We start from the raw sequence: 115343 nt of genomic DNA, 5'->3' as shown, positions 1-115343 counted from the left end.
CGCCGACGATCCGATGGGCTGATCGCCGGCCGCGCCCGTATCAGGCCAGCGAGGGATTGCGCGGGAAATCCGCGCGCTCCGGCAGCGAATTGATCAGATCTTGGAGGGCGATTCGTAGCCGAGCCGTGGTCCCGCTGCTGAACGACGACCATTTGGTGCCGTCGTCGGCGACACTGGCGGTCGCGATGAATCGGCCCGCGCGCGTATCGAATACGGCGATATGGTTTTCCGCGACATCCCGGCTGGCGTCGCCGTAGACGACACCGACTATTTCGGCATGCGATTCGCAATGCGCCATCGCCGAGGCGATCGTCTGCGCGTCGCGCGCGGGATTGCCGACCTTCGCGAGCCGGGCGGCGGTGGCCGCCGTATCGCCCGCATCGTCGAAGATCGGCACCACCTGCTCGGTCGGAGCGTTCATCCCGGTGAGTTCCAGCGGTTCCGCCGGGCCGAGCGCCGAGATCACCGGGCCGGGAAGATCTTCGCCGGCCTCGTCGATCACATAGGAGTCCGGACCCCGGAGGGCGACGGTCACCAGATCGTCGCCCTTCGCCAGACACATCCGGCTGACCTGACCGTCGACGATCAGGCGCAGTGCCACCACCCAGTGCGGCCGGTACAGGCCGCGCAGCCGGTCCTCTAGCTCCGGGTGGACCCGCTCGCCATCGAGCAGGTCACGATCCCGGAGGAGCTGCGCCGCCGCGTCCATCGCCTTGTCGTGGTCGACCTGGTTGTCGTAGCGGCCCATCGCGTTCAGCACGACGGGTACTTCGTCGATCTCCAGTTTCTCCAGGAGGTACTGCATTTCGTCGAGTGACAACACCACCGCCGCGAGCATCGACGGCCCCCGCCCCGCACCGAGCACGGTCACTTGCCCGGTCGGGGAGGTTCGCCGCCACCGATCACACCGTCGGCGATGAAGCGGCCGTCGGCGAAGTGGTCACCGCGCAGGTAATCGGCCGCATCGTGATCCTGATCCTCGTCGCCGTTCGCGCCGCGGGAATTGCCCATCAGCGGACCGCTGTTGGCGCCGGTGCTCGCCGGACGGACCGGCGCCGCCTCGCCACGGGTGACAGCGACACTCTCGGTGGCGGGCGCGGTGGCGTTGGCAGCCGGGGCGCCCCAGCCCTCGGGCACCTTGAGCCCGCCGTTGTTCAGGCCCAGCGCCGAGCCGGAGGGCAGGCCGCCGGTCCGGGTGGCCGCGGCGGTGGTGGCCGCCACCGCACCGGTCACCAGGCCGGGCACCGCCAGGGACGGCGCCGTGGAGGGGGCGGACGTGGTCGCCGCGACGAGGGCGTTGGCACCCAGGTTGCCCACGGTGGTGACACCGGTGCTCGCCACGGAACCGGCCACATGCGCGGCCTGGGTCGCGGCACTTGCCAATCCCGGGTTCTGCGCCAGCGCGGTACCGGCCGCGGCCAGCATCTTCACCGGATCGCCGTTGGCCTCCTGCATCGCCTGATCGGCCGGGCCCGGATCGGCACGGCCCGCACCGTTGGCGATCGGCGGCGGGGTCAGGAATTCGCCGGGGGTGACCACGGTGGCGGTGACGGCCGCCTCGTAGGTCTCCATGGTGAGCGCGGCCCGCAGGTCCAGCGCGGCCTTGGCGGCCTCGGCGATCTCGGAGGAGCCGTTCAGCACGCCGCCGGTGGAATGCGCGGCCGCGCGGGCCGTATTCACCGCGATGATCTCCGGCAGGCTCGGCATCGCGATCGAGGCGACGGTGTAGGCGGTGGCCTGCGAGGCCGCCTTGGTGCCGAGCGCCGCGGCCATCGTGCCCTGCTGTTCGGCCCATCCCGTGAATCCGACCAGCCGGGCCAGAGCGCCGATACCGTTGATGCTCTGCATACCGACCCCGAGCTCCGCCATCACGCGGACGACCGTGGCGGTGGCGTCCACCCAGGCCCCGGTGAGAGTCGCCCACGAGCCGGCGGCCGCCGACATCGGAATGGCGTGTGAGCCGGCGTTGAGTGCGATCGAATTGCCCTCGGCGAGTCTGGGCAGCCAGAACACCCCGGTGATACCTGCGGTCATGCTTGTTTCTCCCCTTGTGAACTGAAGATGGTGGATCGGCCGGCCGATGCGGCCCGGCGGCTCGGGTCGAGCCGTGATCGCCGTGGTGCCACGGGACTAGGCGGCGATCGAACCGAACGCCCCGCCGGTGAGCGTGAGCACGCCGGCCGAAGCGGCGTCCTGGGTCAGGTACTGGGCGAGCTGGGTGCGCAGGATCGCGGCGGTGTGGTGCAGTTCGAGAACGGCCTGGGCGAGCGAGGTCTGATGGGTGGCGGCGCCCTTGTTCATATGCATGGCGCCGTGCAGCGAGGCCTCGTCCGCGCCGGAGGGCGCTACATAGGTCGCGGGTACGGTGGCCGCGGCCACCCCCGAAAGCCGGTCGGCGAGCAGATCCAGTTCGACCGCGGCGGCGAGGATGAGCTCGGGTGTGACGTCGACGTTGCCAATCATGTCCTCGACTCCTTCTTGTGGCGGCTCTTGGGCGGAACCACGAGAATTCCCCCTACGAGTACATTGGACGCGATACCCCCGCGAGCGGTTCCCTCGAATCCACAACTTTCTTCCGGCTCGGTCCGGCGCGGTGTCCGTGAGTTCCCCTGCAGGACCACCGCGTGTACCGGTTAGAGCTTAACCCCATCCCAGCTGATGCAGCCGGTCTTCGTCAATCCCGAAATAGTGTGCGATTTCGTGGATCACGGTGATCCGCACTTCCTCGACCACCTGTTCCTCGTCGTCGCACACCTCGAGCAGGGCGTCGCGGTACACGGTGACGGTGTCGGGAAGCGAACCGCCGTAGTGGCTGTCGCGTTCGGTCAGGGCTATCCCGTGATAGAGACCGAGGAGATGCGGTTCGTCCGGGTTGCGCGGTTCGATCAGCACGACCACGTTGTCGATGGCGCGGGTCAGCTCCGGCGGTATCAGATCCAGGGCGTCCCCGACCAACTCCTCGAAGCGGTCCTCGGACATGACCACCGGCATACGCGCGGGCTCCGGTTACCGCGGTACGGGGCGCGGTTCCGGCTGCGGGGGCAGCGGCGCCGCGCCGGGCAGCGGCTCGGGGGTGGACCGCCCGGAATTCGGGGGCGGCACGGGTTCCTGGCCGTTGATCGTGAGACGGCCGCGGGCCGGCCCCACCAGCGGTGCGAAACCTTCCTGATCGGCGCCTTTTCCGACCATGCAGTTGAGCTGACGGCTACCCGCGAGCCAGCTGCGCGCGTCGATGTAGTCGAAGAACACCGTGAGGGTTTTGTCCCGCAGCACATGCGGCCCGCCGAGATAGTCGTTGGTGGTGCGGCCGCATTCCTCCTCCAGGAACTGGTCCTGGTCGGCCTTGGTCGGCGGTCCGCCCTGAAACCGGCCGGAAAGATCCACCGTCGAGGCGATCTCGACCGCGTGCTCCTGGGTGCAGTCGACCGGATCGGTCGGCAGGTTCTGGCTGATCCCGAGGCAGACACCGGACTCGTACACCTTGGACTGATCACCCTCGGCGACCCGGCCGGTCTTGGGCAGCGGGCTACCGCTGAGCCCGGGGACCTGCAGACCGCAGCGCAGCATGCGGTCGCCGGAGTTGGTCCAGCCCTCGTTGCTCGGATACATCAGGCCCACGGCGTATTTGCCACGCGGATCGAAACGGCCGTTGAGATAGCGCTGGGCGGCGGGTACACAGTGTTCCTCACGGAGTTCGGTGAGCCGCAGCGAATCCGGCCAGACGGCATCCGGGCCGAACTCCGCGGACGGGTACTGGCTCAGATCGATCGTATCGGTGACCTCGAACAGATGCTCGTCGGCGCAGTCGAGTTCGACCAGATCGGAGTGGTCGGGTTTGGTCCAGGTCAGGCAGTCGCCGGTGGCCACGGAGGCGAAGACCTTGTCCGCTTTGGCCACCGCGCCGCCCGGACTGCGCGCCTGCAGGTTGGAGTCGTTGTCGAATCCGCTGAGCATCATGGTGAGCAAGGCCGCCACGACGGCGCCCACGGCGACCGCGAGCAGGCTCCAGCGCAGTTGCGGCGCGGCGATCCGTTTGGCGCGGCCGGACCCGGAACCGGAACCGCGCCCGGCGGCGGGGCGGCCGCGCCGGCGGCCGGCGGGGTCGCGGCCGGACGGATCCGACGATGCCGGACCGCCGGGCCCGCGTCGCACGGAATCGGTCTTGCGACCGCGACCCGGGCGGGCGGCACGCGAGCGCAACGATCGGTCGCCGCGGGGGCCGCGCCGGTTGGTGGGCTCATCTTCGGAGGACATCGCGGTCCATCATGGCAGCGCGGGACCCGAACGTGCCACGAACCCGGCCGATCGGCCCGGCGGGTCGCGGCGGAAATCGCGCGAACCGAGGTCGGGGCGATACTCGGTTGAGGCTCCGGATCGGCGACCATTACGCTGGTCAGCCATGATCGACCTCCGACTCCTGCGCGATGACCCCGAGCTGGTCCGCGCCTCGCAGCGAGCCCGGGGCGAGGACCCGGCGCTCGTCGACGCGCTGCTCACCGCCGATACCGCGCGCCGGTCCGCGATCGCGACCGCCGACCGGTTGCGGGCCGAGCACAAGACCATGGGCAAGCAGGTCGGCAAGGCGAGCAAGGAGGAGCGGCCCGCGCTGCTGGCGCAGGCGCAGGAGATGTCGGTCAAGGTCAAGGAGGCCGAAACCGCCCAGCACGCCGCCGAGGCCGGACTGCAGGACGCGCACCGCGCGATCTCCAATGTCGTCCAGGACGGCGCGCCCGCCGGCGGCGAGGACGATTTCGTCCTGCTGGAAACGGTGGGGGCGGTGCCCGAGTTCGATTTCACCCCGCGCGATCACCTGGACCTCGGCGAAGCGCTGGGGCTGATGGATATGGAGCGCGGCGCCAAGGTCTCGGGGTCGCGGTTCTACTTCCTCACCGGGTACGGCGCGATGCTGCAGCTCGGCCTGCTGCAACTGGCCGCGCAGCGCGCCGTCGCCAACGGGTTCACCATGATGATCCCGCCGGTGCTGGTGCGCCCGGAGATCATGGCCGGGACGGGGTTCCTCGGTCAGCACTCGGCCGAGGTGTACCACCTGGAAGAAGACGATCTGTACCTGGTGGGGACCTCGGAGGTGCCGCTGGCGGGCTATCACTCCGACGAGATCCTCGACCTGTCGGCGGGTCCCAAGCGGTACGCGGGCTGGTCGTCGTGTTTCCGTCGTGAGGCCGGCAGCTACGGCAAGGACACCCGGGGCATCATCCGGGTGCACCAGTTCGACAAGGTCGAGATGTTCGTCTACTGCCGTCCCGAGGACGCCGACGCCGAACATCAGCGGCTGCTGTCCTGGGAACGGGAGATGCTCGCGGCCATCGAGGTGCCGTATCGGATCATCGACGTGGCCGCCGGCGACCTCGGCAGCTCGGCGGCGCGGAAATTCGACTGCGAGGCATGGGTCCCGAGCCAGGGCACGTACCGGGAACTCACCTCGACCTCGAACTGCACCACGTTCCAGGCCCGGCGGCTATCGGTCCGCTATCGGGACGAGAACGGGAAACCGCAGATCGCCGCCACCCTGAACGGCACCCTCGCCACGACACGCTGGATCGTCGCGCTGCTGGAGAACCACCAGCAGGCCGACGGTTCGGTGCGGGTACCGGCCGCGCTGGTGCCGTTCGTGGGCACCGATCTGCTGACGCCGCCGAGCTGACGCGGTTGGCCGCGGACGGTCCGGGGTACTCGATATCGCCGGTTGACCACGCGATCGGCGATCCCGTTGTTTAGGCTGTTCATCGTGCGAGGAAGCGGGTCTCGCGGCGATACCCGGACGCGGGTACGAGCCGCGTCTGGTGTGGCGACGGCCATGGTCATGTCCCGGACCACCGGGGCCTTCTATGTCATGGGTGGGGCCCTGGGTCTGCTGGTGACCGCCATCGCGCCCACCCAGGTGCTCTACCCGGGTGACGAGGGCAACCGGTGGCTGGTCGGTTCGGCCGCGGCGGTCGCGCTGTTGCTGGGGATAAGCCTGCTCGGCTGGGGTCCGCGGATGCCGCATTGGCTGCATCACGGCTATGTGGTGATGGCGACCCTGCTGGTGACGATCGCCGTCCATTCCTTCCCCAATACCGTCGCGGCGATCACCCTGGCCTCGTTCTACGTCTTCGTCGCCTGTGACGCGGCGCTGTTCTTCGCGTGGACGCAGGCCGCGGCCCATATCGCGCTCTGTATGGCGTTGTGCCTGTGGGTCCTGCCCACCCGGGCCGGCCTGCCGTGGTGGTCCGGGGTGATCCCGGCCGGGATCACCTTCGGTGTGGGGGTGGTGGTCGGAATTCTCACCCGGATGGCGTCGGAGGCCGATATCGACACCCTCACCGGTCTGCTGAACCGGCGCGGTTTCGACCGGGCGCTCAACACCGCCATCGAACAGGCCGACCGCTCCGGGCAGGCACTGGCGCTGGTACTGGTCGATCTGGATCGCTTCCAGAAGGTCAACGATCATCTCGGGCACCGGGCGGGAGACGCGGTGCTGCAGCGGGTGGCCGATACCTGGGCCGGTCTGCTGGGCCCCGGGCAGCGGCTGGCCCGGTACGGCGGCGACGTCTTCGCGGCGCTGCTGCCCGGAACCACCGAACAGGCCGCCATCCTGCTGACCGAACAGCTGCGGGCCGCGGTGAGCACCGGCTGTTCGGCCGGTGTCACCTCCTGGCAGCCGGGCGAATCGGCGTCGCTTCTGGTCAGCCGTGCCGATGTGGGGCTGTACCGGGCCAAGCAGTCCGGCCGCAACCGGACCGTGCTGGAATCCGGGCACCGGACCCCGCTGGCCACGGAACTGCGCGAGGCGATCGACAACGGCAACCTGGATGTGCACTATCAGCCGATCGTGAGTCTCGGCGACGGCGGCGACAAGGCGGTCGGGGTGGAGGCGCTGCTGCGCTGGTCCTCGAGCGCGCAACCGGATGTGACCACCGAGGGACTGATCCGGGTCGCCGAGGAATACGACCTCATCGCCGATCTGGACGAACTGGTACTGCGCCGGGCCTGCGCCGATGCCGCGCAGTTGCAGGACACCTTCGCCGCGCTGGACCTGACCCTGAATGTGAACGTCAGCGGTCTGGAACTGGCGGAGAGCGGTTACGCGGACAAGGTCGCGGGGATCCTCGAGAGCAGCGGGTGGCCGGCCGATCAGCTCGTCCTGGAGGTGACCGAGACCGAGCTGGCCGCCGAATCGGATACGGCCATCGCCAATCTGCACACCCTGCGCGAGCGCGGCGTCCGGATCGCCATCGACGATTTCGGTACCGGCTATTCCTCGCTGAGCCGGCTGGCGACCCTGCCCAGCGACATCATCAAGGTGGATCAGTCGTTCGTGGCGGCGATCCGTTCCGATTCACCGGCGCCGCCGTTGCTGGGCGTGATCGCGGCGCTCAGCAAATCGCTGGACCTGCAGGTGATCGCCGAGGGCGTGGAAACCGAGCATCAGGCCGCGGTGCTGACCGAGCTGGGTTTCGCGCTGGCGCAGGGCTATCACTACAGCGATTCGCATCCGGTGGCGGACCTGATCAGCGATATGAACCGGGGACAGCTGCGCCCGGCGGAGCGGCGCGAACTGGACGCCTCGGCCGACGACAACGGGTGGATCCCGCTGTAGCGGTTCGCCGGTCTCCCGAAAAGCGCTTGACCCGCGCGCTCGCCGCGCGAATGCTGATCGCTGTGCGAATGATCTTCTACCACCGTTGAGCCGGGCCCACCGGCTCCGATCGGGAGGCCGGACTGCGCTCGCTGACACTGCGCGCGACGTTGTTCGCCGCGACGGGCGACCTGATCCCGTACTACGGGCTCTACGCCCTGCTGTTCGCCGACCACGGCTTCGGCCCGGGGCAGATCTCGTTACTGCTCGCGCTCTGGTCGGCGACGGCCTTCGTCTGCGAGGTCCCGTCGGGCGCCTGGGCCGATACGGTGTCGCGTCGCGGCCTGCTGGTCGCGAACGGCCTGCTGATGACAGCCGGATTCGTGCTGTGGACCGCGGTTCCGTCGTACGCCGGGTTCGCCCTGGGGTTCATCCTGTGGGGGCTGGCCGGAGCGCTGCGGTCGGGCACCTTCGAGGCCCTGCTCTACGACGAACTCACCGCCCGGGGTGAATCCCGCGCGTATGCGCGCGTGCTCGGCTACACCCGTTCGGGTAGCGAACTGAGCGCGGTGGTCGCGATCCTGGCCGCGACCCCGCTGTATCTGTGGGGCGGGTACGCGCTGGTCGGCTGGGCCAGTGTGGGCTGCGCGGTCCTGCACACGGTGCTGGCGCGCAGCCTGCCGGCCGCGCCGCGATCCGTATCCGCCGCCGAAGTGGCCGAACTCGACGAGGACGATCCCGGCGAACCGGCCGTCCTGACTCCCGGCCCCCGGCCCGCCCCCGCCGAGCCCACGGCGGCCGATGGTTCCGGCACCTTCCGGCGGTATCTGCGAATGCTGCGCACGGGCGTCGCCGAGGCCGTCCGGGTGCGGAAGGTGCGGTACGGGGTCGCGCTGGGCGCCCTGCTGTACGGGATCACCGCGTTCGACGAATACTTCGCCCTGGTCGCCGGGGAGGCGGGCGTGGCCACCGGGGTGGTACCGCTACTGGTCGGGGTGACGGTACTGGGGTCGCTGGCGGGTTCGCTGCTGGCGGGCCGCACCGAGGCGATGAGCGCGCGGACGATGGCGTGGGCGCTCGGCGGCGCGGGTGTCCTGTTCGGTGCGGGCGCGCTGGTCGCCGGGGCGGCCGCGCATAGTCCGGGGGCGATGTACGTGCTCACCGTGCTCGGGTTCACGGCACTGGCCGCGGCGTACGGCACCGTCTACAACGCGGGCATCGTCGCCGAGGCGCGGTTGCAGGACGCCATCACCGGACCCGCCCGCGCCACCGTCATGTCGGTGGTCGGACTGCTCGAGGAGCTGGTCGCGCTGGCCGTTTTCGGATTCGTGGCCCTGCTGACGCTGTGGCTGCCGATGTCGTCGACGATCGCCGCGCTGGGGCTCGCGCTGATCGCGATCGCCCTGCTGACCCCCTCCTGGCTGCCGTCCCGGCCGGGCCGGTAGCGCCCACGCCGTCGGTAGGGTTCCGATCATGGTGTGGCGGCAGTGGGGTCTCGGTCTCGGACTACTCATCGGGGCCGGGGTCGCGACACAGGGTCGCATCAACGGGGAGCTGGGAGCCCGGTTGCAGGACGGTGTCGCCGCGGCGGTGGTGAGTTTCGGTAGTGGTTTCGCCGTGCTGGCGGTGGCGGTGCTGCTGAGTTCGCGGCTGCGGGCCGGGCTGCGGGAGGTCCGGCGCGCGGTGGCGGCGCGCGAACTGCGGCCGTTCCAGTTGCTGGGCGGGTTGTGCGGGGCGATGTTCGTGGCGAGTCAGTCGCTGACGGTCGCGGCGATCGGGGTCGCCGCGTTCACCGTCGCCGCGGTGTCCGGTCAGCTGCTGAGCAGCCTGCTGGTCGACCGGTTGGGGGTGGGCCCGGGTGGCCGCACCCCGGTCACTCCGGCGCGGATCGCGGGTGCGGTGCTCGCGGTGTTCGCGGTACTGGCGGCCGGGTCCGGGGGCACGGGTCCGGATTCGAACACCTCGGACTGGCTGGGCACGGTGCCCACACCGTTGCTGCTGGTACTGCCGGCCGTGGCCGGGTTCGGTTTGGCCTGGCAGCAGGCGTGGAACGGCAGGATCGGTACGAGCGGTAGTCCGTTCGCCGCCACGGTGATCAACTTCGCGGTCGGCCTGGCCGGACTGCTGATCGTCGAGGCGCTGGTGCTGGTCGCGGTGGGACCGCCCGCCGACTTCCCGCGTGAACCGTGGCTGTATCCGGGCGGCGTCATCGGGGTGGTGTTCATCGCGGCCGGGGTGCTGGTGGTGCGCTGGGTCGGAGTGCTGCTGATGGGGTTGAGCACGGTCGCCGGGCAACTCTCGGCGTCGCTCGCACTGGACTGGATGCTGCCCACGGGTGCGGAATTGTCGGCGGTGAAGATCGTCGGGTGCGTGCTCACCCTGGTGGCGGTGGTGATAGCGGCCCGCTCCGCGACACCGGAGGGTTCACCGGGAACCCGGTGAACCCTCCGTGCGGCACGCTCAGCGGGTGGGGCGGAAATTGCGCAGGCGCAGGCTGTTGCTCACCACGAATACCGAGGAGAACGCCATCGCGGCGCCCGCCAGCATCGGGTTGAGCAGCCCGGCCATCGCCAGCGGGATCATGGCGACGTTGTAGCCGAAGGCCCAGAACAGATTGCCCTTGATGGTGCCCAGGGTGCGCCGGGCCAGCCGGATGGCGTCCGGCGCCGCGGTGAGGTCGCCGCGGACCAGGGTCAGATCGGCGGCCTCGATGGCGATATCGGTGCCGGTGCCGATGGCCAGTCCCAGATCGGCGCGGGCCAGTGCGGCGGCATCGTTCACGCCGTCGCCGACCATCGCGACGACCCGGCCCTCGCTCTGCAGGCGTTCGATCACCGCGACCTTGTCCTGCGGCAGCACCTCCGCGATCACCTCGTCGATCCCGACCTCGGCGGCGATGGATTTCGCGGCCGTGGCGTTGTCGCCGGTCAGCATGATCGGGGTGAGCCCGAGGGCGCGCAGCCGGGACACCGCTTCGGCCGAGGTCGGTTTCACGGTGTCGGCGACGACGAGCACTCCGCGGACCTGCCCGTCCCAGCCGACGGCCACCGCCGTCCGGCCCTTGCTCTCGGCCGCGTGCATGGCCTGTTCCAGTTCGGTATCCGGGTGCAACGCGTAGTCCGCGAGCAGTCCGGGCCGCCCGACGACCACCGCGTGCCCGTCGACGATGCCCTCCACGCCGAGCCCGGCGGTGCTGTGGAAACTCTCCACCGGCCGGAGTTCGCCGACCCGCTCCCGGGCGCCCGCGGCGATCGCGGCGGCGATCGGGTGCTCCGAGGAATCCTCGAGCGATCCGGCCAGCCGCAACACCTCATCGGTGTCACCGCCGTCGGCAGCGATCACATCCACCAGCGTCATCCGGCCGGTGGTGACGGTGCCCGTCTTGTCCAGGACGACGGTGTCCACGCGCCGGGTGGATTCCAGCACCTCGGGCCCCTTGATGAGGATGCCCAGCTGGGCGCCGCGCCCGGTGCCGACCATCAGGGCGGTCGGGGTCGCCAGGCCCAGCGCGCACGGGCAGGCGATGATCAGGACCGCGACCGCGGCCGTGAATGCCGCCGCCACCGATCCGCCGGTGCCGAGCCAGAAACCCAGTGTCGCCACCGCGAGCGCGATCACGATCGGCACGAACACCCCGGAGATCCGGTCGGCCAGCCGCTGGGCCTGTGCCTTCCCGGACTGCGCGTCCTCGACCATGCGCGCCATCTGCGCGAGCTGGGTATCGCCGCCGACCCGGGTCGCGCGAACGGTCAGCCGTCCGCCCACGTTCACGGTGGCGCCGGTGACGGTATCGCCCGGTCCGACCTCCACCGGTACCGGTTCGCCCGTCAGCATGGACACATCCACCGCCGACGAACCGTCGGCGACCACACCGTCGGTGGCGATCTTCTCGCCGGGCCGGACCACGAAACGGTCGCCGACGGTGAGCTGCCCGACCGGTATCCGCTGTTCGGCCCAGCTGTCGTCGCCGGCGCCGGGGCGCAGTACCGAGACCTCCTTGGCGCCCATTTCCAGCAGCGCGCGCAGCGCCGCCCCGGCCCGCCGCTTGGACCTGGCCTCGAAATAGCGCCCGGCCAGGATGAAGGTGGTGACTCCGGCGGCGGCCTCCAGATAGATACTGCCGGTACCGTCCATCCGGGCGATGGTGAACTCGAACGGGTGGGTCATACCCGGGGTACCCGCGGTGCCCCAGAACAGGGCGTACAGCGACCAGCCGAACGCGGCCAGGGTGCCCAGGGACACCAGGGTGTCCATGGTCGCGGTGGCGTGCCGCAGATTGGTCCAGGCGGCCCGGTGGAACGGCCACGCGCCCCAGACCACCACCGGCGCGGCGAGGGTGAGCGAGAGCCACTGCCAGTTGGTGAACTGCAGCGCCGGGATCATCGCCATCGCGATCACCGGCACGGTCAGCACCAGCGAGATCAGCAGCCGGGTGCGCAGCGCGCCGGTGGGATCGGCCGGTTCGGCCGCCTCCGGTTCGGCCGCGGGCGGTTCCGGGAGGGCCGCGGTGTAACCGGTGGCCTCGACCACGGCCACCAGATCCTCGGGAGCCAGATCGGCCGGGTAGTGCACCCGGGCCTTCTCGGTGGCGTAGTTGACGGTCGCGGTGACACCGTCGAGGCGGTTGAGCTTCTTCTCGATGCGGTTGGCGCAGGAGGCGCAGGTCATACCGCCGATCACCAGTTCGACCTGTTCGGTCGGCGTCGCGGCGGTCGCCGGGGTGGTTTCGTGTGCCTGGGTGGTCATCGTCTGTGCTCCGTGGCCGGTATCAGTGGCCGTGGCCGTTGTCGGTGGGGGCCGGCGAGGTTTCCGCGTCGTGCGGGTCGCCGGGTGTTGCGGTGGCGGTTACGGGAACCGTGAACTCGGCCCGGCGTACCGCTCCGTCGTGGCGGAATTCGAAGAACAGCCGGTAGTCGCCCGTACCGGGTGCCGTCACCGCGAAGGTTACGCCCGGTCCGGCGGGCGTGGTTCCGTCACCCGGGTGGCCTGCGGGATGGACGTGCAGGTAGCCGAGGTCGGCGGTCCGCAGGGCCACGAGATGACCGTAGGCGCCCAGGTAGGGCTGCAGATCGGTGACCGGCTTCCCGCCGCGGGTGACGGTGAAGGTGGACTCGGTGTGCGCGCCGGGCGCCGGGCCTCCGGTCAGTTCCACGGTGTAGTCGCCGGTGGTCGCGGTGGTGGCGGGCGCGGGGAGCGGCCGGGGCGCGTAGTTCCCGGCGACCCGCAGGTCGGTGCCGAGGGTGAAGGGCGCGCCGTCGGCGGTGACGAAGTCGGCGAAGACGCGGTAGTCGCCCGCGCCGGTGAGATCGACCGGTGTGCTCCAGGTTCCGTCGGCGCCCAGGGTGGGGTGCAGGTGCCGGTAGGCCGCGGTGTCGCGGCGCACCACGATCAGGTGCAGGTCCTTCTCGTGTTCGGGGGTGTATCGCGTGACCGGGCGGCCCGCGCTGTCCTCGATCCGGAAGCGCAGGGTGCGGTCGCGGCCCGCGGTGGTGAGCGGTTCGTCCAGTACCAGGGTGTATCCGCCCGCGCTGTCGGTCAGGCCGCCGGGAGCGGATGTATCCGGCTCGTCGGTGGCCGTGCTGTGCTCATCCGGCTCGGCGCCGGGCGTATCGACCAGGGTGCCCACTCCCAGCGCGACGCCGAACAGCGCGACAAGTCCGAGCGCGAATCCCGCGAACTTCGTCGACGTTCTCATCGGGTGCTCCATCCATCGATCGGCGGCGGTCTCCGCCGCCGTATGCCGGTTACGATACCCCCCTAGGGTATTTTGTCAACCGTGCTCGTGGAGGGGTGGAAATCTTCGAGAAGGTGGGCGATGACCGCGTGAAAACGCCGGTCCGGATTCGCCTCCGGCGACGCCGGGGGATCGCCGGGCGCACCGTGACGGAGAACCGGCGGGGGGTATACGAAAGTGGGCTCCCGCCGGATGGCGGAACTCGCGCGCTAAGGCCGGTTCGCCCGGCGCCGGGCGTACTCCTCGGCCTCCAGCACCGCCGCCCTGTCGAGTGTGGGCGCGCCGCCGCCCAGCCGGGCCGGAACCCACGGCGCACCGGCCGGCATCGGATAGCCCTGCTGGGCCGCGTCCAGCAGCTCACTCATCCGGGTGCGCAGGGTCCCGGTCAGTTCGGTCGTCGAGCCGGCCGCTTCCAGCGGTTCGCCGATCCGGATATGGATCGGGAAACCGTGGCGGCCCAGCTGTTTCGGGAACCCCTTGGTCCAGATCCGCTGCGCGCCCCAGATGACGATCGGCACGATCGGCGTATCCGATTCCAGCGCCATCCGCGCCGCGCCCGATTTGAATTCCTTCAGTTCGAAGCTGCGGCTGATCGTGGCTTCCGGATAGACCACGACCAGTTCGCCGTCGCGCAGCGACGTCACCGCCCGGCCGTAGGATTCCGCCCCGGCCGACCGGTCCACGCCGATCGCCTTGCAGTGCTTCATCAGGAAACCGACGATGCCGTGTTCGAGTTCGGCCTTCATCATGTACCGCACATTGCGCCCGGAACGGCGTCCGACGACCCCCACCTGCATGAAATCCAAATAGGCCGTATGGTTCACCGCCAGGACGGCGCCGCCGGTACGCGGGATGTGTTCCTGTCCCCGGATATCGATCCGCAGCCCCTGCGCGAAGTTGACCGTATGCACGAGCCCGGCGAGAACATCGAAAACCGGCTCCCGTGCCATCGTCTGCTCCTGATCACTACCCGCGGTTACGCGCGCCCGCGGCCGCCACCCACGTTCGGCGCAACCGATGTTACGCGCCGGAGTCGTCCCCGTCGGCGCGTTTGCGGGCCGCGCGTTCCTCGGCCTCGGCGGCGTCCAGGGCGTTGGCCTCTTCGAGCGTGGGCGCGCCGCCGCCCAGCCGGGCCGGGACCCAGTAGGCGCCGGGCTCGTGGACGTAGTTCTCCTGCAGCCCGCTCAGCAGTTTCTGCATGGTGACCTTGAGTTCGGCGGTGAGCTCGGCCGCCGGCTCGGAGGGCGGGATCGGTTCGCCGACGGCGATGGAGATCGGTGTGTTGGTACGGCCCAGCCGCTTCGGATGACCCTTGGTCCAGACGCGCTGCGCACCCCAGATGACGATCGGGATGATCGGCACCCCGGCCTCGATCGCCATCCGCGCCGCCCCGGACTTCAGATCCTTGATCTCGAAGCTGCGGCTGATGGTGGCCTCGGGATAGACCCCCACGAGTTCGCCGTCGCGCAGGTACTCCACCGCGGATTTATAGGAGTCCGCGCCGGCGGTGCGGTCGACCGGAATATGTTTCAGTGCCCGCATGATCGGCCCGGAGACCTTGTTGTCGAAGACCTCGTGCTTGGCCATGAACCGGATATAGCGCTTGGGAGTGCGCACCGGCAGCCCCGCGTAGGTGAAGTCCATGTACCCGGTGTGATTGACCGCGAGAACCGCACCGCCCCGGGCGGGAATGTTCTCGTCGCCGGTGACGGTGAATTTCAGGCCCTCGAGGAAGAAGACGGTCCGGGCCAGCCCGATGATCGTCCGGTAGACGGGTTCCACAAGTCCGCTAGCGTAGTCGCTGCCATGATGACCGGCAGCGTCCGGCCCGCCGCGCCGATCCCTGTCCGGGTTGCCCGGATCCGCGCGGAGCCGGACGAGCCGAGGTGTATCGCAGGAAAGGTGATCGTCGAAGTGGAACGCGCCCGCCCCGTACCGTCGCGTCGAACCGGCAGTGCCGCCGTGTCGCAACGGGTACGCGAGGTCCCCGAGATCGCCACCGAGGGGATCGCCACCGAGGGCGCGGTCGCCGCGCCGGTCGCCGGCCGGCGGTATCACCGAGCGCGCTCGCTGGCCGCCGGTCTGGCCGCGGCCGGAGTCCTGCTGAGCACCGGATGTGATTCGGTCCAGGGGATCCCGGGTGACGATCAGGGCTCCGGGCAGGCATCCGCCGCCGAAACGACGGAGGCGACGCAGCCGGAGCCGCCCGCGGGCCCCCGGCCGCCGGCGGTCCCGGAATTGCCGCCGGTCCCCGCGGACGCCCCTCTCGTCGGCGCGGTCCCGGGCGTGGATCAGGCCACGCCCGCGCTGCGGCGATTCGCCGCCGACCTGCGCACCGGCGATATCGCGACCCTGCAGCAGCGTTGCTGGTCGCTGCCGCCCCTCACCGTGCAGACCATGTACGCCGACACCGGCGCGGTACTCACCGCGCTGGCCCAGCCGGGTACCGCGATCGACGGAACCCTCACCTGGACCGACGGAGTGACCACCGTCACCGTCGACGAGAGCCGGGTCGCGTCCGGATATGCCTGCGGGCGGGTGTCACCCGCCTATACAGAACCGGTCTTCGACGCCGCCGACGCCCGGCACACCGTGCGCCGATACCTCGCGCGGTCCGTCGGGCAACCCCTCGACCCCGCCGACCGCGAAGAGGAATACCCGCTGGTCTGCGCGACCGACCCGGTCGAGTGGGACCCCCAGGCCACCGGCGCGCCGGTGGTCCCGCCGCTCGCAACCGATCCCGACGCGCTCGGCGGAATCACCGGATTCGCCGATCAGCAGATCAGTTCACAGCAGTTGACGCCCGGATATATGTCGGTATCGGTGCCGGTCACGAATGTGTCGGGGGTCACGCAGAATCGGACATTCCTCCTCGACCAGGGTGACGACGGCTACTGCATCGGGGAAATTTCGTCCTGACCCACTACCCTGGAGGCCTTGAACGGTCAGGAGGAGTGAGCTCGTGCAGATCACCAGCGTCGGACACGCGGGATTCCATATCCGGACCGCGGCCGGTTCCATCCTTTGCGATCCCTGGATGAACCCCGCGTACTTCGGTTCCTGGTTCCCGTTCCCGGACAACACCCAGCTCGACTGGGAGGAACTCGGCAACTGCGATTTCCTCTACGTCTCCCATCTGCACCGAGATCATTTCGACGCCGCGCATCTACGCGAATACGTCAACAAGGACGCCACCGTTCTGCTGCCCGACTACCCGGTTCCGGATCTGCGCCGTGAGCTGGAGAAACTCGGCTTCCACAAATTCTTCGAAACCGAGGATTCGGTGAAGCACGAGATCACCGGGGCGATGGGCGCCGGGAGCGGCGATCCCACCGCGAAACTCGACATCATGATCGTCGCGCTGCGCGCCCCCGCGGACGGTCCGATCGGCGATTCCGGGCTCCTCGTCTCCGACGGCGAGACCACCTGTTTCAATATGAACGATGCGCGTCCGGTCGATATGGACGTATTGCACGACGCGTTCGGCAAGATCGATATTCATCTGCTCCAGTACTCGGGCGCCATCTGGTACCCGATGGTCTACGACATTCCGGCCCGCACGAAATCCAATTTCGGTAAGCAGAAGCGGCAGCGCGGAATGGACCGGGCCCGCAGTTATATCGAACAGGTCGACGCCACCTGGGTGGTGCCGTCCGCGGGTCCGCCGGTTTTCCTGGACGACGATCTGCGCTACCTCAACGACGACTGCGGCGACGAGGGCAATATCTTCCCCGACCAGATGGTCTTCCTGGACCAGATGCGGCAGCACGGTCACGACCGCGGCCTGCTGATGGTGCCCGGTTCGACCGTCGACGTCCACGGTGCCGACGCAGAACTGAACCATCCCTACGACCCGGCGACGGTCTGGAGCGATAAGGCCGCCTATATCGAGAAGATGGCGCAGCGGCTGGCGCCCGTCCTGGTGGCGGAGAAGAAGACCTGGGCTCCGGCCGAAGGCGAGCCCCTCCTCGAACCGCTGCGGCAGTTGTTCGAGCCGATCATGGCCCAGAGCGATCTGATCTGCGACGGAATCGGTTACCCGGTCGGTCTGGTGATCGGCGAGGAAACCGTGGTCCTGGACTTCCCGAAGCGCGCCGTCCGCGCACCTCTCGAAGGTGAGGGCCGCTACCGCTACGGATTCCGCATCGCCCCCGAACTCGTGCGCACGGTCCTGCGCGATCAGGAACCCGACTGGGTGAACACCATCTTCCTGTCCACCCGCTTCCAGGCGTGGCGGATCGGCGGCTACAACGAATACCTCTACACCTTCTTCAAATGCCTCACCGACGAACGCATCGCCTACGCCGACGGCTGGTTCAACGAGGCCCACGACGATTCGGCCTCGGTGGAGGTCGAGGGCTGGGAAATCCAGCGCCGCTGCCCGCATCTGAAAGCCGACTTGTCGAAATTCGGTGTGGTGGACGGGAAAACCCTCACCTGCAACCTGCACGGGTGGCAGTGGGACCTGGAATCGGGCCGCTGCAAGACCTCCAAGGGCCACGAACTCCGCTCCCGGAAGGTCGGCGAACCGGCTGGGTAACCTGTCGGCATGCGGCCGATCACCATCCAGGCTGGCAGCGGGTTCACGGTGGCCCTGGGGCGTGGACCACGCGCGACGGTCGTGCGGCCTACCTGCCCTACTATCTGATCCCGCGACAAGTCGTACCATAATCCGGTACGATTAGTAGGCGACCCAGGGAAGGGGAACGGCCGATGACCAGCATGTCCGCCAGCGAAGCACGTGCCAACCTGTACCCACTGATCGAACAGGTCAACGACGATGCCGTCGCCGTCCACATCACAAGTCGCAAGGGCAACGCCGTACTGATCTCCGAAGACGAGTACAACTCGCTACGCGAAACTCTCTACCTGATGCGTTCCCCCGCTAACGCCGCACGCCTCGCTCAGGGCATCGCCCAGCTCGAAGCGGGCGATTCAGTTGAGGTGAACCTGGAGCAGCTCGCCGAAGAGCTCGAATGAAAGTCACCTTTGCCAAGGTCGCATTCGAAGATCTCGGCCACTGGATCTCCACTGATCGCAAGATGGCGTTACGAGTAATGCGTTTGATAGACGATATCAACCGCGATCCCTTCACCGGGCTGGGTAAGCCCGAACCGTTGAAGGGCGACAAATCGGGGTATTGGTCTCGGCGAATCAACGACGAACACCGCCTGGTCTACGCCGTTTCCGGAGACAACATCCTCATTGCTCAGGCTCGCTATCACTATTGATCAAGATCTGCTACCAGCCAGCAATCGGGTTACGCCGGGGGCTGCTGCCTCACTACGCCCCTGGCGTTCTTGATGGGTGGTACGCCGACTGAGCCGCGGCCGCTGACCGACCTCGAGGCCGCGGCCATTGCGAAGTTACTGTCGGTGGATGGAGTCGGCTCCGCCGAATATCTAGCGCAGATACCCTTTTGCAGGGTGGTTTCCACCTGGGGTGCCGGGTCGCCCAGTATTGATATCGAAGTATGTTCCGGTGCCGCCGGAGCGGCCGGTTCGGCGGATGGAATCTTCGCGAGCGGCGCGGTTACGGATCCCGCTGGGGCACCTGTCGGTGAGGTCATCCTCTGGGTCGAGGGCGGGAGACTCAGTGGTCTCGAATACGCGTGGTACACCGACGAACGCCCACGTACGCTGCCTGAATCGGCCCGGATCGAGGTCTTGTAGCAGCGCGCAAAGAACTGGGTGACGGTCGCATTCTCGGCAGACGGTGGGGTCGGTAGTCGTTATTCCGATCACGACGCCGGCCGGGCCCAGGTGGTTCGGGCTGCTTCCGCTATTCCGTCGCCCCGGGTTGATCTATCCGCACCGCTCCGGGACGGGATATCCGGCGGCGGTAGAGTCTGCGCATGGCTTCGCGCATCATCCGGATCGCCACCCGCTCCAGCCCGATGGCGGTGGCTCAGGCCGAGCAGGTCGCTGCCGGTCTTGCCGGGTTCGGGGTGGACACCGAGCTGGTGAAGGTGACCTCCGCCGGTGACCGGTGGATGGGGGATCTGGCGCAGCTCGGGGGTAAGGGGGCTTTCGTCAAGGAGATCGACGACGCCCTGCTCGACGACCGGGCCGATCTCGCGGTGCACTGCCTCAAGGACATTCCCGGCGATATCCCGATTCCCGAAGGAATCGCGTTCGCCGGGTTCCCCGAACGTGACGATGTGCGCGACGCGATCATCACCAAGGACGGCCGCCCGCTGGCCGAACAGCCCGCCGGCACGGTGGTGGGAACCAGCTCGGTGCGCCGGGCCGCGCAGCTACGCCTGCACTATCCGAACCTCGAGATGAAACCGCTGCGCGGGAATATGAACACCCGGCTGCAGCGGCTGGAGGACGGGTACTGCGATGTGCTGATCGCCGCGGTATCCGGGATGTACCGGATCGGCCGGGAGGACCGGATCACCGAGATCCTGCCAGTGGACGTCATGTGCCCGCCGATCGGCGCGGGTGTGCTCACCCTCGCCTGCCGTGCCGGTGACGACGAGGTCCGTGAACTCGCGGGGCGACTGGACCACGCGGAGACCCGCAAGGTCGCCGACGCCGAACGCGCCATGCTGCACGCGCTGCAGGGGCACTGCAATTCGCCGATCGCCGGGGTGTGCGTGATCGAACCCACCGGGCGGCTTTCGCTGCGCGGCAAGGTCTTCGACCTCGAGGGTACGAAATGGCTGGACTCGCAGCACTGGGGTGTGCCGGAGGATCCGCAGGCGCTGGGCTTCTTCGTCGGCTCGGATCTGCTGCGGCAGGGTGCGCGCGCCATCATCGACTCGATCCCGCACTAGGCGTAGCGGGCGGCGATCGCGGCGGCGCGGTTGTGCAGGGCGGTGCGCAACGATTGCGGGGCAAGAGCTTCCGCGTCGGTGCCGAGCTGCCACAGCGCCCATTCCGCGTGTCTCGAATCCTGGAAGGTGACTTCGAGGTGCAGCAGGCCGTCGGCGCCGGATTCTTCGGTGAGTACGGCCAGTGCGGTGCCGGCCAGTTCGTCCCGGCGGGCCGGATTCATGCGCAGGAGCACGGTGACCTGATTGCCGCCGGTGCGGAAGCGCGTACTGCGTTCCTGCCAGATCCGATCCAGATCAACCGTATCCGGGCGCCGCGCGGGTTCGGGGAGTGCTTCGGCCTCCTGGATTCTGGAGAGGCGGTAGGTCCGGTCCGCGCCTGCCGCCGTGGCCAGTAGATAGCCCGAATCGCGGACGGTGACCAGACCGATCGGGTCCACCGTTCGCCATTTCGGCGGCTGATCCACCGCCGCGTAGTGGATGCGCAACTTGTGTCCGGCCAGTACCGCGCGCCGGACCTCGATCATGACGGCGGCCGGTATGTCCTCGGCGCGTTGCCGGCGCGCGAGCAGGTCGGTTTCCGGGTCGACGAGAAACCGCTGGGCCGCATCACTTGCCGCCGCCCGATGGTTCTCGGGTAGTGCGTCGACCAGCTTGCGCATGGCCGACGTGAGTGCGGAGCCCAGGCCGAAGACCTGGTCGCCCCGGCCCGACGCGGCGGTCACCAGGGCAAGGGCCTCATCGTGGTTCATGCCGTTGAGTTCGGTGCGGAAACCGGGCAGCAGCGCGAAACCGCCGTGCCGGCCCCGCTCGGCATAGACCGGGACACCGGCCGCGGACAGCGCGTCGATATCGCGCAACACGGTCCGGGTGGACACTTCCAGTTCGCGGGCGAGGGCGTCCGCCGACATCCGGCCGCGCTGCCGCAATAGCAGCACCAGCGAGATCAGCCGATCGGCACGCACCCGGAAATTCTACGGAATACCTGACACAGGGTGTCGTGATTTGCCGGGAGGCTCGGTCACGCGACGCCGCAGCGGCCGCCGTGCGGCCGGGCGGGCGCGACCCGACGAATCGGAAGGAACGGATATGACGATGGAACGAACGGCGGTGAACCCGGTGACCTGGTCGGCCGGGATGGGGTTCAACCAGGGAGAGGTGGTCTCCGGGCATACGCGGACGCTGTACATCTCGGGTCAGACCGCGATGAATTCCGACGGTGAGCCGCAGTACGACGGCGATATGGCCGCCCAGCTGGGGATGAGTGTGGACAATCTGGAGGCGGTGCTCGGCGCCGCCGGGATGTCGCTGGCGGATCTGGTCCGGCTCAACGTCTACACGACCGACGTCGATCTGCTCTTCGCGCACTACGGTGTGCTGGCGACGCGGCTCGGTGCGGCCGGGGTCGCGCCCACCACCACGATGCTGGGAGTGACGCGATTGGCCGTCCCCGGCCAGCTGGTGGAACTCGAGGGGACCGCGGTCGCGTGAGAAGACTGCTCACCTGCGCGGTATCCCCGATCACGGAAACCCGGTGGTCAGCTCGGATCCGAACCGCGGATCGCGGAGAGCCAGATGCCGGTGCCGGCCGCCACCACCGCGGCTCCGGCGAACGCGGCGGTGCCGCCACCCATCACGTACACCCACAGCAGTCCGACGAACGGCGCGGCGACCGCGGTCTGGGCGTCCAGCAGCAGCCGGCGGCCGATCCGGGCGGCCCCGGTGCCGCGGGAGATGATGTCGCGGCCGGCCCGGGTGGGGTTGTCCACCAGCCGTCCGGGGGGTTCGGTATCGCGTTCCCGGCCCGCCGGAAGCAGCCGGAGGACGGGAGCGTCCGAACCGGAGGGTTCGTCGCGGGTCTCGCGGACCACGATCCGCCCGTCGTCCAGGAAGGCCGTGCCCCCGGTGAACCCGACCAGTTCGGGCGTGAAATACACGGGGATCCAGCGGGTCCGTGTGCCGTCGCGGACCTCCAGCCACGACCTGCTGAGCAGCTGATACTCCTGCCGGACCCGGCGCACCGGTAGCGGACCCGGCTCGTCGGGACCGTGGCGCAGTAGGCCGGCCGCCACCGCGATCCGGTATCCGCTGTAGCCCACGATCCCGGCACCCACCACGACCAGCGCGCTGAGCTGGTCCGGATCGGCGAACGGCGCCCACGCGGTGAGTACCGCGAGGGCGCCGATCGTCACTCCGAGGGGATAGGCCAGGGCACGGCCCATCCCGGAACTCACTTCAGGAAACCGATTTTCGTGTAGTCCAGCGAGGCCAGCCCGGCGGCGCCGTAGTTGGCGAGGTTGTCACGGACGCCCACGTTGCCCGGCGACTGCAGCAGGGGAATCGAATGCCCCTCGGCCCAGACCGCCTGGTCGACCTGGTTGGCCAGGTCGATGGCCTTCTGCGGATCCAGTTCCGAGAGGGTCTCCTCGATGAGCTGGTTCAGTTCCGGGGAACCGATCCGGCCGTAGTTGCCCTGCAGATCGTCGGGGTACAGGCCCCAGATCTGCGGAATGCTGCTGAGCGGGAACGCGTCACCCTGCCAGCTCCACTGGGCCACATCGAAATCGCCGGGCTGGATCACATCGGTGAAGAACCCCGGGCCGGGTTTGGTCTCGATATTCAGCTTCACGCCGATCTTGCCGAGGTTCTGCTGGATGATCTGCGCGATCTGCACCCACGACTGATCGTTGTACATGATGTCGCGGATCTCGAGCCGGCGGCCGTCCTTCTCCCGCACATCGCCGTTGAGCTTCCAGCCGAGGGCGTCGAGTTCGCGGGCCGCGGCATCCGGATCGAAGGGCAGGCTGTTGTCCTGGTAGCCCTCCTGGCCTTCGACGAAGATGTGATTGTTCAGCGGTTTCGGGTCCTGCACCAGCCCGTTCTGGATGGCCTTGGCGATTCCGCCGCGGTCGATCGCCTTGATGATCGCCACCCGGACGCCCGGATCCTCCAGCAGGGAACCGGGTGCGCCGTTGAAGGTCAGGTGGTTCCAGTAGACGCTGGGGGCGCGCCGGATCGCCACACCCGCGGTGTTGCGGGCGGTCTGCATATCGTCGCGCGAGCCCAGCCCGACCGCGTCGATCTCGTTGTTGGCCAGCGCCGGCACCATGGCCTCGCTCGCCAGCTCACTGAAGGTGATGGTGTCGAGCTTGGGGGTGTCGCCCCACCATTTCGGGTTGCGGCCCAGTACCACCCGGCCCTGCGCGCGGTCGGCCGACTGGACCACGAACGGCCCGGCGGTCTTCCCGGCCGCGTTGCGCCAGCCCTCGTTGAACACCTCCGGCGTGCTGGTCGCCTCCTTGGGCAGCAGCATCGAGTTACCGGCGAACTGCCCGGCCCAGTCGGCGAAATGCTTGTTGAAGGTGATGATCGCCTGGCGGTCGTCGACCCCGCGTTCGACCTTCTCGACCCGGTCGAAGCCCATGGTGTTGCCCACCAGGAAGCGTTTGTCCCGGCCGCTGAGCGCGTTGGCCTGCGAGGAGATGTCCTCCCAGGTGATCGGGCTGCCGTCGGACCAGACGGCCTTCGGATTGATGGTGTAGGTGACCTGCTGCGGTTCGGTGCTGGTCAGTTCCACATTGGTGAAGTAGTTGGTGTCCACCGAGGTCTTACCGGCGGCGTCGGTGGTGAACGAGCGCGGCAGGGTGGGCCGGATGACACCCGCCGAACCGCCGTCGCTGTCCAGTTGCAGCGGGTTCCACTGTTCGGGGAACGACGACATCGCCAGCCGCAGATTGCCGCCGTCGCGCAGTTCGCTCACATCGCGCGGGTTGATGTCGTTGACGGTGCCCACCTGCGCGACCGCGCCTTCGGGCGCCCCGCCGTCGTTGGCGCCGCACCCGGCCGCGAGCAGGGCCACGGTGCACAGCGGCACCGCGAGTTTCCTCCCCACCGATCGAATCCTCATGGCCGATACTTCCTTCCTGCCGGTCGATCCCCGAACACCTCTGTCAACCCTCTACCACGGGCACGGGCACCGCATCGATCAGCGCGCGCGTGTATTCGTGGGCCGGATCGCCGAAGATCTGCTCCGCCGGGCCGGATTCGACGATCTTGCCGCGGTACATGACGGCGATATCGTGCGCCAGATTCCGCACCACCGACAGATCGTGGGAGACGAACAGATACGAGAGCCCGCGTTCGGCCTGCAACTCGCGCAACAGGTTCAGCACACCCGCCTGGATGGAGACGTCCAGCGACGATACGGGTTCGTCGAGCACCAGCAGTTCCGGGTCCAGGGCCAGGGCGCGGGCGACGCAGATGCGCTGTTTCTGGCCGCCGGAGAAATCGGCGGGGTAGCGGTCGGCGTGTTCGGGGCGCAGGCCCACCAGCCGCAACAGCTCCGGAACCCGCTGGTCGATCTCGGATTTCGGCCGCCCGGCGATGCGCAGCGGCTGGGCGATCACATCGGAGACCGGGAGCCGGGGATCCAGCGAGGCGGTGGGGTCCTGGAAGACGATCTGCAGTTTCCGGCGCAGGTCGCGGCGATCGGCGCGAGTGAGCGTCGCGGTATCGCGGCCCATCACCTCGATACTTCCTGCCTGCGGTTTCACCAGGTCGAGGATCTGGGTGAGGGTGGTGGACTTCCCCGATCCGGATTCGCCGACCAGCGCGAGGGTGCGTCCCGCTCTGATCTCGAAACTGATCCCGTCGACCGCGCGCACCTCACCTTTGTTACGGCGGAACAGGATTCCGGAGGTGATCGGGAAGGTCTTCACCAGATCGGTCACCTTCAGCACCGTGCGGGAATCGGCGTCCGGGGTGGGTTCTGGTTCGCCGATATCGCGCCGGTAGGCCTCGTACAGTGCGTCGGGGCCGACCTCGTCCGTGCGGATACACGCCGCGCTGTGGCCCGGGACCGCTTCGGTGAGTGGCGGTTCCGCGACCCGGCAGTCGTCGATCGCCACCGGGCAGCGGGGCGCGAAGGAACATCCGGGCGGCAGCGCGTGCATGGCCGGGGGAGCGCCGACGATCGGGATCAGGGGCGCCCGGGCGGGCCCGTCCATCCGGGGGATCGAGCCCAGCAGGCCCACGGTGTAGGGCATCCGCGGATTCCGGAAGATATTCGCGGTGCTCGCGGTCTCTACCACCCGGCCGGCGTACATCACCGCCACCCGGTCGGCGATGGTGGCGGCGATACCCATGTCGTGGGTGATCATGATGACGCCCGCGCCGGTGATATCGCGGGCCTTACGCAGCAGGTTCAGGATCTGCTTCTGCACCGTGACGTCGAGCGCGGTGGTCGGTTCGTCGCAGATGATGAGCGCCGGATCGTTGGCGATCGCCATGGCGATCACCACCCGCTGGCGCATGCCGCCGGAGAACTCGTGCGGAAACGCCTTGGCGCGCAGTTCCGGATCCGGGATACCCACCAGATCGAGCAGGTCCACGGCCCGTTTCGCCGCTTCGGATCTGCCCATCGTCCCGTGCGCGAGCAATGCCTCGGCGATCTGCTCGCCGACCCGGTACACCGGGGTGAGCGCCGAGAGCGGGTCCTGGAACACCATGCTCACCGAGCTGCCGCGCAGTTTCGACAGTTCCTTGTCGCCGAGACCGAGCAGTTCCCGGCCGCGCAATCGGATCGACCCGGATACCCGCGCCTGGTCGGGCAGCAGGCCCATTACCGCCAGCGAGGACACGGATTTGCCGGATCCGGATTCGCCGACGATCGCCAGCACCTCACCGTCGGCGACCGTGTAGTCCACGCCGCGCACGGCCTCTACGCGTCCTTCCTCGCTCGGGAAGGAAACCCGCAGATCGGAGACCTCGAGCAGGGGAGCGCCGCCGTGGCCGTCGGCGGTACCGGTCTTGTCCATGATCGTCGTCTCTCCGGTCATGCCCGCACCCGCCGGTTCTCCGCGTCCTGTGCTCGCTGCGCCCGGCGGGCTTTACGTGAGGGCCGGGAGCGCGCCCGCTCGGCGCTCGGGTCGAAGGCGTCGCGCAGGCCGTCGCCCACCAGATTCGCGCAGAGCACGGTGATGATCAGCAGTCCGCCCGCGAACAGGAACATCCACGGGTAGGTCATGGCGGAACTGGTGCCGTTGGCGATGAGCGTGCCCAGTGACACATCCGGTGGCTGGACACCGAAACCGAGGAAGCTGAGCCCGGTTTCGGCCATGATCGAGGCGCCGACCGTCAGTGTGGTGTCGATGATCAGGATCGAGGCGATATTCGGCACGATATGGGTCAGGATGATCTTGTGCGTCGGTGCGCCCATATAGCGGGCGGCCCGGACGAATTCGCGTTCCCGCAGGCTCATAGTGAGCCCGCGCACGATCCGCGCGCTGATCATCCAGCCGAATACGCTGAGCAGCACGATCAGCAGCAGAATCGACCCGCTGCCCTTGGTGCGCGGCGCGAACAGCGCCACGATGATGAAGCTCGGGACCACCAGCAGCAGATCGACCAGCCACATGATCGCGCGGTCGGTCCAGCCGCCCAGCAGCCCCGCCACCGCCCCGGCCAGCGCGGCCAGGGTGGTGGACGCCAGCGCCACACAGATGCCGATGATCAGCGATTTCTGCAGGCCGCGCAGGGTCTGGGCGAGAACGTCCTGGCCGATCTCGTTGGTACCGAACGGATGCTGCGGGCTGGGCGGCTGCAGCAGCGCGGTGTAATCCAGTTCCTGATAGTCGTAGGGGAGCAGCGGCGGTAAGGCGAACGCGGCGACGAACAGCAGGATCAGCACCGCCGCGCCGACCAGCGAGGGCCGGTTGCGCAGGAAGCGGCGCAGCACCAGCTTGCGGCGTCCGGTGGCGGCCGGTTCCGGCGCGCCCTGGACCAGGATCTCGGTTTCGTTGATACTCACGCTGCGCCCCTGGTGGATTCGCGGGGATTACGGTGGTCGCCGCCGGCCGCCGGGCTCATGAGACCCGCACCCGCGGGTCGAGGACCGCGTACACGACATCGGAGAGCAGGCCCGATACCAGCACCACCAGACCCGCGAACGCCGTCACCGTGGCGACCACGTAGATATCCTGCGCGTTGATGGAATCCACCAGCCATTCGCCCACACCGTGCCAGCCGAAGATCTTCTCGGTGAAGGTGGCGCCGGTGATCAATCCGCCGAGGCTGTAGGCGAAGAGGGTGGCCATCGGGATGAGCGCGGTGCGCAGGCCGTGTTTGTACAGGGCCCGGTTCCGGGTGAGGCCCTTGGCTCGGGCGGTGCGGATGAAATCGCTCTGCAGTACATCGAGCATGGCATTGCGCTGGTAGCGGCTGTATCCCGCCATACCGCCGAGCGCGAGCGTGAGCGTCGGCAGCACCAGATGCTGGAGCCGGTCGAGCAGTTGGGGCCCGAAACCCTCGATATGGCCGGCCGACGTCTCGCCGGTGTAGAGGAAGATCTGCTGCCCGGTCATCGAGTTGATCTCCAGTGCACCGTATTTCAGCAGCGTGGCCAGCAGGAACACCGGAGTGGACAGAATGAGCAGCGAGACGATCGTCGTGAAATAGTCGCTGAATCTGTATTGGCGGATCGCGCCCGCCGCACCGATCAGCACCCCGAGGACCGTGCCGATCACCGAGCCGATGATCAGCAGCCGCAGACTCACCGCCACCCGGCGGCCCAATTCCTCACTGACCGGCTGGCCGGTGAGGGTTTCGCCGAAGTCGCCGTGCACCACCCCTTTCATCCAGGTCAGGTAGCGCTGCGGAATCGGCTCGTCCAGATGTAGTTCCTCGGCCTTGGCGTCGATCACCGACTGCGGCGGCCGCGGATTGCGCTGTTCCAGGCTGTCCAGCGGCCGGAAGGTCAGTGACGCGAGGCTGAAGGTGAGAAAGGACGCCAAGAGCAGCAGCACGACGTAGTTGAGCGCGCGTCGTAGCAGAAAGCCGGCCATCGTTCCCCTCGCGATCAGGTGTAGCCCCTGATCATAGGGAGCAAGCCCGCCACATGCGCGACGGACGGCACGCTGCGTGTTCGCGATACCGGGCGCGTTCGGGCGGCCCCGGCCGACACAGCAGAATGGGGCAGGTGACCGCGACGCTGCAGACCCGACCGAAGCTGGTGGCCTCCGATGTGGACGGCACCCTGATCGACCCCTACGAGCGGGTCACGGCGCGGACGAAAGCCGTGGTCGAGGCGCTGGTCGCCGACGGTGTGCCGTTCGTCCTGGCCACCGGACGCCCGCCGCGCTGGATCGCGCCGGTGGTCGCGGGGCTGGGTTTCGCGCCGCTGTGCGTCTGCGGGAACGGCGCGGTGCTCTACGACGCCGACGCCGACCGGGTGCTGGCCACCACCGCCCTCGACGTGCCGACGCTGGCCTGGCTCGCCGACCTCGCCGAGAAGGTGCTGCCGGGCTGCGGACTGGCCGCCGAACGGGTCGGCGCCACCGCCCACGATGCCGCCACCCCGCAATTCGTGAGCTCCCCGACCTACGAGCACGCCTGGCTGAACCCCGACGACACCGCGGTCGCGCGCGACGAGGTCATCGACAGCCCGGCCATCAAAATGCTCATCCGCCTGCCCGGCGCGAGCAGCGGCGAGATGGCGAGCACGCTCGCCGGGCATATCGGCGACCGGGCCGATATCACCTACTCCACCGATCACGGCCTCGTCGAGATCTCTGCGCCCGGGGTCACCAAGGCCCGCGGCCTGCGCACCATCGGCGACCGGCTGGGTATCGACCCCGCCGGGATGATCGCCTTCGGTGATATGCCCAACGACATCCCGATGCTGCGCATGGTGGGACTGGGGGTGGCGATGGGCCACGCCCACCCGGACGCGCTCGCGGCCGCCGACGAGGTGACCGGTACGAACTCCGAGGACGGGGTGGCGCAGGTGCTGGAGCGGTGGTGGGGGCCCGGTTCGTGATCCGCGGCCGGACAGCACTGTGCCGAACCACCGCGGCGGTTCGGCACAGGTCGTAGGCGGGCGGACTCAGGCAGCGGGTGCCGGTAGCGAAGGGTCCGGTGCCGGGGCGGCGGGGTCCGGTTCGGCGCCGGGTGGGGTGACCGGCATATCGATGGGCGCCGGACCCTGGCCCGGCACCTGCGCGGGGGCCGCCGGTTGCGGGGCGGGAGCCCCCGCCGGCACCCCGGCCTGCGGGGGTATCGCCGACGGATCCCCCGAGGTCGCGATCTGCGGATTCGCCTGCGGGTCCACGGCGGCCGGCCCGGGCTCGGCGGCCGGCGCGGGACCGGGCATATCGACCGGAGCCGGGCCCGGAGCCGTGTCCTGCGGTACCGGCGCCTGCCCCTGGGCCCCGGGTTGTCCGGGCGCGGCCAGGGGGACCGGGTTCACCGCCTGGGGCGGGGGCGCCGGGCCGGTGTTCCCGTTCTGCACCTGATCCTGGTGGTTGTCGTTGTAGGTCTTCCACAGCGTGCTCACCACATCGGTGACCTGGTTCAGGATCAGGGAGCCGTGCTGGAAATCGGTGCGCATTCCCTCGGGAACCTCGTAGGGGTTGCTCAGCGGCAGGCCGAGCGCGCCCGCGTCGGCGCCCATTTCCAGGAAGCGGTCCAGGATCTTGCCCACCACCTCGTAGGCCTGGCCGTCCGGAGCGGTGTAGACGTTCCCGTTGACGAATTCCGCGTACTGCTGGCCCTGCGCGGCGGGCCGGGGCTCGGACGCGGCCTGGCCGAGCGGTCCGTCTGGACCGCCCTTGGAGACCCAGTACTTGGCGATGAGATTGTCGCCCACCATGTTCAGCAGCCGCGAGGTGAGATCGGCCAGCGCGGCGAGGTCGGACCTGCTCGCCTGGCTGCGCGGGGCGCCGCCGGTGCCCCCGGCCTCGCCGGCCGCGATCGTGCGGATGCGGTCCATCTGGGAGTAGGCGGCGTCGCCGGGGCAGCTGGTGTTGCCGACATCGCGATGGGCGAAGACCACCGGCAGTTTCACCTCCGCGCCCTGCGGATACGGGGTGAACTCGGTGCCCTCGGAGTACATCGTGGTGGTGCCCTTGGGGTCGAGCCCCGCGGTGCGCGCCCGCCAGCCGATGAATTTGCCGATCGCCTCGATGGACTCGTTGGTGGGCTGTTCGACCTGGTAGTCGCCCATGATCGCGACGCCGGAGGTGTTCTCGTTGAATCCGCCCGCGTGGGCGCCCTGGACGGTCCGGTTGAGGCCGCCGTACCGGCCCTCGAATATCTGCCCGTACTTGTCGACCAGGGCGTTGTAGCCCATATCGCACCACCCCAGCGTCTGCGAGTGGTAGGCGTAGATCGCGCGGACGATCCCGGCCGATTCCGCCTTGCTGTAGTCGTTGCGGCCCGCGGTGTGGTGCACGGTGATCCCGCCGAGCCCGTCGTCGTAGGTGGGTTCCTGGCAGCGGATGGATTCGTCGGCGCCCCACTGATTGCGGGCGATCACCCGGGGCCCGCCGTCGGGCAGGGCGGCGGCGATGTTCTCGAGGTGGTCGTCGACCGCCCCGCGCCCGGGATCGATGAGGACGGCAGTGAGATCGGGCGGCGGCTGCGGTGTGCCCGCGGCGGCGGGGGTGCGCAGGCCACCCGGGGCCGGGGACTGCTGCGGTTTACGGGTGACCAGCACCTGCACGGCGGTGGTGTTGCCGACATAGATCGGATCGGTGCCCGCGGGGCTGCCGTTCGGCACACCGTCGGCGCCGTCGATCGGGCTGGCCTCGTACCACTGACCCCAGCCGCCGTCGGGCTGTTTGGCGCGGACCATCACGGTGGTGTCGGCGAGTTCGGGGGCGGTCAGCGCGACCATGCTGAACGGCTGTTCGCGCGTCAGCTCCTTGACCTGCGCGCCGACGGCGTTCATGAATTCCGGGGGAATGATGCCCGGGGTGAGGGCGGGGGTGTCGGCGGCGGGGGTGCCGCCGGGCGCCTCGGTGACGAAACCGAGGCCGGGCGCGCGGCCGGGAACCTGCCGGCCGGGCACCGGATCGCCGGGGGTGGCGCCGGGCAGGCCGAGCGACTGCAGATCGGAGAGGCGCAGGTCGGGCAGGTCGAGACCGGTGAGTTCACCGAGCGGCAGCACGATATCGGGGGCGCTCTTCAGCGCCAGCTCGCTGAGCTGGGGTGGGACGGCGGTGAGTTCCACCTCGTCGGCGGATTTGTCGTGTCCGGTGACGGTGGGTACCAGGAGCGGGCCCGCCACCGCTACTAGCGCGACAACCGGCAGTACACAGGAACGCTTCGGTTTGCGGTGGGGCACGAGCGTCTCCAATCAGGGTTGAAACCGGTGATCGGTGAGCAAGTCATGCTTGCGTACTCGAGTCTCACAGACCACACTAGCCACATCCGTCACAAATCTAAACCTGTGGTTGAGGCTTACCTGGTCGCTCGAATGTAGCTCCCGGATCGTGGCCGGTCGAAACGACATGCCGACGTCGTGCCGAGGCAAAACGTCCGGGCAAACGATGGGAGTGCTCGGATGCGATACCGAAAACGCACAGCACGGCCGAAAGTTCCGCCGAGACTGGGGAATCCGCTGGTAGTGCCCGGTCTGACCCAATCGATGAGAGGTCGCCGGATCCGGCCCGGCCCACTGATGGTCTGCGGCGCCACCGCGTTGGTCATCGGTGGCTCGTTGCTCACGCCCACCGCTGGCGAGGTATACCGGATGATTGCCGAGGCGGGTCCGGGGCACGGCCGGGGGCTCAGTCAGCACGGCGCGTCGCAGAGCGCGCGCGACGGTCAGAATGTCGATCAGATCCTGGCCCACTACTACCCGGGCGCCGAGATCGGCACCATCGGCCCCGCGTCGGTATCGGTCCGGCTGCAGGGCCGCGACGGGCAGGAGCCGGTCGTGTTCTCCGACGCCGGCGCCCGCGTGGCCGGGCAACTGGTGGGCGCGGGGGAGGCAGTCCGGCTGATTCCCCAGCCCGACGGCAGCGCGCACGCGGTGGTCACCGCGGGCTGCGACGGCGCGGTGCTCTGGGAGACCCCGGTCCAGGATCCCTGGGTCTATCCGGTCGACCCGAACCCCGGTCGTCCGGCGAACGAGCATCTGACCCTGTGCGGCGGCGGCGCGTACCGCGGCTCGCTCGGAGCGGCCCTCGAGGACGGCCAGGCCCGCACGGTCAACCGGGTCGAGGTGCAGGACTACCTGCTCGGTGTGGTCCCGGCGGAGATGCCGGCCGACTGGGAGCCCGCCGCGCTGGCGGCGCAGGCCGTCGCGGCGCGTTCCTACGCCCTGGCCGAGAGCCGCTGGCCCTACGCCCAGACCTGCGATACCACCGACTGCCAGGTCTACACCGGAACCGAGCAGGAGGATCCGCGGACCACGGCCGCCGTGGAATCGACGGCCGGCCGGGTACTGCTGCGGGACGGCCGGATCCTGCGCGCGGAGTATTCCGCGGCTCCCGACGGCGGCAGTCCCGCAGATATCCAGACCTTCGCGGTCGGCCCGACACCCGGCGAACTCACCGTGGTGACCCCGCCCCCGGCCGCGCCCCCCGCGAATCCCGATCGCGCGGCGAGCCTGCCGGACGGTTCCTCACCCGGACTGCCCGCCGACGCGGTGCCGCCGCCGGGCGGCGGACCGGTCCCGCGGACCCCGGAAGGATCGCTGCCGGTATCGCCCGGCGGTGCGGTGCCCGGTGTCGCGCCCGGTGCGACGCCCTCGCCGATCGATACCGCCTACGCGGAGATGGGCGGCGCGCACAGCGCGGTGGGTCTGCCCGTCACTCCCGAATTGCCGCTGCCCGACGATGCCGGTCGCTACCGGCTGTTCGAGAACGGCGTCATCATCTACACCCCCGCTCTCGGTGCGCAGGTGGTCGATTTCACCACCCTGATGCAGCTGGTACCGGGTGTGGAGCAGGGATCCGGTAGCGCGGAGCCGGAGGCGACCGATCCCGGCACCGCGCCGGAGGCGACCGATCCCGGTACGGAATCGGGTAGTTCGGGTCTCGGGGCGGGCGAGGGGACTCCCGCCGCGACCGCCCCCGCCCGGGTGCCGGCGGGCCGTGCCGAATCCGGTGGTGTTCCGGCGGGTCCCGGGCCCACGAGTCCGGGTGTGCTCGACGGCGACCGTCCGGCGGCGGTTCCCGGTACACCGCCCATCCGGGTGGATATGGAGACGACCCGGGTCTTCTCGGGTCCGTAGCGGCGGGATCGCGCCTCTCGGCTTGACCTTTACGTAGCGTCAACTCGCACCCTGAAGACATCGACGCGATACGGAAGAGGTGAGCGGGCGTGACGGCGGGATCCCGCGCGGGTGAATGGTCGATCCAGGACCTGGCGAAAGCGGCCGGCACCACCAGCCGCACCCTGCGCCACTACGGCGAGATGGGGCTGCTGCCGCCCAGCCGGATCGGGATCAACGGCTACCGGTACTACGACGAGACCTCGCTGGTACGCCTGCAGCGCATTCTGCTGCTGCGGGAACTCGGGGTGGGTCTGCCCGTGATCGGGCGGATCCTCTCCGGGGAGAGCGACGCGGCCACCGCGTTGCGCGCGCAACTGGAACTGCTCCGGCAGGAGCGGGACCGGATCGGCCGCCGTATCGAGTCGGTGCACACCACATTGGGCAAGTTGGAAAGGGGTGAACGACTCGTGGCGGCGGAAGTCTTCGAGGAATTCGACCATACGCAGTACAAGGACGAGGTGTCCGAACGGTGGGGCGCCGATGCCTATCAGAGCGGCGACCGGTGGTGGCGTTCATTGAGCACCGCGGAAAAACGCGCGTTCCAGCAGGCGCAGCTCGATATCGCGCGAGATTTCGGGCGGGCCCACCGGGAAGGGCTGCCGCCCGGTGCCCCGGAGGTCCAGGCGATCACCGCCCGGCACTACGAATGGGTCACCGGCGGCTGGCAGGGCCGCCGGCCCGGCGCGCATTATTTCGCCGGTCTCGGTGAAATGTATGTTGCCGATGAGCGTTTCGGTGCGAATTACGACGTGCACGGTAAGGGCACGGCGGAATTCGTCCGGGATGCCATGCGGATCTACGCCGACAACAATCTCGAATAGACAGGCGTGGTGAAACACCGGCGTCCGTTCCCGAATGCGGGTGCGGACGTTGGTGTTTCACATTGTCCGGGATCAGCGGGGGTCACCGGGGCGCGGTACAGTGCCCCGAAACTGTGACGAGGGGGAGGTCCCATGAGTTATCCGTATGGTCAGCCGCCGCAGCAGCCGGGGTATCCGGCGCCGTATCCGGCTCCCGCCCACCACGCGCCGCCCGGGTATCCGCAACCGGCCTATCCGGGGCCCGGCTATCCGGCGCCGACGGGATATCAGGTCGCGCCCAGCGGCGGCACCGGGATCACCGCCGGAATCCTGGCCCTGCTGGGCGGGGTCGCGAGCGCGCTCAGCGCGGTCGGCATGTTCATCCTCGCGGCCGCGACTTCCGATAGTTCGCTGACCAGCGGTGCGGCGCTGGCTACCGGTGCCCGCCGGCGCAGCTCGAGTTCGAGTTCCAGCAGCAGCGGGCCCGATGTCGATCTCGACTTCGATCTCGAGGGCATCGGTGTGGTGCTGGGGATCGCCTACAGCGTGCTGGCGCTGCTGCTCCTGATCGGCGGCATCCTGCTGCTGCGCCGCAGCAATACCGGACGCGTGCTGGTCATCGTCGGCTGCGTCGCATCGATCGTGCTGACGGTCGCGGTGATCGCCTCGCTGTCGACCGGCGGCTTCAGTGTGTTCTCGGCGCCGCTGTTCGCCGTGCTCACCCTGGTACTGGCCGCCATCGCCCCCACCAAGCGGTGGATCGACGCGGCGCGCACGCCCGCCGTGGCCGGCGCCTACGGCGCCGCGCCGTACGGCTACCGCTGACCCTTCCGGTCCGCATCGGACACCCCGTCGCCGCCGGGGCCGGTACCCACCGGCCCCGGCGGACCTGTTTCCCGGTCACCACGCCCCGGCGGCTCGTCCCACCAGGAGTTACCCCGCCCCGGTCGATCCCGACTGGCGCCGGGAATCGCTTCCGATACGCTGGGCACCCGTGACCGCCGCATCGTCTCCGGGTAACTCAGATAACACCGCACAGTTCGACTTGATCATCGTCGGCTCCGGCTTCTTCGGGCTGACCATCGCCGAGCGCAGCGCGAACCTACTGGGCAAGAGAGTTCTCGTGCTGGACCGCCGTCCGCATATCGGCGGTAACGCCTATTCGGAGCCCGAACCGGAAACCGGTATCGAGATCCACAAATATGGCGCGCATCTGTTCCACACCTCGAACAAGCGGGTGTGGGACTACGTCACGCAGTTCACCGAGTTCACCGGTTATCAGCACCGCGTTTTCGCCCTGCACAAAGGCCAGGCATATCAGTTCCCGATGGGTCTGGGCCTGGTCTCGCAATTCTTCGGCCGGTATTTCACCCCTGAGGAAGCGCGCGCCCTGATCGCCGATCAGGCGTCCGAGATCGAGACCTCCGACGCGCAGAACCTCGAGGAAAAGGCCATCTCGCTGATCGGCCGGCCGCTCTACGAGGCGTTCGTCCGCGACTACACCGCCAAGCAGTGGCAGACCGACCCCAAGGAACTGCCCGCGGGCAATATCACCCGCCTGCCGGTCCGCTATACCTTCGACAACCGCTACTTCAACGACACCTACGAGGGCCTGCCCAAAGAGGGGTACACGAAGTGGCTGGAAAACATGGCCGCGAGCGAGCTGATCGAGGTCCGGGTGGACACCGACTGGTTCGACGTCCGCGAGGAGCTGCGCGCGCAGAACCCGGACGCCCCGGTCGTCTACACCGGCCCGCTCGACCGCTACTTCGACTATTCCGAGGGTGAGCTGGGCTGGCGCACCATCGACTTCGAGACCGAGGTTCTGCCCATCGGTGATTTCCAGGGCACGTCGGTGATGAACTACAACGACGCCGATCCGGCCTACACCCGGATCATCGAGCCGCGGCATTTCCATCCGGAACGCGACTACCCGACGGATAAAACGGTCATCATGCGCGAGTACTCGCGTTTCGCCCAGACCGGCGACGAACCGTACTATCCGATCAACACCCCCGAGGATCGAGCCAAACTCACCGCGTATCGCGCGTTGGCCAAACAGGAGACCACCGGATCCAAGGTCCTGTTCGGCGGCCGTCTCGGTACCTACCAGTATCTGGACATGCATATGGCCATCGCGAGCGCGCTGAACATGTTCGACAATGTGCTGCGCCCGCATCTGGAAACGGGTGCGCCGCTGGCCGAGGAGAACAACGACGTATGACCTCTGCATCACTGGCGCACAGTGCGTCCACCACCCGAGCCGCCTCGCTGTTGCAGCGGGTGATCCTGCCCCGCCCGGGTGAACCGCTCGATGTGCGCACCCTCTATCTGGAGGAGTCGGACACCAACGCACGCCGCGCGCACGCCACCACCCGCACCTCGCTGTCGGTGGGCGCGGAGTCCGAGGTGTCGTTCTGCACCTACTTCAACGCGCTGCCGGCCAGCTACTGGCGGCGCTGGAGCATCCTCGATTCCGTGGTGCTGCGGCTGGAACTCGCCGGGCACGGCCGGGTGGATCTGTACCGCTCCAAGGCCGACGGGTCGCGGATCCACGTCCAGGGGCGCGAGTTCGCGGTCGCCTCCGGCGCCGAGACGGTGTTCGTCGAGATGGAGGCCGATTTCGGCCCGTTCGAGGACGGCGGCTGGCTCTGGTTCGACATCACCACCGATACCGCGGTGACGCTGGTCGCCGGTGGCTGGTACGCGCCGGTCGAGGCGCCCGGCGCGGGCCGGATCGCGGTCGGGATGCCGACCTTCAACCGTCCCACCGACGCGGTGACCACGCTGAAGGCGCTCGGCGCCGATCCGCTGGTGCTCGCGCAGATCGACGCGGTGATCATCCCCGACCAGGGCACCCGCAAGGTCGTCGACGAACCCGGGTTCGACGAGGCCGCCGCGGTGCTCGGCGACCGGCTCGCCATCCACGACCAGCCCAATCTCGGCGGGTCCGGCGGCTACAGCCGGGTGATGTACGAGGCGCTGAAAACCACCAGCGCCGAGTTCATCGTCTACATGGACGACGATATCGAGATCGAACCCGATTCGATCCTGCGCGCCCTGGCCTTCGCCCGCTTCGCGAAATCCCCGGTGCTGGTCGGCGGGCAGATGCTCAACCTGCAGGAACGCTCGCATCTGCATGTGATGGGCGAGGTCGTCGACCGCAATATCTTCATGTGGTCGGCGGCGCCGAACGTCGAATACGACCACGATTTCTCCAAGTACCCGCTGCTCGACCGGGACAACTCGAAACTGCTGCACCGGCGGATCGATACCGATTTCAACGGCTGGTGGACGTGTGTGATCCCCCGGCAGGTCGCCGAGGAGCTGGGTCAGCCGCTGCCGCTGTTCCTGAAATGGGACGATGTCGAATACGGCCTGCGCGCCCGCGAAGCGGGTTATCCCACGGTCACCCTGCCCGGCGCGGCGGTCTGGCATATGGCGTGGAGCGACAAGGACGACGCCATCGACTGGCAGGCGTACTTCCACCTGCGCAACCGCCTGGTGGTCGCCGCGCTGCACCAGCCGGGTAACGGCCGGGCCATGGTCGCCAACACCGTCAAGGCCACGCTCAAGCATCTGCTCTGCCTGGAGTACTCGACGGTCGCCATCCAGAACCTCGCGATCAAGGATTTCCTGGCCGGCCCGCAGCGGCTGTTCGAACTGCTGCCGAGCGCACTGGGCGCAGTCCACGAGCTGCGCAAACAGTATCCGGACGCGGTGATCCTGCCGTCTTCGACCGCACTGCCGCTGGCGAGCGGGATCGGCGTCGGCGCGGTCGGTGAGCCCGCCAACCCGCTGGCCAAGATCGTCCGGCTCGGCAAGGGCCTGCTGCACAACCTGCGGCCCGCCCACACCGAACACCACGACCGGCCGCAGCTCAACGTCCCGACGCTGGACGCGCGCTGGTTCCTGCTCTCGCAGGTCGACGGGGTCACCGTCACCACCGCGGACGGGCGCGGCGTGGTGTACCGCAAACGCGATCCGCGGCAGGCCTACGGGCTGCTGCGGGAGGCGCTGCGGCTGCGCAAGGAACTCGCCGACCGGCTCCCGGAGATGCGCCGGAAGTACCGCGCGGCGCATGCCGAACTCACCGGCGCCGCCGCGTGGGAGAAGGTCTTCGGTATCGACAGCGACGGGGAGAACCGCCGGTGAACGCGATGAACCCGAGCCTGCAGGATGCCGGCGCCGCGCGCAGCGGCGGTCCGGAGGTCGCGATCATCGCAGCCGTCCAGGGCGCTATCGCGACCCCGGCGGTGATCTCCGCGGCCCGCGGGATGTCGCATTTCGGTGAGCACGCGCTCGGCTGGATGGCGATCGCCGCCGTCGGCGCCCTGACCGACAAACCCCGCCGGCGGCAGTGGGCCGGGGTGGCGGTCGGCGCGGTCGGCGCCCACGCGGCGTCCATCGTGATCAAGCGCATCGTCCGGCGGCCCCGCCCGCACGCGCCGTCGGTGCAGGTCAACGTTTCGACGCCGAGCAAACTGAGCTTCCCTTCCTCGCACGCGACGTCCACAACCGCGGCGGCGGTGCTGCTCGGAAAATTGACCGGGCTACCCTTGCCTGCGGTGCTCGTACCGCCGATGTTGCTGTCCAGGGTCGTTCTCGGGGTCCACTACCCCTCCGATGTGCTCGCGGGTTCCGCACTCGGCGCCGCGTCCGCCGCTGCCCTGCTCGCCGCCGAAAAGAGACTCGACAGTGACCGCACAAGATGAAAAGGCGCTGCCCCTTATGAGTGAAGAGCCGACCGGCGCGGATCTGGCCGACGCCGAGAGGAAGGGGCCGCCCAAGTCGCTGGTATCGGGCCTGGTCAAGGCGGTCCGGCCCCGGCAGTGGGTGAAGAACGTCCTCGTACTGGCCGCGCCGATGGCCGCCGGTTCGGTGATCGAACTCGATGTGCTCGGCAATGTCGCCATCGCGTTCGTGGTGTTCTGCATGGCGGCCTCGGGCATCTACCTGGTCAACGACGCGATGGATGTCGAGGCGGACCGGGCCCATCCGACCAAGCGGTTCCGCCCGATCGCGGCCGGCGTGGTGCCGGTGAATCTGGCCTTCGCGCTCGCGGCGGTCCTGCTGCTCGGCGCGATCGGGCTGTCGTTCCTGGCGGCCTGGCAGCTCGCGGTGACCATCGGGGTGTACATCGGTGTGCAGCTGGCCTACTGCTTCGGGCTCAAGCACCAGGTGGTCCTCGACATCTGCATCGTGTCCTCGGGCTTCCTGCTGCGCGCCATCGCCGGCGGTGTGGCCGCCGGAATCCCGCTGTCCCAGTGGTTCCTGCTGATCATGGCCTTCGGATCGCTGTTCATGGCGGCCGGAAAGCGCTACGCCGAGCTACAACTCGCGCTGGCCACCGGAGCCAAGATTCGCAAATCGCTGGAGTACTACACCCCCACCTATCTACGATTCGCCTGGAGCCTCGCCGCTACCGCGGTTGTGGTCTTCTACGGACTGTGGGCCTTCGAACAGGGCGCCGCCAAAGACACCGAATGGTTCGTCATCTCGATGATCCCGTTCACCATCGCGATTCTGCGCTACGCGGTGGAGGTCGACGGCGGTAAAGCCGGTGAACCGGAAGAGATCGCTCTCGGAGACCGCGTCCTGCAGTTGCTGGCCATAGCGTGGATCGGAGCGGTAGGTGTCGCTGTCTATCTCTTCTGACGAGATTGCGGTAGCGGAAACACAACACGTCGACGAGCCGGCTGCCTCCGAGCAGTCGCGCTCGTCGCCGCGTTCCGCGCGGATCTCGCGTGGAGTCTTCGCCGGTGGAATCGTGGTCACCGTCGCCCTGTTCGCCTTCGGCGGCTGGCAGCGGCGCTGGATCGCCGACGACGGCCTCATCGTGCTCCGGACGGTGCGCAACCTGCTCGCCGGAAACGGCCCGGTGTTCAATCCGGGTGAGCGGGTGGAAACCAACACCAGTACGGCATGGACCTATGTCGTCTGGTTCTTCAGCTGGGTGACCCAGGCCCGGCTCGAATACGTCGTACTGGGAATCGCGCTGACGCTCTCGTTGCTCGCGCTGCTGTTCGCCATGCTGGGCACCGGCAAACTGTGGGGCCCGGCGTCGTCGTCGCTGTTGATCCCGGCCGGCGCGCTGGCCTATATCGCGGTTCCCCCGGCCCGCGACTATGTGACCTCCGGTCTGGAGAACTGCCTGGTCATCTGCTGGATCGCGCTGCTGTGGCTGCTGCTGATCCGCTGGAGCCAGGCGGCCCGGCCCGGGGTCGCGGGTGTGCTCGTACTCGGCTTTCTCGCCGGTCTGGCCCCGCTCGTCCGGCCCGAGATGGCCGTGGTCGGCGGCCTCGCGCTCCTGCTGATCTTCTTCGCCCCGATGCCCGAATCCCGGTTGCGTCCCTGGCTGCTGCGACTGCTGCTGGTGGCGGTGGCCGGTGCGGTGCCGCTGTGCTATCAGGTCTGGCGGATGGGCTACTACGGTCTGCCGTACCCGAACACCGCGGTCGCCAAGGACGCCGGCGGCGCCAAATGGGGCCAGGGCCTGACCTACCTCTGGGATCTGGCCGGCCCGTACTACCTGTATGTACCGCTGGCCGTGCTGCTGGTGGCCGGAGTGGTGGTGGCGCGTACGTACCGCCCGCGACCGGTCACCGATCCGGATGCCGACGACCGTCCCGCCGCCGGCCGGGTCCAGCGGTTGCGCCTCCGGCTGCGTTCGCCCGCGGCGGTGGTGACGCTGGTGCTCGCCGCCGCGGTGATCCTCACCGTGTACGCGCTGCGCGTGGGCGGCGATTTCATGCACGGCCGGATGCTGCTGCCGCAGCTGTTCCTGTTCCTGCTGCCGGTGGCGGTGATCCCGTTGCGGCTGCCGGAAGGCGGCCTGCGGTCGCTGTCGCGCCGGGAGGTCCCCGCGTTCGCGATCGTCGTGATCGCACTGGTCGCGACCCTGGCCTGGGCGTTGCTGGCCTCGGGCACCACCGCGATCAAGACCGGGACCACGATCAACAAGTCCGGCATCGTGGACGAGCGGATCTATTACGTCCTCAACACCGGTCACGATCACCCGATCCGCGCCGAGGACTACCTCGACTACGCCCGGATGCGGCCCATGGTGGAGGGAATCGAGAACACTCCGGACGGCGGCCTGCTGCTGAACTCGCCCTCCTTCATGTTCTGGTACATCGCGCCGCCGCCCATGCCCATCCCGCCGGAGGGCGCCGGGCATACGGTCTACTTCCTCAATCTCGGTATGACCAGCATGAACGTCCCGCTGGACGTGCGGGTCATCGATCCGATGGGCCTGGCCTTCCCGCTGGCCGCGCATACCGAGCGGCTCACCGACGGCCGGATCGGGCACGACAAGAACCTGTATCCGGACTGGGTGATCGTGGAGACCGGCATGGTCGACCGCAAACCGTGGCTGCCCTGGTACATGGACGAGGACTGGGTCGCGCAGGCGCATATCGCGATGTCGTGCCCGGACACCCAGGCGCTGATGCTCTCCTACAAGGGCCCGCTCACCTTCGACCGGTTCAAGCACAATCTGCGGCACGCGTTCGATTTCGCCTCCTACCGGCTCGACCGTGTGCCGAAGTATGAGATTCAGCGCTGTGGTCTGGTGGATCCCATAACTCCGCCTCGCTGATCTGCGCATTTCTCGAGGGCTTCCCGTCACCGGGAACGCATTACGCGTTTCCGGGTGGGCGGGCGCTACCGGCTCGGGTTAAGGTGCTGGCGTCCGGACCCGGCCGACCGGGTGCGGAAGTCGAACGCGCGGCCGCAGATGCCGCACGACGGAGGGCGGGATCCAATGCGAGGTGTGAACGGCCGCGGTAATACGACCGGACATCCGGGCGGGCGTCTGCGCGGCTGGCTGAAGCGAACAGCGCTGCTGTCGCTGGCGTTCGTACTACCCCTGGGCTTCTCGGTGGCCGGACCGGGGGCGCCCGCCTCCGCGCGTTTCGACCCCAGCGGGTTCGATTTCTGGGTCGATTCCGAGATGGGACCGATCAAATCGCGGATCTTCCGCGCCGCGGACGGCAACACCGCCCGGGTGGTCTACGCCCTGGACGGTATGCGCGCGCGCAACGATCTGAGCGGCTGGGAGATCGATACCGATGTGGCCGCCGAACTGACCAAATGGAATATCAACGTCGTCATGCCGGTCGGCGGCCGATCGAGTTTCTACGCGGATTGGAACGCGCCGAGTAATTTCTTCGGGCTCGGGAGTTCCGGCAGCGCGGGGGAACTCACCGGTTCGGCCGGTGATTCGGGTTCGGGCCTGGCCTCCGGATCGGCCGCGGGCCCGGGTCTGTCGACCACCTACAAATGGGAGACCTTCCTCTCCCGTGATCTGCGCTGGGCGCTGCGCGACCGGCTCGGGTTCAACCCCAACGGCAACGGCGTGTTCGGCCTGTCGATGGGCGGTAGCGCCGCGCTCACCCTGGCCGCCTACCACCCCGATCAGTTCCGCTACGCGGCTTCCTATTCCGGATACCTGAACGTCTCCGCGCCGGGTATGCGGGAAGCGCTGCGGGTGGCGATGCTCGACGCCGGCGGTTTCAATATCGACGCGATGGCGCCGCCGTGGAGCCCGCAATGGCTGCGGATGGACCCGTTCGTCTTCGCCCCGCTGTTGCGCAACAACAACACCCGGATGTGGATCTCGGCCGGCAGCGGACTGCCCGCGGCCGCCGACGGCCTGGACTTCAACACCGTCAACGCCATGGGCCTCGAGGCGCTCGCGCTGGCCAACACCAGGGCGTTCCAGGTGCGGATGGGCGCGCTCGGCGCGGGCAACGTCACCTACGACTTCCCGGCCGTCGGCGTGCACAACTGGCGCTACTGGTCCACCGAGGTGTACCGGATGATCCCGGATCTGTCGGCCAATATCGGCTGAGCCGTGCGGGCGTTCGGCGCCCGATGTTGCGAGGACGTTGCCGTGCCCCTGGAAATCGGGGCACGGCAACGGGCGTATATACCCGCCTTTCCAGTTTGGTGTGACCTACACCACTTCGTGGCAACGAGGGCGTACATTTGGTCGATTGATATACCAGGAGCACGCATCAGGTAACGGCCTGCGCCTCGGCGGAGCGCCGAGGTCTATGTATCCGAGATGGGGCCGGTAGCGTAGCTCGTGATTTGCTGTCCGGCTGTCCAGGCGAAAGGTCTAGTCGAATGCGAAGTGCGCGTAGGCCCGGATCGGCGTGGCGCCATCGATGGGCGCGGCGATGGGCGATGGGGTTGGCCGTGGCGCTGCTGGCCCCTCTCGCGGTGGGGCTCACGGATGAGGCGCCCGAGGTCCGGGCGGCGCCGAACCCGGCGGGATTCGATTTCTGGGTCAACTCTCCCGAGATGGGCCCGATCCGGTCGCGGGTCTTCCGCGCCAAGGACGGCAACACCGCCCGCGTGGTCTACGCGCTGGACGGTATGCGCGCCCCGGAGACGCACAGCGGCTGGGAGATGGATACCAATGTCGCCAACGCGCTCACCGATTGGAATATCAACGTCGTCATGCCGGTCGGCGGTATGTCCAGCTTCTACGCGGACTGGAACGCGCCGAGTTCGTTCTTCGGCCTCCCGCCCACCGGATCGTCCTCCGGGTCCGGGGCGCTCAACACCATCTCCGAAGGGCCCGGCAAGAGCTACCGCTACGCCTGGGAGACCTTCATCAACCAGCACCTGCGGTGGGCGCTGCGCGATCAGCTCGGATTCAACCCGAACCGCAACGGCGTGTTCGGCCTGTCGATGGGCGGCAGCGGCGCGCTCACCCTGGCCGCCTACCACCCCGACCAGTTCAGTTTCGCGGGCTCCTACTCCGGATACCTGAACATCTCCGCGCCCGGTATGCGGGAGGCCATCCGGGTCGGCATGATCGACGCCGGCGGCTACAACGTCGACTCCATGGCGCCGCCGTGGAGTCCGAGCTGGCTGCGCATGGATCCGTTCGTATTCGCTCCGCTGTTGCGCGACCACAACACCAGGTTGTGGATCTCGGCCGGCAGCGCCCTGCCCGGCGCGGCCGACGGCTTCAACGGCAACACCGTCAACGGGATGGCGCTGGAAGCGCTCGCCCTGGCCAATACCCGTTCCTTCCAGGTGCGGATGATGACACTGGGCGCGAACAATGTCGTCTACTCGTTCCCCGCGACCGGTATTCACTCCTGGACGTATTGGGAGGCCGAAGTGTTGCGGATGCTCCCGGATTTGTCGGCGAATATCGGATAACGGCAGTTGTGCCGGTCTCCGCGCGGAGACCGGCACAACGACAGCAGTGTGCCCGCCACCCAGGACGCGTCCTGGGTGGCGGGCACACTGCTGTCGATAGGAATTCGACGAGGGTTCGTATTCCGTTACACAAGCCTGGTCGGAAGCGGATTTCGATAACGACCGAATATCGCGGCCCGCCGCGACATCAAGGCTTCGGCAAGGTATCGTCACGGGGCGATCACAGCGTTCTCGCGGCGGATTTCGGCCATCCGATCAGCACGGCCTTGCCTAGGCTCGATGAGGTCGAATATGGTCCAGCGAGCACATCTGTGACCAGATCGTTGTAGCGCTGTCGGCCATGGGTTGGTCGGGACCGGCCGCCGGCGCCCGAGGAGAAACGGGGTGTTGTCCGCGCAGCGGTGGCGAACAACACCACAACAGCAGAAAGAGAGCAGAATTCATGCGTTTCGGCAGGGCAGCCGGCCCGAAGAGAAGTACGGGGTCGCGGTCACCTCGCGGTTGGCGTAACCGGATTCTGGCAATCGGTGCCGCGGTGCTGGCGCTTCCGGTGGCCGCGGGTATCGCGGCCCCGACCGCGGCCGTGGCCGCGCCGGTGGCGTCGCCCGTGCAGCGCGGTGCCTTCGAGGAACTGATGGTTCCGTCGAGCATGGGCCCGATCAAGGTGCAGGTCCAGTGGGCGGCGCGCGGCGGCAACGCCGGGCTCTACCTGCTCGACGGTCTGCGGGCCCGCGAGGATCGCAACGCCTGGTCGTTCGAGACCAACGCGCTCCAGCAGTTCGGCAACGACAACATCTCGCTGATCATGCCGGTCGGCGGGCAGTCGAGCTTCTACGCCGACTGGTACTCGCCGAGCAACACCAACGGCCAGAAGTTCACCTACAAGTGGGAAACCTTCCTCACCAGGGAACTCCCGGCCTTCCTCGAGGGTTACGGCGTCTCGCGGACCAACAACGCGATCGCGGGTCTGTCCATGGGTGGTAGCGCCGCGCTGGCGCTGGCCGCCTACCACCGCGATCAGTTCCGGTCGGCCGCGGCCTACTCCGGCTACCTGAACATCTCGGCGCCGGGTATGCGCGAGGCGATCCGTATCGCCATGCTCGACGCGGGTCGCTTCAACGTCGACTCGATGGCCGCCCCGTGGAGCCCGCAGTGGCTGCGGATGGACCCGTTCGTGTTCGCCCCGCAGCTCAAGGGTCTGCCGATGTACATCTCGGCGGCCAGCGGCCTGCCGGGCCCGTACGACAAGCCGGCTTCCGCGATCGGCGCGTTCAACACCGGTAACGCCATGGCTCTGGAGGCCCTGTCGCTGGTGAACACCCGTGCCTTCCAGGCGCGGCTGAAGTCGCTGGGCATCAACGCCTACTTCGACTTCCCGAACGTGGGCACCCACTCCTGGAAGTACTGGGAAGGCCAGCTCTTCGCGTCGCGCAAGATGTTCCTGGACTCGACCAACGGCTGGTGATCGACGGCATGCCGTGAGGTTGCCGCTGAACCTGTAGCTGTCGCGAACGGCGCCACCCGCTTCGAATCGAAGCAGGTGGCGCCGTTTGTTTTCGCCGGGTCCGGGGGTGGCAACTGGTTTGCTCTCAGCGCGTCCTACCGGGAATCCGCCTGTGGCAGCGGTACAAACAGTGGGTGGCAGCGAAAACTCGCGGGTCCGGGGGGACGGCCGATCGCACCGGCGCACGCGGCCGGCGGCAGTTGGCCGCGCTGGCGGCCGCCCTGATCCTGCCGTTCGCCGCCGTCCAGGCGCCCGTGTCCGCCCAGCCCACCGCCGCCGCGGCGCCCGCCACCATCCGCAATGTCATCTGGCATTCCGACCGCCACGTCGAGGTGTGGGTGAACTCACCCTCGATGGCCGCGCCCATCCAGGTGCGGCTGCTGCTGGCCCGGGACTGGAACACCCAGCCCGGTGTCCGGTTCCCGGTGCTCTACATGCTCGACGGATTGCGCGCCACCGAGGACGAGAGCGGCTGGATCAAGGATGCCGGCGCCGTCGATTTCTTCGCCGACAAGAACGTCACCGTGGTGTTGCCGGTGGGCGGGCAGTCGAGTTTCTACTCCGATTGGCTGAAGCCCGACAACGGTAAGAACTACAAATGGGAGACCTTCCTCACCAAAGAACTTCCGCCGCTGCTCGAAGGCCAGTGGCGGGCCACCGCCACCCGGGGAATCGCCGGGCTTTCCATGGGCGGCACCGCCGCAATGTTCCTGGCAGCGCGCAACCCCGAGTTCGCGAAGTTCGCTGCCTCGTATTCGGGATTTCTCACCACCACGAGCACGGGTATGCCGCAGGCCATTCGGCTCGCGATGGCCGATGCCGGTGGGTTCGACGCCGGGGCCATGTGGGGACCGCCCGGCAGCCCGGCGTGGGAGGAACACGATCCGATGCTGCTGGCCGAGCGGCTGAAGGATAAATCCCTCTATATATCCAGCGGGACGGGCGCCTCCGGCAAACACGACGAGGGCACCGACATACCGGGTGTGACCACGAATATGTTCGGAATGGGCCTGGAGACCCTGGCGTTGCTCACTTCCGAGAATTTCGTCGCCGAACTCGGGAAACTCGGGATTCCGGCCACCGTCAACTATCGGGCGGCCGGAACGCATACCTGGCCGTACTGGGATTTCGAGATGCGCCAATCCTGGTCGCAGGCCGCGGCGGCGCTGGGCGTACCCGTGGCGAAACCCGAGTGCGCGGTCGGCGGGGCCGTCGCCGGCGTCACCGCGGCCAACGATTGGCTGGGGGACTGCCTGACCGCCGAATACCAGGTACCGGGCGGAATCGCCCAGGACTTCCGCAACGGGCGGGTTTTCTGGTCCGCCGACGGCGGCGCGCATCCGGTGTACGGCCGGATCGGTGGCGGCTATCAGGCCGCCGCCGGACCGCAGGGCGGACTCGGCCTGCCGGTCGGTGGCGAACAGGCGCTCCCGGACGGGCGCGGCCGGTTCCAGCCGTTCCGGAACGGGGCGCTGTACTGGACTCCGGAAACCGGAGCGCAGATGGTGCGCGGCGCGATTCTGGACGAATGGGGCCGGCAGGGATTCGAGGGTGGTCCCGCGAAGTACCCGGCCGGTCCGGAGGTGGGCACGCCGCACCGTGACGGCGCGGTGCAACCTTTCGAGGGCGGACCCTTCTACTTCAGCCCCGCCACCGGCGCCCACCGGCTGGAGGGCTTCATCCTGGGCAAGTACGCCGATCTCGGCTTCGAGAACAGCTGGCTGGGCTTCCCGGCCGCCCCGGAGCTCCCGTTGAAGGATCTGGGCCGCTTCACAAGGTTCGAAGGCGGCAGTATCTATTGGAGCCCGCTGTCCGGAGCCTGGGCCGTCCGCAACGGCCCCATCATGGACGCCTGGCGTGACGCCGGTTACGAAAACGGCAGACTGGGCTTCCCGATCAGCGACGAGTTCCCCGTGCCCGGTGGAGTCCAGCAGAACTTCCGAACCGGCACCATCACTGTCCGAGACAACCGCGCCGAAGTCCGGTAGGGACTACTCTCGGGGGTCGCGGCCCGGCGAACCGCCGGGCCGGGACGCAACCTGACGGTCAACCCAATGGTTCGGCGGCCCGTGACCGAGGGGCCGCCGGACCCGCGCGCTCTCGCGCGCCGGAGCACAGGATGGAATGTATGTATCGGACCCGAGGCACGTTGCTCGGTGTGGTGGCGGCCGTGGCCGCCGCGGGCCTGCTCGCAGGCTGTGGCGACGACGATTCGACCGCGACCGGCACCCCGACGCTGTCGACTCCGGCCGCATCGTCGGTGAGTTCGGCCCCGGCCCCGGCGCCCGGGAGCGAGACCCCGGCTCCGGAGGGTGAGGCGCCCGCACCGGAGGCCGCGCCCGAACCGGAGCAGCCGGAGGCGCCCGCACCGGAACCGGAGCGTCCCGCGCCGGTGCCGCCGCAGGAGGCCGATACCGGTCAGCTCGGCGCGAAGGAGCAGACCTTCCTCGATGAGCTCGGCAAGCAGGGCGTCACCCCGTCCAGCCCGGATATCGCGCTGAGCATCGGGAACTATGTGTGCCAGGGTGTCGCCGCGGGGACCTCGGACGCCGATATGGCGACCTTCGTGACCGCGATGGCCGGGTCCGATCCGTCGTTCGATCCGGCGAAGATGCCGGTCGAGCAGGCGGGCCAGATCTATATCGCTACCGCCAAGTCGAGCTACTGCTAGAGGTGCGGCGGTGAGTAGGGGACGTTCCCGGACCCGCAGGTCCGGCTGTTTCACGGTGCTCGGGCTGATGGTCGCCGGGCTGGTCATCGTGGTGCTGCTCTGGTACCTGCTGGCCGGGTGTCTGCGGAAGCCGGAGCCTCCGGGCCCCCCGCCGGGTCCGGAGGAGCCGACCAGTCAGCCCGCGAGCTGTCCGGACGTGCAGATGATCTCGGTGCCCGGCACCTGGGAGTCCAGCAGTGCCGACGACCCCTACAACCCGTCGGCCAATCCGGCGTCGCTCATGCTGAACGTCAGTGATCCGGTGCGCGAACAGTTTCCGGACCAGCGGGTGGACGTCTACACCGTGCCCTACGTCGCACAGTTCTCCAATCCGGTGGCGATCCCGCCGGACGGTCAGGCCTCCTACAACGTGAGCCGGACCGAGGGCACCCGCAAAACGTTCGATTTCATGACGTCCCGGCATCAGGAGTGCCCGCTGACCACCTATGTGCTGGCCGGGTTCTCGCAGGGTGCCGTGATCGCCGGCGATATCGCCGAGCAGATCGGCAAGGGCAACGGCCCGGTCCCCGAGAACAAGGTGCTGGGTGTGACGCTCATCGCCGACGGCCGCCGGACCGGCGAGACGGGCGATGGCCAGCCGATCCAGGTCGGCACCCCCCCGCCCGGGGTCGGTGCGGAGGTCGCGCTGGGCGGACTCACCGTCCCCGGGATCACCATGACCGGACCGCGTAAGGACGGGTTCGGCGATCTCGCCGACCGGGTGTACACCATTTGTGCCCCCGGTGACCTGATCTGCGACGCTCCGCGCAACGCGCTGAGCCCGGCCAATATCTTCGGCAGTCTCGGCACCCTCACCCAGGCGGTGGGCAACCCGGTGCACAGTCTCTACCACGGGTTCGTGGTCGATCAGGACGGCACCACCGCCACCCAGTGGGCGGCGAATTGGGCGATCGGCCTGGTGGAGGGCGCGCCGGCGCCGCCGCATTCGTAATCGCGCGCGGGTCGCGGGCGTGACTGTCCCATGCGGTCGCGCCGGTGCGGCGCCTTGTGACAATTCACCGCACGCAGCGTGTTCCCTCCGGTCCGGCAGGCTGTAAAGTGCGCTGGTGATCGCGCATCCCGTGCCCTGCGCCGGCGGGGGATGCGCAGGGACTTCCGATATCCAGGAGCATGAGTTCATGACAGAAGCCGCCGCACCGGTGGATGAGTTGAGCGCGCTGGGCACTCCGCTGCGTAAGTTCCGTTTCGCGGCCGCGGGCGAGGGAAACAAGCAGGAGGGCGGCGCCCGCAAGTTCATCCAGACGGCGCAGCAGGCCGAGGAATACGGCTACGACACGTTCGTGGTGCCGGACCATCTCGGTGACCAGATCGGTCCGATCGCGGCCCTGGGCGCGCTGTCCCAGGCCACCTCGACGATTCGGCTCGGCACCTCGGTACTCGCCAACGGCTTCCGGCACCCGGTGGTGCTGGCCAAGGATCTGGCCACCATCGATGTGCTGTCGAAGGGCCGGCTCGAGGTGGGAATCGGCGCCGGCTGGAAGGCCGACGAATTCGAGGCCGCGGGTCTGGACTACGACCGTCCCGGTGTCCGCCTGGCCAAACTGGACGAGACGCTGACGATCCTGGATGTACTGCTGCGGGGTCAGGAGTGCACCTTCGAGGGCAAGTACTACCAGGTCAACGGCGTCAAGGGGACCCCACGCCCGCGGCAGGGCCCGCGCCCGCCGCTGTGTACCGGCGGCGGTGGGCCGCGGATGCTGAAACTGGCCGCCAAGCACGCCGATATCGTCTCGATCGTGCCCGTCACCACCTCCAACGGTAAGGGTCTGCTGTCCGGCATCACGCTGGAGAAGACGATCGAGAAGGTGGAGCTCATCCGGGAGGCCGCCGGGGATCGGTTCGAGCAGATCGAGCTGAACTGGGCGATCACCGCCATCGTCATCACCGACGACCGGGAGAAGACCGCGGAGATGGCGCTGACGGCGCTCGACCGCGGGCTGCACCCCGATCTGGAGGTCGACGTCAAGCTCTCTGTCGAAGAGATCCTGGACTCGCCGTATGTGGCGATCGGCACCTTCGAGGAGATCGCCGACCAGATGCGACGGGTGCGCAAGCTCACGGGTATGTCCTATGTCGGCATCTTCCCGACCCAGATGGATGCGTTCGCACCGGTGATTCCCTTGCTCCGGGAGGAGTGAGAAGCTCATCTCTGTAACATGTCTCTGGTTTGAGAACATCTAGCCGATAGCGGTCACCGCGCAGACCGCACCCCAAAGCCAGCGGGGACGGTTCTCGGATGGAGAGCAACCGCTGCGAAAGCGAGTCGGGGCCACACAGTAAATAACGGCTGACGTGCCGTTGCCACGTGCGCCTCGGAGGAGAAGGAATGGACGAGACTTTCGACGACTACCTGGACGAGAACGGGAATATCACCATTCCCGAAGATCGCACCCTGGTCGACCACGTCGAGAAGCACACCCGCAACGACGCGAACACTCTGGCGTACCGCTACATCGATTACTCGCGTGAGCGCGACGGCGAGGTACACGAGCTGACGTGGCAAGAGTTCGGGGTCCGGCTGCGCGCGGTGGCCGGTCGACTCCAGCAGGTCACCACGCCCGGTGACCGGGTGGCGGTGCTCGCGCCGCAGGGGCTCGACTATGTGATCTCGTTCTTCGCCGCGATCTACGCGGGCACCATCGCGGTGCCGCTGTTCGATCCGGACGAGCCGGGGCATACCGATCGGCTGCACGCCGTGCTGGGCGACTGCAAACCGTCGGCCATCCTGACCGCCAGTTCCTCGGCGGCCGGGGTGCGGCAGTTCTTCCGTTCGCTACCCGCGGCGCAGCGCCCGCGCATCATCGCCGTCGACGCGATCCCCGACACCCTCGGTGACAGCTGGGTACGCCCCGATATCACCGTGGACGAGATCGCCTATCTGCAGTACACCTCGGGTTCCACCCGGACCCCGGCCGGTGTGGAGATCACCCACCGCGCGGTCGGCACGAACCTGCTACAGATGGTCGACGCCATCAATCTCGACTGGAACTCGCGCGGGGTCACCTGGCTGCCGCTGTTCCACGATATGGGTCTGCTGACGGTGATCCTGCCCGCCGTGGGCGGCAAATTCATCACCATCATGTCCCCGGCCTCGTTCGTGCGCCGCCCCTACCGCTGGATCAAGGAACTCGCCGCCGCCTCCGACGGCGCCGGGACCTTCGCCGCCGCGCCGAACTTCGCGTTCGAGCACGCGGCCGTGCGCGGGCTGCCGAAGAACGGCGAATCGCTGGACCTGTCGAATGTGATCGGCCTGATCAACGGCAGCGAACCGGTGACCACCTCCTCGATGAAGAAGTTCAACGAGGCCTTCGCCCCCTACGGGCTGCCCAAGACGGCGATCAAACCCTGCTACGGCATGGCCGAGGCCACGCTGTTCGTCTCGGCGACCAAGGCCGAGGACGAGGCCAAGGTCACCTATGTGGACCGCGACGAGCTCAACGCCGGGCGGATGGTGCGGGTCGACCAGGGCAGCGAGAATGCGATCGCCCAGGTGAGCTGCGGTTATATCGCGAAGTCGCAGTGGGCCGTGATCGTCGATCCGGAAACGATCGACGGCGAGGCGCGCGAACAGCCCGACGGTCACGTCGGTGAGATCTGGTTGCACGGCAACAATATGGGCATCGGGTACTGGGGCCGCGACGACGAGACGAAGGCGACCTTCCGGAACAAGGTCGTCACCCCGCTCGCCGAGGGCAGCCACGCCGAGGGCACCACGCCCGAGTCGAACTGGATGCGCACCGGCGACTACGGCGTCTACTTCGACGGCGAGCTCTACATCACCGGCCGCGTGAAGGATCTGGTGATCGTCGACGGCCGCAACCACTACCCCCAGGACCTGGAGTTCTCCGCGCAGGAGGCGAGCAGCGCGCTGCGCCCGGGCTTCGTGGCGGCGTTCTCGGTTCCGGCCAATCAGCTGCCCGCCGAGGTATTCGCCCAGGGCAGCCATTCGGGTCTGAAGTTCGACGCCGACGATGCCTCCGAGCAACTGGTCGTGGTGGCCGAACGCGGCCCGGGCGCCGGTAAGGCCGATCCGCTGCCGATCGCCGACGCGGTGCGCGCGGCGATCTCCCAGCGCCACGGCGTGACCGTGCGTGACCTGCTGCTGGTGCCCGCGGGTTCGATTCCGCGCACCTCCAGTGGCAAGATCGCCCGCCGGGCGTGCAAGTCCGCCTATATCGAGGGCACCCTGCGCGGTGGTTACACCCAGCAGGCCTTCCCCGATGCACCTGAGGAGTAGGTCGCACCCGAGCCGGGCCGCGGCCCCGACCATCCATCCCCGCGATGTCGCGGGCTGGTGCCCCGCACCGCGTACAGACAGGTAGTTTGAGGACTGATGGCTGATAACGAGGGCACGTCGCCGGAGACGACCGACAACCTTCCCGGCGAGGCGGGAGACGGCACCGCCGGAGTGCTCGCGGCCGGGACCGGGGGCTCGAACCCCGATATATCGGTCGCCGAGCTGCGGGAGTGGTTGCGGCGCTGGGTCGCCGAGGCCACCGGGCAGCAGGTCGAGCAGATCACCGTCGACCGGCCGATGGAGGAGTTCGGGCTCGCCTCCCGCGACGCGCTGGCGCTGGGCGGGGAGATCGAGGAACTCACCGGCGTGGTGCTGAACCCCACCGTCATCTACCAGCATCCGACCATCGGCTCGCTGGCGGAGATCGTGGTCAACGGCCCGCCGGAACTCACCCTCGAAGGCGACGACGACCAGTTCTACACCGCCGGATACGCGCCGGGGGAAGCGCACGATATCGCCATCGTCGGCCTGTCGACCCGGCTGCCCGGCGCGGGCGACACCCCGGAATCCACCTGGGAGTTCCTGATCAACGGCGGGGACGCCATCCGGGATCGGCCTGCGGGCCGCTGGTCGGAGTTCTTGGAGAACCCGCAGGTGGCGCAGGCCGTGGCCGAGGGTAATACCCGCGGCGGCTATCTGGACCAGAACGTCGTCACCGATTTCGACGCCGAATTCTTCGCGATGTCGCCGATCGAGGTCGAGCGCATCGATCCGCAGCAGCGGCTGATGATGGAGCTCACCTGGGAGGCGCTCGAGCACGCCCGGATCCCCGCCAGCGACCTGCGCGGGGAGTCGGTGGGCGTTTATATCGGCACCACGAGCAATGATTTCCAGCTGCTCGCCGCGATGAGCCTCGGCGAGACCGACCCGAATGTTCCGGCGTCGGCCGAGGCCTACAAGATCATGGGCAGCGTAAGCAGCATCATCGCCAACCGCGTCTCCTACTTCTACGATTTCCGGGGTCCCTCGCTCGCGGTCGACACCGCGTGCTCCTCGACGCTGGTGGCTGTTCATCAGGCCGTACAGGCCCTGCGCGCCGGCGACGCCGATGTCGCGCTGGCGGGCGGCGTGAACATGCTGCTCGCTCCCATGGCCACGCTCGGTTTCGACAAGAACGGCGCCGTGGCCAAGGACGGCCGCATCAAGGCCTTCTCCTCCGACGCCGACGGTATGGTCCGCTCCGAGGGCGCCGGTCTGGTGGTGCTCAAACGCCTCGCCGACGCCGAACGCGATGGCGACAACATCCTCGCCGTCGTCAAGGGCTCGGCGGTCAACAGCGACGGCCGGTCCAACGGACTCATCGCGCCGAACCCCGATGCCCAGGCCGATGTCCTGCGCCGCGCCTACCGCGACGCCGGGATCGTGCCCTCCACCGTCGACTACATCGAGGCCCACGGCACCGGCACCCTGGTCGGCGATCCGATCGAGGCACAGGCGCTCGGGCAGGTGATCGGCGCGGGCCGTGCCGCCGACGCGCCCGCGCTGCTCGGATCGGCGAAGACGAACTTCGGGCACCTGGAATCCGGTGCGGGCGCGGCGAGCCTGGCCAAGGTGATCATGGCGTTCCAGCACGATGTGCTGCCCGCCACCATCAACTACGCCGGCCCCAACCCCTACATCCCGTTCGAACAGACCCGCTTGAAGGTGGTCGACGAGCCGACGCCGTTCCCGCGCTACAGCGGTACCGCCACCGTCGGTATCTCCGGTTTCGGTTTCGGCGGCACCAACGCGCATCTGGTGGTGCAGGAGTACAAGCCCGCCGCCCCCGCCGCGGCGGCCGAACCGTCCGCCCCCGCCGAGGACGGCGAGGAGCTGGAGGTGGCGAGCACCGATGTGGTCGCCGAGGCCGAGGCCGTGGCGGCCGATGCCGCACCCGAACCCGAATGGTCGGCCGACCGCGCCGAACCGCTACCGGTGATCCTGGCCGTCTCCGCCTATCTGCCGTCCCGGCGCCGTCGCGCCGCCGCCGATCTGGCCGATTGGCTGGAAACCGATGCCGGACAGCGGACCCCGCTCGCCGATGTGGCGCGCGCACTGGCCAAGCGCAGCCATTGGCGCTCGCGCGGCGTGGTGCTGGCGAAGACCCACGCGGAAGCCGTCACCGGGCTGCGCGCGATCGCCGCGGGCAAACCGGGGCAGGGTGTCTTCACCGCCGACGCCCCGGCCGCCCAGGGGCCCATGTGGGTGATGGCCGGTTTCGGCGCCCAGCACCGCAAGATGGGTAAACAGCTCTACCTGGAGAACTCGATCTTCCGCCGCACCGTCGACGAGGTCGACGAACTCGTCCAGGACGAGGCCGGCTACTCGGTGCGCGAGATGATGCTCGACGATGCCCAGGATTGGGATATCGGCACCTCCCAGGTCGGGACCTTCACCATTCAGCTCGGGCTCGCCGCGTTGCTGCGGGCGCACGGGGCCGAACCCACCGCGGTCGTCGGCCATTCCCAGGGTGAGGTGGCCGGCGCCTACATCAGCGGTGGACTGCCGCTGGAGGACGCGGTCCGGGTGATCTGCGCGCGTTCCCGCCTCATGCGGGAGGGCGAGGAGATGCTCACCGACGACGATGTCCGGAATATGGCCCTGGTGGAGCTGAGCGCCGAGGACGTCGCCGCCATGCTGCCGGAGTACCCCGATATCGAGGTCGCCGTGTACGCGGCGCCGACCAATACCGTGATCGGCGGCCCGGTGGATCAGGTCGCGGCGATCGTCGCGCGGGTCGAGGAAGCCGGGAAATTCGCCCGCGTACTGCAGACCAAGGGCGCCGGGCACACCTCGCAGATGGATCCGCTGCTCGGGGAACTCGCGGCCGAACTGGCGGGGATCGAGCCGACGAAACCGACGGTGGGCCTGTACTCCACGGTCGACAAGGAGCAGTACTACGCGCCCGGCCACGCCCCGGTGCACACCGAGGACTACTGGGTGAAGAACATGCGTCACAGCGTGTACTTCACCAACGCGGTGCGCGGCGCAGTCGACGCCGGGATCACCACGTTCCTGGAGCTGGCCCCGAATTCCGTGGCGCTCATGCAGGTTCTCGGCACCACGTTCGCGGCCGGACTGCCCGACGCCCAGCTCATCCCGACGCTGAAGCGTAAAGAGGACGAATCGGCCGCGGTCGTCGCGGCGCTGGCCCAGCTCTACGTGCACGGGCACCCGGTCGATCTGGCCTCGCTGCTGCCGGCCGGGCCGTACGCCGACGTCCCGCGCACCGCGTTCGTACGTAAACCGTACTGGCCCAAGGTGAGTGCCTTCTCCACCGGCGGCGCCGGTGTGCCGGGCGCGTCGGTCGCGCTGCCGGACGGCCGCCACGTCTGGGAGGTCCGGGCGTCCGCGGTCGACGACCTGCCCGCACTGGTCCGGGCGGCCGCGTCGCAGGTGCTGGCCGATATCACGCTCGGCGCGAGTATCGGGCACGCTCCGCTGCCCGCCGCCGGCACCCTCACCACCACGCTCACCCCGCATCCCGGCGGCGCCTCCGTACAGGTGCACGCGCGCGAGGACGGGCGGTTCCGGCTGCTGTTCGACGCGGTCGTCACCTCCGGTGCGGCCCTGCCGGTTCCGGCCGTCCCGGCCGAAACCGCGACGCCCGCCGCCGAGGTCGCGGTGGCCGAGACGGTGGACACCGCCGGTTTCGGCGACCGGTGGAATCCGGACAGCGGCCAGTCGGTCGAGGAGCGGCTGGCGCTGATCGTCGCCGAATCCATGGGTTACGCGGTCGAGGATCTGCCCATGGAGATCCCGCTCATGGAACTCGGGCTGGATTCGCTGATGGCGATGCGCATCAAGAACCGGGTCGAATACGAATTCGATATTCCGCAGCTGCAGGTCTCGGCGGTGCGCGACGCCAGCCTGCACGAGGTCGGCAAGGTGCTGCGCTACGCGATCGAGCACCGTGACCAGGTGCGGGAGATGGCCGATAAGCAGGCCAGCGGTGAATCCGGCGCGCTGAACGTGGACGATAATTTCGTCGAGGCCGCCAAGGCCGCGATGGAAGCCGGGGAAGACCCGGTCGCGGCACTGAACCAGGGGAAGACCGACTCCACCGCGAATACCGGGGCGGATACGGAAACTCCGGTCACCCCGGCCGAACCGGCGAATGTTGCGGCGGCAGCGCCCGCCGAGCCGGCGGCGCTCTTCGGTGGCGGTGCGGCCGGGGAACCGGACAGCGACAACGTTCCGCCACGTGACGCTGCCGAACGGCTGACCTACGCGTCGTGGGCGGTCGTCACCGGCGAATCGGCCGGCGGAATCTTCAACACCCTGCCGATCCTCGACGAGGACACCGCCGAGAAGCTCGCGGCCCGGCTCACCGACCGGGTGGGCGCGGAGATCACCGTCGACGAGGTGCTCGACTGCGAGACGATCGAGCAGCTCGCCGATATCGTGCGCACGTTGCAGGACAGCGGTGCCGACGTGGACGGTTACGTCCGCCCGCTGCGGCCGCGTTCCGACGGGTCGGACGCCGTGCCGGTGTTCGTCTTCCATCCGGCCGGTGGCAACACCCTGGTCTACGAACCGCTGCTGAAGCGGCTCCCCGAGGGGACGCCGATGTACGGTCTGGAGCGGGCCGAGGGCTCGATCGAGGAGCGCGCCCGCGAGTACGTCCCGGAACTGCGCAAACTGCAGGGTGACGGGCCGTATGTGCTGTACGGCTGGTCGCTGGGGGCCGTGCTTGCGATGGCGGTCGCGCAACTGCTGCGTGCGGAAGGTGCGGAGGTACGGCTCGTCGGCCTCATCGATCTCGCCATTCCGGCAGAACCGGAGGACAACAGCTCCGAAGAGCGGTTCCGGCGGATGCAGCGCTACCAGGCCTTCGCCAAGAGGACCTTCAACGTCAACGGCGAACTCGACGACGACCAGCTGCGTGAACTGGCCGACTCCTCCGATGAGGAGCAGTTCAAGATGATCAGCGATCTGATCAAGATGACGGGTGCGAAGATCCCGGGCGGAGTGCTCGAACACCAGAAGACCTCGTGGATCGAGAATCGGGCGTTGCAGCAGGTCAGTCCCACGAATTACGACGGCGACGTGGTGCTGTACCTCGCGGACCGCTACCACGACGGCGCGATCGAACTCGAACCGCGCTATGCCGAACGCCGCCCGAACGGCGGCTGGGACCAGTACCTCCCGAATCTGGAGATCATCCACATCCCCGGCGACCACCTGCAGATCATCGACGAGCCCCGGATCGGCAGAATCGGTGCCGACCTGACCGCTAAACTCGCGCAGATCACCTCGAGTGCGGCCGGGAAAGGGAGCAAGTGAGCACCACTGCCGAGAAACTCGCCGATCTGCGCAAGCGGCTGGAGCTGGCGCAGGAACCGGCGGGGGAGATCGCTGTAGCGAAACGCGCGCGTAAGGGTATTCCCAGCGCGCGCGACCGGATCAGGATGCTGCTCGATCCGGGGTCGTTCGTGGAACTGGGCGCCCTGGTCCGCCGCCCCGGTGATCCGGACGCGCTCTACGGCGACGGGGTGGTCACCGGGCACGGCCGGGTCGGGGGGCGGCCGGTGGCGGTGTTCTCGCACGATCAGACCGTGTACGGCGGATCGGTCGGGGAGATGTTCGGCCGTAAGGTCGCCGGGATCATGGAGTACGCGGCCAAAGTGGGCTGCCCGCTGATCGGTATCAACGATTCCGGTGGCGCCCGGGTGCAGGAAGCGGTGTCCTCACTGGCCTGGTACGCCGAACTCGCCACCCGGCAGGAGAGCCTGTCGGGAATGGTCCCGACGGTCTCGCTGATCCTCGGTAAATGCGCGGGCGGTGCGGTGTACTCGCCGATCAACACCGATGTCGTGGTCGCCACCGAGGCGGCGTACATGTTCGTCACCGGGCCCAAGGTCATCCGCGAGGTCACCGGCGAGGACGTCAGCCTGGAGGAACTGGGCGGGGCCCACAGCCAGGCCCAGTACGGCAATATCCACCATGTCGCCAAGGACGAGCAGGCGGCGTTCGAATGGGTCCGCGACTATCTGTCGTACCTGCCGACCAGCTGCCAGGAACAGCCCCCGATCGTGAATCCGGGGCTGGAACCCGAGATCACCGATTCCGATCGGGAATTGGACGCCCTGGTCCCGGATTCCGACAACTCCGGCTACGACATGCACGATGTGCTGCTGCGGATCTTCGACGACGGGGCCTTCCACGAATACGGCGCGGAAGCGGGCCGCAACATCATCACCGGGTTCGCGCGGGTCGACGGCCGCAGTGTCGGCGTGGTGGCCAACCAGCCGATGGTGTACGCCGGTGCGCTGGACGCGCGGGCCTCGGACAAGGCCTCGCATTTCGTGCGGCTCTGCGACGCCTACGAGATTCCGCTGGTCTTCGTGGTCGATACTCCGGGATTCCTGCCCGGCGTCGAGCAGGAGAAGGTCGGCGTCATCAAACGCGGCGGCCGGTTCCTGTTCGCCTATGTCGAGGCCACCGTCCCCAAGGTGACGGTGGTGGTCCGCAAATCCTATGGCGGCGGTTACGCGGTGATGGGTTCCAAACAGCTCGGCGCCGATGTCAATCTGGCCTGGCCGACGGCCCGGATCGCGGTGATGGGCGCGGAGAGCGCGGTGAGCCTGATCGGGGCGGCGCAGATCGCGGCCGCGCCCGAGGAACAGAAAGCGGCCGTCCGCCAGCAGATGATCGACTTCTACAACGCCACCATGGCCACGCCGTGGGTGGCCGCCGAACGCGGTTTCATCGACGCGGTGATCGAACCGTCGCAGACCCGCCTGGAGTTGCGGCGCGCACTGCAGTTGCTGCGCGACAAGACGGTGATCCGCAACCCGCGCAAACACCATCTGCTGCCGCTGTGATGCTTTCGGTTCGGGTTGTCCCGGTGGTCACCGTGACAACCCGAACCGACGCGTGAATCCGGTCCGGTCCGCGATCGAGCACGGACCGGCCGGAATCGGCCGATACTTCAGCCGGTGATCGTCGCGGATTCGATCACCACGTTCTGCTCCGGGACATCCTGGTGCATGCCCTGCGAGGACGTGGAGACCGCGGCGATCTTGTCGACCACATCGGTGCCGTCGGTGACGGCGCCGAAAACGGCGTATCCCCAGCCCTGACCCGCCGGCTGGGTGTGGTTGAGGAAATCGTTGTCCGCGACGTTGACGAAGAACTGCGCGGTCGCCGAATGCGGATCGTTCGTACGGGCCATGGCGACCGTGTACTTGTTGTTCTTGAGGCCGTTGGCGGCCTCGTTCTGAATGGGCGCCTGGGTCGGCTTCTGCTGCATCTGACCGTCGAAGCCGCCGCCCTGGATCATGAAGCCCGGGATCACGCGGTGGAAAATCGTGCCGTCGTAATGTCCGGACTTCACGTATTCGACGAAATTGCGGACAGTGTCCGGCGCCTTCGCCTCGTCCAGCTCGAGGCCGATGGTTCCGTAGTTCGTGTCGAGATTCACCTTGGTCATGCCCCTACCTTTCCATTAGCGCCGCCATACCCCACGCATAAGGGGGTGTTTCCGGGCCGATTGTGCCAGCCGCCCCTCTTTACCCCGTTCCGGCCGTTTCTATGCCCTGTTCGCCAGGAGTGTTTTCCGATGTAGTGGGTACTCGCCGGGGGCACCATCCGGCCGGAGGCCCGATGCCCAAGTAGCATGCCAGCGTGCCAGAAGTCGCCACCGCAGTACTGACGAAGACGCCACCGGAGCCGGAGACCGAGGTCGCGCCGAAGGATTTCCGGGTCGCGCGCCTCGTCGCGATCGTCACCGGCATTCTCGGCGCGTTGTTCGCGATCGCTACTCCGTTTCTACCGGTCACACAGACGACCGCGACGCTGAGCTGGCCGCAGAACGACACTCTGGCCAATGTGCAGGCGCCGCTGATGTCGCAGGTGCCACTCGATCTCACCGCGACCATCCCGTGTTCGGCGGTGAACCAGCTGCCTCCGCAGGGCGGCATGCTGCTGTCCACCGCGCCGCCGCAGGGCGACCGGGCCGCGCTCGAGGCGTTGTTCGTACGCGTCTCGGAGACCTCGGTGGATGTGGTGGACCGCAACGCGGTGGTGGCGACCGCCGACCGGGCGGAGATGGCGAACTGCACGGCGATCACCATCAGCTCCGACAACGAGCGCACCAGCGCCGCGTTCGAGGGTCTGGTCACCGAGGCCGGCACACCCAACGCGGGTCAGCTGGTCGGCGATCTGCGGCCGCAGATGGTCGGTGTGTTCACCGATATGACCGGGGGCATCCCGGCCGGGCTGAACCTGGAATCCACCATCGACACCCGGTTCACCTCCAGCCCGACCTGGATCAAGCTCACCGCGATCATCGCCGCGGTGCTGTGCACCGTGCTGTCGCTGATCGCGCTGGCCCGGCTGGACACCAGCGACGGCCGCGGGCACCGGCGGTTCCTGCCCGCGCACTGGCTCAAACCCACCTTCGCCGACGGCGGCGTGATCGGCACCCTGGTGATCTGGCATTTCCTGGGCGCCAACACCTCCGATGACGGCTACATCCTGAGCATGGTCCGGGTGGCCCCGGACGCCGGCTATATGGCCAACTATTTCCGCTGGTACGGCGTCCCGGAGGCGCCGTTCGGCTGGTACTACTACGTGATCCAGCTGTTCTCGGAGGTCTCCACCGCCAGCCCCTGGGTGCGGCTGCCCGCGCTGGCCTGCGGGATCCTCTGCTGGATGGTGATCAGCCGCGAGGTGGTGCCGCGACTGGGCAACGGCCTGCGTGGCGCCCGCGCCCGGGCCTGGTTCGGCAGTGTGCCGCTGTGGACCGGCGGTCTGGTGTTCCTGGCGTTCTGGCTGCCCTACGACAACGGTCTGCGGTCGGAGCCGATCGTCGCGCTGGGCGCGCTGCTCACCTGGGTCTCCATCGAACGGGCCATCGCGACGGCCCGGTTGCTGCCGGCCGCCATGGCGGTGTTGATCGCGGCGTTCACCCTGGCCGCCGCGCCCACCGGTCTCATGTGTGTGGCGGCGCTGCTGGCCGGTATCCGGCCCATCACCCGCATCATCGTGAAACGGCATCGCGAACACGGGACCGTGGCACTGCTGGCGCCGCTGGCCGCGGCCGGGTTCCTGGTGCTCACCGTGGTCTACAGCGACCAGACCTTCGCCGGGATCCAGGAGGCGAACCGGGTGCGGCAGCTGGCCGGGCCCAACCTGGCCTGGTACGAGGACTACCTGCGCTACTACTACCTGTTCGTCGAAACCGTCGACGGTTCGCTGTCACGCCGGTTCGCGTTCCTCGCCATGCTGCTGTGCCTGTTCACCACCATGCTGGTGCTGCTGCGGCGGCGCCGGGTCCCCGGTATCGCGGCCGGTCCGACCTGGCGGTTGATGGGTGTGGTGTTCGGGACGATCTTCTTCATGATGTTCAACCCGACCAAGTGGACCCACCACTTCGGCGCCTACGCCGGTATCGCGGGTTCGCTGGCCGCGGTGACCGCGGTGGCGGTCTCGGCCTCGGCGTTGCGCGCGCGCAAGAACCGGGCCATCTTCCTGGCGGCCCTGATGTTCACGCTGGCGCTCGCGTTCTCCGGGATCAACGGGTACTGGTACGTGTCCAGCTACGGGGTTCCGTGGTTCGACAAACGGGTGGTCCTGGCCGGTTTCTCCTCCAACACCGGCGCGCTGATCCTGTTCGGGCTCGCGCTGCTGCTGGTCGCCTGGCATGTGCTGCGGGAGGGCTACGCGAAGCCGCCGAACAGCACCCGGACCGCCCGGGGGCGCCGGGTCCGCAAATTCGCCGCCATCCCGCTGACCCTGGTGGCCGCGGCGATGGTGCTGTTCGAGGTGCTGTCGCTGGCCAAGGGCGCCTACTCGCAGTATCCGGCGTATTCGCTGGGCCGCGGCAATATCGACGCCCTCACCGGGCAGACCTGCGGTCTGGCCAACGATGTGCTGGTGGAGGTGAACGCCAACGCCGGCCGGTTGAACCCGATCGTCGATCCGGCGAACCCGCCCACCAACCCCGGTGATCCGATGGCCGGTATCGACCCGGTGGGCTTCGACCCCAACGGGGTGCCCGACGATCTGTCCGCCGACGCCGTCGAGGTGAAACCGGGTACCGGTAACACCTCCAACCAGACCGTGGGCGCGGCCTTCGCCGAAGGCCAGAACGCCGGAACCGGTGGCGGTCAGGGCACGCTCGGCGTGAACGGCAGTACCGTCGCGCTGCCGTTCGGCCTGGACCCGGCCACCACCCCGATCCTGGGCAGCTACCAGGACGGCGTACAGCAGCCCGCGCATGTGACCTCGAGCTGGTACGAACTGCCGGAGCGGTCGCCGGACCATCCGCTGCTGGTGATCACCGCGGCCGGGCGCATCCTGTCCTACGACGACACCGGCGCCATGCAGTACGGCCAGTCGCTCACAGTCGACTACGGCAAGCGGCAGCCGGACGGTTCGGTCGCGCCACTGGGCACCTACCTCCCGCGCGATATCGGTCCGTTCCCCTCCTGGCGCAACCTGCGGGTTCCGCTCGACGAGATCGCTCCCGAGGCCGACGCGGTCCGGATCGTCGCCAACGATCCGATCCTCATCGGCGACCAGTGGCTGGCGTTCACCCCGCCGCGGCTGCCCAAACTCGAGACCGCCAATGACTACCTGGGTTCGGAACAGCCGATCCTGCTCGACTGGGCGGTGGGTCTGCAGTTCCCGTGCCAGCGTCCGTTCCGGCACGAGAACGGCGTGGCCGAGGTGCCGAAGTTCCGGGTCCTGCCGGACCGCCCGCTGGCCGTGAGCTCTACCAACACCTGGCAGGCCCAGGAGTTCGGCGGCCCGCTCGGCTTCTCCCAGATGCTGGCGAAATCCACCACCATCCCGACCTATCTGAAGAACGACTGGGGCCGGGACTGGGGCACGCTGGAACGGTACGACCAGTACTACGACGCGGTGCCCGCCCGATTGCAGACCGGGACCGCGACCCGTAACGGGCTGTGGGATCCGGGGATGCTGCGGGTGTTCTGATCCGCCGGTGGGCTTCCGGACGGCAGGTGGCGGATCCGCGATCCGGTGGAGATCGCGGATCGCGCCGGCGTCCGCCATCCCCGGTGTCGTGGACCCGGTGCGCTCCTGCACTAGGCTGACCGACGCCCAGTAGGTGGATCGGAGCCGGAGGTAAGTACGCCGATGACGACGAGTCGCGGCGCGCGGTTGGTGCGTCAGGTCGGGGCCGGAATCGGCGAAGCGGTACTTGCCACGGTGGTCGCCGTGGCGGTGGTCGCCGTCGGACTGACCGCGTTCTCGCTGGTGGAGTGGCCCGCCTTCAACTCCTCGAATGTGGTGCGCGCACTGACCACGGTGGGTCAGGTGGGCGCTCTGGTGCTGGTGGCCGCCTCGATCGCGCTGCTGCGGCTGCGGCGGGCCCGCGGCTGGGCGAAAGTGCTGTCCTGGGCGGGGGTCTCGGCGTTCGTCACGGTGACCCTGGGCATGCCGCTCGCCGCCACCAAGCTGTACCTGTTCGGGATCTCGGTGGATCAGGAATTCCGCACCGAGTACCTGACCCGGCTCACCGACAGCGCCGCGCTGCGGGATATGACCTACGCCGATCTGCCGCCGTTCTATCCGGCCGGCTGGTTCTGGATGGGCGGCCGGGTCGCGAATGCGCTCGGTATGGACGGCTGGGAGGTGTTCAAGCCCTATGCGATCGGGTCGATCGCGGTGGCCGCGGTGGTATCGCTGGTGCTGTGGTCGCGGCTGATCCGGGCGGACTGGGCGGTCGGGGTGACCGGCGCGGTCACCGCCGTGGCTGTCACCTACGCGGCGCCCGAGGCCTACGGCGCGGTGATCGCGATACTGATCCCGCCGGTGCTCGTGATGGCCTGGGGCGCCCTCTACCGTCCGGCCGAACTCGCCCCGGGCGCGGAACCCAGCGCGGGCGGCTGGGCGGCGGTACTGGGGACCGGGCTCTTCCTGGGTCTGGCCGCCACCTTCTACACCCTCTACTTCGCGTTCGCGGTGTTCACCGTGGTGCTCATGGCGGTGGTCGCCGCCGGGCTGGGCGTCCGGGCCCGCTACGCCGCCCGGCCCCGGCGCCGGGTCGCGGTGCGCACCGGGACGGCGGACGAGCCGGTCGGCGGTATCGGCCGGGCTCTCGGCGCCCCGTTGCTGCGGTTGATCGTGATGGGCGTGGTTGCCGCGCTGGTGGCGCTGCCGGTTTTCCTGCCCTTCCTGCTGCGCATGCTGGACCGCCCGCAACTGCAGTCCGGCGGTGCCTTCCACTACCTGCCCGAAGCCGGTTCCGAACTGCCGTTGCCGATGGCGCATTTCTCGCTGCTCGGCGCGCTGTGCCTGGTCGGCGTGATCTGGCTGGTGATTCGGGCGAGTTCCTCGCGGCGGGCGCAGTCGCTCGGGATCGGCGTGCTCGCGGTGTATCTGTGGTCGCTGCTGTCCATGCTGGCGACCGCCGCCGGCACCACCCTGCTGTCGTTCCGGCTGGAACCGGTCCTGCTGGTGCTGTTGGCCGCGGCCGGCGGGTTCGGGTTCGTCGAAGGCGCCCGCGCGGTGTACCAGGCGCTGAACGAGCCCGCGCGGTTCCGGTGGGTGGCCATCGTGGTGGCGACCGTCGGCGCCCTGGCCTACTGCCAGGACATCCCGCATGTGCTGGCACCGGAGATCACCACCGCCTATACCGATACCGACGGCGACGGAGTACGCGCCGACCAGCGCGACCCCTCCGCCGTGCGGCACTACCACCACATCGACGACGCGCTGCGCGAACAGACGGGCCGCGCACCCGCGGGCACGGTCCTGCTCACCGGCGACACCACCTTCCTCGCCTACTACCCGTACTTCGGATTCCAGGGCCTGACCTCGCATTACGCCAACCCGCTGGCCGATTACGCGCAGCGCTCCGCGGCCATTGAGCAGTGGAGCGAACTCGAAACGCCGGACGAACTGCTGGCCGCCCTGGACTCCGCGCAGTGGCGGGCCCCCGACGCCTTCCTCTTCCGCCGCAGCGGCGACGACTACACCCTGCGCCTGGCCGCCGACGTCTACCCCAACGACCCGAACGTCCGCCGCTACACCGTCACCTTCCCCGCCCGCCTGTTCGACGACCCCCGCTTCACCACCACCGACATAGGCCCCTTCACCCTGATAGTCCGCACCTGACCCGAACCCCGGGCCAAGACCGGCCACCACAACCCGGGCAACACCGCCCGGACGCACACACCGTCCGCCCCCCGGTGGCCCGGCGTCGAATCCCCCCGCTCGACCACCCTCGCCCCACCACCCGCCCCCGGCAACCGCCCCGCCCCTCCGGTCACCTCCGCCCTTCCCCTACCGGTCGCCCCCGCCCGGGCGGGGCCCGCCCGGTTCTGGAGCGACCAGAGGGAGGGAGCGCAGCGACCGACCGCCGGGAGTGAAGAACCGGGTTAATAGGGCCCCGCCCTCGAGCGGCGGAGCCGCTCCATCCCAGTAGAGTCGCCCCGTGCGACCGGACCGATCTCCCCGAGCGATGAACCGTATCCGTCTGCTGGCCCTGGTTTCCGGACTACTGGGGTTCGTACTGGCGATTCTGGCGCCGTTCCTGCCGGTACGGCAGGAACGGACCGCGCTGGAGTGGCCGCAGGCGGGCGCCGCCAGTGTGGAGGCGCCGTTGGTGAGCTACCAGCCGCAGCGCCTGGATCTCACGGTGCCGTGCCCGGTGCTGGGTACCGCGGAGGGGACGGTGGTGACCACCGTTCCGGACGAATCGGACCAGTCCTCGGCGCGCGGGCTGCGGGTCACGGTCACCGGTGACACGCTGTCGGTGGTTCTGCGCGATGTTCCGCTGCTGTCGGCGGAACGGGCCGAACTGGGCGGTTGCGAATCGCTCACGGTGACCTCCACCGCCGCGTCGACCACCGCCGAGCTGGCGGGCGGGGCACGGGCGGACGGCACACCGTTCCGGGCCCAGGTGGACCGGGATATCCGGCCGCAGATGGTCGGTGTTTTCACCGATCTGCCCGAAGACCGGCTCGCCGGGATCCGGTTGCACGCCGATATCGACTCCCGCTTCACCTCGTCGCCGACCGTGCTGAAAACGGTGGCGATCGTCGGCGCCGCCGTCTTCACGGTGATCGCGCTGCTGGCACTGCATCTGCTGGACACCGCCGACGGCCGCCGCGCCCGCCGGTTCCTGCCGTCGCACTGGTGGCGGTTCCGGCTCGTCGACGGCGCGGTGCTCGGGATCCTGGTGATCTGGCATTTCATCGGCGCCAACACCTCCGACGACGGCTACATCCTGAATATGGCGCGGGCCTCGGAGAAGGCCGGCTATATGGCCAACTACTACCGCTGGTTCGGGGTCCCGGAGGCGCCGTTCGGCTGGTCCTACGAGGTGCTGGCGTGGATGACCCGGATCTCGGATTCCAGTCCGTGGATGCGGCTGCCGACGCTGCTGGCCGGAATCGTCTGCTGGCTGGTGATCAGCCGTGAGGTGCTGCCCCGGCTGGGCGCCCGGGTCCGCGGCAACCAGGTGGCGCTGTGGACCGCCGGGCTGGTGTTCCTGGCCTTCTGGCTGCCCTACGACAACGGCCTGCGCCCGGAGCCGCTGATCGCCGCGGGCGCGCTGCTCACCTGGTGCTCGATCGAACGGGCCATCGCCACGGCCCGTCTGCTGCCGGCCGCGATCGCGGTGCTGATCGCCGCGTTCTCGCTGGCGGCCGGTCCCACCGGCCTCATCTGCATCGCGGCTCTCATCGCCGGCTCGCGCCCGGTGCTGCAGATCATCGTCAAAAGGGCGCGCGGCGGTTCCGGGGCGGGCGCGGTGTGGCGGTACGCGAGCCTGATCGCGCCCGGTCTGACCGCCGGGACCCTGGTGCTGGTGGTGGTCTTCGCCGATCAGACGCTGTCGACGGTGATGGAGGCGACGCGGGTACGTACCGCCGTCGGCCCGAATGTGGCCTGGTTCGATGAGCGCACCCGCTGGGATTCGCTGCTGATGCTCTCCCCGGACGGTTCGCTGGCCCGCCGCTTCGGCGTGCTGCTGATGCTGCTCTGCCTGCTGGTCTGTGTTCTGCAGGTGCTGCGCAAGGGCCGGATTCCGGGTACCTCGCGGGGCCCGTCGGTGCGCATTCTCGGCATCGTGTTCGCGTCGCTGCTGTTGATGATGTTCACCCCCACCAAGTGGACCCACCATTTCGGTGTGTACGCCGGTCTGGCGGGCTCCCTGGCCGCCCTGGCCGCGGTGGCGGTGGGTACCAACAGTATCCGCGCCCCGCGCAATCGGGCGCTGTTCGCGGCCGCGGTGCTGTTCCTGCTGGCCATCACATTCACCGGGTCCAACGGCTGGTGGTACGTATCCAGCTACGGTGTGCCGTGGTGGGACAAGGCGCCGCTGGTGGCGGGTAAGGGCCTGTCCACCGTTTTCCTCGGGCTCAGCGTGCTCGCCCTGCTGCTCGCGTTGTGGCTGCACTACCGGGCCCCGTACAAACCTCCTGTCGGGACTGAAGGCCCCCGCACGCGGGCGCGCCGGCGCGCGTTGAGCTCGGCGCCGCTCACCATCGCCGCGGGTCTGCTCGTGCTGTTCGAGATCGCCTCGCTCACCAAGGCCGCCGTCGGTCAGTACCCGGCCTACTCGATCGCGAAATCCAATATCCGCGCGGTGGCCGGTGATTCGTGCGGCCTGGCCGATGACGTTCTGGTGGAGACGAATACGGCGGATTCGCTGCTGCGCCCCTACGACGGCGATCCGGCCGGCGGTCTGGTCTCCACCGAACCCGGCGCGACCACCACCGGTTTCACCCCGGACGGCGTGGCCGAGGACCTCACCGCCGACGCCGAGGAGACCGTCTCCGGCGGGGCGAACTCCGTCGAGTCCGATACCGAGAACAAGACCACCTCCACCACCGGCGCCGGTACCGGCGGCGGTACCTCGGTGCAGCCGGGGATCAACGGGTCCACGGTGGCACTGCCTTTCGGTCTGGACCCGGCCCGTACACCGGTGCTCGGCAGCTACGTATCCGGCGACCAGCGGCAGGCGACACTGACCTCCCAGTGGTACCGCCTCGATCTCACCGACGAGATGCGGGCCGATCCGGCCTACCGGGTGCTCGCGCTCACCGCGGCCGGCCGCATCAAATCGGTGGACGCCGATGGAGTCATGACCTACGGCCAGGATGTGACCGTGGAATACGGGACCCGCGCCGAGGACGGCACCATGCGGGTGCTGGGCGCGGTGACCCCGCTGGATATCGGCCCGAATCCCTCGTGGCGCAATCTGCGGGTGCCGCTGGACCAGTTGCCCCGTGAGGTGAACGCCGTCCGGGTGGTCGCGGTGGACAACGACATCACCAGCCGGCAGTGGCTGGCGCTCACCCCGCCGCGCCTGCCCCGGCTGGCCACACTGGATTCGGTTGTCGGCCATACCGATCCGGTGCTGCTGGACTGGCATGTCGGGCTGGCGTTCGGTTGCCAGCGCCCGTTCGACCACAGTCACGGGGTGGCCGAGGTGCCGCGCTGGCGCATCCTGCCCGACCGGGTCGGTTCGGATGCCTCCAACGCGTGGCAGGACCATATCGGCGGCGGTCCACTGGGCTGGACAGAGCTACTGCTGGAAGCCGATTCGGCCGCCACATACCTGTCCGACGACTGGGCGCGCGACTGGGGTTCGCTCGAGCGCTACACCCCGTACCGGCCGGATGCGCGACCTGCCGATTTGTCCGTTTCGGAGGAGGTCACGGGCGGTCGCGCGGTCGAAGATCCCATCCGCGTGCAGTGAACTGGGTTGTGCTACATCGAAACTCGTCTATCATGTGGCATCCCTCACATGTTGGTTTATTTCCAGGTGAGGGAACTCCCGAACGGATGACGAATGCGCGCGAGCGTCGTACCCTGGTCTGCATGACCTCGGCCTTCGATGATATGGAACTGCGCGATCTCGTCGGCTTGCTCACCGATGAGGAGCAGCGAGAACTACGACCGTCGGTATTACGCGTCCTCGGGCGCCTGCCGTCTCAGGAGGTGCTGCGCCGGGAACTGGGCCAGCGGATGACACGAGTGTGACCGCTCCCGCGACCACGGGCGACCGTGCGCGGGGGGTGAGACCGAATACGACGAGGGCCGTCGCACCGGAGTGATCCGGAGCGACGGCCCTCGAAGTTCGGGTGGCCGCGCGATCGGGCGGCCGTGAATCAGACGGGCAGCTTGCGGAAGATCGGGCGCGGGATATGGCGCAGGATCATCATCACGTACCGGAACGCACCCGGTGCCCAGATGAGCTCCTTGCCCTTCTCCGAGGCGTTCACCGCCAGCGCGGCGACCTCCTCCTTGTCCACCGTGAACGGCGCTTCCTTGGCGCCGGTGGCCTTCCAGTGCTCGACCGTGGTGGTCGTGCGGACCTGACCCGGGCGGATCACCAGCACCCGCGGCCCGTGCGGGCGCAGCGCCTCGCCGAGGCCGAGATAGAAACCGTCGAGTCCGGCCTTGGTGGAGCCGTAGACGAAGTTGGAGCGGCGCACCCGCTCACCCGCCGCCGAGGACATCGCGATCACGCGACCGTAGCCCTGCGCCTTCATCTTCTCGCCGATCAGCACGCCCACCGACACCGCGGCGGTGTAGTTGATCTGGGCGATCTGCACCGCTTTGCGCTGGTCCTGCCACAGTTCCTCGGCATTGCCGAGCAGGCCGAACGCCACGATCGCGACATCGATATCGCCGTCGGCCCAGGCCTGATCGACGACCTTCGGGTGGCTGTCGGTATCGAGCGCGTCGAAATCGATCACATCGACCTGGTTCGCGCCGGCGGCCTTCATCTGGGCGACCGCGGTATCGCGCAGCGGATCGCCCGGCACGACAGCCAGGATCACCCGCGCCGGACCCTTTTTCAGGTATTCCGCGCAGATCGCGAGGCCGATTTCCGAGGTCCCGCCGAACAGCAGAATGGACTGCGGATTGCCTACCGCGTTGATCACTGAAGCTCCAGCCTTCTCGCCATATCGGACATGAAAACGCCTGTGGGATCGACGCTGCGGCGTACCTTGATCCACTCGTCGATCCGGGGATACATCTGATGGAAGGTTTCGGCGGTGGTCCGCGAATCCTTACCGGTGTAGAGCCGGCCGCCGAATTCCAGTACCCGGCGGTCCAGTTCGGTGACGAACTCGTTGAGCCCCGGCGCGATCGGGAAGTCCAGGCAGACGTTCCAGCCGGGGATCGGGAAGCTCAGCGGGGCCTGATTACCGGCGCCGAAGAGCTTGAACACATTGAGGAACGAATAGTGCCCGCTGGCCTGGATATCGATGAGGATCTTCTTGAACTCCTCGACCGCCTCCGGCGGGACCACGAACTGGTACTGCAGGAATCCCCGCGTGCCGTAGGCGCGATTCCATTCGCCGAGCATATCGAGCGGATGGTAGAAGGCGGTCAGATCCTGCGGCTTCTGCCGGTAGGTGGCGCCCTTGCGGTACCAGATCTCGGTGGCGAGGGTGAAGGTCTTGTTGTTGAGCAGGCCGTTCGGGAACACATCCGGGAAGGTGAGATAGGTCTTCCCGGTGAATCCCAGCGGATTCTTCTGCAGTTTCGCGGGCAGCTGGTCGAGTTTGGCCAGCGAACCGCGCGAGATCACCGCCCGGCCCAGTTTGGGCATCGGGCTCAGCGCGTCGAACCAGGCGGAGCTGTACTCGTAGTTGTCCTCGGTACCGTCGCTGTGGAAGGCGATGGTCTCGTCGAGCCCGTGGGTGACATCGCCGTCGGCGATGAAGTAGGCGGTCTCGGTGGGGGTCATCTCGATGGTGGCCCGCAGGATGATGCCGGTCAGCCCGCAGCCGCCGATCGTGGCCCAGAACAGTTTGGCGTTCTTCTTGGGGCCGATGGTCTGCACCTGGCCGTCGGCGGTGAGCAACTGGATCGACCGCACATGGTTGCCGAAGCTGCCGGCGCTGTGATGGTTCTTACCGTGGATATCGGAGCCGATGGCGCCGCCGACGGTGACCTGCCGGGTGCCCGGGAGCACCGGGACCCACAGGCCGAAGGGCAGCGCGGCCTTCATCAGCTGATCCAGGTTCACGCCCGCGTCGACGTCCACCAACCGGGTGTCCTGGTCGATGCGGTGGATCTTGTTCAGCGCGGACATATCGATGACCAGACCGCCCGCGTTCTGCGCGTTGTCGCCGTAGGAGCGGCCGAGGCCGCGGGCGATCACGCCGCGCCGCAGATGCGGTGGTTTCGCGTCGTTGTCCTCGGCGACCATGGCCACGGCCCTGGCGATGAGTTCCGGATCACTCGTGGAGAGCACCTCGGCGGACGTCGCCGCCGTGCGCGCCCAACCGGTGAGGGTCCGGGTCTGGGTGGGTAGCGTGAACCCGGTACCTCCGGTAGCGGGTTCACCGGCTGCCGAGGTCTCGGTACCGGACGCCTGAGTCGAGGTCGGAGCTTTCGTGGACATCGGCTAAGAGGCTACAGGTATCGGCGGAATCCGGTTCAACTCGTTCCGATCTCCCGAATACGGGCTCCGTGACCCACCCGTGATCCCGCTGCCGGGGCCGGGCAAGTACATTTCGGTCGGTGTCCCCTGAAAGCAAGGCAGTAGACCGGAGCGCCCGGGTTGCGCCGGGTGACGCCGCACAAGCGACCGATGTACCCGCGGACCCGGTGGCCGCCGTGCCCGGGTCCGGGACTCCCGGACAGGAGAGCACGCAGATCGGCCTGAAAACGCAGCTGATGCGGTTCGTGGCCACCGGCGCCCTGTCGGCGGTGGTGGATTTCGGTCTGTACCTGCTGCTGCTCGAAGTGGTGGACCTGCCGGTGAACATCGCCAAGGCGATCGGCTTCATCGCGGGGACCACGACCGCCTATCTGCTGAACCGGCGCTGGACCTTCAACGCCCCGCCCAGCCGGGCCCGGTTCCTGGCGGTGGTCGCCCTGTACGCCGTCACCTTCACCGTCCAGGTCGGAATCAACTGGGTTTTCTACCACGCTTTCGACGAGGGCCTGTGGTGGCGGGTTCCGGTGGCGTACGTGATCGCGCAGGGCACGGCGACGGTTATCAATTTCGTGGTGCAGCGGCTGGTCATCTTCCGCATCCGCTGAGAACTCCGCGGGATCGCCCGCGGCCGGATCGCCCGGATACCGACAAGGAGAAACCCCGGTCCGCAGGGACCGGGGTTTCTGGCTGTCGGTATCCGACGGAGCCGGTATCAGCAGGCGACGCTGGTCAGCCGGCGGGGCCGGCGGGCGAGCGAGGACCGCACCGCCGCGCCGAGGGCCACCACCGGGGGTACCCAGCGGGCCTCGTCGGGGCTCACGCCCCAGTTGGCCGAACCGGCCGAGAGGTGGGTGGGCGGCAGCGGGATTCCGTCGCCGTCGGTGTGGACGACCGCACCCGCCTGCCGCAGCGCCTCGATGGCACGCGCGGCCTTGCGCATTCCGGTGACCAGGTGGATCTCACGGCGCTCGGCACCCGGGATCTCGATCACCGGACCGGTCAGGTCGTTCGCGCGCAGATAGCGGCGGACCGACGCGGCCAACTCCCCGGTGACCTCGACGGCGGACAGGTCTTCGTCGGTGATCAGGCACAGGCCGTTGGTCGTTTCTGCGACAGTCCAGCCACGCTGGGCATAATCCCGCGCGGCAGCGGACTTGGCGGCCGCCGAGACGGAAGTCGGAAACGTCGTACGCACTGTCATCTCCATTCCCCGGTATAGATAAGCTCCGGCTTTCATGGGTCGTATCGGTGCCGGGTGCCCGCGGCGTTACGCCGTTCCGGGGAATTTTTTCCACTGTCGGGTTCCTCTCATCTTCGGCCCTCGGCTATGTCCGATCCGCACAAGCCGATCGGGGCGCTCGCGAGCCCGGATCGGCGGTTCACCTGTTGGCTTCCGGGCCGGAATCCGGGGAGGATTCCGGTATGGCCAGTGACTCATCCGACGATGCTCCGAGAACCGGGCCGGCGGCGTCATCCGTGCCGCCGGATGCTCCGGAACCGGTGAACGGGACCGGAACCGGTCCCGCCGAGGCTCCCGGCCCGGCCGGGCGGCGGTCGCGGCGCCGGCTCAGCTGGCGCGCGGAGGCCGCGCAGCGGTTCGCCGAGGCGGCGGCCGCCGAGGAGGGCCGCCCCGCACCGGGCCCGGCGTCGGTGCGGCAGTGGGGCGCCGATGCCGTCCGCGGTCTGCTCGACGTCCAGTTCCGCCGGCCCGTAACCCGTACTCTGCTACCGCTGGTCTATCTGCTCGGTCTGGCATGCGCCCTCGCCGCGCCCGTCGTGCTCACCGTGCTGGCCTGGCGGGCATCGGCGCTGCTCGGGATCCTGGCGGCGCTGCTGGCGGTACCGCTCGGTCTCTCGATCGCGGCGGCGGTGCGCCTGCTGCTGGAATTCCTGGTGAACGCCTCGCGGCTGGCGACCCGGGTCGAGCACATCAGCGATATGGCCGACGACCTCTTCGATGTGCTCTCGGATGTGGCCGAACCGATGAATCAACTCTCCGAGGATGTGCGGGCGGTGCAGTTCTGGCGGTTCCGCCGCGGCACGCGCAAATAGGCACCGCGGCACGCGCAGATAGGCACCGCGCGGGAGGTCACCTGCCCGCGGTGTCCTGGATCACGCGGGCGCGCGTCCTATATCGCGCAGGCGAGGAGCCGCCTCGTCCTTCGCCGAACGCGTATAGGTGAGCGGCCGGCCGTCACGCCCGGTAGCCGGCCAGTCGATCGCCAGATCCGGGTCCAGGGCGTCCAGATCGTGGTCGTGAGCCGGGCTGTACTCGAGCGAGCACAGATAGGTCAGGACCGAATCGTCCTGTAGGCAGAGGACACCGTGTCCCAGGCCCTCGGACAGGAAGACCGAACGGCGGTCGTGATCGTCGAGCACCACGCTGTCCCAGCGCCCGAAGGTGGGTGAACCGGGCCGCAGGTCCACCACCACGTCGAGAAAGGCGCCGTGCGTGCAGGTCACGTATTTGGCCTGGCCGGGGGGATCGTCGGTGTAGTGGATCCCGCGCAGGACGCCGGCGGCGGAGACCGAGGTGTTCACCTGCAGCAGATCCAGGGTTCTACCGGTCGCCTTCTCGAATTCCGAGGCCCGGAAGGTCTCGGCGAAGGAGCCCCGGGCGTCGCCGTGCACCGTGGGTGTGAACACCCAGGCGCCGGGCACCGACATCTCACTGATCCGCACTACACACTCACCAACTTCGTCCGTGCTCGAGCAGGTCGAGCAGGTACCTACCGTAGCCGGAGCGGGTCAGCGGATCGGCGAGCAGGCACAGCTGCTCGTCGTCGATATATCCCATCCGCCACGCCACCTCCTCCGGTACGCCGATCTTCAGGCCCTGGCGTTCCTCGATGGTGCGCACATAGTTGGCCGCGTCCAGCAGGGAATCGAAGGTGCCGGTATCCAGCCAGGCGGTACCGCGGGCCAGCACGTCGACACTGAGCCGTCCCGCTTCCAGGTAGGCGCGGTTGATATCGCTGATCTCGTATTCACCGCGGGCGGAAGGGGTGAGGCCGCGGGCGATCTCGACCACGTCGTTGTCGTAGAAGTACAGCCCGGGTACCGCGTAGTTCGACCGCGGGACCTTCGGTTTCTCCTCGATCGAGATCGCTTTGCCGTCCACGAATTCGACCACGCCGTAGGCGGTCGGGTCGGAGACCCGGTAGGCGAAGATGGCGCCGCCGTCGAGGTCGGCGAAACGATGGAGGCTGGTGCCCAGGCCGGGGCCGTGGAAGATGTTGTCGCCGAGCACCAGTGCCGCGGAATCGGTGCCGATATGCCCGGCGCCGAGCACGAAGGCGCGGGCCAGCCCGTCGGGAACCGGTTGGACCACATAGCTGATGGCGATCCCGAACTGGGATCCGTCGCCGAGGAGCCGGGTGAAGGATTCGACGTCCTCGGGTGTGGTGATCACCAGGACGTCCCGGATGCCGGCGAGCATGAGGGTGGACAGCGGGTAGTAGACCATCGGCTTGTCGTAGACCGGGACCAGCTGTTTGCTCACTCCGCGCGTGATCGGATGCAAACGCGACCCGGTGCCGCCCGCCAGAATGATTCCGCGCATATCCGGTGAGTCTGCCAGCCGGGGCGCGCGGCCCCGCGTGCGGCAGCGATACCGGCGGGGGAGCGGGGCCGGAGATGATCACGCGACGGCGCGCGCAGGCCTGCGGGCGGCTGCGGCGCGGCCGGGTTACGGCCCCGTGCCGGTTTGGTTTCGCCCGCTCCGGGTACCCACGGACAATGAGGGCGATAAGAGGATCCGGTCCGGAATCATATCGAGACAATTGACGCGGATTCGGGTGAGTATCGCCCGAGGCCCGTTCCGCCGGGGCAGCCGGGACGAGGCGTTGAGATCGCGCCCTCCTGAATCTGACGCTGTGAAAATGGATTGAGAGGGGCACGTCTTGTCGATTGCGGAAAAGGAGTCCAGAAACCGGAATCCCGAGAAAGGGTACATCGCGCTTCTGGGCTGGAGTCTCAATGCCGTCGAGGCCGTGGACCGTTTCGATCGACGCTATGTCGTCGTAGCGCCCGATTGGGCACGCGAATATTGTGAAGAATACGAGATTCCATATGTTCCCTGGAACTTCGAGCGACTCAACGACCGTTCGATGGAAATCGCGGAGACGCTGCAGGACATGGGGGTCGACGTCGCGATCCCGATCTTCGAGGAAACCGTCGAGTGGGCGGGTGCGATCAATTCCGTATTGATGGACAATCCGCGCTTGTTCGGACAGGCGATGTTGCTCCGGGATAAATCTTTGATGAAACGCCGGGCGCAGCTCGGCGGAATTCGGGTGGGTATTTTCGAGGAGGCCCACGAACGTGATGATGTGATCCGCTTCCTCAAACGCGTCAATCAGACGCTGATGAAACTGGACGGCGATCCCAACGATCCGATCCACATCAAGGCCTTCGACAAGGCAGGATGCCTGGGGCACCGGGTGATCCGGACGCCCGACGAGATCGATACCATCCCAGACGACGAGTTCCCGGTACTGATGGAATCCCATCTCGACGGCTGGGAATTCGCGGTGGAGGCCTGGATCCACAACGGGAAGATCCGTTTCCTGAATATCTCCGAGTACGTGACCCTCGGATATTCGGTGTTCGTTCCCGCCACGCCGGAACTGGAGAAGTACCGCCCGGAGATAACCCGGCAGGTGGAACGCCTGATCAGGACGTTCGATATCGAATTCGGTTTCGTCCATCCCGAATACTTCGTGACCAGCGACGGTGAGATGTACTTCGGTGAGGTCGCGTATCGGCCGCCCGGTTTCAAAGTCTTCGAACTGCTCGAGCGGGCCTACGGATTCAATGCCTACCATGCGCTGGTACTGGCCTTCGATCCGAAGACGACCGAGGAGGAGATCACCGAATTCTTCCCGAAGGAAGTGGTGGACGCCGACGGGCACGCGGGCTCCTTCGGTGTGTACCCGCGCCGGCGCGTGGTGAGCCAGTTGTCCCTCCCGGAGGAGACCGAAGATCATGAATACTTCGAATCCCACGAGTTGACCTCGCCATTGGCCGAGAAAGTCACCAAACGCACCGCGTTCGGAAACCATTGGGGTCTTCTGTACTTCTTCGGGGACGACCCGTACACTCTGCGGGATCTGTTGAAACGACAGGAAGAACTCGATTTCTATATCTGAGCCGTTCGGCACAACGGTTCGGCCGGGGAGGTTCGGCTCTTGAGTCCAGTCAACGACGGCGGGACGTCCCTGGACAGACATCTGGCCACCTTGGACGGCGCGACCCGGGCCCTCGCCGATGCCAGCGATTTCGGCAAACAGGTGAAACTGTCGCGCGTGCTGGGAGCGTTGCGGCGGGTGCTGTTGCTCCCCGGTGGCTGTGCCGCGATCCGGGCACGCGCGGCGGGGCTGGAAGCGGCGGGATTGTTCCTCGGGACGGACTGGGCGCGCCCGCAGATCCTGATCCCGTCACTGAGCACCGGGTCGTTGCGCAGTGCCAATGCCGACACGGTGGTGCTGGAGACGGTCAGTGAACTGCGGTTACTGGCCGTCGCCAAAGGCGAGTACACGCATCCGATGGTCTCCGCCGAGCATGCCCACCACCATCTGTCACAGGTGCTGGCCATCAACCTCACCATGCTGTTCACCCCGCCCAGCGAGGCCGAGCGGGTCCAGCAGGGCCGGATGGCCCAGGTATCGCGGGAACTGCTGCGGCATCTGGTGGAGGAGGTCGGCTACGAGAAGGTTCTCGAGAACCTGGTCGACGAGATATGGCGGATCCTGCGCCAGCGGCCGATCCAGGTGGAACCGGTCAAGCAGATGATCACCCAGATCGCGGTGGCCCGTAGCAACCCCGAGATCGATCTGGGGGCGAGCGGGCTCGGCGCGGACCGGTTGATCAGCAGCCTGTACGGCACCACCGAGGCGTGCCGGGAGGATCCTGGCGTGGAGGTCTACCGGGCCCGGCTGGAATCGATGGACGGGTCCGCCCTGCAGTACGAGACCGCGGGATTCGCCCGCTCCATGCACGACACCGGACTGGTCTCGCCCTATCACGCGGTGCTGGTGCGGTTCCTGCTCGGCAAGGGGGAGTACCTGCTCGGGGAGGCGCTGGGGCTGTCCAGCACCGGGCGGGAATGCCTGCTGTGCTACCACGAACTGGTCCGCAGTCTCATCGCCGAAGCGGTGCACGTGGAAACGGCCCAGTGCCTCTACGGGCTGGCCTTGATGCTCGAGCGCGGAATCCTCTACGAGGGCCCGGTCGCGCCGTCCCTGTGGCGGCAGATGGGCCTGAATCTGTCGCCGCACGCTCAGCAGCGACTGATCCAAGCCTATGGACCCTCCCCGTCGCCGAGAGCCCGGCTGCTGTCGGGTGTGCTGTCCATTCTGGGACAGCCGCTGGGGGTCGGCCAGGGGGACAATCCGACCTGCCAGTCCGCGCGTGCGCTGTCGATGTGGGCCTACAACGACCCCGACTACCTCCTGCAGACCGTGGTCTGGGCCGCGCGCGACGACGAGGTCGTCATGCACTTCGAGGGTCGCCCGATCTCCTCGCAGCACAGCGGCGTGGGCCTGGCGACCGAACTGCCGGTGGACCTGGACCCGGTATCGCTGCTGGTGGTGCCCCATCTGGACCGTATCTACGCGGAGATGGGCCGGGCATGCGCCGACCGCGAGGGCGATCCGCACCGCTGGGTGAACCCGGAGTTCCACGGCTGGTGGTCGGGGCGGGGTTTCCGGATCAATGTCGATGTCGCCACCGGCAATCTGGTCGATCTGGATGAATTCTTCCGGCACTTCTACGCCAGCTACCACCCCTTCTACAACGGCAATCAGCCGCTGATCCACCCGCAGCCGGCCGGGGTCGCGGTCACCGACAGCGCGGCCCGCTTCGTCGGCTGGCACGCGATCACGATCCTGCGGGTCGCGCTGGATCCGCAGGAGCAGATGCGGGTGTACTTCTACAACCCGAACAACGACAGTGGTCAGGATTGGGGCGACGGCGTGGTCGTGGGTACCGCGGGGCAGGGCGAACGGTTCGGAGAGGCGTCGCTCCCGTTCGAACAGTTCGCCTCGCGCCTCTACATCTTCCATTTCGATCCGCTGGAACCGGGCGAGCTGGCCTCGGTGAACCGGGAAGAACTGGACCGGGTGGTCGGCTACGTCCAGCGCAGCTGGGGCGCCGACCGCCTGCCGCGGTAACGGCCGCTCAGTCCCGGTACCGTTCGATCAACGGTGCGAATTCGTCCAGCGTACGCAGCGTTTCCGACTCCGGCCGCGTCGTCAGCCGCAGCGTCACCCGCTCGACACCGGCCGCGGCGTAGGCGTCCAGCACCGCCGGGTCGGGCGGGAGTGCCGTCACCGTGACCGGGACATCGTGTCCGGCGACCACCGCCAGCTGCCCGGCGACCGCCCCCGGGTCCGGCACCCCGTTCGGAATCCATCCCAGGCCGAGCCGGATGGCGCGTTTCGCGGCGACCTCGCCGCCGCCGATGAGAATCGGCGGATGCGGCGTCTGGACCGGTTTGGGCCAGGCGTACATGGGGTCGAAATCGATGAACTTCCCGTGGTATTCGGCCAGTTCATCGGTCCAGATCCGGGTCATCGCGGCGAGTTGCTCGTCGAGCAGGGCGCCACGGGTCCGCGGATCGGTCCCGTGATCGGCCATCTCCTCGCGATTCCAGCCGACGCCCACACCGAATACGGCGCGGCCGCCCGAGATCCGGTCGACCGTGGCCACCTCCTTCGCGGTGTGGATGACATCGCGCTGGATCAGCAGGGTCACCCCGGTGCCGAGGAGCAGGCGGTCGGTGACGGCCGCTATGGTGCCGAGCGCGACGAAGGGATCGAGGGTGCGGAAATAGACCCGGGGGAGTTCGCCGCCGCCCGGATAGGGCGATTGCCGTGCGGCCGGGATATGCGAGTGTTCGGCGAGGAACAGCGAGTCGAAGCCGCGCTCCTCGAGTGCCGGCCCGAGCGCGGTGGGACCGATTCCCTCGTCGGTCAGGAAGGTATTGACTCCGATCAGCATGTCAGGTCCAACCACACCCGCCCGGAAATATTTCTCTCTCCAGAAGCCGGCCCGATGCCGGCCCGCGCCCGGCCGGGAAGCCGGGACGCGGGCCACCGGTTCACTTGGCGGGGAAGGGGGAATTGACCGTGCTCAGGTATTGGATGGCCGCGCCGACGGCGACCGGGGCGGTGACCAGCAGCTGACCGGCGACCGTACCGAGAGCCCCGATCGCGATCACCCCGCCGAGGCAGCCGATGACGGCCGCGGGAACGAACGGCCCGAACATGCCGACGATGGTCGCCGCGGCCACGGTCGCGCCCGCGATACCGCCGAGGACGCAGCCGAGCCCGGCGCCGCCAAGGCCGCCCACCAGGGTGCCGATCGAGGCGCCGGTGGCGATGGTGTCCTTGAGCCGGGTGAACGCCGCGACCTCACGGTCGTAGGGGGTTTTCCACGGGGCCGACTCCTCGTAGGGCAGCGCGACCGGACGGTAGACGGCCCGCGCCGGATCCAGCACCGGGGTCAGGGTGGCCGTATTCCCCGAGATATCGGCGGCGATCGGCAATTCGAAATCGTCGAGCCGGAAGGTCAGCGGCGTCCCGGCCAGGACCGTTCCGTCGGGTGCGGTGATGGTGAAGACACCGTTGTCGGCGGCCAGGGTGCCGGAATCGACGGTGATGACGGACCGGTCCCCGACCGCCGCGGCGGTGAAGCCGACCTGCCCGGGAGCGGGAGCGGCGTGCGCGCCGCCGCTCGCGATACCGAGCGCCGCGATCAGCAGTGCCGAGGTCGCGGCGAGTTTCTTGACGAACATGTGGTCACCTCGTGGAGTGGGCCGGAATGGAATGGGAGTATTCGACCGGGATTCCGATAACCGGCCGTGAACCGTCCGTATCCGGCGATTCACGTTTTTTTCACCGCGCGACGGCGTGTGATTGTGGGTTTTCGGAAACGGGAGAGCGGGCGGGGCGGCGGATGCCGGGACGTACAGTGAACGCGTGCGCCTACTCGTGACCGGCGGAGCCGGGTTCATCGGAGCGAACTTCGTCCAGCACACCGTCGCCGAACGACCGGATGTCGCGGTGACCGTGCTGGACGCCCTCAGCTACGCCGGTAATCGCGCCTCCCTCGATCCGGTGGCCGATTCGATCGATTTCGTGCACGGCGATATCGCCGACGAGGCCCTGGTGGACGAACTGGTGCGCGGGTCCGACGCGGTGGTCCATTTCGCCGCCGAATCCCATAACGACAATTCGCTCGCCGAGCCGTGGCCGTTCGTGCGGACCAATATCGTGGGGACCTATTCGCTGTTGCAGGCGGTACGACGCCACGACGCGCGGTACCACCACGTCTCCACCGACGAGGTGTACGGCGATCTCACGCCGGATGAACCCGCGTTCACCGAATCCACCCCCTACAACCCGTCGAGCCCGTATTCGTCCACCAAGGCGGCCAGCGATATGTTGGTGCGCGCCTGGGTGCGGTCCTTCGGTATCCGGGCGACCCTGTCGAATTGCTCCAACAATTACGGGCCCTACCAGCACGTGGAGAAGTTCATTCCGCGCCAGATCACCAATCTGATCGACGGGGTGCGCCCGCGCCTGTACGGCGCCGGGCATCAGATCCGGGACTGGATCCACGTGGACGACCACAATCGCGCGGTCTGGTCGGTGCTCGAACGCGGCCGGACCGGGCAGACCTATCTGATCGGCGCCGACGGTGAACTGGACAACCGCGCCGTGGTCGAGCTGATCCTGGCGGAGTTCGGGCGCGCGCCCGACGATTTCGACCATGTCACCGACCGGGCCGGCCACGACCAGCGCTACGCGATCGACTCGACCCTGCTGCGTACCGAACTCGGCTGGACGCCACGCTACGGCGATTTCCGGACCGGGCTGGCCGCGACCGTCGCCTGGTACCGGGAGCACGAATCCTGGTGGCGACCGGTGAAGGAGTCCACCGAACGCGCGTACGCGGCGGCGGGGGAGCGCACCATAGCGGTGCCCTGAACCGGCCGGTCCCGGACAGCGAGCGGCCCGCCTCGGCGGAGGCCGAGACGGGCCGTCGGTGCGGTCGTGTTCGAGCCGGCGTTCAGGCCCAGACGTAGAGGTGGTATTTCGCCACCGTCGTGACCAGCGCGATCAGTGCCGCGATCACGATCGTCCACTCCGCGCCCCGGCCCGGGGGCCGGTCGCCGGGACCGCGCAGCCGCAGCGGCATCCAGCGCAGCAGCACCGCGAACGACACAATGGCCAGCGGGATGAAATACCGGCCCTGAACACCGTCGATGATGTAGTAACCCACCGGCGTGAACGACATGTACAGGGTTACGTAGATCATCGCGACGCTCGCCGCCATGGTCAGCGCGACCACCAGCGTGCGGCGGAAATCCGGTAGTTCGAATCGTTCCGCGGTACCCACCGCCACCGCGAAGGCCAGCAGGCAGGCCACGATCGCGGTCGCCGGAACGTTGATGTAGGAGAACCCGAGTTCGCCGAAGAATTCGGTGAACCATTCCTGGTCGCGGCGCAGGATGCTCTCCCAGAACGTCCGCAGGAAACCGAACGGGCCGGTGAGGATGCCGGTCAGCTGCTCGCCGGTGTCCACGGTGTACCACTGCTGGCGGGGCCGCATCAGGCTGGTGCCCTCGCCGGTCGGCGCGGCGATCTTCATCCACACCGCGAAACCGAGCGCGCCGAGCGCGGCGCAGACCCAGGTGAGCCACCGGCGCCACCCCGTCAAGCCCATCCGTTCGGCCGGGATCAGCACCACGAGCAGCGCCAGCAGAACGTAGGTGGGCTTGCACAGCGGGAGCAGTATCGCTGTGGCGAGCACCGCCGCGGTTTCGGCTCGGCCGAGTTTGTCGCCGAGGAACAGGCCCTTCACCAGGAGCGCGGACACCAGTACCGCCAGGGCGTTGGTGAGGGTGTCGGCGGTGATTGTCCCGGCCTGGAACACCGCGATGGGCAGTACCGCGACGGTGAAGGCCAGCCATTGGATCCGGTGCGCGCGCAGACTCCACAGCGCGGAACCCACCACCAGCAGATACGCCGCCAGGCCGGAGAGCCGGGTGAGCCGCACCAGGGTTCCGGCGTCGGCGTCGATCAGTTCGGCGAACCGGATACCGATCGCGTTGGGGATATAGGGGACCGCCGAATACGCGGCGGTATTGGTGAACCAGACGGTTTTCTTGTCGTCGGTGACCGGGGCGTCGGAGAGCCGCTGGTAGGTCTCGGGTTCGGCGACCATGGGGAACGGTTCACCGGGATTGTGGGTGTAGTCGTCCAGCGCGAAACCCATGAGGGCCTCGACCGCCGCGGGCACCTCACCGCCGTAGGCGACGCCGCGATCGTCCTCGATCTCGGCCGGCAGCAGGCCGCCGTGCGCCACCTGATAGGCGCGGCCGAACTGGGTGAGTTCGTCGTGGCCCCAGAACGGCGGGCTCATCACCGCGAAGACCAGGCCGAAGATCCCGGCCAGCAGTGCGAAGGCGACGGTCGCCGGGCCGGCCCGGCCGATGAGCGCGCTTCCGGCGCGGCGGGGTCCGGACAGGCGGGACCGGCCCGCGGTCTGCTCGGAATCGGCAGAGCGGGTCTCGGTCTCGGTGGTCAACGGACGTCCTCGGCAACCACTCCGGACCGGTCGGGACCGGTGGTGGCGGCCGGGTAGGCCGGTGCGGCGGGCGCTTCGTAACGCAGGTAGATCAACCGCGCGGCCTCGTGTCGCGAGCGGCGGATACCGTCCAGGATCAGGCCCGCGGTCCAGGCCAGGAAACCGACCAGGAGCAGCGTGCAGGCCAGAAACAGGGTCGGGAAACGCGGAACCGTATGCGATTCGTAGTACTCCGCGATGATCGGAATGGTCAGCACCACCGATACGAGCCAGCCCAGCGTCCCGAACAGGCCGTAGAACGCGACCGGGCGTTCGTGGCGGGCCAGGCCGAAGATCAGCGCCAGGATTTTGAATCCGTCGTGGTAGGTGCGCAATTTGCTTTCACTGCCGGCCGGGCGGTCCCGGAAACCGACGGGAACAGCCGTCTGCGGGACCCGCAGATGCAATGAATGCACGGTGAGTTCGGTCTCGATCTCGAATTCACGGGAAACCGCCGGAAAACTCTTCACGAAACGCCGGGAGAACACCCGGAAACCGCTGAGCATATCTTCGACGTTCTCGCCGAAGACCTTGCCGACCACGCCGTTGAGGACTCTGTTTCCGGTTTCGTGCCCGGACCGGTAGGCCGATCCCCCGACATCCTGTTTCCGGACGCCGAGAACATGGTCGAACGGGCCCGAGAGCAGGGTCTCGATCATCTGCGGCGCCGCGGACGCCTCGTAGGTGTCGTCGCCGTCGATCATCAGGTAGATGTCGGCTTCGATATCGGCGAAGGCGCGGCGCACCACATTGCCCTTGCCCTTGGCCATTTCCACGCGCACGATCGCACCGGCGGCGCGCGCCTTCTCGGCGGTCGCGTCGGTGCTGAGATTGTCGTAGACGTACACGACAATTCCGGGAACCGCGGCCTTGAGGTCGGTCACGACCTTGGCGACCGACGCCTCTTCGTTGTGGCACGGGACCACGGCAGCTATACGCAGTCCATCGTTTTCGGTGGATTCCACCTGGTCAAATCCTCGAAATCGGCTGATAGTGGGAACACGGGGAGAGTACCGGGTGTGAGCGCGGTGGGGAGGCTCAGGTCACTGCGGTACCGTCGGCGCGTGTCATCTGGTGAGTCATCGGCCGTGGTCGCCGCCGACGCCCCGGCTCCTCGTTCGCTGGCCCGGCGGGTGCGAACCGGGCTGCGGCAGAGCGCGGCGTTCCTGGTGGTCGGCGTGGTGGGTTTCCTGGTCGATGCCGGGACCTACAACCTGCTGGTGTTCAATTTCGGCGCCTGGGGCGGCGAGGGGTTGATGTACCACGCGCCGCTGCCCGCCAAGATCATCGCGATCGCGGTGGCGACGGTGGTCACCTACTTCGGCAACAAGTGGTGGACCTTCTCGCACAAGCAGTCCGGCAGCCCGATGCGGGAGTACCTGCTGTACGCGGTGATCAATGTGATCGCGATCGGCCTGCAATTGGGCTGCCTGGGCTTTTCCCGGTACGTCCTGGACCTGTCCACCCCCCTTGCGGACAATATTTCCGGAACATTGGTGGGTCAGATAGTGGCCGTCGTGTTCCGGTATTGGGCGTACGACAAGTTCGTCTTCACCGGTGAACCCGGTTCGGAAACGACCAACCGGGCGACCGGCGTGGCTGATTGATATCCTCGGCTCCGCCGCGAACCGTATTCGGGGACATATCTGTCCCGTCGGCACACATGAGCGAGTCAGGCCCGGACGGTCTCGCCCATGCGCGAAAAACTTGAGGATTTCGAGGACTTCATGGATCAGTCGGCTATGCAGGCCGTTACCGAGACGAACGATCACCCTGCGGCCGCGCCCGAGTCGCTCCGCGCCGAACACCACCTGGCGCCGGACCGCCTGGTGCTCGCCAGAGGTATCTTCACCGGCCCCTCCGCGAAGATCAGTGACGAGCTGTACGTCGTGGTCAAGGGCCGCGCCACCCGCGACCGGCTGAGCCTGCGCCTGGACAAGGGCTCCAGCGCGCATACCAACACCTACTTCGGCCGGTTCGCCGCCAGCTACTGGCAGCGCTGGACCGTGGTCACCGAGGTGCAGGCGACGATGACGCTGCATGTCGGCAAGAAGGCGAGCGTGCGGATCGTGGCCTCCGATATCGCCGGGCACCGGCGGATCGTCGGAACCGCCGAGGTCACCGCCAGCGGCCCGCTCACCCTGACCGCGCCCCTGGACCAGTTCGTCGACGGCGGGGCGCTGTGGCTGGAGTTCGACGCCGTCGGCGGCGACCTCGCGGTCTCCGAGCTCACCTGGACCGCGACCGCTCCCGAGACGGTCCGTCCGGTCGCCATCGCGATCTGCACCTTCAACCGCGCGCAGGACTGCGCCGAGACCGTCGCCGCACTGGCCTCGGATCAGACCGTGCTGAACGCCATCGACGCCGTCTACGTGGTCGACCAGGGCACCGACCCGGTCGAGGACCGGCCGCTGTTCCAGCAGATCAAACCGGGCCTCGCCGATAAACTGCGCTATATCCGCCAGCCCAACCTGGGCGGCGCGGGCGGTTTCACCCGCGGCCTGTACGAGGTCTCCGCGGCCAACGAGCACGCCGACGTCATCCTCATGGACGACGACATCCTGTGCGAACCCGAAACCGTGCTGCGGTTGCAGGCCTTCGCCAACCTCACCGTGGAACCGACCCTGGTCGGCGCGCAGATGCTCTTCCTGCTCAACCCCGACTACCTCAATGTCGGCGCCGAGGATGTGCATCTGCACAAGCTCATGCACGGCCAGAAGGTCCCCAAGGCCCTGCGCAACACCAGCATGCTGAAGAAGAACCAGGAGCGCCGGGTCGACGCCGGCTACAACGCCTGGTGGACCTGCCTCATCCCGGCCGAGGTGGTGAAGACGATCGGGCTGCCGCTGCCGATCTTCTTCCAGTGGGACGACGTCGAGTACGGCGTCCGGGCCCGCGAGCACGGGTTCGTCACGGTGACCCTGCCGAACGCGGCGGTCTGGCACGCGGACTTCTACTGGAAGGATTTCGACGACTGGGCGCGCTACTTCAGCACCCGGAACTCGCTGATCGTCAGTGCCATGCACGCCGATCTGGACCCGAGCACCGTCACCCGCCAGCTGTTCCGCAATATCGCCGAATACCTGGTCGGTATGCAGTACGGGCTCGCCCACACCACCCTGCAGGGCATCGAGGATTTCCTGCAGGGGCCCTCGATCCTGTCCGACGGCGGCGTGGAAGTGCTCAAACGCGCGCGCACCAGCCGCGCCGACTATCCCGAAACCGTCAAACACCCGGCCGCCGAGCCGACCGTGCCCTCCGCCGACATCCGGGTGCGCCGGGCCGGCGGTGAACCCAGCCGGCTGCTGTTGGTACTGGTCAAACGGGCCGTCCAGCAGTGGACCGGAAAGGTCCAGCCCGGACTGGTCGGGGTGACCCGCGAGGACGCGCACTGGTGGCATGTGTCGCTGTTCGACCATGTGGTGGTGACCGACGCGTCGCAGTCGGGGGTCCGGGTGCGCCGGCGCGACAAGGCCCGGGCCCGGGCCCTGCTGCTGCGCACCCTGCGCACGCTGCGGACCCTCTACCGCGAGCTGCCGACCCTGCAGCAGCGCTACCGGACCGCGCACGCCGAACTCACCAGCCGCGAGAACTGGGAGCGGCTCTACGGGATCGAGCACCGGAACTGACCCCGGTGGGTGGCGGCCCCGAGTGGCCGCCACCCACCGTTTCCGGGATCAGAGGAACAGATCGGTGGTGAGGGGTTCGTCGCCGGGCGTCACCCGGTACTTGTCCAGATCGGTGATGCCGTGGGCGGCCAGCACCTCGTCGTCGAGGAAGAAATTGCCGGTGGTCTCGGTGGCCGGCGACGTGAGCACCAGGTACGCGGCATCGGCGTAGATATCCGGGGTGCGCGAGGTGCGCACCATCTCCTCACCGCCGAGCAGGTTGCGCACGGCCGCGGTGGCGATGGTGGTGCGCGGCCACAGCGAATTCACCCCGATACCCGCGGATTTCAGCTCCTCGGCCAGACCAAGGGTGGTCAGCGACATCCCGTATTTGGCGATGGTGTAGCCGAGCGAGGAACCGGCCCATTTGGGGTCCAGGTTCAGCGGCGGCGACAGCGTGAGGATATGCGGGTTGCGCCCGGCCGCCGCGGATTCGCGCAGCGCCGGAATGCTCAGCTTGGAGAGCAGGAAACTGCCGCGGCAGTTGATGTCCTGCATCAGATCGTATTTCTTCATCGCCAGCGTCTCGGTCGGCGAGAGATCGATCGCGGAGGCGTTGTTCACCACCAGGTCGATACCGCCGAACCGCTCGGTGGTCTGCCGGACCGCCTCGGCCACCGAGTCGTCGAGCCGGATATCGCCCACGAACGGCAGCACCGTACCGCCCACCGCCTCGATCTCGGCCGCCGCGGTGTGAATGGTGCCCGGCAGTTTCGGATGCGGCTGATCGGTTTTGGCGATCAGGGTGATATTGGCGCCGTCGGCGCCGGCCCGTTTGGCGATCTCCAATCCGATACCGCGGCTGCCGCCGGACATGATCAGCGTCCGGCCCTTCAGCGGTTGCCCCTCGGTTCCTGCCATGGCGTGCCCTCCTGTCGTCGCGACCACCGCCGCGTCACCGCGACGTATGCCGCTTCGAGGTTAGGCAACCGGTACCGCGTTGCCCAGAGGGCGCGCGATCGACGCTGGTCGGCGAGGGTGAAGGCAGACCGGCCGGACCGTGGCGGCCGGGAACGGCCCCGGCTGCCGGTGCCGGGCAGCCGGAAATCCGGGGCGCTCGCGAGTGGTCCCCGCCGAACGCCCCGGACCGACGGTCACATCGTGGCGATGAGCAGGATGTTCAGCAGGAACATGAGCGCGACGAACGCCCAGATCACGTACATGACCACCATGCCCGGGGTCTTCTGCGGACCCGGGCCGATCGCGCCGTTGAGGAAGATGATCGCGGGCGTGCGGTAGAAGTACCGGACCCCGGGACCGGGCGCCACCGAGGCCGCGACCTCGGCCGGGCCCATATCGAACAACCAGGGCGTGGAGACCCGGATGTGGTAGTTGCCGGGACCCACGGGGACGTGATTGTCACCCCAGCGGGTGTTCGGCACCTGCTGGCCGTTCACCAGGATCTTGGGCTTCGTGATGGCCAGCAGGAAGGCCAACGGGGTGTAGGAGCAGTTGACCGTGATGCCGGGAGGGTCGTTCGGCGCCGGCTGTCCCGGCTGACCGTACGGTCCGGGCTGCGGTCCGCCGGGCCCGAATTGGGCCGGCGGCTGCCCGACCGGCTGGGCGTACGGTCCGCTCGGGAACTGCTGCTGCGGTGCGCCGGGCGGACCGAACCCGCCGTGCGGCGGCTGGCCCTGCGGCGGTTGTCCGGGCGGCGGTGCGCCCCACGGTTGCTGCTGACCGCCCTGCGGCCCCCCTGGAAACTGTGGCTGCCCACCCTGGTTCGGCGGTGCGAACTGTGGTTGCGGTGCCGGGAACTGGCCGGGTGCGGGCTGTCCCTGTGGCGGCTGGCCGCCGGGGTAACTCATCGATCTCCTCCCGAATCTGCGGATTGCCAGCCGAACTTACCCGGCGGGGATGAATCTCTCGCATCGGCCGTCAAGACCTGTTGCGGGATGGGAGACCGATATGCGCGCTACGCCTTATTCCGGTTTCTGGAACTGCTCGTTGCGGCCGAGGCTGCGCAGATGCAACCACTCGCGCAGACCCGCCGGATCGCGCCGGGTCACCAGGAAGAACCAGGAGAAACGAATCCATTCCTGCGGCAGCAGCTTTCGCATACCCGGCTGGGACATGAGATAGCCGCGATTGCGGTAGGTGAAATAGCGCTTCACCGGATCGTCCGGGTACTGGGTGTGCATCCGGCCGCCGAGGATCGGTTTGAACTCGGCCGCACCGTTGGGATGCAGATACGCCGTTTGCAGACAGGTGCCGAAGGGTAATCCGGAGCGCACCAGCCGCCGATGGACCTCCACCTCGTCGCCGCGGACGAACAGCCGCAGATCCGGGACGCCGATCACATCCACCGCCTGCGCCGAGATCAGCGCCCCGTTGAACAGGGAGGCGATCCCGGGCAGGAAATCCTCGCGGCCCAGTTCCGAACGCAACCGCCGCCACACCACACCGCGGCGCAACGGGAAGGCCAGCCGGTCGGGATCGTCGATATCGCACACCACCGGCGATACCTCCACCAGATCGTGCCGGCGGGCGCAATCGAACAGTGTGGCCAGGACTTCCGGGCCCTCCGGGCGGCCGTCGTCGTCGGCCAGCCACACCCAGTCGGCGCCGAGGCTGAGCGCGTGCAGCATGCCGAGCGCGAAACCGCCGGCTCCGCCCAGATTGTGCGCCGAACCCAGATAGGTGGTGGGCAGCGGCTGATCGGCCACCAGATCGGCCACCTCGGCTTCGTTGCCGTTGTCGACCACGATGAGATGGTCGACCGGACGCGACTGGGTGGAGACCGCTTTCAGTGATTCGGCGAGCAGATCGCGCCGCTTATGGGTCACCACCACGGCGACGATCTTGGCGCCCTCGCCGTAGACGACCTCGGGCAGTACCGCGGCGGACGGGTCGGGTGCGGGCCCTCCGTGGTCACGCTGCGCTTCCGCCTCCGGGCCTGACTCGGTCATGCTCTGCTGATCGGGCACGAGCGAGGGCCCTCCGTGGTCACGCTGCGCTTCCGCCTCCGGGCCTGACTCGCTCATGCCGTGTTGTTCTCCAGTTCTCGTTCGCCGCCGGCCGGCGCGTCCGCCTGGTCGGCGGTGGGTTTCGTGGATTCGCCGGCCCGTTCGGCTTCCAGCTCGCGCAGCACCGTCGCCACATGATTACCCGCTTCCGGGCCCTCGTAGGCGCGTACGACCTCTTCGATCCCGCCGCGCAAGCGGATCTGGCCGTGATCGATCCACATCGCGGTATCGCAGAGCTGGGCCAGGAATTCGTTGGAATGGCTGGCGAACACCAGCAGGCCGGACCGGGCGACCAGCTCCTGCAGGCGCACCCGGGCCTTCTTCATGAACTCGGAGTCGACCGCGCCGATCCCCTCGTCCAGCAGCAGGATCTCGGGATCGATGGAGGTCACCACGCCCATCGCCAGCCGCACCCGCATACCGGTGGAATAGGTGCGCAGCGGCATGGACAGATACTCGCCGAGCTCGGTGAAATCGGCGATCTCGTCGATCTTGGCGAGCATCTGCTTACGGGTCTGGCCCAGGAACAGGCCGCGGATGATGATGTTCTCGTAGCCGGAGATCTCCGGGTCCATCCCGACACCCAGGTCGAATACCGGCGCCACCCGGCCGCGGATCCGGGCGCTGCCGCGCGACGGTTCGTAGATCCCCGAGAGCAGCCGCAACAGTGTCGATTTCCCGGCGCCGTTGTGGCCGACCAGGCCGACCCGGTCGCCCTCCTTCAGCGACAGGGTGATGTCGCGCAGCGCCTCCACGACCACCACATCGGATTGGTTGCGGCCGATCGCGCCGCCGGCCTTGCCGAGGAAGGCCTTCTTCAGCGACCGCGATTTGGCGTCGAAGATCGGGAACTCCACCCACGCGTCGCGGGTCTCGATACTCACGTGATCGGTCATGATCGCCTGACTCCTAAACCCAGTAGGGCACGCGCGAACGGTACTGCCGCATGGCGATGGCGGCGGCGATCCAGCCGACCACGGTGATCGTGCCGACGATCACCCAGTGATACAGCTTCTGATCGTCGCCGAGCAGCGGTGCGCGCACGATCTCCAGGTAGTGGTAGGTGGGCACGATTTCGGCCAGCCGGGCCCGTTCGGCCACATCGCCGCCCTGGGACTCCAGGCTCTTGGTGTTCCACATCACCGGCGTGAGCACGAAGAGCATCAGCGTCATGCTGCCCAGGATCGGCGCGATATCGCGGTAGCGGGTGCTGAAGATGCCGAACAGCACCGAGACCCACATGGCGTTGAGGAACAGCAGGGCCAGCGCGGGTATCGCGAAGATCGCCGTCCAGTGCAGATCACGCCACACCCCGAACAGCGCCAGGACCGCGACATAGATCAGCAGGTTGTGGGCGAAGAACAGCACCTGCCGCCACACCAGGCGGTAGATGTGCACACTCAGCGCCGACGGTAGCTGTTTGATCAGCCCCTCGTTGGCGATGAAGACCTCGGCGCCCTCGAGGATCGAGGCGTTGATGACATTCCAGACGATCAGGCCCACCGCCACATACGGCAGATACTGCTGCAGCGGCTGGCCCAGCAGCGCCGCGTACAGGATGCCGATGGCGGTGGCCTGCACGCCGGTGGCGATGGTGATCCAGAACGGACCCAGCACCGAACGCCGATAGCGCTGTTTGATGTCCTGCCAGCCCAGCGAGAGCCATAGCTCACGCTGACCGAACCCGTCGCGGATATCGCGCCAGGCCCGGGTCCAGGACTGCGAATCGGACCGGATGGGCGCGTGTTCGGTCGTCGCGGTGTCGGCGCTCTCGGCGACGGGGGTCTGCTCGGAACTCACAGGCGTCTCATCTGCGGCGGAAGTGTCCTCGGAGCGCACCGTGCTCTCGTCGGTGCTCTCCGGGGATTCGGTGTTTACCAGGTCGGAGCGAGCGGAAGCTGCAGGCACGGTGCACGACACTACCCCGACCGGCGGACCCCGGTAGCGGGAGGCATATACACCACCACCGTCACAGGTACTGCCCGGTGCCCCCGATCGACTGACCCGGCTGCGGGCCGCGGCCGTCGGCGGCGTGGATACCGGGTGGCAGGGCGCCCTGGCGCATCTGTTCGAGCTGCGCCCGCGCGGCCATCTGCTGGGCGAACAGCGCGGTCTGGATGCCGTGGAACAACCCTTCCAGCCACCCCACCAGCTGCGCCTGCGCGATCCGCAGTTCGGCGTCGGAGGGCACCGCGTCCGCGCCGAACGGCAGCGCCAGGCGTTCCAGTTCCTCGCGCAGCTCCGGCGCCAGCCCCTGCTCGAGTTCGCGGATCGAGGATTTGTGGATCTCGGCCAGGCGGGTGCGGCTGGCGTCGTCGAGCGGCGCCGCCCGGACCTCCTCCAGCAGCTGTTTGATCATGGTGCCGATCCGCATGACCTTGGCGGGCTGCTCGACCATATCGGCCAGCGATTCGGAGGCCTCGTGATCGGCGCCGTCCTCGGAGGACTCCTCCCGGCCCGGGTAGGGCGCACTCGTCGTGGCGCCGGGAGGCAGCACGACGGGCCGGCCCTCCGGGCCGATCACGACAACGGGATCCGAGGCGTCATCCGAGTGCGTCATGGTTCCCATCATGTCGTGTTCGCGGCGAACGCGCCGAGCCGGTGCGGTGGCGCGGGGCACCGCGGCCGGTGATGGGTGCAGAGGCCGGCGGGTGACTCATATCGCGCCGGGAGAGTTATGCATGTTGCGTACAGCCGGTGATAGGCGTCGCGCACAGCACTGTCGGCTTTGTAGTGCACAGCACAGCGTGCCGGACCAGGGTTACCGCTCCGTACCCCGTGGCCTTAAAGTGACCTGCATGACTTACGACGTCGCGCGGGTCCGGGGCCTGATCCCCGCCCTGGCCGACGGCTGGATCAATCTGGCTCCGCAGGCGGGCATGCTTGTTCCGGATTCCGTCTCGCGCGCGGTGTCGATCGGTTTCCGCACGTCGTCTTTCTCCCATCTGGGTCGTCATCCGGCGGCCAAGCGCAGCGCGGAGGTCCTGCACGACGCCCGGGTGGCCGTCGCCGATCTCGTCGGCGCCGACCCCAGCGGTGTCGTGCTGGGCCCGGACCGCGCGGTGCTGCTGGCCTGGCTCGCCGAATCGCTGAGCTCCCGGCTCGGCCTGGGCACCGGGATCGTGCTCTCCCGCCTCGACGACGAGGCGAACGTGGCCCCGTGGCTGCGGATCGCCAACCGCTACGGCGCGCATGTGCGCTGGGCCGAGGTGGAGATCGAGACCTGTGAGATGCCGGCCTGGCAGTACGAGGAACTCATCGGCCCCACCGCCCGGCTGGTCGCGATCACCGCGGCGTCGCCGATCGTGGGGTCGGCGCCCTCGGTGCGGGTCGCGGCCGAGCGGGTGCACGAGGTGGGCGGGTTACTGGTCGCCGACGCGGTCGGCGCGGCGCCCTACGCGCTCATCGATATCGACGATCTCAATGCCGATGTGGTCGCCCTGAGCGCCCCCAGCTGGGGAGGTCCCCAGGTGGGGGCGCTGGTGTTCCGGGACCCGGCGTTCCTGGACCGGATTCCGTCGATGGCGCTGAACCCGTACGCGAAGGGTCCCGAACGGCTGGAGGTTGGCGGGCACCAGTACGCGTTGCTCGCCGGGCTCACCACCTCGATCGACTATCTGGCCGGGCTGGACGAACGCGCCACCGGCACCCGCCGGGAACGGCTGGAGATCTCGGTGACCTCGCTGCAGGACTACCACGACCAGCTGTTCGAACATCTGATGAGCACCCTCGAGGGCATTTCCGGTCTCACCGTGATCGGCCGCGCCTCCACCCGTATCCCGACGGTCAGTTTCACCGTCGACGGTATGCAGGCGGAGAAGATCGCGGCGCAGCTGGCGGATAAGCGGATCAACGTGCTGGCCGGTCCGCACGGCGGCAGCCGCCTGCTGGACGCCCTGGGTGTGAACGACGAGGGCGGCGCGGTGACCATCGGCCTCGCCCCCTATACGACCCGGCGGGAGATCGACCTGTTCGGCCGGGCCCTGGCCGCCCTCGGCTGACTAGCCCGCCGGCCGCACGCTCAGCGGTCACCGATTCGCAGGACCACCTTGCCGAAGGTCTCGTGTTCGTCGAGCATCTCGTGGGCCCGCGCGGCCTCGGTCACCGGGACCTCGGCGTGGATCACCGGTACCACCGCGCCCTTCGCCAGTAGCGGCCAGACCCGTGCCCGGACCTCGGCGATGATGTCGGCTTTGCTGCCGCGACCGGTGGCGGGCCGGTCGCGGAGCTTGAGGGCCCGCACCGTCCCGCGTTTGCCCATCAACGCGCCGAGATTCAGCTCACCGTTCACCCCGCCCTGCATTCCGATCACCAGCACTTGGCCGTCCAGCGCGAGCGCGTCGACATTGCGGCCCAGATAGGCGGCGCCCATATTGTCGAGGATGATGTCCGCGCCCGGCCCGCCCAGACCGTCTTCGGCCCGGATGAGGTCCACGAAATCGTGTTCGCGATAGTTGATCAGAACAGTCGCGCCCAGCTCGGCGCAGCGCTCGAGTTTGGCCGCCGATCCGGCCGTCACCGCGACCCGGGCGCCCAGCTGGACCGCCACCTGGATCGCGTGGGTACCGATCCCGCTGCCGCCGCCGTGGATCAGCAGCAGATGTCCCGACCGCAGTCCGGCGGTCATCACCAGATTCGACCAGACCGTCGCCGCCACCTCGGGCAGTCCGGCGGCCGCCACCAGGTCGAGCCCGTCCGGTACCGGTAGCACCTGCCCGGCGGGCACCACGACCTTCTCCGCGTAGCCACCACCGGACAGCAGCGCGCACACCCGGTCGCCGGGCGACCAGCCGGTGACCCCTTCGCCGACCCCGGCCACCACACCGGAACATTCCAGGCCGGGCACCGCGGTGGTCCCGGCTGGGGGAGCGTAGAGCCCGCGCCGCTGTAACAGGTCGGCCCGGTTCACTCCGGCCGCCGCGACCTCGATCAGCACTTCACCGCGGCCCGGTACCGGGTCGGGCGCTTCGGACCATTCCATGACCTCGGGCCCGCCGAAGCCGTTCAAGTTGATCGCGCGCATCGCCCCATACTGCAACAGAAACCGCCGAGGGTCTGCCCACGGTGCCCGGACACGGCTAGCGTGACTGTCCGTGAGCAGCTTCATCGACTTCCAGAACGAGATCTACCTCCAGGGAATGGGCGGTGCGGTCCCCGACCTGCCGATGACGGCCGACGGGTTCGAGGACAAGGCCCGGGAGCTGCTCGATGCCCGCGCGTACGCCTATGTGGCCGGAAGCGCGTCGAGCGAGCGGACCGCCGCTGCCAACCGGGCCGCGTTCGAGCGCTACCGGCTGGTCCCGCGGATGCTGTGCGGAACCAGCGGCCCCGGTGCCCGGGACACCGCGGTGGAGGTGCTGGGTACGAAATTTTCCGCGCCGGTGCTGACCGCGCCGGTGGGAGTGCTGGAGTTGTTGCACGAAAAAGGTGAGGTGGTCGTCGCGCGGGCGGCGAAAGAACTCGGGGTCGGCAGCATCCTGTCCACTGCCTCCTCGTCCACCATCGAAGAGGTCGGTGCCGTCGCCGGTGACTGGTGGTACCAGCTCTACTGGCCCGCCGACGACGAGCTGGCGCAATCGTTCGTGCAGCGCGCCGAACGGGCCGGGGCCTCGGCGATCGTCGTCACCGTGGACACACCGTCGCTGGGCTGGCGTCCCCGCGACCTGGAATTGGGGCATCTGCCGTTCCTGCTGGGCAAAGGTATCGCCAACTACCTGTCCGATCCCGTTTTCCGGGCCAAGCTCCCCGCACCGCCCGAGGAGAGCGAGGACGCCATGCGGATGGCGATCCTCACCTGGGTGGGATTGTTCGGCAATCACAGCCTGCGGGTCGCCGACCTCGCGAAACTGCGGGAGTGGACCGAGTTGCCGATCGCGGTCAAGGGCGTGCTGCACCCCGACGACGCCCGCGCGGTCGTGGACGCGGGCGCCGACGGCGTGCTGGTGAGCAATCACGGCGGCCGCCAGATCGATAATTCGATCGCCGCCCTCGATGCGCTCGGCCCGATCGTCTCCGCGGTCGGCGACCGCGCCGATGTGCTGTTCGACTCCGGCGTCCGCACCGGCTCCGATGTGCTGGTCGCCCTCGCCCTCGGCGCCAAGGCGGTCTGCTACGGCCGGCCGTGGGCCTACGCGCTCGGTATTGCCGGACAGGCCGGAGTACGCCACGCGCTGCGACTGCTGCTGGCCGATTTCGATTCCGCCATGGGTCTTTCCGGTTGCGCCGATCTCATCGGAATCACCCGCGACCTGCTGGCCGTCCCACGCTGAACCCGCTCCGGCGTACCGGCCGCGAACTATCCGCCCGGCCCCCGGGATTTCGCTGGCCGCGGGGTGCATCGGTTACCATCGAGGCCCTGGAGACGTGGCAGAGCGGCCGAATGCACTCGCCTTGAAAGCGAGAGTCGTGAGAGCGACCGGGGGTTCAAATCCCTCCGTCTCCGCCACGGTCCGCCGGATCGGGCACTCGTGTGTTTGTGATCGTGCTCCGTCGGTGACTGCTTGCCCTCTTCCTACGGCTGTGCCAGGGTTGCCGGGGATGTACGCGGTGTGGGAGCGCTGCCAGAAGGAGGGGGTCCGTACGATGCCGGATGAGCTCAGGGTCGATCCCGAAGAAGTCGACAAGTTCTCCGAGAGTCTGAAGAAACTGGCGGACGAGAACGTGAGTGCCACAGCCTATATAGACAAATGGCTGGTGGCCGACAACACGGTGTGGGGCGATGGTGGATTGATTCGCATCGGGCTCGGTGCGATCAGCGAGGCGCACGAGAAGCTCAAAGCGAACTACGAGGCGATCGGCAATCTGTCCGCAGCCGCGGCGGCCGAACTTTCGGCGGTGGCCCAGATGTACCGGACCACCGACTCGGGGAATGCCTCCGCACTGGATCGTACGTATCCGGGTGGCAAATAATGGCCGGATCGCCCATAGAGAAGTTGTCCGAGCCGGCCCCCGAAGATCCGATGAACGACAATTTCGAACTCATCGTGACTTCCAACGAGATCTCGCCGACCTATTGGGCGTGTACCTGGCTCAAGAATGTTTGCGGTATGGACCCCGTGGAGTGGCTCGGGCAGAAGATTTCCGGTGATTGGGAGGCTCTGCAGAAGGCAGGCAAGGCAGTCGAGAATCTGGCGGCATACAACGCGAGCCTGTCCGATCAGATCGCTGGTGCGGCCAAGACAGCCGACCTCACCTGGGACGGCAACGCTGCCTCCAGCGCCCAAACGTACTTCTCGGAATTGACCACCGCGATTACGGCGCAGATCGATGCACTGAACACAATTGCCGACGAGATCAATAATTTCGCGAATGCCGCGTATTTCGGTGCGAAGACCTTGGGCGATGGGGTGCAGACACTGCTCGATATCGGCGCCATTGCGTTGATCCAATTGGCCGCGGCAAAACTCGCCACGGTCTCGGGCGTAGGAATTGTTGCGACCGCGGCTTTGGTCGCGGCTGCCACGCTGACCACTTTGAGGGCTATCGCGGCTTTCAACATGCTTGTATCGAAGCTGACTTCGCTGTATATCAGCCTGGAAGGTATCGCCGGGCTCGTATACGCGGGAATCGGGACGCTCCAGTCCGGCGAGCTGCCCCCGCTGCCCCAGAAGTCCTACGACCATCCAGGAGCCTGATATGGGTTCACCAGAGCCGATACACGATCTCGCGCGAGGAGATATCGCAGTATCGCGCCAGCTCACCCAGGCCCTGAAGGTCATCATGGCAGGTACTGCCGACCCTCGGCTGAAAGATCAGATCCGCGCCATTCTTGAAGGTCGGGGCAGCGCCCGTGCATTGATGCACAGCGACGCGTTCAATATCGTTCTCGATCAGACCATTCCCACGGCCATGCAGGAGTTTGCTGCGATGCCGGAAGAGGAACGGCAACGGCTCGCGGCTCAGGGACAGGCGCAACTCGATCAACTCCGCGATCGGCCACAGGAGTGGGGTTCACCGGCGCCTCCGGCCGAGAGCCAGGCCGCTCAACCGCCGACAGCCCAGGCCTCGCCGACGGCCCCTCCACCACAGCGGGGGCGCAAATCCTACCGCGACCAGGTGGTCACTCCCGACGAACCCGATGAGGACGACCTCTATTACCGTGATCGCCGGGAGAACGGCTGGCTGCGGTGAGTGGGCGGGAGAAGGTCCTGTTCGAGACCGAAGTGGATGTGGATCGGCCCCCGATTTTCACCGACGCACCGCTGGAATTGAAACTGGTCGCGCAGTTGCCCGACGTGTGCAGCGAGCATGGCCTGGCTTCGGTGAAAAGGCGTCCCTTCGTGGTGAACTCCCAGGGGATGCCGGGAGCCGAGATACCCACCCTGCGGGTTTTCCTCCGATCCATGCGCCTGCCCTGGCGGCCCGACGACAACTACGGAGTCCAGGCACGCCTCCGGTTCGACTGTCCGGCGTGCGAATTTTGCCTGACGGATGTCAGGAGATACCGGCGGATTGCCCAGCTGGCACTGCTGGTTGTTCTGCTCGTGTTCGGGGCTCTGGCCGTCGCGTTCGGGTTCGGGGCGCAGCAGTTCTACCTGCCGCTGGCGCTGGCGGTTCTCCCCGGATGCTTTCCGCTTTTGATGACCATAGGCGTACTGGCCTGGACTCGTTCGGGGTTCTTCGCCGATGTCTGGCTCTCCCACGAGACCGATCAGCTGATCGTCTCGGCGCACCCCGATTTCGTCGCGGCCGTCGAGCGGCAGCGAGCGGAGCCGGCCGACTGATCCCGGTGGGCCCGCACGATATCCAGAGCGGCGCCCACCAGCACACCGCCGGGCCGGCGGAACTCCTCGAGGATCGTGAAATGGTCCGCGTCCTGGATGGGGAGTAGCCGGGTCGGGGCTCCCGCGGTTGAACGGTGCGCGTGCAATGCGACCGAATCGGCGACCAGGGCCGGGAGTTCGGCCGCCCCGTAGGCGACGGTGAGGGGGTTGGTGTCGCCCACGGGACGGTGCAGGGGGGAGAGGGTGGTGATCTCCGCGGGGGTGAGGGCGAGCGCCTCGCCGAACCCGGTTTCGGTGAGTGGCCGCAGGTCGTATATCCCGGAGACCGCGAGTCCACCGATCACGCCGGGCAGGTCGAGGGCGAGCGAGATCAAGTGGGCACCGGAGGACCAGCCCGAGACGACAATCGGCCCGGCGACCCCGTGTTCGGTTCCGTGCGCGCTCAGCCAGCCGATCGCGGTGCGGATCTCGGCAACGATTCCGGTCAGCGACGCTTCCGGTGCCAGGGTGTGCCCGGGCAGCGCCACCGACCAGCCGTGCGCGCGCAGCCCTTCGGCGACGGTGGCGAATCCCTGGCGGTCGTTGCGCTGCCAGTATCCGCCGTGGACGAAGACCAGACAGGGCGCGGCGGGATCCGCGGCCGGGTAGATATCCCATTTGTTCGCAGGGAGCGGGCCGTACGGGATATCGAGGTGCGCGTCGTGGTCTGCCCGGAACCGCCGGGAGTTCTCGAGCCGCGTCCGGATGAGCGAGGCGGCGGCGGGAACGGCGGCATTGCTGTCGTAGTCGGCGTGGCGTGGATACGCGGTGCCGGCGGCCGGCCGGGTCCCGATAGCGCCGGAACCGTCGGTCATGCCGGGACCGCGATCGGCAGGATCGGGGAGTCGGCGTCGTGCCGGGTACCGCCGCGCAGGCAGAACGCGGGCCGCAGCAGCCGGTCGGCTCGGGCGATCGTGCCCTCGTTGTCCTGCAGCGCGAAGGTGCCCGCTCGTCGTCGAGGACCGTGATATCGGCGGCCCGGCCGACTTCGAGTGCGCCGAGTTCATCGGAGAGCCCCAGCATTTCGGCGGCGTTCGAGGTGGCCATCGCCACCACCTGCGGCAGGTCCAGCCCGAGGGCCAGCATGGAGCTCATGGCCTGGGTGAGGCTGAATCGGGCCTGGCCTTTGAAGGGGTGGTTCTCGTCGTCCGGGTGTTCGGCCGGTGTTCCGGCGGGCGGCGGTACCTCGGTGTTGTAGCCGTGCATATCCGCGCCGAGGGTGTGCGGTACCACGCCGGCCGCGATGGCCTTGGCGGCGATCCGGTAGGAGAAGTGGCTGCCGTGCCCGACGTCGATCTCGAGCCCGCGATCCAGCGCGGCCCGGATGACGGTGTGCACCTTGCCGTTCTGGTCGACGAAACCGCCGGGGTGCCGGGTGAAGGGATGGGCGAGTACGTCTCCGGGCTGCAACAGCGGGATGACCCGCTCCAGGATCGTATCGGCGTCCTCGCCGTTCGCCCCGCCCTCGGGCAGTTTCCACAGCTGGCCGAAATGGACGTAGAGGGGCAGGTCGACCCGGTGCGCGATCTCGGCGGCCATTTCGATCACCCGGATGCCCCAGCGCGCGAAACCACCGATCTCGGCATGCGCCTTGATCCCGCGCACCAGGTCACGGTTGCCGGCCACGGCCGCGACCGTCGCGTCGACGTTCACGCCGTCGGGACTGTAGAGGTTCTCGTACAGGTGGCCTTCGAGCCCGCCCACCAGGTAGGCGGACAGGAACGCCAGCACCCGGGTCTCGGCGGGTTCGGCGATGAAGTGCCGGAATCCCGGCAGCGTCATACAGGAGGGTCCGCCCTGGTCCACGACCGTGGTGACCCCGGAACGGACGCCGACCATATCGGGATCGAGGCCGAAGCGCCCGGAGACGTAGCGGAACACGTGCGCGTGGGTATCGATCAGTCCGGGAACGACGAGTTTCCCGTCGACGTCGACGACCGCACGGGCGCTCGCGGCCGGGATCTGCGGCTGTATCGCCACAATGCGCCCGGCGCGGACGGCCACATCCAGCCGGCCGTCGAGGCCGTTGGCCGGGCTGATCACCCGGCCGCCGCGCAGGAGCGTGTCGTAGCGATCCGGCGAATTGTTCATGCGATTACCTCGAATTGCCCGTGGGTGCTCGTCGGTGTCGCGGCGCGCGGTTTCCGGCGCCGTCGGCACCGGCTCCGATTTCCGCAGAATTGGTCCGACCACATCGACTGTAGGGACCCGCCGTCATCCCGGGCGACCCGCCGGAGCGAAACGTAACCTGCGAAACAGGAACGTAACTGTCGGGCGATCGGGTCGCTCGGGCCCGTATCGGCAATGGCGAATCGGCGGGCTTTCTCCATCGGATGGTCCGATTCTGGCCCGGGTACGCGGCTGCGGTTATCGTCGTTGCATGAGGCCAGTTTCGGTTCCTCCTCTGAACCGCCGCTCCCGCAGTGTCGGCTCCGAGGTGGCCGCTCATATCGAGCAGATGATCGTCTCCGGGGAGTTGTCGGCGGGTGATCGCCTGCCGGCCGAACGCGAACTCGCCTCGAGCCTGGGCGTCTCGCGGACCTCGCTGCGTGAGGCGATGTTCGAACTCGAACGGAAACAACTGGTCGTGCGGCATCAGGGGCGGGGAAGTATCGTCGCCGCGCCACCCGCGGCCGCCGCCGAACTGTTCGGCGGGTTGTCCGAACTCGACGCCGAACTGGGTAACGCGGTCGAGTTGCGCGATATCGTCGAACCCCGGATCGCGCAGTTCGCGGCCCTGCGGGCGGTCGAATCGAACCTGCTGTCGCTCTCGCGGGTACTCGACGACTCCGACGAGCATCTGGCGGTCGAGGAATCCATCCGCCTCGACGTCGAATTCCACACTCTGCTCGCACATGCCGCGCAGAACCCGCTGCTGGTGGCGTTGTGCGCGATGACCACCAGCTGGACCGAGCGCACCCGCGAACTCTCGCACAAGACCCAGCTGGGCCGCCGCATCTCCATCCAGGGCCACCACGCGATCTACGAGGCCGTCGCCTCCCGTGACGGCGCGGGCGCCTGCGCGGCGATGGAACAGCATCTGCGCGATGTGAAGGAAATCGGCCTGCGCCGGTTGTGACGGCCGGCGGTTTCGGAAATCGGCCTGCCGGGGCGGACTTCGGAACCGGTGGATTCCGATGCGCGGCAGCGGGTGCCACGGCGGATTCCGTGAAATTCTGTGCGGGAGTGAATCACCCCGTACCTGCCTGGATTCAAACGCTGTTCACAACACTTCGTCCCATGTTTACACAATCGGTCTATGGTCCGACCAATCAACCTTATCTTGGCCTTGTGTGATCTCTGGGCCCATTCATTTTCCCGAGGAGCCCGTATATCGGGACCGTCGATTGTCGACCTCGAATCACCCGGGTGCACCGACGCCGTCCTGCCCGGCGACCGGTATGTCGTGGCGACCTCCGGGTCCGGGCCGCGCGGTGCGTACGGTGGACACGTGACGCAAACGAGTGACGAAACTCCTGGTCCGGACACCGCGCCCGCGCCGGTGCGGTGGCCGGCTGTCCTCACCTGGCGTGCTTACGACAACTCGCGGATGGAATCGGTCCGCGTAACCCTGAACGGCAACAGGATCCGCGCGAGCGGCCGCATCATCGGCGGCGGCTGCGGCGAGCATCCCGCGTTCAGCGCGTCCTACGACCTGGTCACCGACGAGAACGGCGCCACCCGGCGGCTCTCGCTGCGCAGCACCACGGCCGCGGGGGAGCGGCATGCCTCGATCGCGCGCGACGAGGAGAACTACTGGCTCGTCGATGCCACGGGCACCCATATCCGGTCCACCTTCGGCGGCGCGCTGGACGCGGACGTGGTGCTCAGCCCGTTCTTCAACACCCTGCCGATCCGCCGTTTCGGCCTCCAGCACGCCATGGAGGACGTCCAGGTACCGGTGGTCTACGTCGGATTGCCCGACCTCACCGTGCAGGAGGCCGATCTCACCTACAGCAGCGCCGGGGACGGCATCAGCGTGCTCTCGCCGGTGTCCAGCGCCACCCTGACCGTGGATCCCGACGGCTTCGTCCTCGACTACCCGGGGCTGGCCGAACGGGTCTGAACCGGGTCACAGACGGGTGATCACTCCGCCCCGCCGGCCCGCCTCCTGCAGCCGCTCCAGCCAGCCCTCGGCGCCGGGTTCGATATCGGCGATCTCCCAGCGTTCGACGGTCTCGTAGCGGCGCCGTGCCGCGTATCCGGCGGCGGTGAGTTCGTCCAGCGAGGTGGACGTGTCCAGCGCCGCCCGGGCCTCGGTCAGCGTGGTCAGGGTTTCGTCCAGCACCGCCAGCAGGGCGTCGGCGTTGGGTTCGCAGATGGCGCGCACAAGATCGGGCGCGGTCCCCGCCACCCGGGTGCCGTCACGGAAGGAACCCGCCGCCAATCCGAGCGCGAGATCCCCGCCGCGCGCCCCGGCCACCGCCAGCGCCTCGGCCAGTACATGCGGCAGATGCGAGATCCGGGCGACCGCGCGGTCGTGTTCGGAGGCGATCACCGGCACCGCGACCGATCCGCAGTCCAGGGCCAGCCGGGCCACCCGGGTCCAGGTGTGCGGATCGGCGCCCGCGTCCACGCCGACCGCCCAGGCGGCGCCCCGGAAGAGCTCCGGATCGGTTGCCTGCCAGCCCGATTCGGACGTTCCCGCCATCGGGTGACCACCCACGTAGCGCCGCTCCAGCCCGAAGCGCCGCACCGCCGCGGCGACCGGGGCCTTCACGCTCACCACATCGGTCAGCCCGCATTCGGGCGCGTACGTGGCGATCGCGTCGAGCATGGGGTCCACGGCCGGCATCGGAACGGCCACCACGATCAGGGCGCCGGAATCGGCGGCGCGGCCCAGCGCGGCCGCGAGGTCGCCGGTGACGTCGAAACCGGACGCGCGCGCTGCCGCCACGCCCGGCGCCGAACGGTTGTATCCCCAGGCGGTACGCCCCGCCGTGGTCGCCGCACGCAGCAGCGATCCGCCGATCAAACCCGTCCCGAGAACGCAGAGCGCCGTATGGTCGTCAGCAGTCACCGGAACAGATTCGCATACGACTTCATCTAAGCGCCCCGGGCCGACTACCGTTGCGCCCATGGCAGCACAGCGCTCGGGCACGAACGGGGCGGCGTCGGATGATTACGACGACGTAGAAGGGTTCGCGGTGGCCGTTGTCCGGGAAGACGGTACCTGGCGATGCAGCCCGCTGACCGCGGCCGCGCTCACCACCCTTTCCGCGGCGGAGAACGAACTGAAGGATCTGCGGTCCTCCGGTGCGGTATTCGGGCTACTCGATATCGACGACGAGTTCTTCATCGTGGTCCGGCCCGCGCCCAGTGGTACCCGGTTGCTGATCTCGGACGCCACGGCGGCGATCGACTACGACATCGCCGCCGATGTCCTCGAGGAACTGCATATCGAGATCCCCGATATCGACCCCGACGAACTCGACGATATCGACCCCTACGAAGAGGGCGATCTCGGCATTCTCGCGGATCTGGGCCTGCCGGAACCGGTGTTCAGCGTGATCCTCGCCGAAACCGACCTCTATCCGGACGAGCAGCTCTCGATGATCGCCCAGCGCCTGGGTTTCGCCTCCGAGTTCTCCGCGGTGCTCGACAAACTGCCTCGCTGAGGTGAGCGTTCCGCTCTCCGATACCGATATGGTGCGCACGGCGCTGGCCGTCGCCGCCACCGCCGATCCCCGCGACGTTCCGGTGGGGGCGGTGGTGTTCGACGCCGCGGGCCGGGAACTGGCCCGCGCCACCAACGCGCGCGAGGCGACCGGCGATCCCACCGCGCACGCCGAGGTGCTGGCCCTGCGCCGCGCCGCGGCGGTCCACGGCGACGGCTGGCGGCTCACCGGCGCCACCCTGGCGGTGACCCTGGAACCGTGCACCATGTGCGCGGGCGCCCTGGTCGCGGCCCGGGTGGACCGGCTGCTGTTCGGGGCGTGGGAGCCGAAGACGGGCGCGGTGGGGTCGCTGTGGGATGTGGTCCGCGACCGGCGTCTCAACCATCGGCCCCAGGTCCGCGGTGGGATCCTGGAGGACGAGTGCGCGGCGATCCTGGACGATTTCTTCCGGTCCCAGCGCTGAACCGCCGAGCCCGGCTCGCCCGGTGAGCGGCGCGGTCCGGCGCGGCTGCTCCGCGCGGATCGGCAGGTCGGGGCCCCGATTTAGGGATAACCGGCGGTTCCGGTACAGTCGTGGGCGGTGGCGTGTCCGAGCGGCCTAAGGAGCACGCCTCGAAAGCGTGTGAGGGGTAACCCCCCTCCGAGGGTTCAAATCCCTCCGCCACCGCTTCGAGCCCCTCATCCGGAGATCCGGGTGGGGGGCTTCTTCGTGGGAGGGGTTTCCGCTCCGGAACTCAGGCCGACCGGCGGGCCGGCGCGCTGTGGTGCGTATGCCGTGACCGTGCCGGACGGGTCGCCGTGATCCGGGCCGCGGGATAGCGTTCCACGTGCAGCGTGCAGGTCGGGTTCACCCGCGGCAGGGCCCGGGCGGCGGCCTCCACCATGGACGCGGGGCCGCAGACGTACACCGCGGTACCGGGATTCGCCCGCGCGAGCAGTTCCTCCATATCCGGGGCGCCGAATTCGTCGTCGGGCCGGACGAGGGCGCCGGGGAGCCGGTTGATGAAGGGCATCGATACGCGGGTGCGTCCGGTGTAGACGAGCGTGCCGCGCCGGCCCGCCGCCTGCACCATGGGCAGCAGTGCGGTGATGCCCATACCTCCGGCGACGAACAGGTATTCGGGGACGTCCACGAACGGGAAGGTGTGCCGCGGGCCGAACACCCGGATGGTGTCGCCGCTGCGCATATCCTCGTGGATCTCGATGGACCCGCCGTCACCGTGCGGATCGAGCCGGACGGCGATCCGGTAGGCGGAACGGTCGTGCGGATCGCCGCACAGCGAATACTGCCGCTGCCGGCCTGAGGGCAGGAAGAGATCCAGGTGCGCGCCGGGGAGCCAGGCGGGCAGCGGGTCGCCGTCGGGGTCGACCAGCACCACGCCCACCACGTCCGCAGCCTCCCGCTGTACGGCCGCGACTACCAACCGGAGATTGAATCCGCTGTGCCAGAGCGTCTTCGGACGCGGCAGCAGCGAGGAGGGCCGGTGGGCGACGAGTATCGAACGGCAGGCGTCCACGGCCGCGCCGATCATCTGCAGGCCGCGGGGCGGCACCTGGGTGCCCATCAGCTGTCCGCCGCTAGTCGGGCCGGACGACACACCAGAGAGGAACAAGCGACTGCTTGGCTGGTCTGCACCATCCGGCGAATCTACACCGCAACATAATTAATAGCAATGTTGCAATATTGCGAGTGCCCGATAGGTGTTTGTGCTCACGCGGTACTTGCTAGCGTTACCTCATGTCCGCCGCGTACCCATCGTCCCCCGGACTGCAGGACGGAATCGAAGCTCGCATTCTGGACGCGGCGTTGATCAGGTTCAGCGAGTTCGGCGTCAAGAAGACGACCATCGAAGACATCGCCCGGCAGGCCGGCGTCGACCGCGTCACCGTATACCGTCGCGTCGGTTCCCGCGACGACGTCGTCCAGGCGGTCGTGAGCCGGGAGGTGGCCGCGGTGCTCACCGAGGTCGACGCCATCTCCACCCGCCACAGCAGCCTCGACGACCTGGTGGCCGATATCTTCGTGACCGTTATCACCCGATGGCGCGAGCACACCCTGGTGAAACGGATGCTGATGGTGGAACCCGACCGGATCCTGGAGAAACTCACCACCGAGGGCGGGCCGGTATTCGCCATGTCGGTCGCCGCCGCCCACACCGCGCTGTGCCGGGCCGCGGATTCCGGGCTGCTCGCCGAACCGGCCGATCTGCTCAACCGCGCGGAAGTGGTGTGCCGCCTGGTGCATTCGTTCATCCTGTGCCCGTCGGGCCTGGTGCCGCTGGAGACCGACGACGACCTGGACCAGTTCGCCCGGACCTACGTGGTGCCCATCGTCACCGGCTGACCGGTCCGCGGAGCGAACTCCTCCGGCGGTGGCTTCTTCGAGCCTCGACCCCGGATACCGGTACGGATCGGCGTCCGGGCCTGCAAACTGGGCGTTGGGGCGGCCCGGATCACCACCCGGGCAGCCCGCGCACCGGTGAACGGGAGGAATCGCGAATGTCGGAAACCACGACCGAAGGCACGACAGACCCCGGGAAGCGGCCGCCGTCCACCGCGCCGGCGTCCTCACCCGCGTCGACGCGCCGCGCCGTCCTGAACACGCTGCGCGGCTCGTCGGGCAACCTGGTCGAGTGGTACGACGTCTACGTCTACACCGTGTTCGCCTCGTATTTCGAAAGTCAGTTCTTCGATTCGGCGGATAAGAACTCCACCGTCTACGTGTACGCGATCTTCGCCGTGACCTTCCTCATGCGCCCGGTCGGTTCGTGGTTCTTCGGCCGCTACGCCGACCGCCACGGCCGACGCGCCGCGCTCACCTTCAGCGTGTCGCTCATGGCGGCGTGTTCGCTGGTGATCGCGGTAGTGCCCGGACGCGAAGTGATCGGCGTGGGCGCGGCCGTGATCCTCATCCTGTGCAGGCTTGTGCAAGGATTCGCGACCGGCGGCGAATACGGCGCTTCGGCCACCTATATGTCCGAGGCGGCCACCAAGGAACGCCGCGGGTTCTTCTCGTCGTTCCAGTACGTCACTCTCGTCGGCGGCCATGTGCTCGCCCAGCTCACCCTGCTGGTGCTGCAGGTGTTCCTGGACAAGCAGGAGATCTCCGATTTCGGCTGGCGGATAGCCTTCTTCATCGGCGGCGTCGCGGCGGTGGTCGTGTTCTGGCTGCGCCGCAGCATGGACGAATCGCTCACCGAGGAACAACTCGACGCCGTCCGGCGCGGCGAGGACACCGAATCGGGCTCGCTGCGGGTATTGGTGCGTGACTATTGGCGTCCGCTGCTGGTGTGTTTCTTCGTCACCATGGGCGGCACCCTCGCCTTCTACACCTACAGCGTGAACGCGCCCGCTATGGTCAAAACGGCGTTCGACGGTCACGGTATGACCGCCACCTGGATCAACCTCACCGGTTTGATCTTCCTCATGCTGCTCCAGCCGATCGGCGGCCTGATCAGCGATAAGGTCGGCCGTAAACCGGTACTGGTGTTCTTCGGGATCGGCGGCGTCGCCTACACCTGGTTCCTGATCAGCTTCCTGCAGGACACGACCTCGGTGGCCGGAACGCTGCTGGTGACCTGTATCGGCTACATCCTGCTCACCGGCTACACCTCGATCAACGCCATCGTCAAAGCCGAACTGTTCCCCTCCCATATCCGAGCCCTGGGCGTCGGCGTCGGTTACGCGCTGGCCAATTCCGCGTTCGGCGGCACCGCGCCGATGATCTACCAGGCCGCGAAGAACGGGGGACATGTCACCTGGTTCATCGTGTACGTCACCGTCGTGATCGCGGCGTCGCTGTACGTCTACCTCTTCGTCCTGAAGAACAAGACCGAGACGGCACTCGACCGGGAACAGGGGCGCGCGTTCGTCCGAGCCGGGGATACCACCGACGTCCCTTGACCTGAATCAAGGTTGAGGTCATAGCGTCGGCGGTACCTCCGAACCGAATGGATGTGCCATGAAAATCCGGGAAGTAGCCATCACCGCAACGGACCTCGACGGTGTCGCGGCCTTCTATCAGGATGTGCTGCGACTGCCCGTGTCCACGGACGCGGGAAGGGTTTCCGTCGAGATCGGCGCCGGCCGCCTGGTCGTCACCGAAGGCGAGCCCTTCGCCGGAGTGCACCACCTGGCCTTCGGAATCTCACCCCACGATTTCGAGACCGCCCGGCGCTGGCTGAACGGACGCGTCGAACTGCTCCGGCTGAACGGGTCGGAGATCATCGAGGGTCCGGCGGGCTGGGATTCCCGCTCGCTCTACTTCCGCGGCCCCGAGGGGATCGTGCTGGAACTCATCGCCCGTCACGCCGATGCCGGAGTGCCCGCCGGCGACGGCGAGCGGCCGGCGCTGTTCTCGATCAGCGAGGTCGGACTCGGGGTGGCCGATGTCGGGCGCGCGGTCGCCGAACTGCACGACACCTTCGGGCTGCCGCCTTTCCCACCGCAGCTGACGCAGTTCGCGCCGACCGGCGGGCACGACGGGCTGTTCATCGTCGCCGATACCGAGCGGATCTGGTTTCTCACCGAGAGCGACTACCCCGCGCGCGGACCGATCGCCGTGCGCATCGAAGCACCCAGGCGGGGCAAGTCGGCCCTCGGCCCGCTCATCGATATCGAGGCGACCGGCACCGAGAACGTGTGAACAGCGGGTCGCCGGATACGGCGAGGTATACCGGATCTCACCGTGTTCCGTCCGTCGTGTGCGAGTGAGGGATCGACGGGATCTCAGAGTGGCAGACCGTTTTCCATGAATTCCAGCGCCTCGTTGACGACGGCGTAGATATCCGGGTTGTTCTCGTCGACCGCGCGGAGGTAGGCCATCACCGCGACGCCCGCCACCGCTCCCGTCCAGTAGCGGACATACGGGTCGTCCGGTCGGCGGCCGGTTCGCTGGGCCACGGCCTCGAGAAACGGCGGCAGATCCGTCTCGACCTTGGCCGCCACGGATGCGCGCAACTCCGGCACGGTGGCGATCAGTTTCATCCGGGTGGTCTCCAGCGCCGCCATATCGACATCCGCGCTCGCGAGAACCGCGAGAAGCGCATTGCGCATTGCCCGGAGCAGGGGTAGTTCGGCGGGTTCGGCGAGGAACTTCTCCAGGAAGATCGGATCGACGCGGTCGTAGAGGACGGTATCCGGTTTGCTGGGGAAGTAGCGGAACAGCGTGCTCGGCGAAACCTCGGCGGCCGCCGCTACTTCCTCCAGCGTTGTCTTGGCGTACCCCTGCTCCCGGTAGAGGCGCAGCGCGTGATCCTGGATGGATTCACGCGTGCGCTTCTTCTTGAGCTCTCGCAGGCCACCGGTACTCATGAACTCATCTTGCCGAACCCTCGACCGGCCGGACAACCGCGCTCGCCTCCGTTTCGGGAGCGGTGTCCGGGAGATGGCGGCCTTCGACGTCCAGATCCGGCAGTATCCGGTCCAGCCATTTCGGCAGCCACCACGCCTTGTCCCCGACCAGTGCGAGCACCGCGGGAACGATCGTCATCCGCACCAGGAAGGCGTCGACAGCGACCGCCGCCGCGAGCGCCACCCCGATCTGCACGATATCGCTGGCGTCGCCGGTGCTGAACCCGGCGAAAACGCTGACCATGATGATCGCCGCTGCGGCCACCACCCGCGCCCCGTGCCCGAATCCGGCCCGGACGGCCGCCGTCGCGTTCGCCCCGTGCACGTACTCCTCCCGCATCCGGGTCACCAGGAACACCTCGTAGTCCATGGCCAGCCCGAACACCACGCCGATGATGAAGATCGGCAGCATGCTCACCACCACGTCGGTGGTGTGGATGCCCAGCCATTCCAGCCACCCCCACTGGAAGACGGCCACCATGACACCGAAGGTCGCACCCAGGCTGAGCAGGAACCCCAGCGTCGCCTTGAGAGGGACCACGATCGACCGGAAAACAGCCATGAGCAGCACGAACGACAGGCCGACCACCACCAGCAGGTAGGTCCACAGCGCCTGCGCCATCCGGTCGCTGAAATCGATGATGATGGCGGCGGTTCCGGTGACGGCGATCCGGGCGCCGAACCCTTCGGCGGTGCCGGCGATATCGCCGCGCAGTGTGTGCACCAGCTGCTCGGTCTCCGCGCTGTCGGGTCCACCGCGCGGGATGACCGCGATGATCGCGGTATCGCCGGCCGGGTTGAATTCCGGCGGCGCCGCCGTCGCGACCCCCTCGGCGCCCGCCAACTCGGTGTGCACGCGCCGCGCGGCGTCGCGATGGTCCGGGGCGCCGGCGAGATCCACGACCACCAGCAGCGGTCCGTTGAATCCCGGACCGAAACCCGCCGCGATCGCGTCGTAGGCCTTGCGCTGGGTGGTGTGCTCCGGGTACGTGCCCTGGTCGGGTACGCCCAGCCGGAGATCCAGCGCCGGAAGGGCCAGCACACCGATACCGATCAGCGCGGCGACCAGCATGGTCACCGGCCGCCCGGTGGTCAGGGCCGCCCAGCGCCGCGCCGGCGTGCGCGTCTCATCGTCCGCGCTCTCCGTCCGCCCCCGCAGACCGCGCCGCAGCACCCGCATACCGGCGAACCCGAGAAGCGCCGGCAGCAGGGTGACCGCCACCAGCACCGCGACGGCCACCGTGAACGCCGCCGCGATACCCATCTCGGTGAGCAGCCCGATACCCACCACGGCGAGACCGGTCAGCGCGATCACCACCGTCGTCCCGGCGAAGAGCACCGCCGAACCCGCCGTGGCCACCGCCCGCCCGACGGCCTCCTCCGGATCGGCGTTGCGGGTCAGCTCATGGGTGTAGCGGGTGACGATGAACAGCGCGTAGTCGATACCGACCGCCAGCCCGAGCATGAGCGCGAGAATCGGCGTCGTGACCCCGAGGTCGAGAAAGGCCGTGGCGGTGAGAATGCCGAGCAGGCCGACCGCGACCCCGGTGACCCCCGCGATCAGCGACATCCCAGCCGCGACCAGCGATCCCAGCGTCACCACCAGCACCACGGCGGCGATGAGCAATCCGATGAGCTCCTTGCTCACATCGGGCATCAACTCCATCACGTCCCCGCCCACCGCGACGCGCAGTCCGGCGGAATCGCTGCGTTCCACCAGATCCATCAGTTCCTGGCGGCTCGACTCGCGCACCGTCTCGAACGACACCGCATAGGTCACCTCGGCGACCGCCACCCGCCGGTCCTCCGAAACGAGCCCGCTCTCGAACGGACCCTGCACCGCCGCGACCTCGGCGGCCCCCGCGGCCTCCTGCACCACCTCGGTGATCCGCCGCCGCGGCTCCGGATCGGTCACCGCACCGTCCTGAGCACTGAACACGATCAGCGCGGTTCCGCCGTCCAAGGGCAGTTCGGAGAAGCGCTCCTCGAGCAGGTCGAACGCTTCCTGGGATTCGGTCCCCGGCAGGCTCAACGACGTGGCGGAAGGCTCGGCGAGCGTCGCCGCCCCCACCCCCAGCACAGTCAGGAGCACCACCCAGAGCAGGAGTACGAGTCGCCGGGCGCGATAGCTGAACCGCCCGATTCGATAGAGCATGGCCGACATGACAGCCTCTCCTATTTGGTAGTTGATGTCTTATGACAGTAACTACCATTTTTTGGCCAGGCAATACCCTCTCTTTACTGTCGACGGTGGTGGGCTGCCCCGTCCGCGGATCAGCTGTCGCTGGATGCGGGCTCGCCGCGACAGAGGGCATCGAGCCGATTTATCGCCGACCGAAGCCGAGACCGCGGTAGCCGGGTGGTCGGGGCTCGGACACCGCTCCGGCCGGACACCTGCCCGGCATCGCAGTGACGCCGGGATAGCGGGTCGCTGAGTGCGAATTATCAGCAGATCGGCGTAGCCGGGCTGCCCGGGAAGTACTCGAGGCTGTGGGGCGACTATCTGCGTCAGCTCAGCTGGAAGCCTGTTGCCGTTCGGGAGAGGCGGCGGCGGAACGACTCCGCCGCGCTTGGTAGGTGGAAAGGTTTGTACGGCAGGTGGCGTGGATGCGGCCCGAGGCGAGGCGTTTCCTGTCGTATAACACCTCACCTCGGAACCCCGCGATTCTCAGCTATCCGCCGCTGCTGCCGGTCAGTGGAATACCGGTGACCACCGTCTCCACCGTGACGATTTCGCTGGCCGACGCCGCCGGGTCGCCCGCGGCTGGTGGCAGGTGGTCGGCGCAGCGGCCGACCACGCGTACTGGCCCGCTCTTGTCGTTGTCGAGTGACCGGACCATCGACTCACCCGGGTGGGCAACCGACTCTTCCACCGGGAAGTTGTGGAACATCGGACCGACCGTGAAAACCGCGCCGGTGTCCGCATTCTCCGCCCAGCACACACCATGATCGTTCGGGTTCTTGACCATCCCGTACACGCTGCCGCCGTTCTCTGGGTGGAACTCTACGACCGGTGGCTGCAAGGCGCCGAGTTCGGCATTGGCGGTGGCGGGAAAGAGCATGCCGAATGCTCCGACGGCCGGGGCGATGGATAGCAAGGTTTTGCGGATAACGTTTTTACTCACGGGGCCGGATGCTACCAACGGGAATTCTCGAATGCCCATTCATGGGAAGGTGTTTGGGGCTGACCGGTACTCGATTTGCTGTCTCACCAGGGATGGAGATGAATTGTCTTCACTTCGGTTTCGTCCGGCGGCAAGCGGCCATTTCACATTCACGAGGTTGCGGGAAAGCGAATCCGTCGAACTAGACAATTTCTGGGTCGAAAAATGTTTTGCAGCGCTGATTATGGGTAAATAGTTGATCTTCCCATCGGATCCATAAATCCGTTCAGCTGACGATCTTTCCTCGGTCGATCATGTCCGCGGCCTCGGCGAGGGGGACCCACGCGATACTCTCGGCTTCGTCGCCATCCGTTCCCGTACCCCGGGCAACTCCCATACCCACCTGTCGACGATGAAGCGATGCCGGTACATCAGCAGCACCTCACGCCGTTCGTTGAGTACCAGTCATCACGCAGCGTGGCGTCCTGGCCGCGTACGGGGTGACTCGTCACCGTCCGGTAGCTGCATCGGCCAGAGGTAGTGCTCTCCATGGTCATTCGGTTTTCGAGACTCCATCCGGAGATCGGCGCGGGGTCGAGGCGGTCTGTTGCCCAGACCCCGTGCCGATCCAACCCGCTAGCGAGCCATCAGTGCGAAGACACCCCAGCCGAGGTATTCCCGCTGGTACCGCGTGTAGCGGGCAGGTCCGGTGGTCAGTTCGGCCCGCACCTCGCCGGCCAGCTCGTCATCGGGATTGTCGTCGAGCCAGCGGCGGAGGTTGAACCACTGGGCCGCCTGGTAGCGGTCCCAGCTGTCCGGATCGGCCAGCACCATTTCAACGATGTCGTACCCGAGATCGCCGAAATGCTCGACCAGCTCCGGCAGCAGCAGGAAGTCGTCCTTGCTACCGGCGAAGCAGGCTTCGGCGGTTTCCTGGTCGGGGACCTCCCTGAGCCAGTAGGGCTCGCCGATGAGCATCAGGCCGCCGGGGCGCAGGCTCTTGCTCAGCAGCTCGGCGGTGCCGGCGACGCCGTCTCCGATCCAGGTGGCGCCGACGCAGGCGGCGAGGTCGACCGGTTCGTCCGCGACGAAACCGGCGGCGTCGCCGTGCACGAAGGTCACCCGGTCGGTCACCTCGAGTTCGGCGGCACGCGCGTGTGCCTGCTCGGTGAACACCGTGCTGATATCCACCCCGGTGCCGATGATCCGGTGATCACGGGCCCAGGTGCACAGCATCTCGCCCGAACCACTGGCCAGGTCGAGCACGCGGGTCCCGGCTGTCAGGTGCAGGGCCCCGCCCAGGGTGGCGAGCTTTTCAGCGGTGAACGGGTTGTGGAGCCGGTGGCTGCTTTCGCGAATGGTGAAGATGCGTGGAAGATCCACGAGAGGTTCTCCTCGGATTCGATGAGGTCGGGGCAGGAATGAGTAGCGGTCGACCGGAGTCGGTCGCCGCTGCGCGGACCGTCATCGAAATACACCTCGTCTCGTGGGCACGGCTCTCGAGATCGATGAATCTAGACCTCTCGGTCCGAAGTCTCCACCGTTTTACCCGGCTCTTCGAGTGGACCGGGTTGGATGTCGACTTCCTTGGAACCGCGCGAACGGAGCCCGCAAGAGGTGCGGCTCAGGCGTTCGGCGCGAGATCCCTGCCCTGGAAGTACCGCGAGTGGGTGCGTCGAAGCGACTCGATCGAGTCGCTGACCAGCGAAACAATCTCCACGTTTGCGTCGGTGCGTGACTTCTCGAGTTCCAACCGGCGACGCATGGCGGCCCGCCGGCCGTCGATGCCGGAGAACTGGGTGACGATCCGCTCAGCGGTCTTGCGGTTGTATTCGATTACAAAAGCTGTCATTGGCCGACCCCCTTCCACCGTGCGTCCGCAGTAGCACCCTCCCTGACGCGCAACGCCCACGATAGGCGAAACGTACTGTGGGTGTTGTTCTTGTGTGCCGAGGGGATTCGAATCCCTAACCTTCTGATCCGTTCGTGTGTATGCGACTGTCTGTGTGGGTCTGTCACTGGTGTTGTCTGGCAACAGATCTCGGCTCCTCGCTCCGTGGGGGTACGCCTGAATGCGGGCTTGTATGGGGAGGTTTGTACGGGGAAAGTAAGGGTGAGGTTCCCCCGCTTCCTTGGAGGGCTCTGAGCATGGTCCGATAGGACCGGGAAGGAGCCCCGCGTGGCAGCACCGAAGAAATACCCGGACGA

General features: G+C 68.0%; 95 protein-coding genes, 2 tRNA genes and 1 pseudogene (1 of these 98 running past the window's edge). 56 read left to right on the top strand and 42 right to left on the bottom strand.

The genetic code is table 11. The features are described 5' to 3' along the window. A protein-coding gene (locus tag ACZ6SF_RS08780; RefSeq protein WP_466061464.1) for a histidine phosphatase family protein crosses the window boundary here: on the top strand, positions 1-22 show its final stretch. It extends 641 nt beyond the left edge of the window; only the last 22 of its 663 coding nucleotides appear in the window; its start codon lies beyond the left edge, outside the window; the stop codon is at positions 20-22. A gap of 18 nt (positions 23-40) precedes the next feature. Here ACZ6SF_RS08780 and ACZ6SF_RS08775 read toward each other — a convergent pair whose 3' ends face one another. The 5 genes from ACZ6SF_RS08775 to ACZ6SF_RS08755 all read right to left on the bottom strand — a co-directional run bounded on the left by ACZ6SF_RS08775 (position 41) and on the right by ACZ6SF_RS08755 (position 4254). Further along, on the bottom strand, positions 41-871 hold the full coding sequence (locus ACZ6SF_RS08775; protein ID WP_466061463.1) for an ESX secretion-associated protein EspG: 831 nt from the start codon (positions 869-871) through the stop codon (positions 41-43). After that, a complete protein-coding gene (locus ACZ6SF_RS08770) occupies positions 868-2034 on the bottom strand; it encodes a PPE domain-containing protein (protein ID WP_466061462.1) in 1167 nt (388 codons plus the stop codon). Before ACZ6SF_RS08770 ends, ACZ6SF_RS08775 begins: the two co-directional genes overlap by 4 nt. Positions 2035-2130: 96 nt before the next feature. After that, entirely contained in the window at positions 2131-2463 is a 333-nt protein-coding gene (locus tag ACZ6SF_RS08765; protein ID WP_466061461.1) for a PE family protein, read from the bottom strand. Between the two features lie 177 nt (positions 2464-2640). After that, positions 2641-2991 (bottom strand): metallopeptidase family protein, encoded by a 351-nt coding sequence (locus tag ACZ6SF_RS08760; RefSeq protein ID WP_466061460.1) that lies wholly within the window; start codon positions 2989-2991, stop codon positions 2641-2643. A 15-nt stretch (positions 2992-3006) separates the two neighbouring features. Beyond that, positions 3007-4254, bottom strand: coding sequence for a septum formation family protein (locus tag ACZ6SF_RS08755; RefSeq protein ID WP_466061459.1), 1248 nt, complete (start codon positions 4252-4254; stop codon positions 3007-3009). Positions 4255-4399: 145 nt separating this feature from the next. On the opposite strand from ACZ6SF_RS08755, the gene serS reads away from it, so the two are divergent. The 4 genes from serS to ACZ6SF_RS08735 all read left to right on the top strand — a co-directional run bounded on the left by serS (position 4400) and on the right by ACZ6SF_RS08735 (position 10021). Beyond that, a complete protein-coding gene (gene serS / locus ACZ6SF_RS08750) occupies positions 4400-5662 on the top strand; it encodes a serine--tRNA ligase (RefSeq protein ID WP_466061458.1) in 1263 nt (420 codons plus the stop codon). A gap of 159 nt (positions 5663-5821) precedes the next feature. After that, positions 5822-7600 carry a putative bifunctional diguanylate cyclase/phosphodiesterase gene (locus ACZ6SF_RS08745; protein ID WP_466061457.1) on the top strand — a complete coding sequence of 593 codons (1779 nt, stop codon included), beginning with the start codon at positions 5822-5824 and terminating at the stop codon, positions 7598-7600. A 149-nt stretch (positions 7601-7749) separates the two neighbouring features. Beyond that, complete coding sequence (locus ACZ6SF_RS08740; RefSeq protein WP_466061456.1) at positions 7750-9024, top strand: MFS transporter; 1275 nt, start codon at positions 7750-7752, stop codon at positions 9022-9024. 28 nt (positions 9025-9052) lie between these two features. Further along, entirely contained in the window at positions 9053-10021 is a 969-nt protein-coding gene (locus ACZ6SF_RS08735; protein ID WP_466061455.1) for a DMT family transporter, read from the top strand. A gap of 18 nt (positions 10022-10039) precedes the next feature. On the opposite strand, the gene ACZ6SF_RS08730 is transcribed toward ACZ6SF_RS08735, so the two are convergent. The 4 genes from ACZ6SF_RS08730 to ACZ6SF_RS08715 all read right to left on the bottom strand — a co-directional run bounded on the left by ACZ6SF_RS08730 (position 10040) and on the right by ACZ6SF_RS08715 (position 15095). Continuing rightward, complete coding sequence (locus ACZ6SF_RS08730; RefSeq protein ID WP_466061454.1) at positions 10040-12325, bottom strand: heavy metal translocating P-type ATPase; 2286 nt, start codon at positions 12323-12325, stop codon at positions 10040-10042. A 22-nt stretch (positions 12326-12347) separates the two neighbouring features. Next, positions 12348-13274 (bottom strand): hypothetical protein, encoded by a 927-nt coding sequence (locus ACZ6SF_RS08725; RefSeq protein ID WP_466061453.1) that lies wholly within the window; start codon positions 13272-13274, stop codon positions 12348-12350. A 248-nt stretch (positions 13275-13522) separates the two neighbouring features. Next, positions 13523-14263, bottom strand: coding sequence for a lysophospholipid acyltransferase family protein (locus ACZ6SF_RS08720; protein WP_466061452.1), 741 nt, complete (start codon positions 14261-14263; stop codon positions 13523-13525). A gap of 70 nt (positions 14264-14333) precedes the next feature. Further along, a complete protein-coding gene (locus tag ACZ6SF_RS08715; RefSeq protein ID WP_466061451.1) occupies positions 14334-15095 on the bottom strand; it encodes a lysophospholipid acyltransferase family protein in 762 nt (253 codons plus the stop codon). A 120-nt stretch (positions 15096-15215) separates the two neighbouring features. On the opposite strand from ACZ6SF_RS08715, the gene ACZ6SF_RS08710 reads away from it, so the two are divergent. The 5 genes from ACZ6SF_RS08710 (at position 15216) to hemC (ending at position 20094) form a co-directional block, all read left to right on the top strand. Beyond that, positions 15216-16232 (top strand): hypothetical protein, encoded by a 1017-nt coding sequence (locus tag ACZ6SF_RS08710; protein ID WP_466061450.1) that lies wholly within the window; start codon positions 15216-15218, stop codon positions 16230-16232. Between the two features lie 43 nt (positions 16233-16275). After that, positions 16276-17853 (top strand): Rieske 2Fe-2S domain-containing protein, encoded by a 1578-nt coding sequence (locus tag ACZ6SF_RS08705; RefSeq protein WP_466061449.1) that lies wholly within the window; start codon positions 16276-16278, stop codon positions 17851-17853. A gap of 173 nt (positions 17854-18026) precedes the next feature. Next, positions 18027-18293 carry a type II toxin-antitoxin system Phd/YefM family antitoxin gene (locus ACZ6SF_RS08700; RefSeq protein ID WP_466061448.1) on the top strand — a complete coding sequence of 89 codons (267 nt, stop codon included), beginning with the start codon at positions 18027-18029 and terminating at the stop codon, positions 18291-18293. Beyond that, complete coding sequence (locus ACZ6SF_RS08695; RefSeq protein WP_466061447.1) at positions 18290-18544, top strand: Txe/YoeB family addiction module toxin; 255 nt, start codon at positions 18290-18292, stop codon at positions 18542-18544. Before ACZ6SF_RS08700 ends, ACZ6SF_RS08695 begins: the two co-directional genes overlap by 4 nt. A 623-nt stretch (positions 18545-19167) precedes the next feature. Then, complete coding sequence (gene hemC / locus ACZ6SF_RS08690; RefSeq protein WP_466061446.1) at positions 19168-20094, top strand: hydroxymethylbilane synthase; 927 nt, start codon at positions 19168-19170, stop codon at positions 20092-20094. On the opposite strand, the gene ACZ6SF_RS08685 is transcribed toward hemC, so the two are convergent. Beyond that, positions 20091-21056: a helix-turn-helix transcriptional regulator gene (locus tag ACZ6SF_RS08685; RefSeq protein ID WP_466061445.1), complete on the bottom strand. Its 966-nt coding sequence runs from the start codon at positions 21054-21056 to the stop codon at positions 20091-20093. The genes hemC and ACZ6SF_RS08685 overlap by 4 nt on opposite strands. 130 nt (positions 21057-21186) lie before the next feature. Between ACZ6SF_RS08685 and ACZ6SF_RS08680 the strand changes: the two genes are divergently transcribed. Beyond that, entirely contained in the window at positions 21187-21582 is a 396-nt protein-coding gene (locus tag ACZ6SF_RS08680) for a RidA family protein (protein ID WP_466062224.1), read from the top strand. 47 nt (positions 21583-21629) lie between these two features. On the opposite strand, the gene ACZ6SF_RS08675 is transcribed toward ACZ6SF_RS08680, so the two are convergent. The 5 genes from ACZ6SF_RS08675 to ACZ6SF_RS08655 form a co-directional block, all read right to left on the bottom strand. Then, entirely contained in the window at positions 21630-22313 is a 684-nt protein-coding gene (locus tag ACZ6SF_RS08675; RefSeq protein WP_466061444.1) for a hypothetical protein, read from the bottom strand. 8 nt (positions 22314-22321) lie between these two features. Further along, positions 22322-23998: an ABC transporter family substrate-binding protein gene (locus ACZ6SF_RS08670; RefSeq protein WP_466061443.1), complete on the bottom strand. Its 1677-nt coding sequence runs from the start codon at positions 23996-23998 to the stop codon at positions 22322-22324. Positions 23999-24041: 43 nt separating this feature from the next. Continuing rightward, positions 24042-25907 carry an ABC transporter ATP-binding protein gene (locus tag ACZ6SF_RS08665; RefSeq protein WP_466062223.1) on the bottom strand — a complete coding sequence of 622 codons (1866 nt, stop codon included), beginning with the start codon at positions 25905-25907 and terminating at the stop codon, positions 24042-24044. 17 nt (positions 25908-25924) lie between these two features. Further along, positions 25925-26893: an ABC transporter permease gene (locus ACZ6SF_RS08660; RefSeq protein WP_466062222.1), complete on the bottom strand. Its 969-nt coding sequence runs from the start codon at positions 26891-26893 to the stop codon at positions 25925-25927. A gap of 61 nt (positions 26894-26954) precedes the next feature. Continuing rightward, positions 26955-27932: an ABC transporter permease gene (locus ACZ6SF_RS08655; RefSeq protein WP_466061442.1), complete on the bottom strand. Its 978-nt coding sequence runs from the start codon at positions 27930-27932 to the stop codon at positions 26955-26957. 125 nt (positions 27933-28057) lie between these two features. Here ACZ6SF_RS08655 and ACZ6SF_RS08650 point away from each other — a divergent pair, with 125 nt between their 5' ends. After that, the gene (locus tag ACZ6SF_RS08650; RefSeq protein ID WP_466061441.1) at positions 28058-28906 is read left to right on the top strand and encodes an HAD family hydrolase; all 849 of its coding nucleotides are present in this window, start codon (positions 28058-28060) and stop codon (positions 28904-28906) included. Between the two features lie 66 nt (positions 28907-28972). Here ACZ6SF_RS08650 and ACZ6SF_RS08645 read toward each other — a convergent pair whose 3' ends face one another. After that, on the bottom strand, positions 28973-31156 hold the full coding sequence (locus ACZ6SF_RS08645) for an N-acetylmuramoyl-L-alanine amidase (RefSeq protein WP_466061440.1): 2184 nt from the start codon (positions 31154-31156) through the stop codon (positions 28973-28975). A gap of 465 nt (positions 31157-31621) precedes the next feature. Here ACZ6SF_RS08645 and ACZ6SF_RS08640 point away from each other — a divergent pair, with 465 nt between their 5' ends. The 18 genes from ACZ6SF_RS08640 to ACZ6SF_RS08555 all read left to right on the top strand — a co-directional run bounded on the left by ACZ6SF_RS08640 (position 31622) and on the right by ACZ6SF_RS08555 (position 59471). Continuing rightward, entirely contained in the window at positions 31622-33109 is a 1488-nt protein-coding gene (locus ACZ6SF_RS08640) for a SpoIID/LytB domain-containing protein (protein WP_466061439.1), read from the top strand. An 89-nt stretch (positions 33110-33198) separates the two neighbouring features. Beyond that, positions 33199-33972, top strand: coding sequence for a MerR family transcriptional regulator (locus ACZ6SF_RS08635; protein WP_466061438.1), 774 nt, complete (start codon positions 33199-33201; stop codon positions 33970-33972). 132 nt (positions 33973-34104) lie between these two features. Then, entirely contained in the window at positions 34105-34776 is a 672-nt protein-coding gene (locus ACZ6SF_RS08630; protein WP_466061437.1) for a hypothetical protein, read from the top strand. A gap of 169 nt (positions 34777-34945) precedes the next feature. After that, a complete protein-coding gene (glf, locus tag ACZ6SF_RS08625; protein ID WP_466061436.1) occupies positions 34946-36175 on the top strand; it encodes a UDP-galactopyranose mutase in 1230 nt (409 codons plus the stop codon). Continuing rightward, positions 36172-38106 (top strand): glycosyltransferase, encoded by a 1935-nt coding sequence (locus ACZ6SF_RS08620; RefSeq protein ID WP_466061435.1) that lies wholly within the window; start codon positions 36172-36174, stop codon positions 38104-38106. The genes glf and ACZ6SF_RS08620 overlap by 4 nt, the downstream gene beginning before the upstream one ends. A gap of 5 nt (positions 38107-38111) precedes the next feature. Further along, entirely contained in the window at positions 38112-38666 is a 555-nt protein-coding gene (locus ACZ6SF_RS08615) for a phosphatase PAP2 family protein (protein ID WP_466062221.1), read from the top strand. 16 nt (positions 38667-38682) lie between these two features. Then, entirely contained in the window at positions 38683-39609 is a 927-nt protein-coding gene (locus tag ACZ6SF_RS08610; RefSeq protein ID WP_466061434.1) for a decaprenyl-phosphate phosphoribosyltransferase, read from the top strand. After that, positions 39587-41551: an arabinofuranosyltransferase AftB family protein gene (locus ACZ6SF_RS08605; RefSeq protein WP_466061433.1), complete on the top strand. Its 1965-nt coding sequence runs from the start codon at positions 39587-39589 to the stop codon at positions 41549-41551. The genes ACZ6SF_RS08610 and ACZ6SF_RS08605 overlap by 23 nt, the downstream gene beginning before the upstream one ends. Before the next feature lie 165 nt (positions 41552-41716). Beyond that, complete coding sequence (locus tag ACZ6SF_RS08600; protein WP_466061432.1) at positions 41717-42805, top strand: alpha/beta hydrolase; 1089 nt, start codon at positions 41717-41719, stop codon at positions 42803-42805. A 338-nt stretch (positions 42806-43143) separates the two neighbouring features. Continuing rightward, on the top strand, positions 43144-44133 hold the full coding sequence (locus ACZ6SF_RS08595) for an alpha/beta hydrolase (RefSeq protein ID WP_466061431.1): 990 nt from the start codon (positions 43144-43146) through the stop codon (positions 44131-44133). Positions 44134-44575: 442 nt separating this feature from the next. Next, positions 44576-45598: an alpha/beta hydrolase gene (locus ACZ6SF_RS08590; RefSeq protein ID WP_466061430.1), complete on the top strand. Its 1023-nt coding sequence runs from the start codon at positions 44576-44578 to the stop codon at positions 45596-45598. A gap of 173 nt (positions 45599-45771) precedes the next feature. Then, positions 45772-47625 carry an alpha/beta hydrolase-fold protein gene (locus ACZ6SF_RS08585; protein WP_466061429.1) on the top strand — a complete coding sequence of 618 codons (1854 nt, stop codon included), beginning with the start codon at positions 45772-45774 and terminating at the stop codon, positions 47623-47625. 140 nt (positions 47626-47765) lie between these two features. Then, on the top strand, positions 47766-48308 hold the full coding sequence (locus tag ACZ6SF_RS08580; protein ID WP_466061428.1) for a DUF732 domain-containing protein: 543 nt from the start codon (positions 47766-47768) through the stop codon (positions 48306-48308). A gap of 67 nt (positions 48309-48375) precedes the next feature. After that, positions 48376-49299: a cutinase family protein gene (locus ACZ6SF_RS08575; protein ID WP_466062220.1), complete on the top strand. Its 924-nt coding sequence runs from the start codon at positions 48376-48378 to the stop codon at positions 49297-49299. 187 nt (positions 49300-49486) lie between these two features. After that, the gene (locus ACZ6SF_RS08570; protein ID WP_466061427.1) at positions 49487-50506 is read left to right on the top strand and encodes an LLM class F420-dependent oxidoreductase; all 1020 of its coding nucleotides are present in this window, start codon (positions 49487-49489) and stop codon (positions 50504-50506) included. Between the two features lie 188 nt (positions 50507-50694). Then, positions 50695-52605: a long-chain-fatty-acid--AMP ligase FadD32 gene (gene fadD32 / locus ACZ6SF_RS08565; RefSeq protein ID WP_466061426.1), complete on the top strand. Its 1911-nt coding sequence runs from the start codon at positions 50695-50697 to the stop codon at positions 52603-52605. A gap of 96 nt (positions 52606-52701) precedes the next feature. Next, positions 52702-57930, top strand: coding sequence for a polyketide synthase Pks13 (pks13, locus tag ACZ6SF_RS08560; protein WP_466061425.1), 5229 nt, complete (start codon positions 52702-52704; stop codon positions 57928-57930). After that, entirely contained in the window at positions 57927-59471 is a 1545-nt protein-coding gene (locus tag ACZ6SF_RS08555) for an acyl-CoA carboxylase subunit beta (RefSeq protein WP_466061424.1), read from the top strand. Before pks13 ends, ACZ6SF_RS08555 begins: the two co-directional genes overlap by 4 nt. A gap of 107 nt (positions 59472-59578) precedes the next feature. Here ACZ6SF_RS08555 and ACZ6SF_RS08550 read toward each other — a convergent pair whose 3' ends face one another. Continuing rightward, positions 59579-60079 carry a peptidylprolyl isomerase gene (locus ACZ6SF_RS08550; RefSeq protein ID WP_466061423.1) on the bottom strand — a complete coding sequence of 167 codons (501 nt, stop codon included), beginning with the start codon at positions 60077-60079 and terminating at the stop codon, positions 59579-59581. Positions 60080-60297: 218 nt separating this feature from the next. On the opposite strand from ACZ6SF_RS08550, the gene ACZ6SF_RS08545 reads away from it, so the two are divergent. The 4 genes from ACZ6SF_RS08545 to ACZ6SF_RS08530 all read left to right on the top strand — a co-directional run bounded on the left by ACZ6SF_RS08545 (position 60298) and on the right by ACZ6SF_RS08530 (position 69612). Continuing rightward, positions 60298-63591 carry an arabinosyltransferase domain-containing protein gene (locus ACZ6SF_RS08545; protein ID WP_466062219.1) on the top strand — a complete coding sequence of 1098 codons (3294 nt, stop codon included), beginning with the start codon at positions 60298-60300 and terminating at the stop codon, positions 63589-63591. 162 nt (positions 63592-63753) lie between these two features. Next, positions 63754-65736, top strand: a complete 1983-nt coding sequence (locus ACZ6SF_RS08540; RefSeq protein ID WP_466061422.1) for a galactan 5-O-arabinofuranosyltransferase — start codon at positions 63754-63756, stop codon at positions 65734-65736. 346 nt (positions 65737-66082) lie between these two features. Then, on the top strand, positions 66083-69328 hold the full coding sequence (locus ACZ6SF_RS08535; protein WP_466061421.1) for an arabinosyltransferase domain-containing protein: 3246 nt from the start codon (positions 66083-66085) through the stop codon (positions 69326-69328). Between the two features lie 122 nt (positions 69329-69450). Beyond that, positions 69451-69612 (top strand): hypothetical protein, encoded by a 162-nt coding sequence (locus ACZ6SF_RS08530; RefSeq protein ID WP_168165647.1) that lies wholly within the window; start codon positions 69451-69453, stop codon positions 69610-69612. A gap of 128 nt (positions 69613-69740) precedes the next feature. Here ACZ6SF_RS08530 and ACZ6SF_RS08525 read toward each other — a convergent pair whose 3' ends face one another. Together ACZ6SF_RS08525 and ACZ6SF_RS08520 are read right to left on the bottom strand one after the other, a co-directional pair. Continuing rightward, positions 69741-70520 (bottom strand): decaprenylphospho-beta-D-erythro-pentofuranosid-2-ulose 2-reductase, encoded by a 780-nt coding sequence (locus ACZ6SF_RS08525; RefSeq protein ID WP_466061420.1) that lies wholly within the window; start codon positions 70518-70520, stop codon positions 69741-69743. After that, entirely contained in the window at positions 70517-71992 is a 1476-nt protein-coding gene (locus ACZ6SF_RS08520) for an FAD-binding oxidoreductase (RefSeq protein WP_466061419.1), read from the bottom strand. Before ACZ6SF_RS08520 ends, ACZ6SF_RS08525 begins: the two co-directional genes overlap by 4 nt. Before the next feature lie 275 nt (positions 71993-72267). Between ACZ6SF_RS08520 and ACZ6SF_RS08515 the strand changes: the two genes are divergently transcribed. Continuing rightward, positions 72268-72636, top strand: coding sequence for a GtrA family protein (locus ACZ6SF_RS08515; protein WP_466062218.1), 369 nt, complete (start codon positions 72268-72270; stop codon positions 72634-72636). A 107-nt stretch (positions 72637-72743) separates the two neighbouring features. Here the strand turns inward: ACZ6SF_RS08515 and ACZ6SF_RS08510 are convergent, their stop codons facing one another. Then, positions 72744-73238, bottom strand: a complete 495-nt coding sequence (locus ACZ6SF_RS08510) for a hypothetical protein (protein WP_466061418.1) — start codon at positions 73236-73238, stop codon at positions 72744-72746. A 293-nt stretch (positions 73239-73531) separates the two neighbouring features. Here ACZ6SF_RS08510 and ACZ6SF_RS08505 point away from each other — a divergent pair, with 293 nt between their 5' ends. Further along, the gene (locus tag ACZ6SF_RS08505; protein ID WP_466061417.1) at positions 73532-74083 is read left to right on the top strand and encodes a DUF4282 domain-containing protein; all 552 of its coding nucleotides are present in this window, start codon (positions 73532-73534) and stop codon (positions 74081-74083) included. 60 nt (positions 74084-74143) lie between these two features. On the opposite strand, the gene ACZ6SF_RS08500 is transcribed toward ACZ6SF_RS08505, so the two are convergent. Together ACZ6SF_RS08500 and rfbA are read right to left on the bottom strand one after the other, a co-directional pair. After that, positions 74144-74698: a dTDP-4-dehydrorhamnose 3,5-epimerase family protein gene (locus ACZ6SF_RS08500; RefSeq protein ID WP_466061416.1), complete on the bottom strand. Its 555-nt coding sequence runs from the start codon at positions 74696-74698 to the stop codon at positions 74144-74146. A 22-nt stretch (positions 74699-74720) separates the two neighbouring features. Continuing rightward, the gene (gene rfbA, locus ACZ6SF_RS08495; protein ID WP_466061415.1) at positions 74721-75593 is read right to left on the bottom strand and encodes a glucose-1-phosphate thymidylyltransferase RfbA; all 873 of its coding nucleotides are present in this window, start codon (positions 75591-75593) and stop codon (positions 74721-74723) included. A 547-nt stretch (positions 75594-76140) separates the two neighbouring features. On the opposite strand from rfbA, the gene ACZ6SF_RS08490 reads away from it, so the two are divergent. Together ACZ6SF_RS08490 and ACZ6SF_RS08485 are read left to right on the top strand one after the other, a co-directional pair. Further along, entirely contained in the window at positions 76141-77181 is a 1041-nt protein-coding gene (locus ACZ6SF_RS08490; protein WP_466061414.1) for an ATP-grasp domain-containing protein, read from the top strand. A gap of 39 nt (positions 77182-77220) precedes the next feature. Then, the gene (locus tag ACZ6SF_RS08485; RefSeq protein ID WP_466061413.1) at positions 77221-79203 is read left to right on the top strand and encodes a hypothetical protein; all 1983 of its coding nucleotides are present in this window, start codon (positions 77221-77223) and stop codon (positions 79201-79203) included. 7 nt (positions 79204-79210) lie between these two features. On the opposite strand, the gene ACZ6SF_RS08480 is transcribed toward ACZ6SF_RS08485, so the two are convergent. Then, positions 79211-80032 (bottom strand): LLM class F420-dependent oxidoreductase, encoded by an 822-nt coding sequence (locus tag ACZ6SF_RS08480; RefSeq protein ID WP_466061411.1) that lies wholly within the window; start codon positions 80030-80032, stop codon positions 79211-79213. 100 nt (positions 80033-80132) lie between these two features. Beyond that, entirely contained in the window at positions 80133-80828 is a 696-nt protein-coding gene (locus ACZ6SF_RS08475) for a DUF8020 domain-containing protein (protein WP_466061410.1), read from the bottom strand. 184 nt (positions 80829-81012) lie between these two features. Between ACZ6SF_RS08475 and rfbB the strand changes: the two genes are divergently transcribed. Further along, positions 81013-82023: a dTDP-glucose 4,6-dehydratase gene (rfbB, locus tag ACZ6SF_RS08470; RefSeq protein ID WP_466061409.1), complete on the top strand. Its 1011-nt coding sequence runs from the start codon at positions 81013-81015 to the stop codon at positions 82021-82023. An 82-nt stretch (positions 82024-82105) separates the two neighbouring features. Here rfbB and ACZ6SF_RS08465 read toward each other — a convergent pair whose 3' ends face one another. Further along, entirely contained in the window at positions 82106-83626 is a 1521-nt protein-coding gene (locus ACZ6SF_RS08465) for a DUF2142 domain-containing protein (protein WP_466061408.1), read from the bottom strand. Further along, entirely contained in the window at positions 83623-84630 is a 1008-nt protein-coding gene (locus tag ACZ6SF_RS08460; protein WP_466061407.1) for a glycosyltransferase, read from the bottom strand. Before ACZ6SF_RS08460 ends, ACZ6SF_RS08465 begins: the two co-directional genes overlap by 4 nt. 99 nt (positions 84631-84729) lie before the next feature. On the opposite strand from ACZ6SF_RS08460, the gene ACZ6SF_RS08455 reads away from it, so the two are divergent. Next, a complete protein-coding gene (locus ACZ6SF_RS08455; RefSeq protein ID WP_466061406.1) occupies positions 84730-85272 on the top strand; it encodes a GtrA family protein in 543 nt (180 codons plus the stop codon). A 120-nt stretch (positions 85273-85392) separates the two neighbouring features. Then, positions 85393-87294 (top strand): glycosyltransferase, encoded by a 1902-nt coding sequence (locus ACZ6SF_RS08450; protein ID WP_466062217.1) that lies wholly within the window; start codon positions 85393-85395, stop codon positions 87292-87294. A 48-nt stretch (positions 87295-87342) separates the two neighbouring features. On the opposite strand, the gene ACZ6SF_RS08445 is transcribed toward ACZ6SF_RS08450, so the two are convergent. From ACZ6SF_RS08445 to ACZ6SF_RS08420, 6 genes are all read right to left on the bottom strand, one after another. Next, positions 87343-88194, bottom strand: coding sequence for an SDR family oxidoreductase (locus ACZ6SF_RS08445; protein WP_466061405.1), 852 nt, complete (start codon positions 88192-88194; stop codon positions 87343-87345). Positions 88195-88427: 233 nt separating this feature from the next. After that, positions 88428-89141: a hypothetical protein gene (locus ACZ6SF_RS08440; RefSeq protein WP_466061403.1), complete on the bottom strand. Its 714-nt coding sequence runs from the start codon at positions 89139-89141 to the stop codon at positions 88428-88430. Positions 89142-89255: 114 nt separating this feature from the next. Then, positions 89256-90242: a galactofuranosyltransferase GlfT1 gene (glfT1, locus tag ACZ6SF_RS08435; RefSeq protein WP_466061402.1), complete on the bottom strand. Its 987-nt coding sequence runs from the start codon at positions 90240-90242 to the stop codon at positions 89256-89258. 71 nt (positions 90243-90313) lie between these two features. Next, complete coding sequence (wzt, locus tag ACZ6SF_RS08430) at positions 90314-91195, bottom strand: galactan export ABC transporter ATP-binding subunit Wzt/RfbE (protein ID WP_466061401.1); 882 nt, start codon at positions 91193-91195, stop codon at positions 90314-90316. 13 nt (positions 91196-91208) lie between these two features. Then, on the bottom strand, positions 91209-92099 hold the full coding sequence (gene wzm, locus ACZ6SF_RS08425) for a galactan export ABC transporter permease subunit Wzm/RfbD (protein WP_466061400.1): 891 nt from the start codon (positions 92097-92099) through the stop codon (positions 91209-91211). A gap of 169 nt (positions 92100-92268) precedes the next feature. Next, positions 92269-92859 (bottom strand): bacterial proteasome activator family protein, encoded by a 591-nt coding sequence (locus tag ACZ6SF_RS08420; protein WP_466061399.1) that lies wholly within the window; start codon positions 92857-92859, stop codon positions 92269-92271. A 238-nt stretch (positions 92860-93097) separates the two neighbouring features. On the opposite strand from ACZ6SF_RS08420, the gene ACZ6SF_RS08415 reads away from it, so the two are divergent. Next, positions 93098-94300, top strand: a complete 1203-nt coding sequence (locus ACZ6SF_RS08415; RefSeq protein ID WP_466061398.1) for a cysteine desulfurase-like protein — start codon at positions 93098-93100, stop codon at positions 94298-94300. A 20-nt stretch (positions 94301-94320) separates the two neighbouring features. Here the strand turns inward: ACZ6SF_RS08415 and ACZ6SF_RS08410 are convergent, their stop codons facing one another. Beyond that, on the bottom strand, positions 94321-95322 hold the full coding sequence (locus ACZ6SF_RS08410) for an NAD(P)H-quinone oxidoreductase (RefSeq protein ID WP_466061397.1): 1002 nt from the start codon (positions 95320-95322) through the stop codon (positions 94321-94323). Positions 95323-95392: 70 nt separating this feature from the next. Between ACZ6SF_RS08410 and ACZ6SF_RS08405 the strand changes: the two genes are divergently transcribed. The 6 genes from ACZ6SF_RS08405 to ACZ6SF_RS08380 all read left to right on the top strand — a co-directional run bounded on the left by ACZ6SF_RS08405 (position 95393) and on the right by ACZ6SF_RS08380 (position 99022). Beyond that, a complete protein-coding gene (locus ACZ6SF_RS08405; protein WP_466061396.1) occupies positions 95393-96568 on the top strand; it encodes a lactate 2-monooxygenase in 1176 nt (391 codons plus the stop codon). 88 nt (positions 96569-96656) lie between these two features. Next, positions 96657-96744 (top strand) — tRNA-Ser (locus ACZ6SF_RS08400). Between the two features lie 137 nt (positions 96745-96881). After that, positions 96882-97208, top strand: coding sequence for a type VII secretion target (locus tag ACZ6SF_RS08395; RefSeq protein WP_466061395.1), 327 nt, complete (start codon positions 96882-96884; stop codon positions 97206-97208). A 50-nt stretch (positions 97209-97258) separates the two neighbouring features. Then, on the top strand, positions 97259-97933 hold the full coding sequence (locus ACZ6SF_RS08390) for a WXG100 family type VII secretion target (protein WP_466061394.1): 675 nt from the start codon (positions 97259-97261) through the stop codon (positions 97931-97933). A gap of 1 nt (position 97934) precedes the next feature. After that, positions 97935-98429: a hypothetical protein gene (locus tag ACZ6SF_RS08385; RefSeq protein WP_466061393.1), complete on the top strand. Its 495-nt coding sequence runs from the start codon at positions 97935-97937 to the stop codon at positions 98427-98429. Continuing rightward, positions 98426-99022: a hypothetical protein gene (locus ACZ6SF_RS08380; protein ID WP_466061392.1), complete on the top strand. Its 597-nt coding sequence runs from the start codon at positions 98426-98428 to the stop codon at positions 99020-99022. Before ACZ6SF_RS08385 ends, ACZ6SF_RS08380 begins: the two co-directional genes overlap by 4 nt. On the opposite strand, the gene ACZ6SF_RS08375 is transcribed toward ACZ6SF_RS08380, so the two are convergent. Both ACZ6SF_RS08375 and ACZ6SF_RS08370 read right to left on the bottom strand, forming a co-directional pair. After that, positions 98950-99876, bottom strand: coding sequence for an alpha/beta hydrolase (locus ACZ6SF_RS08375; RefSeq protein ID WP_466061391.1), 927 nt, complete (start codon positions 99874-99876; stop codon positions 98950-98952). The genes ACZ6SF_RS08380 and ACZ6SF_RS08375 overlap by 73 nt on opposite strands. 124 nt (positions 99877-100000) lie before the next feature. After that, a pseudogene (locus ACZ6SF_RS08370) lies at positions 100001-101152 on the bottom strand (amidohydrolase/deacetylase family metallohydrolase); the annotation flags it as partial. 289 nt (positions 101153-101441) lie between these two features. Between ACZ6SF_RS08370 and ACZ6SF_RS08365 the strand changes: the two are divergent. Together ACZ6SF_RS08365 and ACZ6SF_RS08360 are read left to right on the top strand one after the other, a co-directional pair. Further along, a complete protein-coding gene (locus tag ACZ6SF_RS08365) occupies positions 101442-102140 on the top strand; it encodes a FadR/GntR family transcriptional regulator (RefSeq protein ID WP_466061390.1) in 699 nt (232 codons plus the stop codon). 372 nt (positions 102141-102512) lie between these two features. Further along, positions 102513-103127 (top strand): putative glycolipid-binding domain-containing protein, encoded by a 615-nt coding sequence (locus tag ACZ6SF_RS08360; protein WP_466061389.1) that lies wholly within the window; start codon positions 102513-102515, stop codon positions 103125-103127. Between the two features lie 6 nt (positions 103128-103133). Here the strand turns inward: ACZ6SF_RS08360 and ACZ6SF_RS08355 are convergent, their stop codons facing one another. Next, positions 103134-104081, bottom strand: coding sequence for a prephenate dehydrogenase (locus tag ACZ6SF_RS08355; protein WP_466061388.1), 948 nt, complete (start codon positions 104079-104081; stop codon positions 103134-103136). A gap of 58 nt (positions 104082-104139) precedes the next feature. On the opposite strand from ACZ6SF_RS08355, the gene ACZ6SF_RS08350 reads away from it, so the two are divergent. The 3 genes from ACZ6SF_RS08350 (at position 104140) to ACZ6SF_RS08340 (ending at position 105346) form a co-directional block, all read left to right on the top strand. Then, entirely contained in the window at positions 104140-104679 is a 540-nt protein-coding gene (locus ACZ6SF_RS08350; protein ID WP_449995343.1) for a tRNA adenosine deaminase-associated protein, read from the top strand. 28 nt (positions 104680-104707) lie between these two features. Continuing rightward, the gene (locus ACZ6SF_RS08345) at positions 104708-105142 is read left to right on the top strand and encodes a nucleoside deaminase (protein WP_466062216.1); all 435 of its coding nucleotides are present in this window, start codon (positions 104708-104710) and stop codon (positions 105140-105142) included. A gap of 116 nt (positions 105143-105258) precedes the next feature. Further along, positions 105259-105346, top strand: a tRNA-Ser gene (locus ACZ6SF_RS08340). Positions 105347-105413: 67 nt separating this feature from the next. On the opposite strand, the gene ACZ6SF_RS08335 is transcribed toward ACZ6SF_RS08340, so the two are convergent. Beyond that, the gene (locus ACZ6SF_RS08335; RefSeq protein ID WP_466061387.1) at positions 105414-106244 is read right to left on the bottom strand and encodes a ferredoxin reductase; all 831 of its coding nucleotides are present in this window, start codon (positions 106242-106244) and stop codon (positions 105414-105416) included. A gap of 173 nt (positions 106245-106417) precedes the next feature. Between ACZ6SF_RS08335 and ACZ6SF_RS08330 the strand changes: the two genes are divergently transcribed. The 3 genes from ACZ6SF_RS08330 (at position 106418) to ACZ6SF_RS08320 (ending at position 109324) form a co-directional block, all read left to right on the top strand. After that, on the top strand, positions 106418-107023 hold the full coding sequence (locus ACZ6SF_RS08330; RefSeq protein WP_466061386.1) for a TetR/AcrR family transcriptional regulator: 606 nt from the start codon (positions 106418-106420) through the stop codon (positions 107021-107023). A gap of 155 nt (positions 107024-107178) precedes the next feature. Further along, on the top strand, positions 107179-108582 hold the full coding sequence (locus tag ACZ6SF_RS08325) for an MFS transporter (protein WP_466061385.1): 1404 nt from the start codon (positions 107179-107181) through the stop codon (positions 108580-108582). 58 nt (positions 108583-108640) lie between these two features. Continuing rightward, complete coding sequence (locus ACZ6SF_RS08320; RefSeq protein WP_466061384.1) at positions 108641-109324, top strand: VOC family protein; 684 nt, start codon at positions 108641-108643, stop codon at positions 109322-109324. 83 nt (positions 109325-109407) lie between these two features. Here the strand turns inward: ACZ6SF_RS08320 and ACZ6SF_RS08315 are convergent, their stop codons facing one another. The 5 genes from ACZ6SF_RS08315 to ACZ6SF_RS08295 all read right to left on the bottom strand — a co-directional run bounded on the left by ACZ6SF_RS08315 (position 109408) and on the right by ACZ6SF_RS08295 (position 114987). Next, positions 109408-109992 carry a TetR/AcrR family transcriptional regulator gene (locus ACZ6SF_RS08315; protein WP_466061383.1) on the bottom strand — a complete coding sequence of 195 codons (585 nt, stop codon included), beginning with the start codon at positions 109990-109992 and terminating at the stop codon, positions 109408-109410. Between the two features lie 4 nt (positions 109993-109996). Continuing rightward, entirely contained in the window at positions 109997-112195 is a 2199-nt protein-coding gene (locus ACZ6SF_RS08310; RefSeq protein ID WP_466061382.1) for an MMPL family transporter, read from the bottom strand. 508 nt (positions 112196-112703) lie between these two features. Beyond that, on the bottom strand, positions 112704-113156 hold the full coding sequence (locus ACZ6SF_RS08305) for a hypothetical protein (RefSeq protein ID WP_466061381.1): 453 nt from the start codon (positions 113154-113156) through the stop codon (positions 112704-112706). Positions 113157-113771: 615 nt separating this feature from the next. Beyond that, complete coding sequence (locus ACZ6SF_RS08300; RefSeq protein ID WP_466061380.1) at positions 113772-114518, bottom strand: SAM-dependent methyltransferase; 747 nt, start codon at positions 114516-114518, stop codon at positions 113772-113774. Positions 114519-114759: 241 nt separating this feature from the next. Beyond that, positions 114760-114987 (bottom strand): hypothetical protein, encoded by a 228-nt coding sequence (locus ACZ6SF_RS08295; protein WP_466061379.1) that lies wholly within the window; start codon positions 114985-114987, stop codon positions 114760-114762. Positions 114988-115343 lie beyond the last annotated feature (356 nt).

This window comes from Nocardia sp. NPDC049935, from assembly GCF_055586645.1.
The sequence above is the reverse complement of the archived record's forward strand: the minus strand, read 5'-3'. Positions and strand labels throughout refer to the sequence as shown.

Excerpts from the sequence above, each read along its gene's own strand:
- ACZ6SF_RS08540 (WP_466061422.1), top strand. The coding sequence starts at position 63,754 with ATGACGACGAGTCGCGGCGCGCGGTTGGTGCGTCAGGTCGGGGCCGGA.
- ACZ6SF_RS08655 (WP_466061442.1), bottom strand. The coding sequence starts at position 27,932 with ATGGCCGGCTTTCTGCTACGACGCGCGCTCAACTACGTCGTGCTGCTG.
- wzt (WP_466061401.1), bottom strand. The coding sequence starts at position 91,195 with ATGACCGATCACGTGAGTATCGAGACCCGCGACGCGTGGGTGGAGTTC.
- glfT1 (WP_466061402.1), bottom strand. The coding sequence starts at position 90,242 with ATGACCGAGTCAGGCCCGGAGGCGGAAGCGCAGCGTGACCACGGAGGG.
- ACZ6SF_RS08670 (WP_466061443.1), bottom strand. The coding sequence starts at position 23,998 with ATGAGGATTCGATCGGTGGGGAGGAAACTCGCGGTGCCGCTGTGCACC.
- ACZ6SF_RS08420 (WP_466061399.1), bottom strand. The coding sequence starts at position 92,859 with ATGACGCACTCGGATGACGCCTCGGATCCCGTTGTCGTGATCGGCCCG.
- ACZ6SF_RS08320 (WP_466061384.1), top strand. The coding sequence starts at position 108,641 with ATGAAAATCCGGGAAGTAGCCATCACCGCAACGGACCTCGACGGTGTC.
- ACZ6SF_RS08295 (WP_466061379.1), bottom strand. The coding sequence starts at position 114,987 with ATGACAGCTTTTGTAATCGAATACAACCGCAAGACCGCTGAGCGGATC.
- ACZ6SF_RS08570 (WP_466061427.1), top strand. The coding sequence starts at position 49,487 with ATGACAGAAGCCGCCGCACCGGTGGATGAGTTGAGCGCGCTGGGCACT.
- ACZ6SF_RS08610 (WP_466061434.1), top strand. The coding sequence starts at position 38,683 with ATGAGTGAAGAGCCGACCGGCGCGGATCTGGCCGACGCCGAGAGGAAG.
- ACZ6SF_RS08755 (WP_466061459.1), bottom strand. The coding sequence starts at position 4,254 with ATGTCCTCCGAAGATGAGCCCACCAACCGGCGCGGCCCCCGCGGCGAC.
- ACZ6SF_RS08440 (WP_466061403.1), bottom strand. The coding sequence starts at position 89,141 with ATGAGTTACCCCGGCGGCCAGCCGCCACAGGGACAGCCCGCACCCGGC.
- ACZ6SF_RS08395 (WP_466061395.1), top strand. The coding sequence starts at position 96,882 with ATGCCGGATGAGCTCAGGGTCGATCCCGAAGAAGTCGACAAGTTCTCC.
- ACZ6SF_RS08530 (WP_168165647.1), top strand. The coding sequence starts at position 69,451 with ATGACCTCGGCCTTCGATGATATGGAACTGCGCGATCTCGTCGGCTTG.
- ACZ6SF_RS08520 (WP_466061419.1), bottom strand. The coding sequence starts at position 71,992 with ATGTCCACGAAAGCTCCGACCTCGACTCAGGCGTCCGGTACCGAGACC.
- ACZ6SF_RS08350 (WP_449995343.1), top strand. The coding sequence starts at position 104,140 with ATGGCAGCACAGCGCTCGGGCACGAACGGGGCGGCGTCGGATGATTAC.
- pks13 (WP_466061425.1), top strand. The coding sequence starts at position 52,702 with ATGGCTGATAACGAGGGCACGTCGCCGGAGACGACCGACAACCTTCCC.
- ACZ6SF_RS08630 (WP_466061437.1), top strand. The coding sequence starts at position 34,105 with ATGAGTTATCCGTATGGTCAGCCGCCGCAGCAGCCGGGGTATCCGGCG.
- ACZ6SF_RS08765 (WP_466061461.1), bottom strand. The coding sequence starts at position 2,463 with ATGATTGGCAACGTCGACGTCACACCCGAGCTCATCCTCGCCGCCGCG.
- ACZ6SF_RS08515 (WP_466062218.1), top strand. The coding sequence starts at position 72,268 with ATGCGGTTCGTGGCCACCGGCGCCCTGTCGGCGGTGGTGGATTTCGGT.
- ACZ6SF_RS08325 (WP_466061385.1), top strand. The coding sequence starts at position 107,179 with ATGTCGGAAACCACGACCGAAGGCACGACAGACCCCGGGAAGCGGCCG.
- ACZ6SF_RS08700 (WP_466061448.1), top strand. The coding sequence starts at position 18,027 with ATGACCAGCATGTCCGCCAGCGAAGCACGTGCCAACCTGTACCCACTG.
- ACZ6SF_RS08745 (WP_466061457.1), top strand. The coding sequence starts at position 5,822 with ATGTCCCGGACCACCGGGGCCTTCTATGTCATGGGTGGGGCCCTGGGT.
- ACZ6SF_RS08590 (WP_466061430.1), top strand. The coding sequence starts at position 44,576 with ATGCGTTTCGGCAGGGCAGCCGGCCCGAAGAGAAGTACGGGGTCGCGG.
- ACZ6SF_RS08510 (WP_466061418.1), bottom strand. The coding sequence starts at position 73,238 with ATGGAGATGACAGTGCGTACGACGTTTCCGACTTCCGTCTCGGCGGCC.
- hemC (WP_466061446.1), top strand. The coding sequence starts at position 19,168 with ATGGCTTCGCGCATCATCCGGATCGCCACCCGCTCCAGCCCGATGGCG.
- ACZ6SF_RS08680 (WP_466062224.1), top strand. The coding sequence starts at position 21,187 with ATGGAACGAACGGCGGTGAACCCGGTGACCTGGTCGGCCGGGATGGGG.
- ACZ6SF_RS08580 (WP_466061428.1), top strand. The coding sequence starts at position 47,766 with ATGTATCGGACCCGAGGCACGTTGCTCGGTGTGGTGGCGGCCGTGGCC.
- fadD32 (WP_466061426.1), top strand. The coding sequence starts at position 50,695 with ATGGACGAGACTTTCGACGACTACCTGGACGAGAACGGGAATATCACC.
- ACZ6SF_RS08725 (WP_466061453.1), bottom strand. The coding sequence starts at position 13,274 with ATGAGAACGTCGACGAAGTTCGCGGGATTCGCGCTCGGACTTGTCGCG.
- ACZ6SF_RS08490 (WP_466061414.1), top strand. The coding sequence starts at position 76,141 with ATGGAAATCGCGGAGACGCTGCAGGACATGGGGGTCGACGTCGCGATC.
- ACZ6SF_RS08770 (WP_466061462.1), bottom strand. The coding sequence starts at position 2,034 with ATGACCGCAGGTATCACCGGGGTGTTCTGGCTGCCCAGACTCGCCGAG.
- ACZ6SF_RS08675 (WP_466061444.1), bottom strand. The coding sequence starts at position 22,313 with ATGGGCCGTGCCCTGGCCTATCCCCTCGGAGTGACGATCGGCGCCCTC.
- ACZ6SF_RS08310 (WP_466061382.1), bottom strand. The coding sequence starts at position 112,195 with ATGTCGGCCATGCTCTATCGAATCGGGCGGTTCAGCTATCGCGCCCGG.
- ACZ6SF_RS08620 (WP_466061435.1), top strand. The coding sequence starts at position 36,172 with ATGACCTCTGCATCACTGGCGCACAGTGCGTCCACCACCCGAGCCGCC.
- ACZ6SF_RS08365 (WP_466061390.1), top strand. The coding sequence starts at position 101,442 with ATGAGGCCAGTTTCGGTTCCTCCTCTGAACCGCCGCTCCCGCAGTGTC.
- ACZ6SF_RS08665 (WP_466062223.1), bottom strand. The coding sequence starts at position 25,907 with ATGGACAAGACCGGTACCGCCGACGGCCACGGCGGCGCTCCCCTGCTC.
- ACZ6SF_RS08575 (WP_466062220.1), top strand. The coding sequence starts at position 48,376 with ATGGTCGCCGGGCTGGTCATCGTGGTGCTGCTCTGGTACCTGCTGGCC.
- ACZ6SF_RS08695 (WP_466061447.1), top strand. The coding sequence starts at position 18,290 with ATGAAAGTCACCTTTGCCAAGGTCGCATTCGAAGATCTCGGCCACTGG.
- ACZ6SF_RS08445 (WP_466061405.1), bottom strand. The coding sequence starts at position 88,194 with ATGGCAGGAACCGAGGGGCAACCGCTGAAGGGCCGGACGCTGATCATG.
- serS (WP_466061458.1), top strand. The coding sequence starts at position 4,400 with ATGATCGACCTCCGACTCCTGCGCGATGACCCCGAGCTGGTCCGCGCC.
- ACZ6SF_RS08385 (WP_466061393.1), top strand. The coding sequence starts at position 97,935 with ATGGGTTCACCAGAGCCGATACACGATCTCGCGCGAGGAGATATCGCA.
- ACZ6SF_RS08600 (WP_466061432.1), top strand. The coding sequence starts at position 41,717 with ATGCGAGGTGTGAACGGCCGCGGTAATACGACCGGACATCCGGGCGGG.
- ACZ6SF_RS08640 (WP_466061439.1), top strand. The coding sequence starts at position 31,622 with ATGATTGCCGAGGCGGGTCCGGGGCACGGCCGGGGGCTCAGTCAGCAC.
- ACZ6SF_RS08595 (WP_466061431.1), top strand. The coding sequence starts at position 43,144 with ATGGGGTTGGCCGTGGCGCTGCTGGCCCCTCTCGCGGTGGGGCTCACG.
- ACZ6SF_RS08480 (WP_466061411.1), bottom strand. The coding sequence starts at position 80,032 with ATGCTGATCGGAGTCAATACCTTCCTGACCGACGAGGGAATCGGTCCC.
- ACZ6SF_RS08390 (WP_466061394.1), top strand. The coding sequence starts at position 97,259 with ATGAACGACAATTTCGAACTCATCGTGACTTCCAACGAGATCTCGCCG.
- ACZ6SF_RS08735 (WP_466061455.1), top strand. The coding sequence starts at position 9,053 with ATGGTGTGGCGGCAGTGGGGTCTCGGTCTCGGACTACTCATCGGGGCC.
- ACZ6SF_RS08550 (WP_466061423.1), bottom strand. The coding sequence starts at position 60,079 with ATGACCAAGGTGAATCTCGACACGAACTACGGAACCATCGGCCTCGAG.
- ACZ6SF_RS08335 (WP_466061387.1), bottom strand. The coding sequence starts at position 106,244 with ATGGGCACCCAGGTGCCGCCCCGCGGCCTGCAGATGATCGGCGCGGCC.
- ACZ6SF_RS08345 (WP_466062216.1), top strand. The coding sequence starts at position 104,708 with ATGGTGCGCACGGCGCTGGCCGTCGCCGCCACCGCCGATCCCCGCGAC.
- ACZ6SF_RS08375 (WP_466061391.1), bottom strand. The coding sequence starts at position 99,876 with ATGACCGACGGTTCCGGCGCTATCGGGACCCGGCCGGCCGCCGGCACC.
- ACZ6SF_RS08760 (WP_466061460.1), bottom strand. The coding sequence starts at position 2,991 with ATGCCGGTGGTCATGTCCGAGGACCGCTTCGAGGAGTTGGTCGGGGAC.
- ACZ6SF_RS08415 (WP_466061398.1), top strand. The coding sequence starts at position 93,098 with ATGACTTACGACGTCGCGCGGGTCCGGGGCCTGATCCCCGCCCTGGCC.
- ACZ6SF_RS08535 (WP_466061421.1), top strand. The coding sequence starts at position 66,083 with ATGAACCGTATCCGTCTGCTGGCCCTGGTTTCCGGACTACTGGGGTTC.
- ACZ6SF_RS08730 (WP_466061454.1), bottom strand. The coding sequence starts at position 12,325 with ATGACCACCCAGGCACACGAAACCACCCCGGCGACCGCCGCGACGCCG.
- ACZ6SF_RS08330 (WP_466061386.1), top strand. The coding sequence starts at position 106,418 with ATGTCCGCCGCGTACCCATCGTCCCCCGGACTGCAGGACGGAATCGAA.
- ACZ6SF_RS08315 (WP_466061383.1), bottom strand. The coding sequence starts at position 109,992 with ATGAGTACCGGTGGCCTGCGAGAGCTCAAGAAGAAGCGCACGCGTGAA.
- ACZ6SF_RS08720 (WP_466061452.1), bottom strand. The coding sequence starts at position 14,263 with ATGGCACGGGAGCCGGTTTTCGATGTTCTCGCCGGGCTCGTGCATACG.
- ACZ6SF_RS08475 (WP_466061410.1), bottom strand. The coding sequence starts at position 80,828 with ATGTTCGTCAAGAAACTCGCCGCGACCTCGGCACTGCTGATCGCGGCG.
- ACZ6SF_RS08410 (WP_466061397.1), bottom strand. The coding sequence starts at position 95,322 with ATGCGCGCGATCAACTTGAACGGCTTCGGCGGGCCCGAGGTCATGGAA.
- rfbA (WP_466061415.1), bottom strand. The coding sequence starts at position 75,593 with ATGCGCGGAATCATTCTGGCGGGCGGCACCGGGTCGCGTTTGCATCCG.
- ACZ6SF_RS08450 (WP_466062217.1), top strand. The coding sequence starts at position 85,393 with ATGGATCAGTCGGCTATGCAGGCCGTTACCGAGACGAACGATCACCCT.
- ACZ6SF_RS08650 (WP_466061441.1), top strand. The coding sequence starts at position 28,058 with ATGGGGCAGGTGACCGCGACGCTGCAGACCCGACCGAAGCTGGTGGCC.
- ACZ6SF_RS08500 (WP_466061416.1), bottom strand. The coding sequence starts at position 74,698 with ATGTCGGTGCCCGGCGCCTGGGTGTTCACACCCACGGTGCACGGCGAC.
- ACZ6SF_RS08615 (WP_466062221.1), top strand. The coding sequence starts at position 38,112 with ATGAACCCGAGCCTGCAGGATGCCGGCGCCGCGCGCAGCGGCGGTCCG.